The sequence below is a fragment of the Micromonospora sp. NPDC048040 genome (assembly GCF_055587185.1).
Map to the genome: position 1 here is coordinate 48,990 of NZ_JBVJGT010000015.1, position 97,302 is coordinate 146,291.

General features: G+C 73.7%; 89 protein-coding genes, 1 tRNA gene and 2 pseudogenes. 39 read left to right on the top strand and 53 right to left on the bottom strand.

Annotated features, from left to right (window positions below):
* Positions 1–252: 252 nt before the first annotated feature.
* Positions 253–1,011 carry a single-stranded DNA-binding protein gene (locus ACZ6O2_RS17200; protein WP_466023496.1) on the bottom strand — a complete coding sequence of 253 codons (759 nt, stop codon included), beginning with the start codon at positions 1,009–1,011 and terminating at the stop codon, positions 253–255.
* A 344-nt stretch (positions 1,012–1,355) separates the two neighbouring features.
* Between ACZ6O2_RS17200 and ACZ6O2_RS17205 the strand changes: the two genes are divergently transcribed.
* Together ACZ6O2_RS17205 and ACZ6O2_RS17210 are read left to right on the top strand one after the other, a co-directional pair.
* Entirely contained in the window at positions 1,356–1,772 is a 417-nt protein-coding gene (locus tag ACZ6O2_RS17205; protein WP_466023497.1) for an HPF/RaiA family ribosome-associated protein, read from the top strand.
* A gap of 95 nt (positions 1,773–1,867) precedes the next feature.
* The gene (locus ACZ6O2_RS17210; protein WP_357455745.1) at positions 1,868–2,905 is read left to right on the top strand and encodes an alpha/beta hydrolase; all 1,038 of its coding nucleotides are present in this window, start codon (positions 1,868–1,870) and stop codon (positions 2,903–2,905) included.
* A 19-nt stretch (positions 2,906–2,924) separates the two neighbouring features.
* On the opposite strand, the gene ACZ6O2_RS17215 is transcribed toward ACZ6O2_RS17210, so the two are convergent.
* A complete protein-coding gene (locus ACZ6O2_RS17215) occupies positions 2,925–3,623 on the bottom strand; it encodes a hypothetical protein (protein WP_466023498.1) in 699 nt (232 codons plus the stop codon).
* A 166-nt stretch (positions 3,624–3,789) separates the two neighbouring features.
* Between ACZ6O2_RS17215 and ACZ6O2_RS17220 the strand changes: the two genes are divergently transcribed.
* Positions 3,790–3,862: transfer RNA gene (locus ACZ6O2_RS17220), tRNA-Arg, on the top strand.
* Between the two features lie 74 nt (positions 3,863–3,936).
* Here the strand turns inward: ACZ6O2_RS17220 and ACZ6O2_RS17225 are convergent.
* Positions 3,937–4,557 (bottom strand): hypothetical protein, encoded by a 621-nt coding sequence (locus ACZ6O2_RS17225; protein WP_466023499.1) that lies wholly within the window; start codon positions 4,555–4,557, stop codon positions 3,937–3,939.
* Between the two features lie 31 nt (positions 4,558–4,588).
* On the opposite strand from ACZ6O2_RS17225, the gene ACZ6O2_RS17230 reads away from it, so the two are divergent.
* The 4 genes from ACZ6O2_RS17230 (at position 4,589) to ACZ6O2_RS17245 (ending at position 7,226) form a co-directional block, all read left to right on the top strand.
* Positions 4,589–4,762, top strand: a complete 174-nt coding sequence (locus tag ACZ6O2_RS17230) for a hypothetical protein (RefSeq protein WP_466023500.1) — start codon at positions 4,589–4,591, stop codon at positions 4,760–4,762.
* Positions 4,763–4,835: 73 nt separating this feature from the next.
* The gene (locus tag ACZ6O2_RS17235; protein ID WP_466023501.1) at positions 4,836–5,729 is read left to right on the top strand and encodes a septum formation family protein; all 894 of its coding nucleotides are present in this window, start codon (positions 4,836–4,838) and stop codon (positions 5,727–5,729) included.
* 57 nt (positions 5,730–5,786) lie between these two features.
* Complete coding sequence (locus tag ACZ6O2_RS17240; RefSeq protein WP_466023502.1) at positions 5,787–6,611, top strand: class I SAM-dependent methyltransferase; 825 nt, start codon at positions 5,787–5,789, stop codon at positions 6,609–6,611.
* An 87-nt stretch (positions 6,612–6,698) separates the two neighbouring features.
* Complete coding sequence (locus ACZ6O2_RS17245; protein ID WP_466023503.1) at positions 6,699–7,226, top strand: hypothetical protein; 528 nt, start codon at positions 6,699–6,701, stop codon at positions 7,224–7,226.
* Here ACZ6O2_RS17245 and ACZ6O2_RS17250 read toward each other — a convergent pair.
* The 10 genes from ACZ6O2_RS17250 to ACZ6O2_RS17295 form a co-directional block, all read right to left on the bottom strand.
* Positions 7,108–8,088, bottom strand: coding sequence for a GlxA family transcriptional regulator (locus tag ACZ6O2_RS17250; protein ID WP_350708574.1), 981 nt, complete (start codon positions 8,086–8,088; stop codon positions 7,108–7,110). The genes ACZ6O2_RS17245 and ACZ6O2_RS17250 overlap by 119 nt on opposite strands.
* 4 nt (positions 8,089–8,092) lie before the next feature.
* Entirely contained in the window at positions 8,093–8,701 is a 609-nt protein-coding gene (locus ACZ6O2_RS17255) for an isochorismatase family protein (RefSeq protein WP_466023504.1), read from the bottom strand.
* Between the two features lie 94 nt (positions 8,702–8,795).
* Complete coding sequence (locus ACZ6O2_RS17260; RefSeq protein WP_466023505.1) at positions 8,796–9,545, bottom strand: lysophospholipid acyltransferase family protein; 750 nt, start codon at positions 9,543–9,545, stop codon at positions 8,796–8,798.
* 154 nt (positions 9,546–9,699) lie between these two features.
* Positions 9,700–11,760: an amylo-alpha-1,6-glucosidase gene (locus ACZ6O2_RS17265; protein ID WP_466023506.1), complete on the bottom strand. Its 2,061-nt coding sequence runs from the start codon at positions 11,758–11,760 to the stop codon at positions 9,700–9,702.
* Positions 11,760–12,137 (bottom strand): SCP2 sterol-binding domain-containing protein, encoded by a 378-nt coding sequence (locus tag ACZ6O2_RS17270; RefSeq protein WP_350708581.1) that lies wholly within the window; start codon positions 12,135–12,137, stop codon positions 11,760–11,762. The genes ACZ6O2_RS17265 and ACZ6O2_RS17270 overlap by 1 nt, the downstream gene beginning before the upstream one ends.
* Positions 12,138–12,407: 270 nt before the next feature.
* Positions 12,408–12,824, bottom strand: a complete 417-nt coding sequence (locus tag ACZ6O2_RS17275; protein WP_357699865.1) for a CBS domain-containing protein — start codon at positions 12,822–12,824, stop codon at positions 12,408–12,410.
* 153 nt (positions 12,825–12,977) lie between these two features.
* Positions 12,978–13,418, bottom strand: coding sequence for a PPOX class F420-dependent oxidoreductase (locus ACZ6O2_RS17280; RefSeq protein WP_393303442.1), 441 nt, complete (start codon positions 13,416–13,418; stop codon positions 12,978–12,980).
* Between the two features lie 113 nt (positions 13,419–13,531).
* Positions 13,532–14,557 carry an aspartate-semialdehyde dehydrogenase gene (locus ACZ6O2_RS17285; RefSeq protein ID WP_466023507.1) on the bottom strand — a complete coding sequence of 342 codons (1,026 nt, stop codon included), beginning with the start codon at positions 14,555–14,557 and terminating at the stop codon, positions 13,532–13,534.
* A gap of 276 nt (positions 14,558–14,833) precedes the next feature.
* A complete protein-coding gene (locus ACZ6O2_RS17290) occupies positions 14,834–16,180 on the bottom strand; it encodes a M16 family metallopeptidase (protein WP_466023508.1) in 1,347 nt (448 codons plus the stop codon).
* The gene (locus ACZ6O2_RS17295; RefSeq protein ID WP_466023509.1) at positions 16,180–17,472 is read right to left on the bottom strand and encodes a M16 family metallopeptidase; all 1,293 of its coding nucleotides are present in this window, start codon (positions 17,470–17,472) and stop codon (positions 16,180–16,182) included. Before ACZ6O2_RS17295 ends, ACZ6O2_RS17290 begins: the two co-directional genes overlap by 1 nt.
* Before the next feature lie 89 nt (positions 17,473–17,561).
* On the opposite strand from ACZ6O2_RS17295, the gene ACZ6O2_RS17300 reads away from it, so the two are divergent.
* On the top strand, positions 17,562–18,302 hold the full coding sequence (locus tag ACZ6O2_RS17300) for a phosphodiesterase (RefSeq protein ID WP_466023510.1): 741 nt from the start codon (positions 17,562–17,564) through the stop codon (positions 18,300–18,302).
* On the opposite strand, the gene ACZ6O2_RS17305 is transcribed toward ACZ6O2_RS17300, so the two are convergent.
* Entirely contained in the window at positions 18,269–18,484 is a 216-nt protein-coding gene (locus ACZ6O2_RS17305) for a hypothetical protein (protein ID WP_350708595.1), read from the bottom strand. The two genes, ACZ6O2_RS17300 and ACZ6O2_RS17305, sit on opposite strands and share 34 nt — an antisense overlap.
* Before the next feature lie 422 nt (positions 18,485–18,906).
* On the opposite strand from ACZ6O2_RS17305, the gene ACZ6O2_RS17310 reads away from it, so the two are divergent.
* The 3 genes from ACZ6O2_RS17310 to ACZ6O2_RS17320 all read left to right on the top strand — a co-directional run bounded on the left by ACZ6O2_RS17310 (position 18,907) and on the right by ACZ6O2_RS17320 (position 20,999).
* Positions 18,907–20,004, top strand: coding sequence for a 3-deoxy-7-phosphoheptulonate synthase (locus ACZ6O2_RS17310; RefSeq protein WP_350708597.1), 1,098 nt, complete (start codon positions 18,907–18,909; stop codon positions 20,002–20,004).
* Positions 20,005–20,446: 442 nt separating this feature from the next.
* Positions 20,447–20,695 carry a hypothetical protein gene (locus tag ACZ6O2_RS17315; RefSeq protein ID WP_357456040.1) on the top strand — a complete coding sequence of 83 codons (249 nt, stop codon included), beginning with the start codon at positions 20,447–20,449 and terminating at the stop codon, positions 20,693–20,695.
* 94 nt (positions 20,696–20,789) lie between these two features.
* Positions 20,790–20,999: a hypothetical protein gene (locus ACZ6O2_RS17320; protein WP_350708601.1), complete on the top strand. Its 210-nt coding sequence runs from the start codon at positions 20,790–20,792 to the stop codon at positions 20,997–20,999.
* Between the two features lie 97 nt (positions 21,000–21,096).
* Here the strand turns inward: ACZ6O2_RS17320 and ACZ6O2_RS17325 are convergent, their stop codons facing one another.
* Genes ACZ6O2_RS17325 through ACZ6O2_RS17335 form a run of 3 tightly spaced genes read right to left on the bottom strand, consistent with a single transcriptional unit; the run spans position 21,097 to position 22,315 of the window.
* A complete protein-coding gene (locus tag ACZ6O2_RS17325; protein ID WP_466023511.1) occupies positions 21,097–21,633 on the bottom strand; it encodes a DUF1360 domain-containing protein in 537 nt (178 codons plus the stop codon).
* Positions 21,634–21,671: 38 nt separating this feature from the next.
* Positions 21,672–21,992, bottom strand: a complete 321-nt coding sequence (locus tag ACZ6O2_RS17330) for a hypothetical protein (RefSeq protein ID WP_350708605.1) — start codon at positions 21,990–21,992, stop codon at positions 21,672–21,674.
* Positions 21,992–22,315: a DUF6158 family protein gene (locus tag ACZ6O2_RS17335; RefSeq protein ID WP_350708607.1), complete on the bottom strand. Its 324-nt coding sequence runs from the start codon at positions 22,313–22,315 to the stop codon at positions 21,992–21,994. Before ACZ6O2_RS17335 ends, ACZ6O2_RS17330 begins: the two co-directional genes overlap by 1 nt.
* 121 nt (positions 22,316–22,436) lie before the next feature.
* On the opposite strand from ACZ6O2_RS17335, the gene ACZ6O2_RS17340 reads away from it, so the two are divergent.
* On the top strand, positions 22,437–22,853 hold the full coding sequence (locus ACZ6O2_RS17340) for a hypothetical protein (protein WP_466023512.1): 417 nt from the start codon (positions 22,437–22,439) through the stop codon (positions 22,851–22,853).
* Positions 22,854–22,879: 26 nt separating this feature from the next.
* Positions 22,880–23,209 (top strand): DUF3817 domain-containing protein, encoded by a 330-nt coding sequence (locus tag ACZ6O2_RS17345; protein WP_393110412.1) that lies wholly within the window; start codon positions 22,880–22,882, stop codon positions 23,207–23,209.
* A gap of 6 nt (positions 23,210–23,215) precedes the next feature.
* Here ACZ6O2_RS17345 and ACZ6O2_RS17350 read toward each other — a convergent pair whose 3' ends face one another.
* Positions 23,216–23,650 (bottom strand): DUF6232 family protein, encoded by a 435-nt coding sequence (locus tag ACZ6O2_RS17350; protein ID WP_357456061.1) that lies wholly within the window; start codon positions 23,648–23,650, stop codon positions 23,216–23,218.
* Positions 23,651–24,244: 594 nt separating this feature from the next.
* Between ACZ6O2_RS17350 and ACZ6O2_RS17355 the strand changes: the two genes are divergently transcribed.
* The gene (locus tag ACZ6O2_RS17355; protein WP_466023513.1) at positions 24,245–25,219 is read left to right on the top strand and encodes a C40 family peptidase; all 975 of its coding nucleotides are present in this window, start codon (positions 24,245–24,247) and stop codon (positions 25,217–25,219) included.
* A 72-nt stretch (positions 25,220–25,291) separates the two neighbouring features.
* On the opposite strand, the gene ACZ6O2_RS17360 is transcribed toward ACZ6O2_RS17355, so the two are convergent.
* The 3 genes from ACZ6O2_RS17360 to ACZ6O2_RS17370 all read right to left on the bottom strand — a co-directional run bounded on the left by ACZ6O2_RS17360 (position 25,292) and on the right by ACZ6O2_RS17370 (position 28,748).
* Positions 25,292–26,281, bottom strand: coding sequence for a sigma-70 family RNA polymerase sigma factor (locus ACZ6O2_RS17360; protein WP_466023514.1), 990 nt, complete (start codon positions 26,279–26,281; stop codon positions 25,292–25,294).
* 599 nt (positions 26,282–26,880) lie between these two features.
* Positions 26,881–27,837: an N-acetylmuramic acid 6-phosphate etherase gene (murQ, locus tag ACZ6O2_RS17365; RefSeq protein WP_350708617.1), complete on the bottom strand. Its 957-nt coding sequence runs from the start codon at positions 27,835–27,837 to the stop codon at positions 26,881–26,883.
* Positions 27,834–28,748 (bottom strand): MurR/RpiR family transcriptional regulator, encoded by a 915-nt coding sequence (locus ACZ6O2_RS17370; RefSeq protein WP_350708619.1) that lies wholly within the window; start codon positions 28,746–28,748, stop codon positions 27,834–27,836. The genes murQ and ACZ6O2_RS17370 overlap by 4 nt, the downstream gene beginning before the upstream one ends.
* A 316-nt stretch (positions 28,749–29,064) precedes the next feature.
* On the opposite strand from ACZ6O2_RS17370, the gene ACZ6O2_RS17375 reads away from it, so the two are divergent.
* Positions 29,065–29,757 (top strand): SDR family NAD(P)-dependent oxidoreductase, encoded by a 693-nt coding sequence (locus ACZ6O2_RS17375; RefSeq protein WP_350708621.1) that lies wholly within the window; start codon positions 29,065–29,067, stop codon positions 29,755–29,757.
* 41 nt (positions 29,758–29,798) lie between these two features.
* On the opposite strand, the gene ACZ6O2_RS17380 is transcribed toward ACZ6O2_RS17375, so the two are convergent.
* Positions 29,799–30,527, bottom strand: coding sequence for a dTMP kinase (locus ACZ6O2_RS17380; RefSeq protein WP_466023515.1), 729 nt, complete (start codon positions 30,525–30,527; stop codon positions 29,799–29,801).
* 101 nt (positions 30,528–30,628) lie between these two features.
* Here ACZ6O2_RS17380 and ACZ6O2_RS17385 point away from each other — a divergent pair, with 101 nt between their 5' ends.
* From ACZ6O2_RS17385 to ACZ6O2_RS17400, 4 genes are read left to right on the top strand one after another with little or no spacing between them, the layout of a single operon-like run.
* Positions 30,629–31,270, top strand: a complete 642-nt coding sequence (locus ACZ6O2_RS17385) for a nucleotidyltransferase (protein ID WP_350708625.1) — start codon at positions 30,629–30,631, stop codon at positions 31,268–31,270.
* The gene (locus ACZ6O2_RS17390; protein WP_350708627.1) at positions 31,267–31,542 is read left to right on the top strand and encodes a hypothetical protein; all 276 of its coding nucleotides are present in this window, start codon (positions 31,267–31,269) and stop codon (positions 31,540–31,542) included. The genes ACZ6O2_RS17385 and ACZ6O2_RS17390 overlap by 4 nt, the downstream gene beginning before the upstream one ends.
* Positions 31,543–31,551: 9 nt before the next feature.
* On the top strand, positions 31,552–32,328 hold the full coding sequence (locus ACZ6O2_RS17395; RefSeq protein WP_466023516.1) for a metallophosphoesterase family protein: 777 nt from the start codon (positions 31,552–31,554) through the stop codon (positions 32,326–32,328).
* Positions 32,319–32,462: a GPGG-motif small membrane protein gene (locus ACZ6O2_RS17400; protein ID WP_018786997.1), complete on the top strand. Its 144-nt coding sequence runs from the start codon at positions 32,319–32,321 to the stop codon at positions 32,460–32,462. The genes ACZ6O2_RS17395 and ACZ6O2_RS17400 overlap by 10 nt, the downstream gene beginning before the upstream one ends.
* 175 nt (positions 32,463–32,637) lie before the next feature.
* Here ACZ6O2_RS17400 and ACZ6O2_RS17405 read toward each other — a convergent pair whose 3' ends face one another.
* Positions 32,638–33,411 carry a peptidoglycan DD-metalloendopeptidase family protein gene (locus ACZ6O2_RS17405; protein WP_350708631.1) on the bottom strand — a complete coding sequence of 258 codons (774 nt, stop codon included), beginning with the start codon at positions 33,409–33,411 and terminating at the stop codon, positions 32,638–32,640.
* Positions 33,412–33,659: 248 nt separating this feature from the next.
* Between ACZ6O2_RS17405 and ACZ6O2_RS17410 the strand changes: the two genes are divergently transcribed.
* The 5 genes from ACZ6O2_RS17410 to ACZ6O2_RS17430 all read left to right on the top strand — a co-directional run bounded on the left by ACZ6O2_RS17410 (position 33,660) and on the right by ACZ6O2_RS17430 (position 39,974).
* A complete protein-coding gene (locus tag ACZ6O2_RS17410) occupies positions 33,660–35,000 on the top strand; it encodes an ABC transporter substrate-binding protein (protein ID WP_466023517.1) in 1,341 nt (446 codons plus the stop codon).
* Between the two features lie 73 nt (positions 35,001–35,073).
* Positions 35,074–36,123, top strand: coding sequence for a carbohydrate ABC transporter permease (locus ACZ6O2_RS17415; protein WP_466023518.1), 1,050 nt, complete (start codon positions 35,074–35,076; stop codon positions 36,121–36,123).
* A gap of 1 nt (position 36,124) precedes the next feature.
* Positions 36,125–37,093: a carbohydrate ABC transporter permease gene (locus tag ACZ6O2_RS17420; protein WP_350708637.1), complete on the top strand. Its 969-nt coding sequence runs from the start codon at positions 36,125–36,127 to the stop codon at positions 37,091–37,093.
* 60 nt (positions 37,094–37,153) lie between these two features.
* Positions 37,154–38,233, top strand: coding sequence for a LacI family DNA-binding transcriptional regulator (locus ACZ6O2_RS17425; RefSeq protein WP_466023519.1), 1,080 nt, complete (start codon positions 37,154–37,156; stop codon positions 38,231–38,233).
* A gap of 64 nt (positions 38,234–38,297) precedes the next feature.
* On the top strand, positions 38,298–39,974 hold the full coding sequence (locus tag ACZ6O2_RS17430) for a glycoside hydrolase family 13 protein (RefSeq protein WP_350708738.1): 1,677 nt from the start codon (positions 38,298–38,300) through the stop codon (positions 39,972–39,974).
* Between the two features lie 34 nt (positions 39,975–40,008).
* Here ACZ6O2_RS17430 and ACZ6O2_RS17435 read toward each other — a convergent pair whose 3' ends face one another.
* The 4 genes from ACZ6O2_RS17435 to xylA all read right to left on the bottom strand — a co-directional run bounded on the left by ACZ6O2_RS17435 (position 40,009) and on the right by xylA (position 45,324).
* Positions 40,009–41,433: an MFS transporter gene (locus ACZ6O2_RS17435; RefSeq protein ID WP_350708641.1), complete on the bottom strand. Its 1,425-nt coding sequence runs from the start codon at positions 41,431–41,433 to the stop codon at positions 40,009–40,011.
* A 71-nt stretch (positions 41,434–41,504) separates the two neighbouring features.
* Positions 41,505–42,617, bottom strand: coding sequence for a DUF5925 domain-containing protein (locus ACZ6O2_RS17440; protein WP_466023520.1), 1,113 nt, complete (start codon positions 42,615–42,617; stop codon positions 41,505–41,507).
* Positions 42,618–42,657: 40 nt separating this feature from the next.
* Positions 42,658–44,124 (bottom strand): xylulokinase, encoded by a 1,467-nt coding sequence (gene xylB / locus ACZ6O2_RS17445; protein WP_466023521.1) that lies wholly within the window; start codon positions 44,122–44,124, stop codon positions 42,658–42,660.
* Positions 44,125–44,136: 12 nt separating this feature from the next.
* The gene (xylA, locus tag ACZ6O2_RS17450) at positions 44,137–45,324 is read right to left on the bottom strand and encodes a xylose isomerase (protein ID WP_350708646.1); all 1,188 of its coding nucleotides are present in this window, start codon (positions 45,322–45,324) and stop codon (positions 44,137–44,139) included.
* Between the two features lie 49 nt (positions 45,325–45,373).
* Between xylA and ACZ6O2_RS17455 the strand changes: the two genes are divergently transcribed.
* Positions 45,374–46,639: an ROK family protein gene (locus ACZ6O2_RS17455; RefSeq protein ID WP_466023550.1), complete on the top strand. Its 1,266-nt coding sequence runs from the start codon at positions 45,374–45,376 to the stop codon at positions 46,637–46,639.
* 124 nt (positions 46,640–46,763) lie between these two features.
* On the opposite strand, the gene ACZ6O2_RS17460 is transcribed toward ACZ6O2_RS17455, so the two are convergent.
* Positions 46,764–47,303: a MarR family winged helix-turn-helix transcriptional regulator gene (locus ACZ6O2_RS17460; protein WP_466023522.1), complete on the bottom strand. Its 540-nt coding sequence runs from the start codon at positions 47,301–47,303 to the stop codon at positions 46,764–46,766.
* 97 nt (positions 47,304–47,400) lie between these two features.
* Between ACZ6O2_RS17460 and ACZ6O2_RS17465 the strand changes: the two genes are divergently transcribed.
* Positions 47,401–48,531 carry a PP2C family protein-serine/threonine phosphatase gene (locus ACZ6O2_RS17465; RefSeq protein WP_466023523.1) on the top strand — a complete coding sequence of 377 codons (1,131 nt, stop codon included), beginning with the start codon at positions 47,401–47,403 and terminating at the stop codon, positions 48,529–48,531.
* A gap of 15 nt (positions 48,532–48,546) precedes the next feature.
* Here ACZ6O2_RS17465 and ACZ6O2_RS17470 read toward each other — a convergent pair whose 3' ends face one another.
* The 9 genes from ACZ6O2_RS17470 to ACZ6O2_RS17510 form a co-directional block, all read right to left on the bottom strand.
* Positions 48,547–50,028, bottom strand: coding sequence for a sugar transferase (locus ACZ6O2_RS17470; RefSeq protein WP_466023524.1), 1,482 nt, complete (start codon positions 50,026–50,028; stop codon positions 48,547–48,549).
* 215 nt (positions 50,029–50,243) lie between these two features.
* Positions 50,244–52,004, bottom strand: coding sequence for a VWA domain-containing protein (locus ACZ6O2_RS17475; RefSeq protein ID WP_466023525.1), 1,761 nt, complete (start codon positions 52,002–52,004; stop codon positions 50,244–50,246).
* Positions 52,005–52,136: 132 nt separating this feature from the next.
* Positions 52,137–53,174 (bottom strand): lactonase family protein, encoded by a 1,038-nt coding sequence (locus ACZ6O2_RS17480; RefSeq protein ID WP_466023526.1) that lies wholly within the window; start codon positions 53,172–53,174, stop codon positions 52,137–52,139.
* A 123-nt stretch (positions 53,175–53,297) separates the two neighbouring features.
* Complete coding sequence (locus ACZ6O2_RS17485) at positions 53,298–53,900, bottom strand: GTP-binding protein (protein ID WP_466023527.1); 603 nt, start codon at positions 53,898–53,900, stop codon at positions 53,298–53,300.
* Positions 53,881–54,270: a DUF742 domain-containing protein gene (locus tag ACZ6O2_RS17490; protein ID WP_350708660.1), complete on the bottom strand. Its 390-nt coding sequence runs from the start codon at positions 54,268–54,270 to the stop codon at positions 53,881–53,883. The genes ACZ6O2_RS17485 and ACZ6O2_RS17490 overlap by 20 nt, the downstream gene beginning before the upstream one ends.
* A complete protein-coding gene (locus ACZ6O2_RS17495; RefSeq protein ID WP_393260927.1) occupies positions 54,260–54,682 on the bottom strand; it encodes a roadblock/LC7 domain-containing protein in 423 nt (140 codons plus the stop codon). The genes ACZ6O2_RS17490 and ACZ6O2_RS17495 overlap by 11 nt, the downstream gene beginning before the upstream one ends.
* A complete protein-coding gene (locus ACZ6O2_RS17500; RefSeq protein WP_466023528.1) occupies positions 54,682–57,330 on the bottom strand; it encodes a sensor histidine kinase in 2,649 nt (882 codons plus the stop codon). The genes ACZ6O2_RS17495 and ACZ6O2_RS17500 overlap by 1 nt, the downstream gene beginning before the upstream one ends.
* A gap of 230 nt (positions 57,331–57,560) precedes the next feature.
* Complete coding sequence (locus ACZ6O2_RS17505; protein WP_466023529.1) at positions 57,561–59,051, bottom strand: catalase; 1,491 nt, start codon at positions 59,049–59,051, stop codon at positions 57,561–57,563.
* A gap of 32 nt (positions 59,052–59,083) precedes the next feature.
* Positions 59,084–59,506, bottom strand: a complete 423-nt coding sequence (locus ACZ6O2_RS17510; protein WP_466023530.1) for a Fur family transcriptional regulator — start codon at positions 59,504–59,506, stop codon at positions 59,084–59,086.
* 175 nt (positions 59,507–59,681) lie between these two features.
* On the opposite strand from ACZ6O2_RS17510, the gene ACZ6O2_RS17515 reads away from it, so the two are divergent.
* From ACZ6O2_RS17515 to ACZ6O2_RS17525, 3 genes are all read left to right on the top strand, one after another.
* Positions 59,682–60,275 carry a hypothetical protein gene (locus ACZ6O2_RS17515; RefSeq protein ID WP_350708667.1) on the top strand — a complete coding sequence of 198 codons (594 nt, stop codon included), beginning with the start codon at positions 59,682–59,684 and terminating at the stop codon, positions 60,273–60,275.
* A gap of 10 nt (positions 60,276–60,285) precedes the next feature.
* Positions 60,286–61,305, top strand: a complete 1,020-nt coding sequence (locus ACZ6O2_RS17520; protein WP_466023531.1) for a hypothetical protein — start codon at positions 60,286–60,288, stop codon at positions 61,303–61,305.
* A 273-nt stretch (positions 61,306–61,578) separates the two neighbouring features.
* Positions 61,579–61,962 (top strand): hypothetical protein, encoded by a 384-nt coding sequence (locus ACZ6O2_RS17525; RefSeq protein WP_466023532.1) that lies wholly within the window; start codon positions 61,579–61,581, stop codon positions 61,960–61,962.
* A 98-nt stretch (positions 61,963–62,060) separates the two neighbouring features.
* On the opposite strand, the pseudogene ACZ6O2_RS17530 reads toward ACZ6O2_RS17525, so the two are convergent.
* A pseudogene (locus ACZ6O2_RS17530) lies at positions 62,061–62,824 on the bottom strand (glycoside hydrolase family 6 protein); the annotation flags it as partial.
* Between the two features lie 220 nt (positions 62,825–63,044).
* Between ACZ6O2_RS17530 and ACZ6O2_RS17535 the strand changes: the two are divergent.
* Positions 63,045–64,139 carry a hypothetical protein gene (locus ACZ6O2_RS17535; protein ID WP_466023533.1) on the top strand — a complete coding sequence of 365 codons (1,095 nt, stop codon included), beginning with the start codon at positions 63,045–63,047 and terminating at the stop codon, positions 64,137–64,139.
* Position 64,140: 1 nt separating this feature from the next.
* A complete protein-coding gene (locus ACZ6O2_RS17540; RefSeq protein ID WP_350708673.1) occupies positions 64,141–64,833 on the top strand; it encodes a class F sortase in 693 nt (230 codons plus the stop codon).
* 70 nt (positions 64,834–64,903) lie between these two features.
* On the opposite strand, the gene ACZ6O2_RS17545 is transcribed toward ACZ6O2_RS17540, so the two are convergent.
* On the bottom strand, positions 64,904–69,955 hold the full coding sequence (locus ACZ6O2_RS17545; RefSeq protein ID WP_350708675.1) for an NAD-glutamate dehydrogenase: 5,052 nt from the start codon (positions 69,953–69,955) through the stop codon (positions 64,904–64,906).
* A 286-nt stretch (positions 69,956–70,241) separates the two neighbouring features.
* Here ACZ6O2_RS17545 and ACZ6O2_RS17550 point away from each other — a divergent pair, with 286 nt between their 5' ends.
* Complete coding sequence (locus ACZ6O2_RS17550; RefSeq protein ID WP_466023534.1) at positions 70,242–72,206, top strand: penicillin-binding transpeptidase domain-containing protein; 1,965 nt, start codon at positions 70,242–70,244, stop codon at positions 72,204–72,206.
* Positions 72,207–73,076: 870 nt separating this feature from the next.
* Here ACZ6O2_RS17550 and ACZ6O2_RS17555 read toward each other — a convergent pair.
* The 6 genes and pseudogenes from ACZ6O2_RS17555 to ACZ6O2_RS17580 all read right to left on the bottom strand — a co-directional run.
* A pseudogene (locus ACZ6O2_RS17555) lies at positions 73,077–74,012 on the bottom strand (arginase family protein); the annotation flags it as partial.
* A gap of 66 nt (positions 74,013–74,078) precedes the next feature.
* A complete protein-coding gene (locus tag ACZ6O2_RS17560; RefSeq protein WP_357456167.1) occupies positions 74,079–74,996 on the bottom strand; it encodes a tetratricopeptide repeat protein in 918 nt (305 codons plus the stop codon).
* 161 nt (positions 74,997–75,157) lie between these two features.
* Positions 75,158–76,846 carry an acyl-CoA mutase large subunit family protein gene (locus ACZ6O2_RS17565; protein WP_350708683.1) on the bottom strand — a complete coding sequence of 563 codons (1,689 nt, stop codon included), beginning with the start codon at positions 76,844–76,846 and terminating at the stop codon, positions 75,158–75,160.
* Positions 76,847–76,955: 109 nt separating this feature from the next.
* Positions 76,956–77,369, bottom strand: a complete 414-nt coding sequence (locus ACZ6O2_RS17570; protein ID WP_350708685.1) for an Asp23/Gls24 family envelope stress response protein — start codon at positions 77,367–77,369, stop codon at positions 76,956–76,958.
* An 84-nt stretch (positions 77,370–77,453) separates the two neighbouring features.
* Entirely contained in the window at positions 77,454–78,389 is a 936-nt protein-coding gene (gene meaB / locus ACZ6O2_RS17575) for a methylmalonyl Co-A mutase-associated GTPase MeaB (RefSeq protein ID WP_466023551.1), read from the bottom strand.
* 180 nt (positions 78,390–78,569) lie between these two features.
* Entirely contained in the window at positions 78,570–79,769 is a 1,200-nt protein-coding gene (locus tag ACZ6O2_RS17580; protein WP_350708689.1) for an acetyl-CoA C-acetyltransferase, read from the bottom strand.
* A 62-nt stretch (positions 79,770–79,831) separates the two neighbouring features.
* On the opposite strand from ACZ6O2_RS17580, the gene mce reads away from it, so the two are divergent.
* The 5 genes from mce to ACZ6O2_RS17605 all read left to right on the top strand — a co-directional run bounded on the left by mce (position 79,832) and on the right by ACZ6O2_RS17605 (position 87,346).
* Complete coding sequence (mce, locus tag ACZ6O2_RS17585) at positions 79,832–80,302, top strand: methylmalonyl-CoA epimerase (protein WP_466023535.1); 471 nt, start codon at positions 79,832–79,834, stop codon at positions 80,300–80,302.
* 281 nt (positions 80,303–80,583) lie between these two features.
* Entirely contained in the window at positions 80,584–81,939 is a 1,356-nt protein-coding gene (gene ccrA, locus ACZ6O2_RS17590; RefSeq protein WP_466023552.1) for a crotonyl-CoA carboxylase/reductase, read from the top strand.
* Between the two features lie 277 nt (positions 81,940–82,216).
* On the top strand, positions 82,217–83,479 hold the full coding sequence (locus ACZ6O2_RS17595) for a coiled-coil domain-containing protein (RefSeq protein WP_350708693.1): 1,263 nt from the start codon (positions 82,217–82,219) through the stop codon (positions 83,477–83,479).
* Between the two features lie 175 nt (positions 83,480–83,654).
* Positions 83,655–85,895 carry a coiled-coil domain-containing protein gene (locus ACZ6O2_RS17600; RefSeq protein WP_466023536.1) on the top strand — a complete coding sequence of 747 codons (2,241 nt, stop codon included), beginning with the start codon at positions 83,655–83,657 and terminating at the stop codon, positions 85,893–85,895.
* A gap of 164 nt (positions 85,896–86,059) precedes the next feature.
* Positions 86,060–87,346 carry an AI-2E family transporter gene (locus ACZ6O2_RS17605; RefSeq protein ID WP_466023537.1) on the top strand — a complete coding sequence of 429 codons (1,287 nt, stop codon included), beginning with the start codon at positions 86,060–86,062 and terminating at the stop codon, positions 87,344–87,346.
* A 70-nt stretch (positions 87,347–87,416) separates the two neighbouring features.
* Here the strand turns inward: ACZ6O2_RS17605 and ACZ6O2_RS17610 are convergent, their stop codons facing one another.
* The 7 genes from ACZ6O2_RS17610 to ACZ6O2_RS17640 form a co-directional block, all read right to left on the bottom strand.
* Positions 87,417–88,226 (bottom strand): alpha/beta hydrolase, encoded by an 810-nt coding sequence (locus ACZ6O2_RS17610; RefSeq protein ID WP_350708697.1) that lies wholly within the window; start codon positions 88,224–88,226, stop codon positions 87,417–87,419.
* A gap of 66 nt (positions 88,227–88,292) precedes the next feature.
* Positions 88,293–88,619 (bottom strand): hypothetical protein, encoded by a 327-nt coding sequence (locus ACZ6O2_RS17615; RefSeq protein WP_176737387.1) that lies wholly within the window; start codon positions 88,617–88,619, stop codon positions 88,293–88,295.
* 55 nt (positions 88,620–88,674) lie between these two features.
* Entirely contained in the window at positions 88,675–89,718 is a 1,044-nt protein-coding gene (locus tag ACZ6O2_RS17620; RefSeq protein WP_466023538.1) for a hypothetical protein, read from the bottom strand.
* Positions 89,715–90,209: a SigE family RNA polymerase sigma factor gene (locus ACZ6O2_RS17625; RefSeq protein ID WP_466023539.1), complete on the bottom strand. Its 495-nt coding sequence runs from the start codon at positions 90,207–90,209 to the stop codon at positions 89,715–89,717. The genes ACZ6O2_RS17620 and ACZ6O2_RS17625 overlap by 4 nt, the downstream gene beginning before the upstream one ends.
* Positions 90,210–90,249: 40 nt before the next feature.
* The gene (locus ACZ6O2_RS17630) at positions 90,250–92,040 is read right to left on the bottom strand and encodes a 3-hydroxyacyl-CoA dehydrogenase family protein (RefSeq protein ID WP_466023540.1); all 1,791 of its coding nucleotides are present in this window, start codon (positions 92,038–92,040) and stop codon (positions 90,250–90,252) included.
* 137 nt (positions 92,041–92,177) lie between these two features.
* Positions 92,178–93,245: an alpha/beta hydrolase gene (locus tag ACZ6O2_RS17635; protein ID WP_466023541.1), complete on the bottom strand. Its 1,068-nt coding sequence runs from the start codon at positions 93,243–93,245 to the stop codon at positions 92,178–92,180.
* A 74-nt stretch (positions 93,246–93,319) separates the two neighbouring features.
* Positions 93,320–93,865 carry an FHA domain-containing protein gene (locus ACZ6O2_RS17640; RefSeq protein WP_466023542.1) on the bottom strand — a complete coding sequence of 182 codons (546 nt, stop codon included), beginning with the start codon at positions 93,863–93,865 and terminating at the stop codon, positions 93,320–93,322.
* Positions 93,866–94,188: 323 nt separating this feature from the next.
* On the opposite strand from ACZ6O2_RS17640, the gene ACZ6O2_RS17645 reads away from it, so the two are divergent.
* A complete protein-coding gene (locus tag ACZ6O2_RS17645) occupies positions 94,189–95,685 on the top strand; it encodes an aldehyde dehydrogenase family protein (RefSeq protein ID WP_466023543.1) in 1,497 nt (498 codons plus the stop codon).
* Between the two features lie 18 nt (positions 95,686–95,703).
* Here the strand turns inward: ACZ6O2_RS17645 and nucS are convergent, their stop codons facing one another.
* Complete coding sequence (nucS, locus tag ACZ6O2_RS17650) at positions 95,704–96,363, bottom strand: endonuclease NucS (RefSeq protein ID WP_076472317.1); 660 nt, start codon at positions 96,361–96,363, stop codon at positions 95,704–95,706.
* A 71-nt stretch (positions 96,364–96,434) separates the two neighbouring features.
* Here nucS and ACZ6O2_RS17655 point away from each other — a divergent pair, with 71 nt between their 5' ends.
* Positions 96,435–97,052: a DUF4126 domain-containing protein gene (locus tag ACZ6O2_RS17655; RefSeq protein ID WP_466023544.1), complete on the top strand. Its 618-nt coding sequence runs from the start codon at positions 96,435–96,437 to the stop codon at positions 97,050–97,052.
* Positions 97,053–97,302 lie beyond the last annotated feature (250 nt).

Below are 97,302 nucleotides of genomic sequence, written 5' to 3' on the forward strand. Positions count from 1 at the left end.
CGCGCCCGCCCGCTGCCGGGAGACGCGCCCGCCACGAGCCGCGCCCGCCCGCTGCCGGGAGACGCGCCCGCCACGAGCCGCGCCCGCCCGCTGCCGGGAGACGCGCCCGCCACGAGCCGCGCCCGCCCGCTGCCGGGGGACGCGCCCGCCGACACCAGCCGGGAGCGCCGGGCGGAGGCGCGGGAGACACGCGGGGTGACGACGGCGTGGCCGGCGTCACCCCGCCCCCGTCGTGTCGCCCGGGCCCGCCCGTCACGCCGGCTGCGGCACCCGCCCCCGACCCCGTCGGCCGCGCCCGTTCGGGGTGAGGCCCGCGTCGGTTTCCCCGGGGCGCGAGCCCGCTGGCGCGTCGGACTCCTCGGGCACCGACGTCGGGTCGCCGGCCTCCGGCGCGGGGCCGTCGGGGTCCTCGTCGCGGCTGCCGTCCGCCGGGTCGTCGAAGGGGTCGAGCGAGCCGTCGAAGCCGGCGTCGGCCGGCAGGCCGGGGCCGGCCCCGGACGGGCCGAAGTCGGGCAGCTCGAACCCGTCGTCGAGCAGCCGGCCGTCGGGCAGGGCGGGGGCGTCCTCGTCCGGCACCGGCTCGGTCGCCTCGCCGTGCACCCGGTGCTCGGCCTCCGCGTCCTCGACGGTGCTGGTGGTCATGCTCGGCCGGTTGCGCATGAACCGGCCCCTGCCCCGGGACAGGTCGTGACCGACGGCGACCGCTTCCAACTCGTAGAGGGTGCGGTGGTTGCCGGCGTCGTCGGTCCAGTCGCGGGTGTAGAGCCGCCCGCAGACCACCACCGGGTCGCCGACCATCACCGAGGCGGCCACGCCCTCGGCGAGCTTGCGCCAGCAGTTGACGCGGACGCGCAGGCTGTTGCCGTCGACCCAGCGACCGCTGTCGCGGTCGAGCCGGCGCGCGGTGGAGGCGACCTTGAAGTTGGCCACCAGGGTGTTGCTCTGGGTGGTGCGGCGCCACTCCGGGGCCGTCAACACGTTGCCCACGACCGTGACGTAGGTGTCGAACATCGTCCCTCCAGGGGGAGATCGGGCTTGCCATCGCGAGTCGACTCGGTGTCGAGCCTGGGCCGTCGGGCACGACCGGCGCCACCGTCGCCCGCCGGCCTGTGGACAGCCGGACCGCCTGTGGACAAAGACCTGATCAAGGTCCCGGTGTGCTAGGGCCGAGCGGCCCTGGGGGCACCCACGGCGTCCGGCAGATGATCGGGACACCGGAGAGGTCACGTTCCGGACGGAAGGCGGCGGGGTATGGATTCGATCAACCGCACCGCCGACAGCACGACGAACGAGAGGTCAGCGATCATGATGATGACCAGCACCGCAACCGCCTTCGTCTCCGGCCAGGTGCGGCGATGAGCGCCGTCGCCAACCCGGCCACCGTCGCCGAGTGCCTGCGGGTCGGCGCCGGGTTCTCCCAGGGCGACCGGAACTGGATCGCGGAGCAGTTCGCCACGCTGGACGCCCGGCTGGCCGGGTTCCACGCCGACGCCACCGAGCTGGAACTGTCGGTGAAGGACCGGGAGGCCAAGGGACAGAAGGTCACCCTGGAGTGTTGGATCGCCGGCCGGCAGAAGATCGTCACCACGTCCGCCGAGGAGGACCTGCACGCCGCGCTCAACGACGTCCGGGACGACCTGCGGCGGCGGCTCAACGACGCGAAGACCAAGCAGGAGCCACGGCACAACAAGCACCTGCGGGACGTCGGCCAGCCGGCCGCCGAGACCGGGACCGGGAGCGACCCGGCCCGCGCCGAGGTGGAGACGGTCTGAGGCGTACGCCCGAGGCCCCGTCCGCGGTGCGGGCGGACGGGGCCGGGGCACGGCGGGGCTACCGCCCGGTAGCTCGCCGGCGTACCGTCGCGTTCGTGGAACCGGACGTGCTGGGCCCGCCGTACGAGCGGCAGACGATCGACCTGGGCACCGACGACGAGGGGCCGGTGGTGGCCACCCTGGTCCGTCGCCGCGCCGACCGCCCGACCAGGCGGGCCGTGCTCTACACGCACGGCTTCACCGACTACTTCTTCCAGGCCCACCTCGGCCACTTCTTCGCCGAGCGGGGGTGGGACTTCTACGCCGTCGACCTGCGCAAGCACGGCCGCAGCCTGCTGCCCCACCAGACCCCGAACTTCTGCCGCGACGTCAGCGACTACTTCCCGGAGCTGGACGCCGCCGCGACGATCATCCGCGAGGACGACGGGCACGACACCCTGCTCGCGATGGGCCACTCCACCGGCGGCCTGATCATGCCGCTCTGGGCGCACGCCCGCCGCGACGCCGGGATCATCGACGGGCTCTTCCTGAACAGCCCCTTCTTCGACATCAACGCCCCCTGGGCGGTACGCCGGCCGCTCGCCGCCGCCGTCGCCCCGCTGGGCCGCCGCGCGCCGCGCCGCGTCCTGCCCTTCGGGCTGGGCACCGTCTACAGCCAGACCATCCACGCCGACCACCACGGCGAGTGGAACTACGACCTGGCGTGGAAGCCGCTCGCCGGGTTCCCCGTCCGGGCCGGTTGGCTGAACGCCATCCGCACCGCCCAGCGGCAGCTCCGCGCCGGGCTGGACATCCGGGTGCCGGTGCTGCTCGCCTGCTCGACGCGCTCGTTCAAGGGGACGAAGTGGCACGAGTCGGCCGCGCTCGCCGACGCCGTCCTCGACGTCGAGCACATGGTCCGCTGGGCGCCCCGCCTCGGCCGGCACGTCACCGTGGCACGCTTCGACGGCGGCATGCACGACCTCACGCTCTCCGGCCCCGCCGTACGCGAGAAGGTCTTCGCGGAGGTCGGGCGCTGGGCCGACGCGTTCTTCGACGCCGGGCCGACGGTCCGCGACGGGGAGCGGCCACCGGCGAGCCGCCGGCCCGCAGACGGGGCCGACCAGGCGGGCGTGCCCGCGCAGGGCGGCTGAGCCGGCGGCCGACGCACCCTCACACGGCGGCGACGGCCTCGCGGATGCGGTCGAAGGTGGCCAGCGGGTGACCGCCGTCGCGGGCCGGCAGGACGAGTCCGAGGCACCGCAGGCCCACCTCACCGTCGCCGGCCTGGACCCCGAACACCGGCGCGCCGACGTAGCCGAGCGGCAGTTCCGCGGTGATCCGGACGGCGTCGCCCACGCGCGCCACCCGCTCGATCGCCACCTCCAGCGGCCGGGCGCCGTCCGCGCCGGCCCCGTGGGCGAGCACGATGGCCGAGCCCGGCTCCGCGCCGATCCGGGCGACCGCGTCCCGGTCGGCCGCGATCCCGTCCGGCACCTGCTGGGTACGCCACCGCCAGCCCTCGCCGTCGGCGTGCTCGTGCAGGCCGCCGGTGGGCATGACGGCCACGCCGAGGTCCCCGCGATGGTGCCACCGCGCGGCGTAGTCCGGCAGGGCCACGGCGTCCGCCGACACCCCGGCCGGCTCGGTCACGCTCGCGCGCAGCCCGATCTCCCCGGCCGGGGCGTGGGTGAGGGCGTCGGCGGTCAGCAGGTACTCCCGCCCCTGCCCGGCGAAGAAGAACGCCGTGCCCTCGTCCCGGCCGCCGTCCGCCGGCCCGGCGTCAGTGCGGCGGATGGGCAGGATCGCGCGGCCGAGAAGCTGGCACAGCTCGTAGGCGACGTCGTTCTCGGTGTCCGGGTCAAGCAGCACCAGCCGAGGGTACGACCCGTCGACCGCCGGGCCGCGCCGACGGCGGAACCCGGGTGACCTCCGCCGGGGGTGCGTGCGACCCTGATCGACGACGTGGGACGCGACCACCCGTTCCACCGGCCACCCCGTGGTCGGCGGTACCCTTCACGCGCGACACGTACGCCGCGCGCCCGTAGCTCAGCGGATAGAGCAGGGGACTTCTAATCCCAAGGCCGCAGGTTCGAATCCTGCCGGGCGCACTCACGTCAAGCCACGTCCTCGGAGCCCCTGAGGACAGGCGACGGCTACGACACGTGGCCGCAGCGTCGGGCGGTCACCTGAGCCGGACGTCGAGGGTGGGGAAGTCGTACCAGCTCAGCTCGAAGGACGACGCGGCCTCCGGGACCACCGGGTAGACGGCCCAGCTGTTGATCTGCTCGCCCGGCCCGATGCTGAAGGACTGAACGGCCCGCGTCGTGGCGCACCACGTCCTCTCGGGACGCACGGTCCGCCCGTCCGACAGGGTGAGGTGTGAGGAGACCAGGTCGACGTCGACGGCCGGGCAGCTCACCGGCCACGCGAGCCGCGAGTCGTTGCGGTACCTGAGGTTCAGCCGCAGCTTTCCGCCGCTGGTCTCGGCGCTGACCAGCGTGACGCTCAGCGACGCCTGTTCGTAGATCGGCCGGTCGAGCCGGTACGTCCGGGGCCCGGGCTGCGCCTGGCTGGGCGACGCGGACGGGCCCGGCGACGCCGACCGGCCCGGCGACGCCGAGTGGCCGGGGTCGGCGTTCCCGGATCCGGTCGACGGGCGGCCGGTGCTGCCGGTGACCGCGGCGGTGGGATCCTGCTGCCGGGTCGCGGTGCGGTCGGCCAGGTATGCGCCGCCGAGGGTGCCGATGACGGCTAGGCCCGCCGTCGCCACGATGACGCCGAACAGGCCCATGTACCTCTTCACGGTCGGCTCCTGGCTGTGAGACGGCGATGGCGTGAACGTAGCACCGGCGTCGAAATGGCACGGTGCGACGACTGCGCCCGCCGGCCGGCCTGTGCCGTACGCGAACTGGGCGCTGGCGGCGCTCGTGCTGCACGTCAACCGGGAGGTCGTCCCCCACCCCGCCCAGGTCGCGCTGCTGCGCGACCTGGGCCTGCGGCTGGGCTGAATCCGGCGGCACGCGCTCCCGCCGGCCGGTGCCATATGCTGCGCCGGTTGTCACGGGGCACGGGGAGGGCGACATGCGACGCTGGCTGGGCGTCACGTTTTCGGCCGCGCTGGTCGCGGGGGTGCTGAGCGGGTGCGGCACCCCGCCGGGCACCGACGGCGACCTGACCGACGACTGGCGGCCGGTCGCCGAGGCCCGCCAGTTCGTACCGCAGGCAGGTGAGTGCCACGCGGTCGCCGACCCGACCGCGTACCTCACGAGCCACCAGCCGGTCGACTGCGCGAAGTCGCACCTGGTCGAGACGTTCCACATCGGCACGTTCACGGGTGAGCTCGCCGCGCGCCCGATCCCGCCCCGCGTCGAGTCGATGGCGATGCGCACCGCGTTCGCCGAGTGCGACGCCGAGGCGAAGGTGTTCGTCGGTGGCGAGTGGCGCGGCGCGCGGCTGTCGGTGCAGGTGGCGCCCACCTCGCCGCCCGGCTGGGCTGGTGGCAGCCGGTGGTACCGCTGCGACCTGCTCGAGCTCGCCGCGGGCGGCACCGGCGGCGACGTGGTCGACCCGGTCGTGCCCCGCACCGGCACCCTGCGGGGCGTCCTCAAGGCTCCCTCCTCGCTGACGTTCACCTGCGCCGAGGAGAACCGCTGGGGCAACCTGGAGCCGGTGGCCTGCGGCAAGCCGCACCGGTTCGAGTACGCGGGCATCTGGACCGCCCCGGACGGCCGGTACGACGACGCGACGAAGGACGAGGACGCGATCCACGCGAAGTGCCGGACGGTCATCGCCCGCTACGCGAGGGTGCCGGTCGACGGCATGCTCCGCTACCGCACCGGCACCACCTACCGGTTCCCGTCCGAGGAGGCGTGGGCACGCGGTGACCGGGGGGTGCGCTGCTGGTTCTGGTCGGGTGGACGGAAGCTGACCCGGTCGATCGCCGGCGGCGGCCCCAGGGTCCTGCCGGTCAACTGAGCGCCCGGCCGACAAATTGACGTGACAGCACTGCCGGCTCGTGGCCAGCATCGACGGATGGCGGGGTCCCGACCGGCGGAGCCGGACATCGTGCGCTACTACACCGACGTCTTCGTGGAGGCGGACCGGCTGGAGCGGACCCCGCTGGGGCGGCTGGAGGGGCTGCGCACCCGCCAGGTCCTGACCCGGCTGCTGCCGCCGGCACCGGCGACGGTGCTGGACGTCGGCGGCGGCCCCGGCGCGTACGCGGGGTGGCTGGCGGCCGCCGGCCATCGGGTGCACCTGGTCGACCTGGTCCCCGCGCACGCGGCGGCGGCCCGGCGCGCGCATCCGGGGGTGAGCGCCACGATCGGCGACGCACGGCGTCTGCCGCTCGCCGACGGCTGCGCCGACGTGACCCTGCTGCTCGGGCCGCTCTACCATCTGACCGGTCGCGCGGACCGGGTCGCCGCACTGCGCGAGGCGGCCCGCCTGACCCGGCCCGGCGGCCTGGTGGTCACGGCGACGATCAGCCGGCAGGCGCCGCTGATGGATCTCACTTGGCAGGGGCGGGTGGACGACCACACCCGTCCCGCCCTGCTGCGCACCTACGCGACCGGCGTCAACGACGCGGACAGCGGCTTCACCACCGCCTACTTCCACCGGCCGGACGAGGTGGTCGACGAGTTCGGGACGGCCGGGCTTCCCCGGCCAGACCTGTACGGCGTCGAGGGTCCGCTGTGGCCGCTGTTGGCCGTGGCGGGCGGGCCGGAGGCCGACGGGTCGTTGTTCGCGGAGGTGTTGCGCTGCGCGACGCTCTTCGAGCGCGATCCGGAGGTGATCGGCGCCAGCGGGCACCTGCTGGCGGCGGCGCGACGCGGAGCCGACCGAGCCGGCGGCTGAGGGGCGGCGGCGAGCACGGCCCGGAGCCGACCGGCCCGGCGGCTGAGGGGCGGCGGCGAGCACGGCCCGGAGCCGACCGGCCCGGCGGTGACGCAGGTGGCGGCCGACCGGCGGATCGCGTACGTCGGGGACGGGCCGCGGCTCGGCCTGGCCGACGGGGCGCGCGACGGCGCCCGGCACCGCCGGGTCGTCCGGCTGCCGGGCCTGGTCAGCGGCCAGATCCGCTGGCAGTGGCCGTCCCGGCTGGAGCTGCTGCCGCCCGGGCCGGACGAGCAGGCCCGGCTGCTGGTGGTCTGCGACGCGCTGCGCACCATCCAGCAGCCGGCCCTCGGCCTCGCCGGCCCCGCCGAGGAGGTCGCCGGGCTGGCCCGCCGGGTGCGCCGGGCGGTGGCCGCGTTCCGGCTGGCCCACCCCGAGCTGGTGGATCTCTCGCCGCCGGAGCGGGACGTGCTGGTGGTGCGGGCCGGGGCGGGGTTGTCCGCCGGCGTCGCCCGGATCACCCTGCCGGGGTCGCTGCCGGTGGAGTTCCGTTCCCGGGACGACTACTACCAGCGGGGACGCTCCGACCGTGGGTGGCACGGGCCCGCAGCCGGCGCAGCATCCGGGCATCGGTGAAGCCGACCGTGCGGGCGGCCGCCTCCACGGTGGCGCCGTGCCCGATGAGGTGCTCGGCGCGCTCCACCCGCAGGGTCTGCTGGTAGCCGAGCGGGGTCAGCCCGGTGGCCTGCCGGAAGAGCCGGGTCAGCGTCCGCTCGGCCACCCCGCCCGCGGCGGCCAGGTCGGCCAGCGGCAGCGGCTCGGCGAAGTGGCGGTCGATCAGGTCCTGCACCCGGTGCACCGCGTCGGACAGGTGCGACCGGTGCCGCATCATGGCGCTGGCCTGCTGCTCGTGGCCGTTGCGCCGGGAGTGGACGACGAGCGTGCGGGCGATCCGGGCCGCCGCCGCCGGGCCGTGCCGGGTGGCCACCAGGTGCAGCGCCACGTCGATGCCGCTGGCGATGCCGGCCGAGGTGACCACGCGGTCGTCGACCACGTAGAGCACGTCGCGCACCACCCGCGCCGCCGGGAACCGCCGGGCCAGCTCGTCCTGCACCTCGTGGTGGGTGGTGCAGCGGCGGCCGTCGAGCAGGCCGGCCCGGCCGAGGGCGTACGCCCCGGCGCAGACGCTGGCGACGGTGCCGCCCGCGGCGTGGTGGTCGGCCAGCCGCCGCAGGTCGTCCGGCCCGACCGGCCCCTGCGGCCCGTGCGCGCGGGGCCGCCACCCGGGCACGACCACCAGGTCGTCGCGGGTCAGCTCGGGCCATTCCAGCCCGGCCACCAGCGGTACGCCCTGCACGGTCGGCACGACCTCCCGGTCGGCGACGTAGTGCAGGCGGTAGTCGTGTCCGAGGTCGGCGGCGGTGGAGAAGACCTGGGCCGGCCCGGCGAGGTCCAGCAGGTGCACCTGCGGGACGAGCAGGAAGACGACCCGGGCCATCGGCTCAGCCCCGTACGCCGGCCGGGACCGCGCCGGTCACCTCGGCGACGGTGCGGACGGTGGCGAAGCGGCCCGCGAGGGCGTACTCGGTGCGGGCGATCATGTCCTCGTTCGACAGGGTGCGCGGGTCGGCGAGGACCTCCTCCAGCGTGGCGGTGGCCGGCAGGTCCCGGTGCGGGGTCGGGAAGGTGGCCGTCGCGTCCGTCACGAAGGTCACCTCGTAGCCGAGGTCGCAGCCGACCCGGGCGGTGGTCTCGACGCACTGCTCCGTGCGGATCCCGCAGACGGTGATCTCGCGGACGCCCGCCATCGTCAGGGTCTGCTGGAGGTTGGTGGTGGTGAACGCGTTGTGCGACGTCTTCACCAGCGTCGGCTCCCCCGGGGCCGCCGACAGGCCCTCGATCAGCCGCACGTGCCCGCCGGCCGGGTCGAAGACGCCGCCGCTGCCCGGCTCGGCGTGCAGGACCCAGACGACCAGGTCACCGCGCTCGCGGGCCGTGTCGACCAGCCGGCCGACCTGGGCGACGATGTCGGGGTTCGAGGCGTACGCCCAGATCGGGCGCTGCCGGAAGGACTCCTGGACGTCGATGACGACGAGTGCTGCTCTGCTCATACGGTGAATCCTGACCGGGCGGACGCCGTCACGGCAGACACCATCCCGCCCCGCCCCGGACCGATCCGGCCACCCGCCCGGCCTTCGCGGTGGGTCAGGGGGTGGCGGGGCGGCGGGCGGGGGCGTCCAGGGCGGCGGCCTCCTCCGGGGTGGGGGCGGTGCCGCCCAGGTGCGCCGGGAGCCACCAGGTGTCGTCGGGGCCGGCGGGCTGGTCCGGGTACTCCCGCTGGGCCCGGTCGACCAGCGCGCTCAGCCGCGTCTTCAGGTCGACGGTCATCGCGTTGGCGTCCGGGTAGGCGGCCGGGTCCATCGGCTCGCCCACCAGGATGGTGATCGGGGTGTGCCGGCGGGTCAGGGTGCGCGGCCGGCCCTTGGTCCAGAGCCGCTGGGTGCCCCAGAGCGCCACCGGCAGCACCGGCACGCCGGCCTCGGCCGCCATCCGGGTGGTCCCGCTCTTGAGTGCCTTGACCGTGAACGAGCGGCTGATCGTCGCCTCGGGGAAGACGCCGACCACCTCGCCGCGCCTGAGCGCGCTGACCGCCGTCGCGTACGAGCCGGCGCCCGCCCGCCGGTCCACCGGGATGTGCCGCATGCCGCGCATCAGCGGGCCGGACACCTTGTGCGTGAACACCGACTTCTTGGCCATGAACCGCACCAGCCGCCTCGACGGGTGCGCGCCCAGCCCGCAGAAGATGAAGTCCAGGTAGCTGACGTGGTTGCTGGCCATGACCGCCCCGCCGGTACGCGGGACGTGGTGGTCGCCCTCGATAGTGATCTTCAGGTCCAGGACCCGGAACATCGTCTTGGCGGCGGCGATCACGGGCGGGTACACGAGTTCCGGCATGGCGCGAACTTACCCTGCCGACCTGAGCCGCACGCCAGCCCGCCGACCGGTGGCGCGTGGCCCATCGAGCCGCGTCGCCGGCCGGCCGCGGTGCGGTCGGCCGGCGGGCTTGGTGGGACGGGCCGGGTCGTCGCCCCCCGGCGGGGACCGGTCGTCACTCGGTGAGCCGGTGCATGTCGAGGCGGCCCCGGGCGAACGCGTCCACCCGGCCCCACCGGCCCGGGATGTCCAGCACCTCGATGCGGCCCATCCCGATCGGCAGCCGGGGGTCCACCGCGAGGTGCCCCTCGTGCGGCTCCAGGCCGAGCATCGTCCGCAGCAGCAGCAGCGGCGTGCCGGTCGACCAGGCCTGCGGGCTGCACGCCGTCGGATACTCGACCGGGAACTTGGTCAGCTCCCGGGGATAGCCGCCGAACGCCTCCGGCAACCGGCCCTGGAAGTAGGTACTCGCGTCGAGGATGCCGCTGGCGATGACCGCCGCCTCCTCGGCGAAGCCGTACCGGCGCAGGCCCCAGGCGATGAACGAGTTGTCGAACGGCCAGATCGTGCCGTTGTGGTAGCCGACCGGGTTGTAGCGCACCTCCCCCTCGGCGAGCGTCCGCACCCCCCAGCCGGTGAAGAGCCGGGGCCCGACCAGATGGTGGGCGATCTTCTCGGCCCGCTCGTGGTCGACGATCCCGCTCCACAGCAGGTGGCCGATGTTGGAACTCAGCACGTCGCACTGGCGGCCGTCCGGGTCGAGCGCCAGCGCGTAGTACTCGCCGTCCTCCACCCACCAGTCCCGGTTGAACCGTTCCTTCAGCGCCGCCGCCTCCCGCTCCAGCCGGTCGGCGAACTCCGGGTCGTCCCAGAACTCCCGGGCCAGCCGGGCCGCCCGCAGCTTTCCGTCGTACGCGTACCCCTGCACCTCGCAGGTGGCCCGGGGGAACGGCGGCAGCGTGCCGTCCCGGTAGGAGATGGAGTCCCAGGAGTCCTTCCAGCACTGGTTCTCCAGGCCGGTGTCGGTGTTGCGCCGTTCGTACCAGATGTAGCCGGTGCCGACCAGGTCGGCGTAGTCGTCGATCCACTTCAGCGCGGCGCGGCACTCCCGCTCCAGCTCCCTGACCAGTTCGACGTCGCCGGTCCACTTCTCGTACTCGTCGAGCAGCACCAGGAACAGCGGGGTGGCGTCCACCGACCCGTAGTACGGCGAGTGCGGCTGTTCCTCGAAGGCGGCGGTCTCGCCGTACCGCATCTCGTGCAGGATCCGGCCCGGGTCCTCGTCCCGGAAGTCGTCGAACCGGGTGCCCTGGAGGGAGGCCAGGATCCGCAGCGTGGTCTTCGACAGGTCCGGCGTGAACGGCAGCGTCTGCAGGCAGGTCAGGATGCTGTCCCGGCCGAACATGGTCATGAACCAGGGCAGGCCGGCGGCCGGCAGTGACGCCCCGCCGAGCGACAGCGGCGAGAAGCGCAGCGCGGCCAGGTCGATCAGGCTGCGCCGGTAGGTCGCGGCGACCCGCTCGTGCTGGCTGTTCACCTTGGGCGCCCTGGCGATCCACTCCTCCAGGTCGTGCTGGAGGGCGAGCCGCTCGTCGCCGTGCGCCCCCAGCCCCATCCGCAGGTCCCGGCCGCCCTGAGCGCCGGCGAAGGTGCCGACCTCGATCTGGGCTTCCCAACTCTGGTTGGGTTCGAGGTGGATCGTGTAGGCGAAGCCGTTGCGGTCGTACCGGGCCGGCGGGGACGCGGAGATGGTCGTCTCCCGCCTGAAGTTGCCCCGCCGGTAGCCCAGGCGCAGCCGGTCGGTCTCGACCTCCGTGAAGATCTCGCCCTTCTTGTTCAGGATCTCGTCCTTGACCTGGAACAGGTCGGCGAAGTCGGACGCCGCGTCCATCCTGATCTCCAGGTCGACCGGCTTCTCGTCGTGGTTGAGGATGGTGAGCTGCTCCCGGAAGCTGCCCCCCACCGTCCGCTCCCGGATGATCGACAGCTTGGCGTCGATGTAGTGCGTCGCCATCCCCGGCACCAGGAAGAACCGCGCCTCGTAGTACTGGAGGTCGTCGTACGACAGCGGCGTGAGCCGCTCCCCGTTCACCGTCAGCACCCACGTGGACAGGAACCGGGTGTCCAGGGAGAAGAATCCGGTCGGCTCGGTCGGCGTGGCCTCGATGTCCCCGGTGTCCTCCGACACGACGAAGGTGCTGCCGTCCAGGATCCGGATCGTGTTGTTCTGCGCCATCACCGCACCTCCCGCTGGCCCTGGAAACGCCGGCGGGGGCCGCGGGCGTCCGGGTGGCCGGGGAAGAGCCGTTCCAACTGCACCAGCAGCCGGAGTTGCCCCGACACCGTCAGGTCCCCCCGCAGCAGCGCCGCGATCCCGTCCTCCCGCCCGGTGGCGAGGTCCTCGAAGAGCGCCGGGGTGGTCCCGACCACCGTGTCGGCGTCCTGGTCCTCCTGGCTCACCCGGACCCGGCCCCGGTCTATCCGCACCAGCCAGTGCGTCGTCTGCGCCCCCTCGTGCAGGTCCAGGCGCAGGGTCCCGGAGGACTTGTCCAGCAGGGGCTCGTACTCCCGCCGGTCGAGGTCCTCGAAGAACCTCGTCGTCGCGTCCACCATCGGGTCCTCTCCTCCCCGTCGGTCATGTCCCGAACGGGGTCCCCGTCCCGTGCCGGGTCAACCTCGCCCGGATCGGGTGAGCCGGGGCCCGCCGGCGACGGCGGCGGCGAGGTCGTCCCCGCGCAGCAGCGTGCGCGCAGGGCGAGTCGGTTGCGGAGGTCGGCATGGGCGGGTCCACCGGCGGACGGCGCGCGGTGCGGGTGCGCCCGCCTTCCGCGCACACCGCGACGCCGGCCCCCGGGACGGGAGCCGGCGCGCCGCGGCGGACAGTCAGTTGTTCGGTTCGTCGGCGCTGATGTCGGCGAGCACCGACTGCGGTTCCCGCTCCACGGCGAGGTCACCCATCGAGACCAGGCCGACCAGCCGCCCGTCGTCGATGACCGGCAACCGGCGCACGGCGTAGGTCCGCATCAGGTCGGCGGCGGCCACCGCGTCGTCGTACTGGCTCACCGTGATCACGTCCTTGGAGGTGATCCGGTTGAGCGGGGTCGTGTTCGGGTCCATGTTCTCCGCCACGCCCCGGACCGTGATGTCCCGGTCCGTCACGATACCGATGACATCGTCGCCGTCGGTCACCACCACGTCGCCGATGGCGCTGTCGCGCATCTCCTGCGCCGCGGCGGTCAGCGTGTCGTTGCCGTCCATCGTCACCAACCGGGTCGTCATGAACTCTCCGACCGTTGTCATGGTGCTCCCCTCTCGGTGTCGGCACGGGTCGTCTACCCGCCGGCCGAGCGGGGTAACGCGAACACGATCCGAGGGGCACGCGGTGCCCCGGCCCGCCCGCAGCGCGGACGACCGACGACGAACGGGAGGTCCGCGACGTCGTCCCGGGCGGGCTCAGCCGTGCGGCGGGGCGCCGTAGAGGCGTTCGACGTGCAGCCGGAGCACGAGACGGCGCTCGGCGACCATCGCCCGCCGGTAGTCGGCCCAGTCCGGGTGCTCGCCCTGCACCGTCCGGTAGAGGTCGACCAGCTCCGCCACGGTCGCGTCGTCCGGGTCGGCGGCCACCGGCGTCAGCTCGGCGCGCGCCTCCGCCACCGCGTACGCCCAGCCGTCGTCGCTACTGACGTGGAAGCTGGCCCGGGAATCCCGGCGCAGGTTGGCCGTCTTCGCCCGGCCGTCGGTCACCGAGACCCGGATGACCGCCGACGCGGGGTCGAAGGCGTAGATGACCGTGGACAGTTGCGGCCGGCCGTCCCGCTTGAGAGTGGCCAGCACCCCGAGCCGGTGACCGGCGATCAGGTCCGTCAACGCCCGCCGGGTCTCGTCGTCCGCCACGGCATCCTCCCGCTCGACCGGTCCCGATGTCCCTATCGAACCACGGCGTACGCCCCAGGGGCGCCCACACGACGGGCCCGCCGAGGTCGGCGGGCCCGTCGCACGCGCGTCGGTCAGCGGCGCTCGGCGGCGACCAGCTCGGCGATCTGCACCGCGTTGAGCGCGGCGCCCTTGCGCAGGTTGTCGTTGGAACAGAACAGGGCGAGCCCGTGCTCGACGGTCTCGTCGGCGCGGATCCGGCCGACGTAGGTCGGGTCCTGACCGGCGGCCTGCAGCGGCGTCGGCACGTCGCTCAGCGCCACGCCGGGGGCGCCGTCGAGCAGCTCGCGGGCCCGCTGCGGGGTGACCGGGCGGGCGAACCGGGCGTTGATCTGGAGCGAGTGGCCGGTGAAGACGGGCACCCGGACGCAGGTGCCGGAGACCTTCAGCCCGGGGATCTCCAGGATCTTGCGGCTCTCGTTGCGCAGCTTCTGCTCCTCGTCGGTCTCGAAGGAGCCGTCGTCGACGATCGAGCCGGCGAGCGGGAGCACGTTGAACGCGATCGGCCGCGCGAACGAGCGGGGGGCGGGGAACTCCACCGCCGCGCCGTCGAAGGCGAGCCCGGTGGCGTGCTCGGCGACCTTGCGGACCTGCTCGTCCAGCTCGGCCACGCCGGCCAGGCCGGCGCCGGAGACCGCCTGGTAGGTCGAGACGACCAGGCCGACCAGCTCCGCCTCGGCGTGCAGCGGGCGCAGCACCGGCATCGCCGCCATCGTGGTGCAGTTGGGGTTGGCGATGATCCCCTTGGGGCGTACGGCGGCGGCGTGCGGGTTGACCTCGGCGACGACCAGCGGCACCTCCGGGTCCGTCCGGAACGCCGAGGAGTTGTCGATGACGACGGCACCGGCCGCGGCGACCCGGGGCGCCAACTCCCTGGCGGTGCCCTTGCCGGCCGAGAAGAGCACGATGTCGAGCCCGGAGTAGTCGGCGGTGGCCGCGTCCTCCACCGTCACCTCGCCGCCCCGGAAGGGCAGGGTGCGCCCGGCCGACCGCGCCGAGGCGAACAACCGCACCTGCTCCGCCGGGAACTCCCGATCCGCCAGCACCTGCCGCATCACGCCACCGACCTGGCCGGTGGCCCCCACAATGCCGATCCTCATGCCCGCGAGGCTACCCAGCCCGGGCCCGCGGCCGGGAACGCTTTCCCACCGCGCGGACGGACGTCACGCCTGGCCGGGCGACAGCCGAGGCGTGCCCGGGGCGGCCCCCGCCCGGAACGTCACCGCCCGATCGCACCCGCGGCGAGAAGATCCGGGGCCCCGACCGCGCCCCGCCGGAGCATTGCCGCCGGCCGGCCGGCCCGTGCCGCAGCACCCGCCCCGCCCCGACCGCGACCGACATCACATCGCGGGCCGCCCCCGGGCCGGGGGCAACGGTCAGGGGGCGGCGTCGACGACCTCGCCCAGACCGGTGGCGACCAGCTCGTCGCGGATCACGGCGGCGTCGCCCTCCACCACCAGGGTGAGCGCCTCCGGGCGCAGGTGGGTGGCGGCCGCCGCGGAGACCTGCGTCACGTCGGCGGCGAGCAGCGACTCCCGCAGCCGGGCGTGGTAGTCGTCCGGCAGGTCGTGCACGACCAGGGTGGTCAGCGCGGAGGCGATCGCCCGGGGGCTCTGCAGCTCGACCGAGAGCTGCCCGGCCCGCCAGAAGCGCGCCACCGCCAGCTCCTCCTCGGTCACCCCGGTCTCCTGCGTACGGGTGATCTCGCCGACCGCCTCGACCAGCGCCGGCGCGGTGACGGCCGTCTGCACGCCCGAGCTGACCGCGAACCGGCCGAACCGCCGGGACGAGGCGAAGTCGCCCCGGATGCCGTACGTGTAGCCGTGCACCTCGCGGATCAGGTGGTTGAGCCGGGAGGTGAACGCCCCGCCGAGCACCGTGCCGGCGAGGGCCATCGGCACGTGGTCGGGGTGGGCGCGGTGCGGCGACGGGTGGCCCAGCCGCAGCGTGGACTGCACCGAGCCGGGGCGGTCCACCAGGATGATCCGGCGGCCGGGGCGGGTCGGCACCTCGATCGGGCCGCCCCGGTCGACCGGACCGCCGCCGGTGCCGGCGAACGCCGTCGCGCCCAGCGCGTCCAGGTCGAGCCGGTCCAGGTCGCCGGCGACGACCAGGGTGCCGGGGCGGATGAACCACTCGGAGTGGAAGACGGTGACGTCCTCGACGTCCAGGCCGGCGACCGAGTCCGGGTCGCCGTACATGGGGCGGCCCCAGCGGTTCTCGGCGCCGAACATGTCCGCGCGCAGCGCCGCGTCGGCGCGGGGGCCGGGGTTGGCCCAGTCCATCCGCAGCGCGGTCGCCTCGTCGTCGCGGACGCGCCGGACGTCCTCCGGGTCCAGCTTCGGGGTGCGGACCGCCTCGGCGAGCAGCTCCACGGCGGCACTCAGCCGCTCCACCGGCACCTGCACGCTGACCTGGAAGGAGTCCCAGTCCAGCCCGGTCACCAGCTCGGTGCCGAGCGCCTCGATCGCCAGGGCGTACGCGGTCGCGTCGCGCTGCGCGGTCCCCTCCTCCAGGGCCTTGGCGAGCACCCCGCCGAGCCCTTCCTTGCCGGTCGGCTCGCGCCCGGCGCCCGCGTCGAGCAGCAGCAGCGCCACGGCCAGGTTCTGCCCGGGCAGGTGCGCGGCGACGACCTGGCCGCCGGCCACCGTGCGGCGGACCACCTGCGGGAACCGGTAGGGGCGGGCGACGCCCGGCCCGGGTCGGTCGGTGATCAGCGTCATCAGGGCTTCTCCTCGGGCAGGTAGGTCAGGGTCACCCGGTCGGCGGCGGCGAGCACCTCGGCGGCGGCCTCGGCGATCTGCTCGGCGGTCACCGCGAGCCAGGCCGGCAGCCGCTCCGCGGCCTTCGCCGGGTCGCCGAACTGGGTGGTGTAGCGCCCGAGCGTGTCCGCCCGGCCCTCCACCGTGGACATCTGCCGCCACCACATGGTGCTGAGCAGGGACTTGGCCCGGTCCAGCTCGGCGGCGGTGACGGGCACGGTGGCCAACTCGTCGACCACCTCGGCCAGCCCGGCGGCCAGCCGCTCGCCGCTCACGCCCGGGCGGGCCGTGGCGGTGGCGATCATCGGCGCGGGGCCGTGCGCCAGGTCCACCCCGTACGCCCCGACGAGGTCCGGCTGGGCGATCCGCTCCCCGTCGGCGAGGCGCTGGTAGAGCCGGCTGCCGCGACCGCTGCCCAACACCGTGGCGAGCACGGTCACCACGTCGTAGCCGGGGCTGCCGAAGGGGTGGGTGCGGTGCGCGACGTAGACGCGGGGCGCCGGGACGTCGCCGGTGACCGTCTCCACGGCGGGCCGCCCGGTGGCCGGGACCGTCCGGCCGTCGGGCGCGGACGGGATGTCCTCGCGGGGCGGGATCGCGCCGAAGTACTTGTCCGCCAGCGCGAAGACCTCGGCGGCCGGGGCGTCGCCCGCCACGGTCAGCACGGCGTTGTTGGGCGCGTAGTACGTCTGGTGGAACGCCTGGAAGGTGGCCAGGTCGGCGGCGTTCAGGTCGGCCATCGACCCGATCGTGGCGTGGTGGTACGGGTGCCCGGGCGGGTAGAGCAACGGCAGCAGCCGCAGCCACGCGTCGCCGTACGGGACGTTCTCGTAGCGCTGGCGCCGCTCGTTCTTCACCACGTCACGCTGGTTGTCCAGCGTCTCCTGGGTCAGCGCCGGGACCAGGCCGCCCATCCGGTCCGCCTCCAGCCAGAGCGCCAGTTCGAGGTGCTCGGCCGGGACGGTCTCGAAGTAGTTGGTGCGGTCCGGGTTGGTGGTGGCGTTGAGGGAGCCGCCCGAGCCCTGCACCAGCTTCATGTGCTCGGTCTTCGCCACGTTGACCGAGCCCTCGAACATCAGGTGCTCGAAGAGGTGGGCGAAGCCCGTCTGCCCCGTGGGCTCGTGGCGGGAGCCGACGTCGTACCAGAGGTTCACGGCGACCGCGGGGGCGGTGCGGTCCTCGCTCACCACCACGCGCAGGCCGTTGTCCAGTCGGGTCGTCTCGATGGGCCAGGGGTAACCGCTGTCGGGCATGGCACGACGCTATCCGATCGGGCGGGCCGGAAGGGGACACGCCGCTCGGGGCGAGGCATCGACCGTCGGCGGCCGGGTACCGGGGGAGGATGCCGCCTGCCGCCACCGTGACCGACCGCGCCGCTGTCGCGGTCAACCGCGCGACCGCCGCCCTGACCCGGCTCCGCCGGGGCCGCCTGCTGCACCCGGCGGGCCGGTCCTTCGCGGGCGAGGTGACCGTCTGGGGTACGCCGGGACCGCCGACCGGGGTACCGCTGCTGGACGACCCGGGTCGCTTCCGGGCGACCGTCCGCCTCTCCAAGGGGGTGCCCACGCCGGGCAGGTGGCCGGACGTGCTGGGGCTGGCCGTGCGGCTGCACCGGGACGCCGGGCAGCCGTTCGACCTGCTGGTCAGTTCCAGCGGGGCCGCACCGGTGCTGCGGCACCTGCCGCTACCGCGGCGGCGCTTCGCCGGGACGTACAGCACGATCATGTCGTTCCGGGCGGGCCGGCGCCGGCTCCTCCTGGCCGCGCTGGCCGACCCGGAGTCGCCCGATCTGGGCCGCAGCCTGGCCGAGGTGGCCGCCGCGGCCCGGACGGAAGCGCCGCGCCTGGTGCTGGCGGTCGCGTCCGCGGTCGGGCCGTGGCGGCCGTTCGGGCAGGTCACCCTCGGCGGGCAGCTCGGCGCCGGGGAGGACGCCGCGCTGGCCTTCGACCCGGTCGGCAACCTGCCGCCGGGGCTGCGGGCGGCAGGCCCCGTCGCCTGGCTGCGGGAGCACACCTACCCGGCCTCCCAGCGGGCGCGCGGCGCCGTGCCTCAGTCGGGGGGCTCGACGGGGGTCACCGTCTGATCGGAGGTACGCCGCTCCAGCACGGTGTCCGGCGCGGCGTTGCGGTCCTCCTCCCGGATGTCCGACTCCTCGAGGATGACCTCGGCCTGTGCCTGCGGGTCCTCGCTGCCGACGGCCGCCTCCTCGGGCAGCAGGTGCGCGCGGGACTCGACCCGTTCCTGGTCGTTCTGCTCCTCACTCATGCCCGCCCACATACCCCGCCGGGTGGACAGGCACGCCCACATGATCGCGACCATCCGCGGTGACCTCCCCCCGTCGCGGGGTCAACGCCGGCCGGGCGCGACCGTGGCGCGGCGGGGGGTGGGCCGCGCTCAAAGCGGAAGGGGCAGGAATCGAAGTTACCGCCAGAGGCATCGATGGGGATGAACGTTAGGCGAGTGTTTCCCGACGACCGGGTGGACCTTCCCGGGCCGTCGGGTACGCTGGACGGCGTGACGCGTTCGTATCGATGGTTTAGGCAGCCGGCTCGCACGCCGGTGACTTCACCATGATCTGACGTCACCGCCATCGAGCCGGCCGGGCAGGAGCTTTCGTTCCTGCCCTTTTGCGTACGAGCAGCCGGCTCGTACCCGGGCACCGGCCCCGGGGCACGGTCGGCGGAAGGATGCCCACCGTGACGACCCCGGAGACCGATCGGGTCAGCGATCAGCGGATCGACCGTGTCGTGCCGCTGACCACCCCGGCCCTGCTGCACCACGAGCTGCCCCTGGACGACACGCTCGCCTCGGCCGTGCTGGCCGGTCGGCGCGCCGTCGGCCGGGTGCTGGACCGCGCCGACGACCGCCTGCTGGTGGTGGTCGGCCCGTGCTCGGTGCACGACCCGGCCGCCGCGCTCGACTACGCCCACCGGCTGCGCGTCGCCGCCGAAAGGGTCTCCGACGACCTGCTGGTGGTGATGCGGGTCTACTTCGAGAAGCCGCGCTCGACGGTCGGCTGGAAGGGCCTGATCAACGACCCGGGGCTGGACGGCTCCGGTGACGTCAACACCGGCCTGCGTACGGCCCGGGCGCTCCTGCTCGACGTGCTGCGCCTCGGCCTGCCGGTGGGCTGCGAGTTCCTCGACCCGATCACCCCGCAGTACATCGCGGACACGGTGGCGTGGGGCGCGATCGGCGCGCGGACGGTGGAGAGCCAGGTGCACCGGCAGCTCGCCTCCGGCCTGTCTATGCCGATCGGCATGAAGAACCGCCCCGACGGCAGCATCGGCACGGCCGTGGACGCGATCCGCGCCGCCGGCGTGCCGCACGTCTTCCCCGGCATCGACGTCTCCGGCACCCCGGCGATCCTGCACACCCGGGGCAACGCCGACGGACACCTCGTGCTGCGCGGCGGGGGCGGCCGGCCCAACTACGACGCCGAGTCGGTCGCCGGCGCGCTGGAGCTGCTGCGGGCGGCCGGGCTGCCCGAGCGCCTGGTCGTCGACGCGAGCCACGCCAACAGCGGCAAGGACCACCGCAACCAGCCCAGGGTGGCGGCCGACGTGGCCGCTCAGCTCGCCGCCGGGCAGCGCGGCATCGTCGGGATCATGCTGGAGAGCTTCCTGCTTCCCGGCCGCCAGGACCTCGACCCGACCCGCGAGCTGACCTACGGCCAGTCGGTCACCGACGCGTGCATCGGCTGGGAGACCACGGAGGAGGTCCTGACCCACCTGGCCGCCGCCGTCCGCACCCGCCGCCGCACCCCCGCCCCCACGCCCGCCTGACCCACCCACCCGACGTCGATCATGGGGTCGGCGGCGGTCGAGGAGGTCCACCTCGCCGCCGAGCCCGTGGTCGACGCCGGGGGACGGAAAGGACAGCGCCGCCCCCGGGCCTTGTGGGCTCGGGGGCGGCGCTGGCGTCGGTGTGCAGGTCGCCTCTCGGCGAGTGGCGCGACGCGGCTCCAGCCGGACGGAACTCCGCGAGGGCAATATGGGTGAGGCCCGGGGACACTGGACACACCGACACCTCACTCAACCGGCCCCCCGCCGCCGGTGTTCCGGCCCCGACCATGACCGCCGTCACACCCTCCACGTCCCGCCGGGGACTCGTCCGGGACCGAGGCGGCCACCGGTCGCCCGACGGGCCTGCTCGGCGGGTCCGCCGCGCGGGGGCCAGCCGGCGTGGTGACGTTTGACCGATTCGGTCGCGGGTAGCTGAGCCGACGTGACCGACGACGCACCCGTGACCGAAGCGCCCGTGACCGAGGCGGCAGAGGAGCCGGACATCCGGCGCCTCGACGACCTGCTCGAGGACCTCTACCGCGGCCAGGAACGGATCAGCCAGGCGGACATCTACCGCCGCGCCGTCTCCGCGGAGCTTCCCGCGCAGCTCCTCACCCGGATCGCCGCGCTGCCCGAGGGCGAGTACGCGGTCGACGAGGCGGCCGACCTGCTCGGCGGATCGGTCACCTGACGACCCCCGGCAGCCCGTACGGCCGGCTCGTGGCGTCACCGGCGGGCCGGCAGCCTCCCGGCACGGGCGGCCGACGAGGAGTGAGGAGAGCGAGATGTCCCACCACGAGGAGCAGCACAAGAAGCTGCCGGCGCTCGGCCAGCCCCCCGAGGGCACGGACACCCTGCCGGAACCCGACTTCGCCAGCGAGCACGACAGGACCGCCGTGGACCGGGAGGTCATCACCGGCGCGGACGAGGACGAGCGGGAGCCGGAGGCGTCCCGGGGCTGGGCCGGCGAGGACCACGGCACGACCCCGACGTGACCGGGGCACCATCAGACCCGACCGCTGGGGCGGGACGTCGCGAAGGGGGCCGGCACACCGCCGGCCCCCTTCGGGACGTCTCCGCCTCCTCGCGTGCTCAGTCGTCGTCGGCCCCGGGGCCCTCGGCGGCCCGCTGCGCCATCGCGTACGCCATCTGGAGGAAGTCCGAGGCGGCCACGGCGGTCAGCGCGGTCGCGACCAGCCGGGTCAGCCGGGGCGAGAGCACGAGCCCGCCGGTGAGCCCGGTGGCGACCCAGACGGCGAGACAGAACGGGCAGCTCAGCAGCTCCCCTATCGCGTGACGGGTGCCGCTGCCCTGGTCTCGGACCTGCTCCATCACCTCGCCGCTGCCGATCGGCCGGTCGTAGCGGGTGAACGGCGCCCGCAGGGGGCTGGTGACCGCGTCCTTGGCCAGCAGCCGGCTGAGCTTGTGCGTCGCGATGCCGAGCAGCACCACGTCGGCCGTGGCGGGACGGTCGGGCACGTGCTGGCCGGTCGCCCTGACCAGCCCCGCGAGCGCCCCGGTCACCGCGGCGTAGGCACCCATCGACACCAGATAGCCGCCGAGCGGCCGGTGCTCGTGCGGCGCGTACGCCCGGCGTAACCGCGCCACCTTCTCCTTCACGTCGGTCACCCCGGTCTCCCTCGGTTCCTCACGCCGGCCGGCCCGGCTCAGCCGGCCTGGAGGTTGTCGGCCACCTCGCGGGCGAGACTGTCCAACGCCTCCTCGGCCATCCGGTCGGCGTCCGGCCCGCCGGTCAGGTCGAGCCGCGTCCGGGCGCCGCCCGCCAGGGCCGGGTCCACCCGGATCTCGGCGCGCCAGTCCCCGGCGGCGCTCCACCGGGCCCGCAGTTCCTCCACGCTGACCTCCTCCGCCGGGCTGCCGTCGCCACGCAGCGGGTCGGGCAGCCAGGCCGACGCCCGGTCGGGGTCGGTAGCGGTGTTGAACACCACCTCCGGGGGCGCGGACATCCCGCGCTCGGCGTGCGCCATCACGCTTCCCGCAGGCGGCTGGGGTCCACTTCCCGCCCGGGGTGCCGGGCGAGGTACTCGGTCTCGAGTTCGGCCGTGCGCCGCAGGTGGTTGGCGAGCGCGGAGTCGGCCGCGTGCCGCAAGGTGTCCAGCCGGGTGCGGTGCAGGCTGTGCATCTCGCGCATCAGGTCCTCGTCTCCCAGTTCGGCCGGGTCGACGCCGAGCAGCTCGCCGTCGACGTCCGCCTCGCCGGAGGCCGTGTCGTGGACGTGGTCGCCGTCCCACGCGGGCATCCGCTGCTCCGGGCTCCCGAACTCGTCCTGCCGTATCGATCCGGTCATCATCGCCCCCCTGGTCGTTTTGGGCTGGCGTCTAAACGGATGCCCACACCGGGTGGCACCAAACCATTCCCCGCACTACGACACCGCGTCGGAGACCGCGGGCCGCCCCGGTACTCTCGATGCCATGAAGCGGCTCTGGACCCCGGCGTGGATCGCACGCCACGTGGCCATGGTCGTGCTGGTCGTCGGGTTCCTGGGGCTGGGCTGGTGGCAGGTCAGCCGGGCCGCCGCCGGCAACGCGATCAGCTGGGGCTATGCGGTCGAGTGGCCGATCTTCGCCGGCTTCGTGGCGTTCCTGTGGTGGCGTGAGGTCCGGCACACGCTGCGCGGCCCGCAGGCCCCGGCCGACGAGCCGTCGGCCGCTGCCGGGTCGCGGCCGGCCGACGCCCCGGCGCGTCCGGTCGTACGCCGCCCCGTGCGGGTCGCCCGCGTGCCCGCGGCGGCCGTCGACGGCGAGGACGCGGACCTCACCGCCTACAACCGATACCTGAAATGGTTGACCGACAACCCGGGCGCCAAGCCCGGTGACTACCCCGGCTGAGGCCGGGCGCGGAAGGACGGACGAAGGTGGGCGCAGCCCTGACCCGGTACCGCGTGATCGCCTGGATCGTCGGCGTGGCGCTGATCCTGCTGGTCGTCATCGGCATGCCGATGAAGTACGGCTTCGACAACCCGATCCTGGTGGAGACCGTGGGTCAGGCGCACGGCTTCCTCTACATGCTCTACCTGGTGGCCGCCTTCGACCTCTCCCGCCGGGCCGGCTGGCCGCTGAAGCGGATGGTCCTGGTCATGCTGGCCGGCACGGTGCCGTTCGTGTCGTTCTACGCCGAGCGCCGGGTCAGCAACTGGGTGACCGCCGGCCGGGCCGAGCGCACTCCGGAGCCGGTGGCCGGCTGAGCCGAGCTACCGGCGGGGCCGCCACGGGTCCACGGAGGCGATCGGATCCTCCCAGCCGCCGTACCGGTTCATCTCCCGGGCCCGGCGCAGGGCCCGGGTGACCTGGCCGAACTGCCGCTCGTTGTCGCTGCTGAACAGCAGCACGTGCTCGCCGCGCCGCCGACCCCACAGCTCGTACGCCGGCGGTCGCCACCGGTCCCCCACCACGGCGACCAGCACCGGCAGCAGGAAGACGGCACCCAGGATGAGGTACGCCCCGGCGGTGAGCCGTTGCAGCCCGCCGGTGAAGCCGAGCAGGAGCCCGACGCCGCCGAGCATCGCGCCCGTGACCACCACGGCCCGGACGGCGACGCGGTCGTGCGGCCCGCGGCTGGTCTCCAGGTGGGTCAGTTCCGTCACCCGCCAACTGTTGCGTCCGACGGTGAACCGGTCGACCGTCACGATGATCCCGGGTCGGGCGTAGAGCAACGTGTTGCGGCCGCCGGTCGCCCCCGGTGACCGCGTCTGTCGTGTCGTGGCGCCTTGAGGATTCACTGCGCTACCTCCCGCGGCTGCGTGCCGGGGTCGGCTCCCGCCGACGGATCGCATCAATGCCGGTCGACGGGATTCCCGGCTCTGCGGTTCATTGTGTGGCGCACGTGCCAGCCGATACGGCGCTTTTCACCCCACCGCGACGGGCGGCCGGCGGCGGGGCCGCCGGGTAGCGGCCTCCATGTCCGTCTTGTCGGTCATAGCGCCCCAGGCCGCGCCGGCATAAGCCCAGAACGACGAAAGCCTCGTACCACCCGATCGACAACAATCAGCGCCATCGTCCGGCGACAGTGCACGATCGCCGGCACGTACGCCCACCGGCGCGACCGACACAACCCGCCACTTTGCCAACATTCGCCCCGGCTTCAACTGCGGGCGACTCCTGCCCCGGGTTACGTTGTCCGGGCCGGCCGGTCGACCGCCGTCCACCAGGACTGCACCGCCCGGTGTCGCCGGGGGCCTCAGCAGCCCGCGGCGGCGTGCTGGGAGAGGAGCCTTCCGCTCTTGTCGTCCCTCAGGAACACGCTGCGCGCCCTGGTGGTCGCCGCGGTGGCGGCCACGCTGGTCGCGCCCGCGGTGCCGGCCCGGGCCGAACCCTCCCCCGCCGAGCTGACCCGGCGGATCGAGAAGGCCTCCACCGAGCTGGAGCACGTCGTCGAGGCGTACAACAAGCTCCGCGAGGAGATGAAGGCGAACCAGGCCGCCGTGACCCGGGTGCAGGGCCGGATCGGGCCGCTGGAGCAGCAGGCCGAGCGGAGCCGGGCGGACGTCGGCGAGCTGGCGGTGACCGCGTACAAGACCGGCAGCCACCTGTCCACCACCGAGGCGCTGCTGCGTCCCGGGGGCTCCGACACCCTGCTGGACCGGCTGCACATGATCGACCGGCTCACCCGGCAGCGGCAGGAGACCATCGCCACCTTCGCCGACGACCAGCGCCGCCTGCTCGCCGAGAAGACCCGGCTGGACGTCACGCTCGGTCGGCAGGCCGCCCAGGCCCGCGAGCTGACCGCCGCGAAGAAGCGGATCGAGCGCGACCTGGCCGAGCTCTACGAGCTGCGCCGCCAGGCGTACGGCCGGGCCACCGAGAAGCCGGCCGCCCGGCCCGACAGCGCGAACGACGCTCCCGCGGTCTCCGGCCGGGCCGGCGTCGCCGTCCGGTACGCCTACGGCGCGCTCGGCAAGCCGTACGTCTGGGGCGCCGACGGACCGAACGGCTACGACTGCTCGGGCCTGACCTCGGCGGCCTGGCGGGCGGCCGGGAAGTCGCTGCCGCACAACGCCCGCATGCAGTGGGGCGCGGTCGCCCACATCAGCAAGGGCGAGCTGCGCCCCGGTGACCTGGTCTTCTACCGAGGGCTCGGGCACGTCGCGCTCTACGTGGGCGGCGGCCAGGTGATCGACGCGCCGAGCGCGGGGCGCAACGTGCTCAAGCGGGGCATGAACCTGATGCCCATCCAGGGCTACGGCCGGGTGCGCTGACCGCACCCGCAGACGGCGAACGGCCGGCGTCCCCCTATCGGACGCCGGCCGTTCGCCGTCATTCCTACCAGCTCAGGCTGCCTGCAGCCCCTCCGCGCGGGCCAGCTCGCGGAGCCGGCCGAGCGCCTGGATCTCCAGCTGCCGGATCCGCTCCCGGGAGAGCGAGAACCGCGAGGCCACCTCGGTGAGGGAGTGCTCACGGCCGTCCTCCAGCCCGTAGCGGGCCCGCATGATGCCGGCCGACCGGTCGTCGAGGTGGTTGAGCAGGCCCTCGATCCGCTGCCGCTCCAGGCCGGTGAGGACGATCTCCTCCGGCGACGGGGCGTCGCTGTCGGCCACCAGGTCGCCGAGGTTGGTGTCGCCGTCGTCGCCGACCGGGGTGTCCAGCGACACCGTGTCCTGCGACCAGCGGACCAGCTCGTTGACCCGCTCGACGGTGACCCCGAGGGCCGCCGCGATCTGCTCCGGCTCCGGGTCGCTGCCCAGCTCGCGGGTGAGCTGCCGGGCCACGTTGCGCATCCGGTTGACGTCCTCGACCAGGTGCACCGGCAGGCGCACCGTGCGCTCCTGCTGGGCGATCGCCCGGCTGATGGCCTGACGGATCCACCAGGTCGCGTAGGTGGAGAACTTGTAGCCGCGCTCGTAGTCGAACTTCTCGACCGCCCGCACCAGGCCGGTGTTGCCCTCCTGGATCAGGTCCAGCATGGGCATGCCCGAGCGGACGTAGCGGCGGGCGATCGACACGACCAGCCGCAGGTTGGCCCGGATGAACAGGTCCTTGGCCCGCTCACCCTCGGCGACCAGCCGCTCCAGGTCTTCCCGGTCGACATCGGCGGGGACGCGGTCCTCGCCGAGCAGGTGCTCGGCGTAGAGGCCGGCCTCGATGGCCTTGGAGAGGTCGACCTCCTTGGCGGCGTCCAGCAGTGGCGTCCGGGAGATCTCGTGAAGGTAGACGCCGACCAGGTCGCGCTCCTCGGCAACCTCGTCGGTTCGCATGCCGATGTTCTTGTCCACGTTGCCCACGGTCCCCTCGCTCGCGCCGGTTGCCCGGTTCCTTGCCATCCCCACGTCCATCAGCCCTCCCCCGTAACTTCCGCTGTGCCCACCGGTGCTGACACCTACACAACAGATGAGACGCGTCGGGGATTCCATGTCGTGAGTCGAAAGTGTCACGAATGCCTGATAATCCGCTGAGAGCACGATCCACGTTTGCTGTCAGCACCCCGTGTGGCGGCGCTCCGATGGGCACCACGCAGGGTCGGCGGGTCGACGCGTCGCCGTTTCCCCGATACATGGCAACATCGCCCACCCCGGTGGCACAGCGACCCGGCTCACCGCAGCGCTGCGATCCTGGTCACTGCCAGATACGCGCTCGTGGACCGATCGGTTCATCCACGCCCGTGGTAATACCCCACCCCCCGATGAACAATCCGCGCCCCGGATCTATGCCCGGCACGTGACGCAGCTCGCAGGGAGGGGCGAACGGGAAGCGGTGCGGCGGCTGCCGCGGGGTGGGCCCGACGGCGAAAAGGCGCTGTGACGTGGGGGCGGGCGAGGTGCGGGGTGACTCGGGCAACGGGGCTTGATACGGGCGGTCGGGTGAGGTCAGGGGTGACGTGGGGACGGGATGGAGGCGTGGGTGGGCCGAAGGGTGACGGCAGTCAGGAGGCCAGCAGGGCCAGGGCGCCGCGGACCTGGTCGGCGGAGCGGGCGAGGGCGGCCCGCGCGGCCGACACCTCGACCCCGGAGACGAGCGAGACCAGCGCGGTCTTCATGTCGCCGTCGGCCTCGCCGAGGGCCCGCCGGCAGATCTCCTCGGAGCAGCCGGTCGCCTCCATCAGGATCGAGATCATCCGGCCGCGGAGCTTGGCGTTGGTGGCCACCATGTCGATCATCAGGTTCGAGTAGACCCGACCGAGCCGCACCATGACCGCCGTGGAGAAGGTGTTGAGCACCAGCTTCTGCGCGGTGCCCGCCTTCATCCGGGTCGACCCGGTGACGACCTCGGGTCCGGTGTCCACGCCGATGAAGACGTCCACCGACCGGGCGGCCTCCGCCTCCGGGTTGGCACAGAGCAGCACGGTCGAGGCGCCCTTGGCCCGGGACGCGGCGAGCGCCCCCAGGACGTACGGCGTGCGCCCGCTCGCGGCGAGTCCGACCACGAGGTCACCGGCGCGTACGCAGTCGGCGGCCTCGGCCGCCCCGCCCCGGTCGTCGTCCTCGGCGTCCTCGACCGCCCGCCACATGGCCTCCGGCCCGCCCGCGATGTGCGCGCAGAACCAGTGCCGGGGCGAGTTGAAGGTGGGGGCGAGCTCGGCGGCGTCGATCACGCCGAGCCGGCCGGAGGTGCCGGCGCCGAAGTAGTGCACCCGGTGCCCGCCGCGCAGCGCGGCCACCGCCAGGTCCACCGTCGCGGCGATCTCGTCCAGGACGTCCGCGACCGCGCCGGGCACCCGCCGGTCCGCCTCGTTGATCACCGAGAGCACGTCCCGCGTCGACATCAGGTCGAGGTCGACGCTGTGCGGATTGCGCCGCTCCGTCGGCGCGCCGACCCGGATCACCGGCCGGGCCGCCATCGGGGTGGTCACGTCCTGCGGTTCCACCGCGCCGGCCGTCATGCCCGCCTCCGTCCCGAGCCGACCCGGTGCGACTGGACCGCCTCGGCGGTCGCCTCGAGGGCCTTGCGGGCCCGCGACCGGTTGCGCGCCGCCACCCCGACGAAGAGGCAGTCGACGACGGTGAGCTGGGCGAGCCGGCTCGCCATCGCGCCGGAGCGGTAGGTGGTCTCGCGGGCCGCCGTGGTGAGCACGAAGTCGGCGACCTCGGTGATCGGCGAGCGGGGGAAGTTGGTCAGCGCCACCGTGGCGGCGCCCCGGGCCCGGGCCTGCTCCAGCACCTCGACCACGTCGGAGGTGGTGCCGGTGTGCGAGATGCCGACCGCGACGTCGCCCCGGCCGAGCAGCGCGGCCGACGTCAGCGCGGTGTGCACGTCCGGGAAGTAGAAGGCGGTGCGGCCGATCCGGTGCAGCTTCTGCTGGAAGTCCGAGGCGACGAAGCCGCTGGCGCCGGCGCCGTAGACGTCGATCCGGCCCGCGCCCGCGATGGCCTCGACGACCTGCTCGCAGATCGCCGGGTCGAGCTGCTCGGCCGTCTCCTCGACGGCGCGCGCGTCGTTGAACGCGATGGTGGCGATGATCTGGGCGAGGTCGGCGCCGGGCGGGATGTCACCGCCGACGACCCGGGCGTCCGGCGGCTCGACCCGGCGGGCGGCCTCGGCGGCGAGCCGGATCCGCAGCTGCGGGTAGCCGTCCATGCCGACCGACCGGCAGAACCGGATGACGGTCGCCTCGGATGTCTCGGCGGCGGTGGCGAGGTCGGTGATGGTCCGACGCGCGGCGTCGGCCGGGTCGGCGACGACCAGCCGGGCGACCCGCTGCTCGGCCGGCGACAACGACGGGAGCAGGCCGCTGATGTGGACGATCAGTCCACCCGGCTCGTGACTCGCAGAAATCTTCGGACTCTTCGCCACGGATGAAACTTACTTTCATGAGGCGTGAGCGTCAACCATGACTCCACGTGTTGGGGGAAACACCGCCCGCCGGGACCGCCGGATCTGCTCAGGGTGCCACTCCCCCGACGCCGCCGCCTCCCCCGGGAGGGCGGCCCGGCCCCTGCCGGTCGGCCGCCGTCGGCCACCGTCCTCGGAAAGACCATGCCACCTTTCCGCCTTCCACGACGTCCCGCCACCCCGGCGACGCCCCGGGCCCGGGCCGCCCCACGCCTCTCCTCCCGAACGACGTCCCGGCGGGCGACGCCGGGGCCGGGCCGGCACTAGCGTGTGGCGCATGGCGGATCGCAGTGTGCTGGTCACCGGGGGAACGGGCGGACTGGGCGGGGCGGTCACGGCCGCCTTCCTCGACGCGGGGTGGCGGGTGGTCGTACCCGGGCGGGAGCGGCCGGCGGCGACGGAGCCGGCGGCGGGCGGACCGGTCCGACTGGTCGCGGACCTCACCGACCCGGCCGGCGCGGAGCGGGCGGTCGCGGCGGCCGCCGACGATCCCGCGGCGCCGCTGCGGGCGGTGGTCAACCTCGTCGGCGGTTACGCCGGCGGCGGGCTGGTGCACGAGACCCCGGTCGACGAGTTCGACCGGATGCTGACGGTGAACCTGCGACCGACCTGGCTGGTGACCCGGGCGGCGCTGCCTCGCCTGGTCGCGGCCGGCGGTGGCGCGGTGGTCTGCGTGTCCTCCCGTGCGGCCGTCGCCCCCTTCCCCGGCGCCGCCGGCTACGTGACCGCCAAGGCGGCCGTGCTCGCCTTCGCGAACGCGGTGGCCGTGGAGTACCGGGCGGCCGGGGTGCGCTGCAACACGGTGCTGCCGAGCGTCATCGACACCCCGGCGAACCGCGCGGCCCAGCCCACCGCCGACCATTCGCGCTGGGTCACGCCGGCCGAGATCGCGCCGGTGGTCCGCTTCCTCGCCTCCGACGAGTCGGCGCCGACCAGCGGTGCGAGCATCCCGGTCTACGGCCGCGCCTGACCGGCCCGGTCGCCCGCGGCCAGCCGGCCGCCCCCGGGCGGTCAGGCGGTCAGGCGGCCCGCCGCGACCGGCTCGACGGCCGGCGCGGCCACGACGGCGGGGGCGGCCACCACACGGGGCGGGCCATCCCCGTGGGCGGCGTCGAGCCAGCCGGCGAGGTGGCCTCTGATCTGCCGGGACACCTCCTCCGGCGGGCGCCCGGCGTCGACCACCACGAAGGTCGGGTGCTCCGGCAGCGCCCGGTACGCGGCGTCCGCGGCGGTCAGGTACCGCATGCTCTCGTGGTCGGTGCCGCGCTGCTCGATCCGCCGGTACGCCTCGGCCGGATCGACGGTCAGCAGAAAGGTCACCTGCGGCCGCGGGAAGACCCGGTAGCCCACCCGGGCGAGGCGCTCCCAGCGCTGGCCCCCGTGGGCGCGGATGCTCGCGTACTGGCAGGCGGAGTAGCGGTCCATGACCGCGATCCGGCCCGTGGCCAGGCAGCCGAGCAGGGCGGCGGCGATGGCGAGCCAGCGCAGCACGGACTCCACGGCGAGCATGCCGTTGCGCCCGACGAGACGCTGGGCGTCCGGCCGGCCGAGGCGGTGCGCGACGCGGCCGAGCCAGCGGCGCCCGCCCGCGTTGCGGTGGTAGGTGGCGGGGTGCCCCGCCGCGGTGAGCGCGTCGGCGAGCCGGTGCGCCTGGGTGGTCTTGCCCGAGCCGTCGATGCCGATCAGGGCGACGGCGCGCAATCGGGCCCTGCCGCGCCGTGCCTCCGATGATCTGGACACCCTGCACAGGCTATCCGACTCGCGCTCGCGTTGCCGGAGATTTGTACCGTCTGCTCCCGGTTGACCCCACCCGCGCCTCCTGCCAGGTGTGGCCCCCCGGGATGCCGGGTACCGGAGTTGGATCAGCCGCCTACCACCATCGACGGGAGACGCCAATGGCCGAGCGCGGGGACGAGAGCCTGGTGCACACGCTGAAGAAGGTCGCCGCCGTGCTCAAGCAGGAAGACATTCCCTTCGCGCTCGGCGGCAGCTTCGCCGTGTACGCCCACGGCGGCCACTCCAGCGAGCACGACGTCGACTTCCTCATCCGGGAGGTCGACGTGGAACGCGCCCTGGAGGCCCTGGTCGCGGCGGGTTTCACGGCCGAGCGCCCGCCCGAGGACTGGCTGGTCAAGGTCTTCGACGACGGGCGGATGGTCGACCTCATCCACCGGCCCATCGAGACGCCGGTGACCGAGGAGACGTTCGCCGACACGATGGTCCGGCCGGTCGACGCGATCCACATGCCGGTGCTCTCGGCCACCCAGTTGATGGTGCACAAGCTGCTCAGCTTCTCGCAGCACTACTGCGACTTCGCCCGGGGCCTGCCACTCGCCCGTTCGTTGCGGGAGCAGATCGACTGGGAACGGGTACGCAAGGAGACGCAGCACTCGCCGTACGCGGAGGCGTTCCTGGTGCTGCTGGACCGGCTGGACGTGGTGCCGTACTCCGGCACCCCGCAGCGAGAGGGGACACCACCGTGACCGAGCACCGCGACGTCGCCACCGGCCCGCCCGACGAGTACGTCGAGGCGGAGGTGCACCGACTGCTCACCGAGGACCCGGACGTGGCCGAGCAGGGGATCACCGTGGTCCGCCGGGAACGCGGCCTCGTGCTGTACGGCGAGGTGGAGAGCCCGCACCGGCGGGAGGAGATCCTGCGCCGGGTGGCCGAGCGCTTCCCGGACGTGCCGATCACCAGCGACATCGGGGTGATCCGCACGCAGGCGCCCACGGAGATCGAGCAACTGCCCTGAGGAGGTGCCATGGTGATCCGGATCGCCGCCGTGGGCGACGTGCATCTGGACGAGGACGTGGTCGGCCGGTTCCGGCCGGCGCTGGAGGAGCTGCCCGAGCACGCCGACGTACTGCTGCTCGCCGGTGACCTGACCCGGCACGGGACGGAGTCGGAGGCCCGGTGCGTGGCCACCGAGTTCGGCGGGCTGGGCGTGCCGGTGGTGACCGTCCTCGGCAACCACGACCACCAGTGCGACCAGGTGCCGCAGGTGGTCAAGGTGCTGGAGAGCGCCGGGATCAGGGTCCTGGAGGGCGACGGCATCGTGCTGGAGTGCGCCGGCGGCCGGCTGGGCGTCGCCGGGGTGAAGGGATTCGGCGGCGGGTTCGCCGGGCGCTGCGCCAGCGACTTCGGCGAGCCGGAGATGAAGGCGTTCGTCCGGACCACCACCGACAGCGCGGACGCGCTGGCCGCGGCACTGCGGGGGCTGGACTGCGACGTGCTGGTGGCGCTCACCCACTACTCGCCGGTGCCGGACACGCTCGCCGGCGAGCCGCTGGAGATCTACCCGTTCCTGGGGTCGTACCAGCTCGGTCAGGCGATCGACTCGGCGCCGACCGCGCTGGCGTTGCACGGGCACGCGCACGCCGGGAGCGAGCGGGGCACCACGCCCGGCGGGGTACGCGTCCGCAACGTCGCCCACCCCGTGATCAAGCAGGCCTACAGCGTCTTCCACCTGGGCGACCACCTCGATCAACCGCAGGTTTCCCGCGTCGGCGGCTCGGGTACCCAGCAACCATGGAGCTGATTCTCTGGATTCTCGCAGTCGTACTCGTGGTCGCCGGCATCCTCGCGCTGTTCCGCCGGCAGATCCTGTGGGGCATCGTCCTCATCGTGGTGGGCCTGCTGGTCGGGCCGGGTGGTGTGAGCATCTTCAGTTGACGTGGCGGCCGTCCGCCGCCGACCGGGACCCGCCGGGGTCGTCGTGACCGGAACTCCGTCCTCCCGACAGGAGCGTCCGGACCCGACGACCCCGGCGCCGTGCTGTCCGCGGGTGGCCGCCCCGGCGCGTGCCGGGTGACGGGGCCCCGGGCGGTCCCGGGACCCCGTCCCGCGCTCAGCAGCGGGGCACGTTGGGGATGTAGCCGTCGTGGCCGGTGTAGACGTACGCGTCGGCGATGTAGCGTCCGCTACCGATCCGGTCCCAGATCGAACTGGTGCCGTAGGTGCCGGTGACGGTGGTGCCGCTGGTCTGGCAGTAGATGGTCACCCGGGTGCCGTCGGCGACGGTGCCCACCGCCTCGTAGCCGGTGCCGGGGCCGGAGCGGACGGTCAGCGGGGTCCCGCTGGTGTTGACCGTGCCGGAGCCGGTGGTGCTGCCGCAGCCGTTGTCGCTGGTGTAGGTCTTCGTCCCCCAGTAGAGGGCGAGCGCGCCGTTGAAGCGGACCTGGATGTCGTTGCCGTCGAGCCGCTGCTCGTAGTGCAGGTGCGGGCCGGTGGAGCCGCCGGTGCTGCCGACCCAGCCGATCACCTTCCCGTAGCCGACGGTCTGTCCGACGGAGACGTTGAAGCCGTTGAGGTGGGCGTAGTAGGTGGTGTAGCCGCTGCCGTGGTTGATCCGGACGTACTTGCCGTAGCTGGTCCCGCCGAGGTCGGTGACCCGGTCGACGGTGCCCGGCGCGCTGGCCACCACCGGGTCGCCGAGGTCGTCGGTGCGGTTGAAGTCGATCGCGTACGCCGGGCTGTGTCCGGTCCGCGTCTGGCCGGACCAGGACTGCCCGCAGGGGAACGGCACCTTGAACGTCGGCGCGGCCATCGCCGGGGCCGCCGGGAGCAGCGCGCCCACGGCCAGCAGGCCGGTCGCGAGCAGGCTGAGCCATCGCTTACGCATCCAGAACCTCCAATGTTGAAATTCTTCTATACCTACCTCCAGCCTGACAGAAATCGCCACTCCTGAAAAGATGCGGGCGCGTGTCGTGGGAGCGTGCCCACACGGCAACGACAGGGTTTCCGGATTGTTACTCGGTCGTGTCCGGTCTGGGGTGGACCGGGTCGGATGCAAGCGCTTACATGTGTTGATGCCCAATCGGACCGGCGCGCGTTCGATTCCCCCACGCGCCGGCAAGGAAGGAGAACGGCATGGCGTTTGCCAGATCACGCCCGGCTCTCGCGATCGCCGGCGTACTGGGGCTGGCGCTGAGCGTCACCGCCTGCGGCACCGGCAGCGACAAGAAGAGTGACGCCGCGGGTTCCGCGGAGTGCGCCGCATACGAGAAGTACGGCGACAACAAGGGCAAGAAGGTCACGATCTACTCGTCGATCCGGGACATCGAGGCCGACCGCCTGGCGGAGTCCTGGAAGCAGTTCGAGGACTGCACCGGCATCGAGATCGACCACGAGGGCAGCGCCGAGTTCGAGGCGCAGCTCGGCGTCCGGGTCGACGGCGGCAACGCGCCCGACCTCGCGTTCATCCCGCAGCCGGGTCTGCTCAAGCGCTTCGTCGACTCCGGCAAGCTCAAGCCGGTCGGCGCCGACACCAAGAAGATGGCGGAGGAGAACTACCCGGCCGACTGGCTGAAGTACAGCACCGTCAACGGCCAGTTCTACGGCGCCCCGCTCGGCTCGAACGTGAAGTCGTTCGTGTGGTACTCGCCGAAGACCTTCAAGGAGAAGGGCTGGACCGTCCCGAGCACCTGGGACGAGCTGATCGCCCTGAGCGACAAGATCGCGGCGAGCGGCACCAAGCCGTGGTGCGCCGGCATCGAGTCCGGTGACGCCACCGGCTGGCCGGCCACGGACTGGATCGAGGACGTGATGCTGCGGACGCAGACCCCCGAGGTCTACGACCAGTGGACCACCCACGGCATCCCGTTCAACGACCCGAAGGTCGCCGAGGCCGTCGACAAGGCCGGCACCATCCTCAAGAACGAGAAGTACATGAACGGCGGGTACGGCGGCGTGAAGAGCATCGCCACCACCGCCTTCGGCGAGGCCGGCCTCCCGATCACCACCGGCAAGTGCGCGCTGCACCGGCAGGCGTCCTTCTACGCGAACCAGTGGCCGAAGGGCACCAAGGTGGCCGAGGACGGCGACGTCTTCGCCTTCTACTTCCCGGCGATCGACCCCGCCAAGGGCAAGCCGGTGCTGGGCGGCGGCGAGTTCGTCTCGGCCTTCACCGACCGCCCCGAGGTCCAGGCGGTGCAGACCTACCTCGCCTCCGGCGAGTACGCCAACAGCCGCGCCAAGATCGGTGACTGGGTGTCGGCGAACAACAAGCTCGACCTGGCCAACGTCGCCAACCCGATCGACAAGCTCTCCGTCCAGATCCTCCAGGACAAGAGCTCGGTCTTCCGCTTCGACGGCTCCGACCTGATGCCGGCCACGGTCGGCGCGGGGACGTTCTGGAAGGGCATGGTCGACTGGATCAACGGCAAGGACACCGCGACGGTGCTGAACGGCATCGAGAGCAGCTGGAAGTGATCTGAACGGTGGGCCGGTCCGCAGGCGCGGACCGGCCCACCGCTCCGTGACCGAACCCTTATAAGGAGGGTCGATGGAGTTCGACTTCATCGAGGAGAAGGACAAGTTCATCATGCTGGGGTGGGGGCTGTTCGCCTTCGTCCTGGTGGTGGGTGGCCTGCTCCTGCTCCTCGACGTGGTGCCGTCCTGGTTCGCCCGCCGCCGGGAGGCGCAGCTCGTCGCCGTCTCCGCGAGCGGCGCCCCGCTCCCCCGCCGCCGCAAGCCGCGGGAGGGCGTGTTCGCGCTCTTCTTCCTGCTGCCGACGCTGCTGCTGCTGACCGTCGGGCTGGTGGTCCCGGCCATCCGCACCACGATGCTCTCCTTCATGGACGCGGGCAGCAACGACTGGGTGGGGCTGCGCAACTACGGCTGGATGTTCTCGGAGGACTCGATCGTCCGGGTGCTGCTGAACACCTTGATCTGGGTGCTCCTGGTCCCGCTGGTCGCCACCGCGTTCGGCCTGATCTACGCGGTCATGGTGGACAAGGCCCGGTTCGAGGCGGTCGCCAAGTCACTGATCTTCCTGCCGATGGCGATCTCCTTCGTCGGCGCCAGCATCATCTGGAAGTTCGTGTACGCCTACCGCGGCGACGGGCAGGAGCAGATCGGTCTGCTCAACCAGATCGTGGTGAGCCTCGGCGGCGAACCGAAGCAGTGGCTGCTGGAGTCGCCGCTGAACACGCTGCTGCTGATCGTGATCATGGTGTGGATCCAGGCCGGGTTCGCCATGGTGGTGCTCTCCGCCGCCATCAAGGCCATCCCCGCCGACATCGTGGAGGCGGCCCGCCTCGACGGGGTCACCCCGTGGCAGATGTTCTGGCAGATCACCATGCCGAGCATCCGGCCGGCGCTGATCGTGGTCGTGGTGACACTGTCGATCGCCACCCTCAAGGTCTTCGACATCGTCCGGACGGCCACCAACGGCAACTACGACACCAGCGTCATCGCCAACGAGATGTACAACCAGGCGTTCCGGTACGGCCAGAACGGGCAGGGCTCGGCGCTGGCGGTCTTCCTGTTCGTCCTGGTGGTGCCGATCGTGATCTACCAGATCCGCAACCTCCGACAGCAGCGGAAGGGCTGAGATGACCACCGCAACGCCCACCGTCGCCGCCGGCACCCAGAAGACCGACGGCCGCACGTCCACCGCCGCCGCGCGGGTGCGCAAGCGGCTGAACAGCCGCACCGCCACCCTCGTGTCGATCGTCATCGCGGTGCTCTGGACCATCCCGACCTTCGGCCTGTTCATCTCGTCGTTCCGGCCGGAGGACCAGATCAAGACCAGCGGGTGGTGGACCTTCTTCACCGACCCGCAGTTCACCTTCGAGAACTACCAGGAGGTGCTGTTCGGGCGCTCCTCGTCGTCCGGGCAGCTCGCCAGCTACTTCATCAACTCGCTGGCGATCACCATCCCGTCGGTGCTCTTCCCGCTCGCCTTCGCGGCCCTGGCCGCGTACGCGCTGGCCTGGATCAACTTCCGGGGGCGGGACTGGGTGTACATCGCGATCTTCGCGCTGCAGATCGTGCCGTTGCAGATGGCGCTGGTGCCGCTGCTGAAGTTCTTCTCCACCGGGGTCACCGTCGCCGGGGTCACCGTGCTGCCCGCCTGGGACCTGGTCGACGAACAGAAGTTCGCTCAGGTGTGGTTCGCGCACACCTGCTTCGCGCTGCCGTTCGCGGTCTTCCTGCTGCACAACTTCATCTCGCAGCTCCCGGGAGACCTGATGGAGGCCGCCCGGGTTGACGGGGCCACCCACCCGAAGATCTTCCGCACCATCGTCCTGCCGCTGATCACCCCGGCGCTGGCCGCGTTCGGCATCTTCCAGTTCCTCTGGGTCTGGAACGACCTGCTGGTGGCGCTGATCTTCGCCGGTGGCGGCGACGAGACCGCTCCGCTCACCGTCCGGCTGGCCGAGATGGCCGGCACCCGGGGCAACGAGTGGCAGCGGCTCACCGCCGGCGCGTTCGTCTCGATCGTCGTACCGCTGATCGTCTTCCTGTCTCTTCAGCGCTACTTCGTGCGGGGCCTGCTCGCCGGCAGCGTCAAGGGCTGACGCCTCTCCGCCGCCGCCGGGACACCGGCGGCGGCGGAGCCGGCGCGAAGCGGGGGTACCGTGACGAAGATCGATGATGTCGCACGTCTGGCCGGGGTCTCCACGGCCACCGTCTCCAGGGCGCTGCGCGGGCTCCCGGCGGTCTCGGCCGCGACCCGGCGGCGCGTGCTCGCGGCGGCCGAGCAGCTGGAGTACGCCGTCTCGCCGAGCGCCTCGCGGCTGGCCGGCGGGCGCACCGGCACGATCGCGGTCGTGGTCCCGCGGATCACCCGGTGGTTCTTCGCCACCGTCGTGGAGGCCGTCGAGGAGTTCCTCCACCAGTCGGGCTACGACCTGCTGCTGCACAACCTCGGCGGGCGGGAGCAGACCCGACAGCGGGTGCTGAGCGCCGCCAACCTGCACAAGCGGGTGGACGCGATCATGCTGGTCGCCACGCCGCTGCGACCCGCCGACCTGACCGCCCTGACGAAGCTGGCGCTGCCCGGGGTGACCGTCAGCTCCGGCTCGGTCGTGCCGGGCTGGCCCTGCGTACGCATCGACGACGTGGACGCCGCCCGGACCGCCACCCGGTACCTGCTCGACCTGGGCCACCGCCGGATCGCGCACATCTCCGGCGACCCGAAGGACGAGCTGGCCTTCACCACCCACCTCGACCGGCGGCGGGGCTACCGGGAGGCGCTGCGCGACGCCGGCCTCGCCCCGGACCCGGGCCTGGACGTGGAGTCGCAGTTCACCATCGACGGCGGCACGCGCGCCACCGAGGAGCTGCTCCGCCGCGGCGACCCGCCGACGGCGATCTTCGCGGCCTGCGACGAGATGGCGATGGGGGCGATGACGGCGCTGCGGGACGCCGGCCTGCGGGTGCCGCAGGACGTCAGCGTCATCGGCGTCGACGACCACGACCTGGCCCGCGTCGTCGGGCTGAGCACGATCGCCCAGCCCGCGACGGAGCAGGGCCGGCTGGCCGCCCGGATGTTGCTCGACCCGCTCGTCGGCCGGCGGCGGGAGCCGGCCGGCCCCGACGCGGGCGCGGACCTCGCCCCGGGCCGCCGGGCAGCCGGCGACCCGCCGGAGCGGCCCGTGATCCTGCCCACTCGACTGATCGTGCGGGAATCGACCGCGCCGCCCCGGGCACACTGACGGGGACCGCCGATCCCCCGGCACCACGCACCCGACCGTACGGCTCGACACACGGGAGAAGGCCCTGAACAGCAACCCGACACACCAGGACACGCCTGCCGGCGCCGCCACCGGTTGGTGGACGCGGGCCGTCATCTACCAGGTCTACCCGCGCTCCTTCGCCGACTCCGACGGCGACGGGATCGGTGACCTGCCCGGCATCACCGCCCGCCTCGACCACCTCGTCGAGCTGGGCGTCGACGCGGTCTGGCTGTCGCCGTTCTATCCGTCGCCGCAGGCCGACGCCGGCTACGACGTGGCCGACTACCGCGACGTCGACCCGCTCTTCGGCGGCCTCGCCGACGCGGACCGGCTGATCGCCGAGGCGCACTCGCGCGGGCTGCGGGTGATCGTCGACCTGGTGCCCAACCACACGTCATCGGCGCACCGCTGGTTCACCGCGGCGCTCGCCGCCGCCCCGGGCAGCCCCGAGCGCGACCGCTACGTGTTCCGGGACGGCCTGGGACCGGACGGCGACCGGCCGCCGAACGACTGGCAGAGCGTCTTCGGCGGGCCGGCCTGGACCCGGGTCACCGACCCCGACGGCCGACCCGGCCAGTGGTACCTGCACCTGTTCGACACCGGGCAGCCCGACCTCAACTGGGACAACCCCGAGGTGCGGGCGGAGTTCCTGGACGTGCTGCGGTTCTGGCTGGACCGGGGCGTGGACGGCTTCCGGGTCGACGTGGCGCACGGCCTGATCAAGCAGGCCGACCTGGCCGACTGGCAGGAGCCGCAGGAGATCCTCTCCGGGCGGGAGGTCGACAAGCCGCGCCCGCCGATGTGGGACCAGGACGGCGTGCACGACATCTACCGGGAGTGGCGCCGGCTGCTGGACGGCTACCCGGGCGAGCGGATCCTGGTCGCCGAGGCGTGGGTCGAGCCGGCCGAACGGCTGGCCCGGTACGTGCGCCCCGACGAGATGCACCAGGCGTTCAACTTCGAGTACCTGCTCGCCTCGTGGACCGCACCCGCCCAGTACGCGGTGATCACCCGTTCGCTGGAGGCCACCGACGCGGTCGGCGCCCCGACCACCTGGGTGCTGTCCAACCACGACGTGGTCCGGCACGCCTCCCGGCTCGGGTTGCCCGTCGGCGGCAAGCGGCCCAACGGCATCGGCATCGGCGACCCGCAGCCGGACGCCGCGCTCGGCCTGCGCCGGGCCCGGGCGGCCACCCTGCTGATGCTCGCCCTGCCCGGCTCGGCCTACCTCTACCAGGGCGAGGAGCTGGGCCTGCCGGAGCACACCACGATGCCCGACGAGGCGCGGCAGGACCCGACCTGGGTACGCAGCGCGTACACCGAGCGGGGCCGGGACGGCTGCCGGGTGCCGATCCCGTGGGAGGCCGACGCCCCGTCGTACGGCTTCGGCCCGACCGACGCGAGCTGGCTGCCGCAGCCGCCGGTCTGGGCGGAGCACTCGCTGGACCGGCAGCGGGGCGTGCCCGGCTCGACGTACGAGCTGTACCGGACGGCGCTGCGGCTGCGCCGCGAGCACGACCTCGGCGCAGGCCCGCTGGAGTGGCTCGCCAGCGGCGACGAGGTGCTCTCCTTCCGCAACGGCGGGCTGACCGTGCTGACCAACTTCGGCGACGCCGCCGTGCCGCTGCCGGCCGGCACCGAACTGGTGCACGCCAGCGCCCCGCTCGACACCGACGGTGCCGTGCCCACCGACGTGACGGTCTGGGTCCGGCCGGCCTGACGGGTGAGGAAGGGCCCCTGCCAGGGGCCCTTCCTCACAGCCGCTCGGCGCGGGTGTGCAGGAGGTCGTGGACGTCGGCGATGTCCGCCGGCGAGGTCCGCGACGCCAGCCAGTACATGATCCCGGTCGGGATGAAGAAGAGCTGGAAGGCGGCCAGCCCGACGGCGTAGTTCAGCGGCGGCGGGAAGGCCGCCCGCAGCCCGTGGAAGGCGACCCCGACCAGCCCGTTGCCGGCCGCCCGACCGACGCCGTTCACCAGGTTGCCGAGGCTGTAGACGGTGCCCCGGTGCTCGGGCGGGTTGACGTCGGCGATCAAGGCGAACCAGTTCGGCGAGTTCGCGGAGGTCAGCGCCAACGCCACCACGGCCGTGAGCAGGCTCAACCCGACCGTCGGCTCGGTGACCACGCTGGCCAGCACCGCCCGGACCACCGTCCCCGCACCGGCGCCGTCGGGCACGTCGATGCGGATCGGCACGAAGAAGAGCACCAGGTAGAACGGCAGCGCCGCGAGGATGCCGACCGCCGCGACCAGCGCCCGCCCCCTCGGCGTACGACGTTGCAGGGCGTCGCCGACCAGCCCGCCGACGATGGAGAACACCCCGCCGAGCTGGAACAGGGTGGCGAAGACGCTACCCACCACCACGGCGGTGGCGGCGGAGTAGCCCTGGTCCTCGGCCCGCTCGGCGAAGAGCACGGGCAGCCAGACCAGCGAGCCGAAGGCCGCCTGCGCGGTGAGACCCTGCAGGATCAGCCACCGGTTCGTCCGCCTGCCGAGGATCCTCGGCAGGTCCGCCCGGCTGATCCGGTAGTCGTACTCGGCACCGGTGGCGAGCGCGTCGGCCAGCTCCGGTTCGCTCTGGCCGCGGCGGATGTCGTAGGTGAACAGGTAGGCGGCGGTCGCCAGCAGGCCGACCACGGTCAACGCCAGGAACGGCCGCCGCCAGTCGGCCGCCCCGAGCAGCCCGCCGACCAGCGTGCCGGCCAGCGTGCCGACCCCCTGGGACAGCCCCCAGAAGCTCATCACCAGCCCCCGCCGGCGGGGTGAGATCAGGTCGGTGACGACCGAGAACCCGACCGACCCGACGGCGCCCAGCCCGATCGCCGCCAGCAGTTGCGCGGCCAGGAACGCGGGGTAGTTCGCCGCGACCGCGCTGCCGCCGGTGCCCAGCGCCCAGATCAGGGTGCCGACCATCAGCAGCGGCTTGCGGTTCGCGCGGTCGCCGACGTACGCCCAGCCCACCGCCGCCACCGCGCTGGCCAGGAAGCTCACGGCAGTGACCAGGCCGAGCAGCCGCCGCGGCACGTCGAAGGCGTCGGCGATCGGCCCGTACAGCGGGGGCACCAGGCCGATCGCCACGTTGTCCAGCGAGGCGAGCAGCACGAAGACCACGACGCTGTAGAACCGGTGCGCGGCCGAGCCGCCCCAGACCCGCGCCGCCCCGCCCCTCATCAAGGTCATGAGCGGCAGCCAACCAGGGTCAGGTCACGACCGGGTGACGGCGCGCGGGCGGGTCGGGCGGGTCGGGCGGCTCAGAGGTAGCCGCCGATCGCGGGCGGGGCCGCGGGCGGGGCCGGCGTGCCCGCACGCAGCGCGTACAGCTCGGCGAGGTTGGCCCCCTGGGGCGGCACCCCCGCCGACGTGCCCAGCCAACCCGTCGCCTCCTCGTACGACAGCGGGCCCACCTCGATCCGGGCCAGGCAGCGCCCCGGCCGGACCACGGCCGGGTGCAGCCGGGACAGGTCCTCGTTCGTGGTGATGGCGACGAGCACGTCGCGCCCCTGCCCGAGCAGCCCGTCGGTCAGGTTGAGCAGCCGGGACAGCGCCTGGCCGGCGGCCTGCTTCGCCTCGCCCCGGATCAGCTCGTCGCAGTCCTCCAGGATGAGCAGCCGCCACCGGCGACCCGTGCCCGGCTCGCCGTCCTCGTCCCCGACCGCCACCTCCGACAGGTACGCCGGGTCCGCGAAGAGCACGTCCGGGTCCAGCACGGCGTCGACCTGGCACCACTCGCGCCACGCCCTGGCGAGGGCGCGCAGCGCGGTGGTCTTCCCCGTCCCGGGCGCTCCGTGCAGGAGCACCAGCCGGCCGGCGAGTTGCTCCGGGGTGGTCGCCATCAGCGCGTCGAGCGCGGTGCGCGCCCCGGCGGCGTAGTTCGGCCGGATCTGCGACCACTCCGGCGCGGCGATCGACCGCACGTCCCGCTGGCTGCCGCGGCGGGGGTTCTGGTGCCAGAAGCCGATCCGGCCGGCACCCGGGTCCTCCGGTTCGGCGGCGCCGTCGACGATCCGGTCGAGGGCCGCCCGGCCGACCTCCTCGGTCACCGCCGTGACGGTCACCTCGGCGCCCCGCCCCTTCCAGGTGACCACCCGGGCCGTCCAGCCGTCGCCGGCCAGCAGGCGGGACCGCTGCCGGTTCTCCACCGCCGTACGCAGCAGCCGCCCGTCGGGGGCGGTCAGGGGCGCGTCGGGGCGCACCCGGGAGAGCCGGACCGTGTGCGACCACGGGTGCCGGCCGGTGACGAAGTCCGCCAGGACCAGCGCGTCGATGACGTCGCAGGGGGTGTCCGCGTCGTCGTACTGGAGCATCGAGGGGATGCCGGTCCCGACGGTCACCGGCGCCTCGTCCGCTTGGGGGGTGGTTCGCATCCGTCGATGATCGCGAGCCGGGGCGCGCCCGTACAGCCGTTTACCCCTCGCCGGCCGGGTCGCGGTCGAGCCGGTCGAGGAAGCGGTCGCGGGCGGCGGCGTACCGCTCGCGGACGGCGGGGACGGGCGCGGCGGCGTACTCCTCGGTGTCCCGGACCGACCAGGTGGGGGGCGCCGCGCCACCCAGGGCGACCCAGGCGGCCTGGCGGGCGGCGCCGTCGGCGACGTACTCCCCCGGCGGCGGGACGACCACCGGCACCCCGAGGACCTCGGGCGCGATCCGGCGCACCGCCACCGAGCGGGCTCCCCCACCGACGAGGATCACCCGGCGCACCGTGGCGCCCTGGGCGGTGAGCGCGTCGAGGCCCTCGGCGAGGGCACAGAGCAGGCCCTCGACGGCGGCCCGGGCCAGGTGGGCCGGGGTCGAGGTGCGCAGGGTCAGTCCGTGCACCGCGCCGGTGGCCAGCGGCCGGTCCGGGGTCCGCTCGCCCTCGAGGTAGGGCACCACGACCAGGCCGTCCGCGCCGGCGGGGGCGGCGAGCGCCAGCGTGGCCAGCTCGTCCAGGTCGACCCGGAGCAGGGCCGCGGCGGCGTCGAGCACGCGGGCGGCGTTGAGCGTGCAGACCAGCGGCAGGAAGCGGCCGGTGGCGTCGGCGAAACCGGCGACCGCGCCGGTCGGGTCGGCGGCGGGGGTGTCGGCGACGCTGCACACGGTGCCGGAGGTGCCGATGGAGAGCACCACGTCGCCCGGCCCCGCGCCGACCCCGAGCGCGGCGGCGGCGTTGTCTCCGGTGCCGGGTCCGAGCACGGCCCCGACGGGCGCGGATCCGCCGGCGGGGAGGGCGTCGGGGCGCAGCGCGCCGGCCGGTTCCGCCGGGCCGAGCACGGCCGGCACGTGCGGGCGCCGGCCGAAGGCGCGCTCCAGCAGGTCGAGCCGGTAGTCGCCGGTGGCCGGGGACCAGTAGCCGGTGCCGCTGGCGTCGCCCCGGTCGGTGCGCAGCGCCGCCAGGCCGGGCGCGCCGGCCAGCCGCCAGGTCAGCCAGTCGTGCGGCAGGCAGACGGCCGCCACCCGGGCCGCGTGCTCCGGCTCGTGCCGGGCCAGCCACCGCAGCTTGGTGGCGGTGAAGCTGGCCACCGGCACGCTGCCGACCGCGTCCGCCCAGAACCGGCGGCCGGCCGCCCCGCCGCCGGCCTCCTCGACCAGCTCGGCGGCGGCCCCGGCGGAGCGGGTGTCGTTCCACAGCAGCGCGGGCCGGACGACGGCGCCCGCCTCGTCGAGGCAGACCATGCCGTGCTGCTGGCCGGCGACGGAGACCGCCGCGACGTCGGCCAGCCCGCCGGCGGCGTCGACCGCCGCGGCCAGCGCGGACCACCACGCCGACGGGTCGACCTCGGTGCCGTCCGGGTGCGGTGCCCGGCCCTGCCGGAGCAGGGCGCCGGTCTCCGCGTCCCGGACGACGACCTTGCAGGACTGGGTCGAGGAGTCGACCCCGGCGACGAGCGGCATCTCCGGCGGCCCTCAGCGCGCGCCGAGCAGGTGCTCGACGGCGAGCTGGTTGAGCCGGACGAAGCCGAATCCCCGCGCGGCGGCCCCGTCGACGTCGAACTCCTCGAACGCGGACCGGTCGGCGAGCAGCTCGGCGTGGCCCTCTCCCGGCGCCAGCGTCGGCGTGCCGAGGTCGGCGACCCGGCTGGCCGCCAGCGCCTCGGCCACCTCCGGATCCGCTCGGAAGGCCGCCGCCCGCTCCTTGAGCAGGAGGTACGTCCGCATGTTCGCCTCCGCCGACGCCCAGACGCCGGTCGTGTCCTCGGTGCGCGAAGGCTTGTAGTCGAAGTGCCGGGGGCCGTCGTAGGCGGGCGCGCCGCCGGGGCCGCCGTGCTCCAGCAGGTCGACCAGGGCGAACGCGTTGAGCAGGTCGCCGTGGCCGAAGACCAGGTCCTGGTCGTACTTGACGCCGCGCTGGCCGTTGAGGTCGATGTGGAACAGCTTGCCCTGCCAGAGCGCCTGGGCGATGCCGTGGGCGAAGTTCAGGCCGGCCATCTGCTCGTGCCCGACCTCGGGGTTGAGCCCGACCAGCTCGGGGTGGGCCAGGGTGGAGATGAAGGCGAGGGCGTGCCCGACGGTGGGCAGGAGGATGTCGCCGCGCGGCTCGTTCGGCTTGGGCTCCAGGGCGAAGCGCAGGTCGTAGCCGCGGTCGACGACGTACTGGCAGAGCAGGTCGACGGCCTCCCGGTAGCGGTCCAGGGCGGCCCGGACGTCCTTGGCGAGGTCGTACTCGGCGCCCTCCCGGCCGCCCCACATCACGAAGGTGCGGGCGCCGAGGTCGGCGGCGAGGTCGACGTTGCGCAGCACCTTGCGCAGCGCGTAGCGCCGGACGTCGCGGTCGTTGCTGGTGAACCCGCCGTCCTTGAACACCGGGTGGGTGAACAGGTTGGTGGTCACCATGGGCACCACCAGGCCGGTCTCGTCGAGCGCCTTGCGGAACCGGGCGACGTGCCGGTCGCGGGTGGCGGCGTCCGCGCCGAAGGGCACCAGGTCGTCGTCGTGGAAGGTGATCCCGTACGCCCCGAGCCCGGCGAGCCGGTGCACCGCCTCGACCGGGTCCAGCTCACCGCGGGTGGCGTCGCCGAACGGGTCGCGGGCCTGCCAGCCCACCGTCCAGAGGCCGAAGGAGAACTTGTCGGCGGGGGTGGGACGGGGTGCCATGGCAGACCTCCGGGGGTGTCGTCCGCTATTTGTTCAGTGGTTGAATTATTTGATCGGCCTGTGGCAGTGTCAAGGAGTGACCCGTTCCGATGCCCCGCCCGGGCCGGTCCGGCAGGGCAGCCTGCGCGAGTGGAACCTCGCCGTGGTGCTCGGCCGGATCGCCGCCGCCGACCGCCCGCCGTCGCGGGCCGAGCTGGCCGCCCGGACCGGCCTGACCCGGGCCACCGTCTCGGCCGTGGTGGAGGACCTGCTCGCCGGCCGGCTCGTGCGCGAGGCGGAGCCGACGCCGCGGACCGGCGCGGGGCGGCCGTCCCGGGGCCTGGTGCTCGCCGCCGACGGCCCGGCCGGGCTCGGCCTGGAGGTCAACGTCGACTACCTGGCCGCCTGCGTGGTCGACCTCGCCGGCCGGGTCCGCCACCACTCGGTGCTCCGCGCCGACCTCCGGCCGGTCTCCCCCGCCGAGGCCGTCGCCCGGCTGGCCGACCTGGCCGCCCACGCCCGCGCCGAGGCGGCCCGCGAGGGGCTCACCCTGGCCGGCGCGGCCCTCGCGGTGCCCGGCCTGGTCGACGACGCCGGGCTGGTCCGCCTCGCGCCGAACCTGGGCTGGCGCGACGTGCCCGTTCCCGCCCTCCTCGCCGGGCATCCGCCGCTGACCGCGCACGTGGACGGCGTGCCACCGCTGGTGGTCGACAACGAGGCCAACCTCGCCGCGCTGGGTGAGCTGCACGCCGGACCGGCCGTCCCGGCCAGCTTCCTGCACGTCTCCGGCGAGGTCGGCATCGGCGCCGGGATCGTCCTGGACGGCTCCCTGTTCCGGGGCGCCCGCGGCTGGAGCGGCGAGATCGGCCACGTACCGGTCCGCCCCGACGGTCGGCCGTGCCGGTGCGGGGCTCGGGGCTGCCTGGAGACGTACGCCGGTCAGGAGGCCATCCTCGCGGCGGCCGGCCTGGCCGGCGCGGACCTCCCGGCGGACACCGCGACGACCCGGCTCGCGGAGCTGGCCGGGGCGGGCGACCCGGCGGCGCTGCACGCCCTGTCCGACGCCGGAACGGCGCTCGGGGTCGCCGTGGCCGGGGTGGTCAACCTGCTGGACCTGGACACCGTGGTGCTCGGCGGCGGATACGCCCCGCTGGCGCCCTGGCTCCGCCCGCCGGTGCTCGCCGAGGTCTCCCGCCGGGTGCTCACCGCGGCCTGGTCGCCGGTCACCGTCCGTCCCGCGGCGCTCGGCGGCGCGGCGGCGGCCGTCGGCGGGGCCGGTTCGGTGGTCCGCCGGATCCTCGCCCGACCCGCCGGCTGGCTGACCCGGCAGCCCTGAGCGCGGCCTCCTCCGATGGGCGGACGACATCGCGATGCTCGCGGTGGCCGCGGCGCCCGACGCGTGACAAGCCGCCCCCGCCGGGCACGCGGGTGCGGACCGGTCCGGGCGTGCCGCCCGCGGGTCAGGCCGTCCTGGCCACCCTCGGCTCGTCGCCGGGCCACTCCTGCTTCGGTAGGCCGGCCGGAGGCTCCGCCCGGCCGCCCGCGTCGGACCAGGGGCCGGCCGGCTCGACGGACTGGACGGACGCGTGGCGGCGACGCGCCGCCTCGTCGAACTCCCGCATGCCCCCCAGCAGGGCCTGCCGCCCCTCGGGGGTCATGTCGCCGAGGATCGCCGCGAGCTGCTGGCGCCGGTCGTCGCGCAGCTCGGCGAGGAGCCGGTGGGCCTCCGGGGTGAGGTGCAGCGAGATCTCCCGCCGGTCGAGGCGGCCGGGCTCGCGTTCCAGCATGCCGGCGGCGACCAGCCGGTCACAGAGCCGGCTGGCGGAGGAGAGCAGCATGTCGAGCCCGGTGGCCAGGCGGCGGAGGTTGATCCCGTCGTGCTGCTCGACCAGCATGATCGCGCGCAGCTGGGCGCCGGAGACACGGCTGGTCGTGCGCTCCCGCGCGGCCTCCCAGACCGTCAGCAGGGCGTCGGCCACCGCGTCGAGCTCGGCAGCCATACTCGTCTGGGGCCCCTGGGGACCGTGCACTTCCGCCATGGTGCGCCCGAGACTACTCCGAAACCGCTGGTGCGGGCTCGCGACCAAGGAGCGATGGATGAGCGAACCGGTCAACCGGGTACGGCGCGCCCTCAACGAGGCGCCCGCCGATCTCCTGCTGGACCGGGTCGCCGACACCCTGGCCGGGGCCTACGGGATCACCCGGGTGCAGCTCCTCCAGGTCGACTACCGGCTGTCGGCGCTGCTGCCGCTCGGTGACGGGGAGACGGTCACCAGCCCGGGGCACCCCGCCTGGCGCTGCTTCGACCACCAGACCCCGATCGTCGCCGACGACACCGCGTACCTGCCGGTGTCGATGCGCGGGGAACGCCGGGGGGTGCTGCGGGTGGCACCGGCCCCCGGCGACCCGGGGACGCTCCACGAGCTGGCGGAGACCGCCACCGCGCTGGCCCACGAGATCGCCGCGGTCAGCGCCGGCACGGACGTCTACCGGGCCGCGCGGCGCAGCAGGAGGCTCACCCTCGCCGCCGAGATGCAGTGGGAGATGCTGCCCGGCCGCAGCCGGATCCGGCCCTCGTTCAGCCTCGCCGGGCAGCTCGAACCGGCGTACGCGGTGCGCGGCGACAGCTTCGACTGGTCCGACGACGGGGAGCGCGTCTGGCTGTCCACCATCAACGGCACGGGCGAGGGGGTGGCCGCCGCGATGCTCACCTCGCTCGCCACGTACGCGCTGCGTAACGCCCGCCGGGCCGGGCTCGGCCTCGCCGACCAGGCGGCCCTCGCCGACCAGGCCATCTACGACCTGCACCGCGGCGACCAGCACCTCGCGGCGCTGCTGATGGCCCTCGACCTGCGCTCGGGCGTGCTGACCGTGGTCGACGCCGGGTCGCCCCGCCTCGTGCTGCTGCGCGACGGGGAGGTCCACCAGCTGCCGCTGGAGGCGCAGTTCCCGCTCGGCATGTTCGAGGCCACCGACTACCACGAGCAGCGGTTCGAGCTGTGCCGGGGCGACCGGCTCTTCGTGGTCAGCGACGGCGTCGTCGACGCCACCGGGCAGGACGTCCGGTACGGCGAGACCGCGCTGGACCGGTTCCTGCGCCGGACCGGGCCGATGGAGCCGCTGGACGCGGTGCGCTCGCTGATCGGCGACCTGCGCGCGTTCGTCGCCGGTGACCTGGTCGACGACGCGGTCGTGGTGTGCCTGGACTGGACCGGCCCGCAGGATTGACCCCACCGGGGCGGGTCAGTACGCCCCGCGACTGTTGATCACGGCACCGAAGGTCTTCCAGAGGATCGTCAGGTCGGCCGCGAGCGACCAGTTCTCCACGTAGTAGAGGTCGAGCCGGATGCCGTCCTCCCAGCTGAGGTCGGACCGGCCGCTGACCTGCCAGAGCCCCGTCATGCCGGGCTTGACCAGCAGCCGGCGGGCCACGTCCCCGTCGTAGCGGGCCACCTCGGAGGGCAGCGGCGGGCGGGGGCCGACCAGGCTCATCTGCCCGAACAGGACGTTGACCAGTTGTGGCAGCTCGTCCAGCGACCACTTGCGCAGCAGCCGGCCGATCCGGGTCACCCGCGGGTCGTCGCGCATCTTGAACATCAGGCCGTCGGTCTCGTTGCGAGAGGCCAGCTCCGCCAGCAGGGCGTCGGCGTTCACCACCATGGTGCGGAACTTGTAGACGCCGAACTCCCGGCCGCCCTGCCCGACGCGGGTCTGGCGGAACAGCACCGGCCCCCGGCTGTCGAGCTTGATCGCCAGCGCGATGACGGCCAGCAGCGGCAGCAGCAGCGTCAGGGCCAGCGAGGAGGCCGCCCGGTCGACGAAGCCCTTGACCAGCTTGCGGGCGCCGCGGAACTCGGGCGCCTCGACGTGGATCAGCGGCAGGCCGGCGACCGGCCGGGTGTGGATGCGCGGGCCGGCGACGTCGGTCAGCGCGGGCGCCACCACCAGGTCGACGCCGGTGCCCTCCAGTTGCCAGCCCAGCCGCCGCAGCCGGGTGGCGGTCAGCTCGCCGGAGGCGGTCACCGCGACCGTGTCCGCGCCGATGGCGGTGGCGGCCTCGGGGATGCCCCGGAACGAGCCGACCACCGGCACGTCGCCCAGCCGCTGGGCGACCGGGGCGAGCAGCGCGTCGGGGATGCACGCGCCGACCACCTGGTAGCCCGCGTACGGCTCGCGGCGCAGGGTGTGCACCAGCTCCAGCACGTGCGCGGTGTCGCCGACCACCAGCACCTTGCGCGACCAGCCCGCGCCCCGGGACCGCGCCCGGTGCAGCCGCTTGCGCGCGGCGAACCGGGCCACCTCCAGACCGACGGCGCCGACCGCGAACGAGATGCCCAGGAAGCCCCGGGAGACGCCGACGTCGGCGATGTAGCCGACGATCGCGATGCCACCGGCGAGGCGCAGGCTGGCGGCGCTGACCCGCCGGTACTCGTCCGCGCCGTACCCGAGGACCCGGTCGTCGTAGCAGCGCAGCACCCGGAGCGAGATCAGCCAGGCGACGACGAGCCCCGGAGCCACCACGACGTACGGGACCTTCGAACCGCCCGGGGTGTCACCGCCGAAGCGGGCCACGTACCCGATGAGCACGGCGATGGTCAGGATCGTGGTGTCCAGCACCACCAGGGAGCGGACGTAGGCGCGCTCGTCGGTGCGGGCCGTCTGCCCGGACCACGGCTGGTCCGGCGACGCCGCTCGGGCGGGGGTCAACAGCGTCGCCGAGGTCACCGGCCCTCCCCACTTCGCATGCCGACGGCCCCGGTCGCCGACCGACCCCGTCGCGGGCCGGCCGCGGAGCACTACGAAATCCTGCCCCGACAACCACGGTGGACGATCGCTTCCGACGTATTGCCGTCACTTTTCCCGAAGGGGCCGGTGGCCGAAAAGGGCCCGCGGTACCGGATCCGGCGGTACGACGGGCCCTGCACGCCCTGTTCCGTCGGTCAGGCCGGGGCCTTGCGCAGCGCGACCGCCCGGAGGAAGATATCGCCGATCTTGGTCGGGTCCTCGGTGACGAAGGCGCCGCCGCCGGTCACGTCGGTGATCGACTTCAGCTCGGCCTTGCTGACGTCGCCGCCGATACCGATGATCACGACCTGCACCGGCCGCTCCGGATCCTTGATCTTGTTGAGTTCGGCCAGCAGCTGCTGCTGGGTGATGCCGTCGGAGTCCTCGTTCTTGCCGTCGGTGAACAGCACGATCGAGTTGACCCGGCCCGGCTCCCAGTTGTCCTGCACCTTCTGGTACGCCGCCAGCATGGTGTCGTAGAGGCCGGTGCTGCCGCTGGAGGACCGGATCGAGCCGAGCGCCTGCTCCAGCTTGCCGCGCTGCCGCGACAGCGGCCCGATGGCGACCAACTCCTGGTGGTCGCGGGAGCCGACCAGCTCGGTGGAGAACGTCCAGAGGCCGATGGACCAGGAGTCGTCGAAGAGGTTCAGCCCGCGCCGGGCCGCCTCCACGGTGACCTGCTGCCGGGTCGCGTTGCCGGCGTTGGCCACCTTCTCCTTCATGGAGCCGGAGACGTCGATGACGGCGAGCATCCGGCCGGACTGGGTGGCGATCGACCAGCTGGAGAGCGCGCGGTCCATGTTCTGCGGGTCGGGCCCGCCGGTCGCTGCGGTGCCGCCGGTCGCCGGCGGGGCCGACGCGCCGCCAGCCGGGCTGGGTGCGCCCTGCGGGGCGTCGAAGCCCGCGCCCCAGTTGCCGTCCGGCGCCCGCAGCGCCTGGGCCGCCAGCCTGTCGCGGAAGTCGGCGGTGGTGAGCACCTCGTAGAGCACCCGCGCCGCCGACGCCTTGGCCGGCTCGATGCCGGGCAGCACCGCGTACGGGTAGTCCAGCGGCGCGGGCGCCGGCTCCAGGTAGAGCGCGGCCAGCGGCACCGGCGGCTTCTTGCTGTTGTACTGGATCACGTCCTCTTCGGACAGCGCCGCCGCGCCGAGGCTGCTGGCGATCGTCGTCGCGTCCGACGCGGTGGGGAACCGGGCGAGCAGGTCCGGCCGCAGCGCCGAGCGGTCGGTGGCCAGCGCCCGCAGCGCGGCGACCTTGTCCTTCTCGGCGTCCGGGCCGCCGGTGGCGCTGGCGGCGGTGGTCAGCGAGAGCAGGCCGGACAGGCCCGCCGCGTCGCGGGTCGGCTCGACGATGCCGGTACGCAGCGGCTTGTCGCTCTGGACCTGCTGGAGGAGCTGGGTCCAGCTGAACTTCTTCTGCGGCCAGCCCAGCCGCGAGGCGATCGGCACCGGCATCGCCACGACCACCGGGCTGCGGGCGATGGACGTGCCGTTGCCGGGGTCGAAGGCGGTGGCGCCGCCGGTCTTGAGCCGCAGCAGCCAGGTGGAGGAGTCGGGCACCCAGACGTCCGGGCTGACCGCCGTGCCACTGGCCTGCCCGACGCCGGCCAGCGTGACACCGTGCTTGGCGGCGACCGTCGCGGCCACGTCGACCGGGTCGGAGGCCGAGACCTTCACCGCGATGCAGGTCCCGCCGACCGCGGCCCCGTCCTTGACCCACTGCGCGGCCGCCGCGTCGACGGCGGGGGCGAGTTCGTCGGCGACGGCGACGGAGAGCTCGATCCTGCCGGAGCAGTCCGGTTGCGCCAGCTGCTGGTAGCCGAACCAGCCGCCGGCCGTCACGGCGAGCACGCCGACGGCAGCGGCGGCGGTAGCTGCGTGAACGTTGGTACGCATGCGATGGCGGCCTGCTGACACGCTGACCATACTGCGTACCCGCCCTGGTAGCTGCCACAACCGTTCGGACGAAAGTTACGCAGGAGATACAGTTGACCACCAAATTGTCGACGATGAGTAACCGCCCCGCCTCGGCGCGTTGATCTGGCCTGGTCAGGGCAGGACGCAGGTGGGGCTGGGTACCGGCACCGGCTCCCCGACCGGGGCCGGGACACCGGTGGCCGCGTCCACCCGGAAGACCCGGACCATGTCGGCCCGCTCGTCGGCCACGTAGAGGTACTCCCCCGCCCGGGCGAAGTGCCGCGGCCACTCCCCACCCGTGTCCACCTCGGCGACCATCTCCGGCAGCTCGCCGGCGAGGGCGAAGACCGCGACCGTGCCCACCCCGCGGTTGGCCACGTAGAGGAAGCGGCCGTCCGGGCCGACCGCGATCTCCGACGGCTGGACGTGCCCGGGCCGGTCGCTGGCGTCGACCCGGCCCCGCTGGTGCAGGGCACCCTCGGCGGTCAGCTCGTACGCGGTCACCGAGGCGTCCAGCTCCCCCGCCACCCAGCACCGCCGGCCGTCCGGGTGCCGGGCCAGGTGCCGGGGGCCGGAGCCGGCGGCCGCCCGCACCCGGGGCGCCCGGGGCACCAGCCGACCGGAGGCGGCGTCCAGGTCGTAGCGGTAGATCGAGTCGGTGCCGAGGTCGACCGCGAGCAGCGGGCCCCGGCCCGGGTCGGGGTTGACCATGTGGGCGTGGGCGCCGGCCTGACGCTCCGGGTCCGGCCCTTGCCCCTCGTGCCGCACCAGGTCACTGCGCTCGCCGGGCACCCCGTCGGGGCCGAGCGGGAACACCGCCACGCTGCCGCCGCCATAGTTGGCCACGACGAGGTGGCCGCCGTCCGGGACGACCGCCAGGTGGCAGGGCTCCGCGCCCCCGGTGGACCGGGTGCCGAGCGGGGTGAGGTCGCCGTCGGCGGCCACCCGGAAGGCGCTGACCTCGCCGTCGGGCAGTTCGTTGACCGCGTACAGCACCGGCAGCCGCGGGTGCCGGGCGAGGAAGGAGGGCGCCGGGGTGACCGCGACGGTGCCGAGCGGGGACAGCTCGCCGGAGCCCGGGTCCCGCCGCGCCGCGACGATGCCGGTGGCCCGGCCCCCGCCGTGTGCCGTGTAGCCGCCGATGTGGACGACCGCGCCCTGCTCCGCCACCGGTTCCGCCCTCCGCCGATTCCTCCGTCGATCCAACCAGAGGCTTCCCCCTGCGCCGGCTCCTTGGCCCGAAAGCCGCGCCGAATCGCGGCCGGTCGACGTGACCGGCCGCGCCGGCGGGGCTCAGGCCGCCGGCACCGGCTCGCCGCGCTGCCGGGCCACGTGCTCGACGAGGGCGATCAGCACCTCCTTGCCGGACTGCCGGTCCCGCGCGTCGCAGAGCACCAGCGGCACGTCGGGGTCGAGGTCCAGCGCCTGGCGTACGGTCTCCAGGCTGAACCGCCGGGCGCCGTCGAAACAGTTCACCCCCACCACGAACGGGATGCCCCGCTGCTCGAAGTAGTCGATCGACGGGAAGCAGTCCGCCAGGCGACGGGTGTCGGCGAGCACCACCGCGCCGAGCGCCCCGAAGGCCAACTCGTCCCAGAGGAACCAGAAGCGGTCCTGGCCCGGGGTGCCGAACAGGTAGACCTGGAGGTCGTCGTTGATCGTGATCCGGCCGAAGTCCATCGCCACCGTCGTGGTCGACTTCGCCTCGACGCCGGACAGGTCGTCGGTGTCGGCCCCGGCCCCGGTCAGGATCTCCTCGGTCTGCAACGGCCGGACCTCGCTGAGCGCGCTCACCAGCGTCGTCTTGCCGGCGCCGAAGCCCCCGGCGATGAGGATCTTCAGCGCGAGCGGGATCCGGGGAGCGGAACCGGCCTCGTCACAGCGCACGGAGTCCACTGACCACCGCCTTGAGGATGTCGTCGTCGGGCAGGTAGGCGGCGGCCGTCGGCTGGTGCACCGCGACCAGTCCCCGGGCCAGCAGGTCGCCGAGCAGGACGCGGACCACGCCCAGCGCGAGGTCCAGCTCGGCCGCCAACTCGGCGACGGGCACCGGCCGGGCGGCCAGCGACACCAGGCGCCGGTGCTCGGGGTGCAGCTCCGGGTGGGCGGCCGGGTCGGCGGCCGGGTCGGCCAGCACGTACGCGACCAGGTCGAAGCCGTCCGCGGACGACCGGACCCGCCCGCCGGTGAGGGTGTAGGGCCGCACGACGGGACCGGCGTCGTCGTCGAGCCACTCGTGCTGCGGCCCGGGGGACTCAGCCCGCATCGGCAGCCCCCGCCGCCGACCGGGCCGGGGCGCTCAGGTACTCCCCCACCCGGGTGACCAGCATCGCCATCTCGTACGCCACCAGGCCGATGTCCGCGTCCGCGTCGCTGACCACCGCGAGGCAGGCCCCCTGCCCGGCGGCGGTGACGAAGAGGTACGCCGACTCCATCTCCACCACGGTCTGCCGGACCGCCCCGCCGGCCACCTGCCGGCTCGCGCCCCGGGCCAGGCTCGAGAAGCCGGACGCCAGCGCGCACAGGTGCTCGGCGTCGGCGCGGTCCAGGTTGGTGGAGGAGCCGAGCAGCAGCCCGTCGGCCGACAGCGCCACCGCCTGGCGGGCGGGCGGCACCCGTTCCACCAGGTCGTCGAGCAACCAGTCGAGATCGGCGCTCTGCCTCGTCGGATGCAGCATCAGGCGTCCCTCTCAGTCGCGGTCACGGGGTCCGGTTCCGCCGGCGGCTCGGCCGGCGTCGGGGTCGGGGTCGGGGTCGGGGTCGGGGTCTGGGTCGGGGTCGGCTCGGCGGCCTGCTCCGGTGCGTCGCCGCCGGCCGCCGGGGCGCTGGCGGCCAGGGCCCCGTCAGCCGTCGCGCCGCCGGCCGCGGCGCGGCCACGGGCGGTGCCCGCCTGTAGGGCGGACATGGCGCGCCGCGCCTCCTCCGGAGTGCGCGGGGTCGGGCTCTCGATCACCGGTGGCCGCGGCGCCGGGCCGTCGACGACCGGGTGCCGGGCCGCCGCGGGGTGCCCGACCGCCGGACCGCCCCCGGGGGCGTCCGGCGTCGACCGCCGTCGGACGGCCGGCCCGTGGCGCCGCACCCGACGCGGCAGCCCGTCGATCTCCCCGGCGCTCTCGGCGGGGCCGGGACCTCCGGGCACCCGGCCGGCGAGGGCTGGGTCTCGGGACGCGGAGGCGGCCCGGTCCGGGCCGGCGGAGGCCGGGCCCCCGACGCCGGACGCGGCCGGGGCCGGGGCGGCGGCGCGACCGGGCTGGTCCGGCGCGGCGGAGGCGGGGGCTGCGGAGGGCGGGGCTGCGGAGGGCGGCGTCGCGCCGGGTTCGGCGGCTCGGGCGGAACGGGGCCGGGACAGCGTGCTCAGCCGGCTCGCCCGGGCCATCCGCCGTTCCTCCGGCGTCGCCCCGGACTGGTGCTCCGGCGGGGCGACACCCTCGGGCAGCAGGGACGGCTCGTCGGTGACCAGGTCGGCGGGGATGAGCACGACGGCGGTCAACCCGCCTCCGTCGGACGGGCGCAGCCGAACCCGGACCCCGTGCCGGGCGGCGAGCCGGGCCACCACGAAGTGGCCGAGGCGGGCCGTCTCGGCGGGCTCGAAGTCGGGGGACCGGGCAAGCCGCCGGTTCGCGTCCTCCAGCGCGGCGGCGGTCATGCCCAGGCCGCGGTCGGTGACCTCGACGGCGTAGCCGTTGGCCACGTGCTGTCCGGAGACCTCCACCCGGCTGTGCGGCGGGGAGAACGCCGTGGCGTTCTCGATCAGCTCGGCGAGCAGGTGGATCACGTCGCCGACGGCCCGCCCCAGCGCGCCGCCGGGCTGCACGGCGGCGATGTCGACGCGGTCGTACGACTCCACCTCGGAGATGGCACCCCGGATCAGGTCGACCATCGCGACCGGGTTGCGCCAGCCCCGCCCGGGGGCGGCGCCGGCCAGGATGACCAGGTCCTCCGCGTGCCGCCGCAGCCGGGTGGCGAGGTGGTCGACGCGGAACAGCTCGGCCAGCTCGTCCGGGTCCTCGGTGTGCCGCTCCATCCGGTCGAGCAGGGCGAGCTGCCGGTGCACCAGCCCCTGGCTGCGACGGGCGATGTTGAGGAAGACCTCGTTGAGCCCCCGGCGCAGGGTGACCTCGTCGACGGCCGAGCGGACCGCCGTCCGCTGCACCTCGGTGAAGGCCCGCGCCACCTGGCCGATCTCGTCGCCGCCGTACTCCAGCGCGGGCGCCTCCCGGGCGACGTCGACCTGCTCGCCCCGGCGCAGGCGGGCCACCACGTCGGGCAGCCGGCGTTCGGCCATGTCCAGCGCGGCCGTGCGTACGCCGGTGAGCCGCTGCGCGAGGGAACGACCGACCCGCAGCGCCACCAGGACCGAGACCACGACGGCGGCCAGGCCGAGCACGCCGGCGGCGGCGAGCCGGACGAGGATGCCGACGGCCGTCGGCACCGACCGGTCGGCGAGCCCGTCGGCCTGGGCCAGCTCGAACTCCCGCAGCGCCTGCTGCACGGCCTCGTAGCTGGCCTGCCACTGCGCCGGGTCCACCGCCGGCCGGGTCGACGACCGGGCGCCGACCAGGGCGTCCTGCATCGTCCGCAGCCGGCCGAAGACCTCCCCCTCGGTCAGCCGCTGGAACGCGGCGCGCTCCGCATCGGGCAGGTCCGCGACCGCCGCCTCGGCGAGGAACCGCTGGTTGGCGATGGTCTGCACGACCTGGGTGTGCTCGCCCTCGGCGAACCGGCCGGCGGTGAACGCCCCGGCCAGCAGGGCGTCGGTCTGGCCGAGCAGTTCCCGGCTACGGCCGAGCGCGGTGACGGCGAGCGCCTGACGGTTCAGGTCCCGGTCGGGCAGGTTCGCCATGGCCGAGAACGCCTGGAAGGCCGAGGAGATCATCCCGCTGTAGAGCCCGACCGCGCCGGCCCGGTCGACCTCGCGCCGGTCGATGAACCCCCGCCCGGCGGGCAGCGCGTCCAGCGCGGTGACGAGGTGGTCGACCCGGGTGTCGAGGTGGTCGCCGGCGGCGTCGCGCAGTTCCTCCCCGCCGACCCGGCGGCGCAGCTCGGCGACCGCGCGGTCGGTCCGCTGGCGCTGCTCGGCGAGCCCGGGCGCGACGTCCCCGCCGGCCAGGTGCACCACCGAGAGCCGGCGCTCCCGTTGCAGCTCGGCCACCACCGCCTCGCCGGGGTGGCCGAGGTCGTAGAGGAGGGTCCGGGCGGCGAGCAGGTCGAGGGCCGGCCCGAAGGTCAGCGTCGTGGCGAAGATCCAGAGCGCCAGCAGCGCGGTCACCGGGACGACGACCAGCGCGGTCAGCTTGGAGCGGATCGGCCAGTCGCGGGATTTCAATCAGACCTCGCCCGGAAGGTGTGGCTGCGGGGGCTCCGGCGCCGGCCGGGCAGCGTCCGGGTCGGACGGTCACGGCCCACGGTGCCGGCCCGTCCGGCGGACGCCTTGGGCAGGATACGTAAATCCCGCCCGATGCACTACCGTCCGTCGCGTCGGGCCTACCGGACGGACGTCCACAGCGGACGAACGCCCCGCCGGGGGCCGGCGGGGCGTTCGGTGGGTGGTGCGGATCAGGCGCTGACGGAGATGCCGAGACCCTCGGCGACCCGGCGGCCGTACTCCTCGTCGCACTGGCTGAAGTGCCAGACCATCTTCTCCTGGATGTGCTTGTCGCACTGCGCCAGCAGGGTGGTCAGGTTGAGGATCAGGTCGTCGCGCTCCCAGTCGGCCATCTCGCGGTAGCGGCGGCCTGCCTGGGAGTAGTTGTTCTGCCGCTCGATCGGGGCCTTCATGACCTGACCGGAGACGAACGGGCGGTACTCCCGGTAGGACTCGTCGGCCTCCCGGAGCCCGGCGACCGAGGACGGCTCGAAGTTGATGTGCGGGTTGCCGCCCCGGTTGTCCACCCCGTACGACATCTGGCCGCCGCCCTGGTTGGTGCTGACGACCACGTCCTCGCGCGGCCGGTTGACCGGCAGCTGGAGGTAGTTCGGGCCGACCCGGTACCGCTGGGTGTCCGAGTAGGAGAACGTGCGGCCGACCAGCATCTTGTCGTCGGAGAAGTCGATCCCGTCGACCAGCACGCCGGTGCCGAAGGCGATCTGCTCGTTCTCGTTGTGGTGGTCGGTGATGTTGCGGTTGAGCGTCATCATGCCGACCGGCAGGTAGGGGAAGTCCTCCTCCGGCCAGATCTTGGTGTCGTCGAGCGGGTCGAAGTCCAGCTCCGGGTGCTCGTCGTCGCTCATGACCTGGACGTTGAGTTCCCACTTCGGGTACTCGCCGCGCTCGATCGCCTCGTAGAGGTCCTTGGACGCGTGACCCAGGTCGGTGGCCTGGATGGCGTCCGCCTCGGCCTGGGTGAGGTTGTGCTCGCCCTGCTGCGACAGCCAGTGGAACTTGACCAGCACGCCCGCGCCCGCGGCGTTGACCAGCCGGTAGGTGTTCACCCCGGACCCGCGCATGGTCCGGTAGTTCTTCGGGATGCCGTACGGGGAGAAGAGCCAGGTCAGCATGTGCATCGACTCGGGCGTGTTCGACATGAAGTCGAAGATCCGGTTGGGCTCCTGGCGGAAGGTCACCGGGTCCGGCTTCAGCGAGTGGATCACGTCGGGGAACTTGATCGCGTCGCGGATGAAGAAGACCTGGAGGTTGTTGCCCACCAGGTCCCAGTTGCCGTCGTCGGTGCGGAACTTCACGGCGAAGCCGCGCGGGTCGCGGGCCGCCTCGGAGGAGTCCCGGCCGCCGATGACGGTGGAGAAGCGGATGGTGACCGGGGTCTTCTTGCCCTTGGTCTGGAACAGCTTGGCCCGGGTGTACGTCGACGCCGGCTGGTCGCCGATCGTCCCGTACGCCTCGAACTCGCCGTGCGCGACGAAGCCGCGCGCGTGCACCACCCGCTCCGGGATGCGCTCCCGGTCGAAGTGGCTGATCTTCTCGAGGAAGTGGTAGTTCTCCAGCGTCGCCGGGCCACGCGAACCGACCGTCCGCTGCTGCTGGTTGTTGTGCACGGGGTGACCCTGACGGGTGGTGAGGATCGGCTTGCTGGCCTGCGGGTCGCTCATGGCGCTCCTCCTGGTCGGTGTGACGGCTGACGTCACCGGTGGTGCTGCTGCTGGCACGTGGGGCACCGGCCCCAGTAGGTGACCTCGGTGGACTTCACGGCGAAGGTGGCGCCCCCGGGGTCGAGGCAGGGCCCGGGGGCCCGGTTGCGGCGGGTGTCGACGATCGCCCCGCACTCCCGGCAGACCAGGTGGTCGTGGTCGTCCCCGGCCAGCTCGTAGCGGGCCGGCCCGCCGGCCGGGGCGAACCGGCGCAGCAGTCCCGCCGCGGTGAGCGCGTGCAGGACGTCGTAGACGGCCTGGACCGAGATCCGCCCGAGGCGGACCCGGGCGAGCCGGGTGATCGTGTCGGCATCCAGGTGCGGCCGGTCGCGTACCGCCGCGAGCACCGCGAGCCGGGGCTGCGTGACCCGCAACCCGGCGGCCCGGAGGCGTTCGACGTCGGTCTCGACCGGCATCACCCCACCCAAGCGCCTTTTCTGGAATGAGTCAAGTTTTCGCGCCGCGATCACTCTGTGCGACTCGTCATGTCGGTACGGGGAATGCCGCCAGGTCGGGTTCGTCAGGAAAGTGCCGAGGAACGGGATTGGCGATCACGGAGCGGAGGGAATACCACTGGCCGAAGGAGGAGCCATGTCGCCCACGCAGGTAATCGTCATAGTTCTCGTCGTGCTGGTGATCGCGGCGCTGGCCGTGGCCGCCCGGTCGTACGCCCGCCGTCGGGCGTTGCGGTCGCGGTTCGGTCCCGAGTACGACCGCGCCGTCGCCGAACGGGACAGCCGAACCGCCGCCGAGCGGGAGCTGCGCGAGCGGGAGCGCCGCCACGCCGAACTCACGCTCACCCCCCTCGCCCCCGAGTCCCGCGCCCGGTACGCCGCCGCCTGGGAGGAGATCCAGGTCCGCTTCGTGGACTCCCCCGCCGAGACCGTGGGCGACGCGGACGAACTGGTCACCCGGCTCATCGCCGAACGGGGCTACCCGACCGGCGACTTCTCCGACCAGATCGCCCACCTCTCGGTGGAACACGCCCGCACGCTGGGCCACTACCGCGACGCCCACGAGATCCACCTGCGCAACTCGCGCGGCGAGGCCAGCACCGAGGAGCTCCGCCAGGCCGTGGTCCACTACCGGGCCCTCTTCGCCGACCTGCTCGGCGAGGAGCCGGTCGGGCACCGGCCGCCCGAGCAGCGCAGTCCGGACAGCCAGCACGACGTCACGAGCCGCTGAGGAGACCGCGATGCGACAGGAAGAGCAGCGGGTGGGCAACGAGCACCCCGAGGCCGTCCGCTCCACGCCGGTTCCGGTGCCGCCACGAGGCGACCAGGCCGGCCGCGCCGAGGTGCCCGAGGACGCCCTCGACGACCGGGGCACGTTCGACGACCCGGCGGTCGCCGGCGAGCGCGCCCCACGCCGCGGGACTGCCGACGACGAGCGGTCCGGCGATCGGGACGCCGACGCGGCACGGTCCCGCGACCGGAACGCCGACGGCGGGCGGCCGGAGTTCCACGAGCCGGGTCCGCTGCCGACGGCCTTCGGCGCCACCACCGTCGGCGACGCGGTGGCCGCGTCCGCCCTGGCCAGCCCCCGCCCGGAGGACGAGGTCGACCCGCGTACGGAGTCGACCGCGCGTCCGGGCGACGGGGCCGTGGACGGCGCGCGGGAGGGGCGCCGGGCCGACCCGACCGCCGAGTTCCGCGGTGCCGGTGAGCGTGGCGAGGGCCGACCCGACGAACGCGGCGGGTCACGGGGCGGCACGAGCGTGCTGCCGCCGGACGCCACCGACGGTGGCCCCGAGCGCCGGACCGACCTGACCGGCTGGACGGGCGACCCGGAGACCGCCGCGGCCGGCGGGCCCGGGTACGGCAGCGCCACCCCCGCCATGGTCGACCCCGACGCCGAGCACGCGTCGGCCGGGCGCACGGATGCCGCCGCCGGCTCGCTGGAATCGGCGGGGACGTCCCGGCCGGCGGGGTCGACCGTCGCCGCCGAGCCGGCCACGCTCTTCGACCCCGCGGCGGCGCAGGGTTTCCGGGACCGCTGGCGGGACGTCCAGCTGCGGTTCGTGGACGACCCCCGCGCGGCGGCCGGGGAGGCGCAGTCGCTGGTCGACGAGGCCATCCAGGCGCTCGCCTCGGCGCTGTCCGCACAGAAGAACAAGCTGGGCGGCTGGCAGGACGCCGGCTCGGCCGACACCGAGCAGTTGCGGATGGCGGTCCGCCACTACCGCGACTTCCTCGACCGCGTGCTCGGACGCTGACCGCTCCCACGGGCGCCCCCGGTCGGACCCGGCCCGGGGGCGCACGGCGGCGCGGGCCCGCGACGGCGGCGTACCCGGCGCGACGGCCGGGCCCGGCCGTTCGACCTCCGGCGGGTGGCCGGTGGCCCGTTCACGCCGTAAGGGGACGATCGTCACCCTCGTCGGCGTCTCCGACGGCGCCGCCGCCATCGAGCCCGCATCCGGGCATGGCCGCCGCCACGCGGGGTACGCCAGGAGGATCAGGAAACCACCTGGCGGCAGGAGGGCAGCGACATGACGGATCGTGACCGTGACCGACCGCTGGAGGAGAGCCCCGAGGTGGCCGCGGCGGTCGAGGACGACACCGGCATCCCCCAGCTGATGACCGGCGGCGGCGCCGACCGGGACACTCCGTCGTTCACGGAGCCCGGTGACCAGCCGCGGAGCGGCGCGCCGACCGACCAGCTGATCGGTGACCCGTACGCCGCCGGCACCGGGGCCACCGGCACCGGCACGGGGGCGGCGCCGGACAACATCCGCACCGGCGCGGAGCAGCCCTGGGAGCCGGAGGACCTGGTGGCGGCCCGGGGCCAGGACCTGACGCCGGAGAACATCGAGCGGGCCCGCCGGGACCTGGCCGAGCTGGGCCGGGCGGCGATCGAGAAAACGGTCCCCTGACCGCCGTACGTGACAGGCCCCGGCCCCGCCGTCGAGCGGTCGGGCCGGGGCCCGGAGGAACCCGCCGCCGGAGCGCCCCACCTACTGCCAGCGGCGGGTGGACGTCCGTGTCGGGCCCCGCTGGGGTTGTCGCCGTTGCGGGCCTTGCCGGGGTCGCACATCCGGTCGAGGCCCTTGCCCTCGTTGTCCGGGATCTCCGCGCTGGAGCCGTCCGACTCGCCCGGGCCCTCACCCGGGCGTACGCGTCGATGCCCGGCTCCGGCTCGACCTTCGGGCGCTCGCCCAGGCCGGCCCCGGACTGGTGGCACCAGTTGCCGTCGTGGATCCGCCGGTCCATCCGGCCGCCGTTGACGTAGGTGTCCACACTGGTCGTCGTGCCCGGGCCGATGGGCCGGGCGGAGCCGACCCAGCCGCTTGCGGGAGGCGCCGCCCAGCCGTTGCGGGAGGCGCCCAGCAGTTGGCCGCGTTGACGACGAAGCCGTGCACGTTGTCCACGGTGCTGCCACAGGCGACCGCGGCGCTCTTCAGCATGTCGTCGGTCTGGCCGAAGTTGCCGTCCCAGCCGATCCACCCGTGGTGGGCGGCGTCGATGTGGTTGTAGACGTCGCTCCGGGTCGCCCCTGGATCGCGGCGTTCGCGCTGCCGTCCGGGGTCCCGATGATGGCGGCGATCCGGTCGAGCCACCCGGCGGTCGGGTTGTTCGGCACCCGGTTGCCGCCCGGCACCGACTCCGCCTTGGCCTTCCGCTCCGGGTTTCACGTACCCCTGGGCGTTCAGGTGGGTTGTCCACCCGCTGCCCGGGCGGGGCGGGGTGGCCGGCCGGGGACGTCGTAGACGGCGGGATCGTCGGAACAGGACGACACCCACCGAGGGCCCCGACCGGCGCGAGTCCGCCGTGGCAGTGCCAACGGGGCAGGAAAGCCGTATAGCGCCCAAAACTGGGCATACCACGCCTGTCGCCCGGATGCCCGACATAGGTCAAAACACGAATCTTTCCCTGCATAGCTCATGAAACGGTCTAACGTCGTTCGTAGCTCGGTTGCCACCGAGCCCAGGACAACAGGGATGGAGTGACGCAGGTCATGGCAAACAAGATGCTCGGGAAGGTCGTTGCGGGCGCTGCCCTCGGTGGTGCCTCCCTGCTCGTGTTCACGCCGGGTATCGCGTTCGCGGACGGCCACCACGACGAGGGCAAGGTCTACGCCAAGCCCCACGTCGTCAAGGCGGGCGAAACGGTCAAGCTGCTCGAGGTCTGCTCGGAGCGCCAGGAGCACGCCTACGTGTGGTCCAAGGTCACGGGCAAGGTCAACCTCAAGTCGGCCGAGGACCGCGACGACTGGCGCGGGGAGCGGGGCTCCGGCGACCACGACAAGGGCAAGGAGCACGACAAGGGCAAGGAGCACGACAAGGACAAGGACCACGAAGGCAAGGAGCACGACAAGGGCAAGGAGCACGACAAGGACAAGGGCAAGGAGCACGACAAGGACAAGGGCAAGGAGCACGACAAGGACAAGGGCAAGGACCACGAAGGCAAGGACGAGACCGCCAAGCCGCAGCCGACGACCACCTACGGCCAGGGCGGCGGCGCCGCCGACGAGGGCGACTGGAAGGGCTATGAGCACGGCCAGGACGCCGAGGGTGGCCGCGAGGGCGAGGACCGCAAGGGCGAGGACCGTAAGGACGAGGACAAGTACGGCTCGGACGAGCGGGGCGACAGCGGCCGCGAGGACCGCAAGGACCACGACAAGTACGGCTCGGACAGCTGGGGCTCGGACCGTGGCGACAGCGGCCGCGAGGAGGACCGCAAGGACCACGAGGGGTACGGCTCGGACGAGGGCGACCGGAAGAAGGACCACGAGAAGAAGGACTGGTCCGACGAGGAGTCCTGGAAGGACGACAAGGACAAGGGCCGCTGGGAGCACAAGCGTGACTACGTCTACTACGGCGAGGCCGAGGTCTCCGAGGACGCCAAGCCGGGCCGCTACGAGCTCAAGGGCTCGTGCGGCGAGGGTGAGCTCGTCGTCCTGCCGCGCGGCGGGGTCGACGGCGGCGACGGCGGTGCCGGCGCCGGGACCGACCGGGGCCTGGCCGCCGGTGGGGCCAGCCTGCTCGGCGCGGCCGCCCTGGGCGGCCTGGTGCTGATGCGTCGGCGTCAGACCGATGAGTCGCTGGTCTGACATGACGGCGAGATGGGCCGGCGGCCGTCACGGGAAACCGTGGCGCGCCGCCGGCGCGGCCACCGTCGTCCTGCTCGCCGTGGTGGGCGCCGGCATGATCGGCGCGTCGGTCATGACCGCCCCCGCCCTCCGCCCGCCGCAGCCCCTGGCGCAGGCCGGACCGGACACCTCCGGGGCGGCGGTGTCGGGGCTCGACGGCGCGGACCCGGACGTCGCCGGCGGGGCCGCCACGGGGCTGGCCCGTTCCACCCCCACCACGATCAGCATCCCCCGGATCGGGGTCGACGCCTCGATCATGTCGCTCGGCACCAACCCGGACGGCACCGTCCAGGTGCCCCCGCTGGAGCAGGCGCAGCGCGCCGGCTGGTACGAGCCAGGGCCCAGCCCGGGGGAGGTCGGCAACGCGGTCATCGTCGGGCACGTCGACTCGGCGGCGATCGGGCCGGCGGTCTTCTTCTCCCTCGGCGCCCTGCAACCCGGTGACAAGATCACCGTCACCCGCGAGGACGGGCAGCGGGTCACGTTCACGGTCGAGTCGGTGAAGGCGTACCCGAAGACCGAGTTCCCGACGGAGCAGGTCTACGGCCCCAGCGACCGGCCCGGCCTGCGGGTGGTCACCTGCGGCGGCATCTTCGACGAGGCGGCCGGCAGCTACCCGGACAACGTGGTCGTCTTCGCCTCCATGACCGCCTGATCCGGGAAGACGACGACGCGGTCCGGCCGGTCGGGGAACCGACCGGCCGGACCGCGCGGCGTGTCCGGCGTCAGGCGGCGGCGGAGGTCCGCACCAGGGTGCGGATCTGGCGCAGCAGCACCGACAGGGCGGCGAGGTCCGCCCGGGACTCGTCGAACTCCCCCATCGCCCGCTCGGCCCGGTGGATCGACGTGGCGTTCGACTGCTCCCACTCCTGCACCCGCTCCTGCGGCGGCAGGGTGCCGGAGGTGGAGTCGAGCACCTCGGCGGTCAGCGCGGCCAGCGCGGCGTACAGGTCGTAGCGCAGCGCCATCCGGGCCAGCGTCTGCCAGCGGTCCTCCCGCGGCAGCAGGGAGATCTTCGACAGCAGCGAGTCGACCCGGAAGCGGTCGGAGAGCACGAAGTAGACCGGGGCCACCTCGCCGACGTCGCGCCCGCTGCTCGCCGCCGTCTCCACCACGTCGAGCAGGCCGAAGCTGTACATCAGCCGGGTCGTCTGCTCGGCCAGGTCGCGCGGCAGCCCTCGCTCGGTCAGCGAGTCGATGTGGGCCGCCAGCGACTCCCGCTCGCTGCCGTAGAAGCGCTCCTCCAGGTCGGGCAGGAGCCGGGCCACGCCGTCGCGCAACCGGGCGATCTCCGCCGGCACGTCGATCGGCGAGCGGCGGTTGGTGACCAGCCACCGCACCGCCCGGTCCAGCAGCCGCCGGCTGTCCAGGTAGACGCTCGTCTGCAGCTCCGGGTCGACCTTGTTGTCCAGGGCCTCCACGGCGTCCCACAGCTCGCGCAGCCCGAAGACCTCGCGGACCACCACGTACGCGCGGATCACGTCCGCCGCCGAGGCGGCCGTCTCCTCGACCACCCGGAAGACGAACGTGATGCCGCCCCGGTTGATCGCCTCGTTGACCAGGACGGTGGTCACGATGTCCCGGCGCAGCCGGTGCTGGCCCATCCGGTCGGCGAACCGCTCGCGCATCGGCGTCGGGAAGTAGTTGACCAGGACGTCGGTCGTCCACTCCTCGTCCGCGAGCCCCTCGGCAAGGATCTCCGTCTCCAGGACGATCTTGACGTACGCCAGCAGCACCGCGAACTCCGGCGCGGTCAGCCCGGACTCGGTCCGCACCGCCAGCTCGTCGTCCGGCGGCAGCGCCTCCAGGGCCCGGTCCAGCGCCCCGGAACGCTCCAGCTCGGTGATCATCCGCCGGTGCACCGGCAGCAGCGAGGCGGCCTGCGCCTGCGCGTTGTTGATCGCCCGGGCCTGGTCGTAGTTGTCCCGCAGCACCAGCTCGGCGACCTCGTCGGTCATGTCGGCGAGCAGCTCGTCCCGCTCGGGGAGGGTCAGCGCGCCGTCGGCGACCGCCGTGTTCAGCAGGATCTTGATGTTCACCTCGTGGTCGGAGCAGTCCACCCCGGCCGCGTTGTCGATGAAGTCCGTGTAGATCCGACCGCCGGTCTGGGCGTACTCGATCCGGCCGAGCTGGGTCCAGCCCAGGTTGCCGCCCTCGCCGGCCACCCGGCAGCGCAGGTTCTTGCCGTCCACCCGGATCGCGTCGTTGGACTTGTCGCCCACCTCCGCGTTGGTCTGGCTGGAGGCCTTCACGTACGTGCCGATGCCGCCGTTCCAGAACAGGTCGACCGGCGCGGTCAGGATCGCCTTCATCAGCTCCTGCGGCGAGAGCTGCTCCACGTCGGCGTCCAGGCCGAGCCGCTCGCGGACCTGCGGCGAGATCGGCACCGACTTGGCGGTACGCGGGTACACGCCGCCGCCGGCCGAGATCAACTCCCGGTTGTAGTCCTCCCACGACGAGCGGGGCAGCTCGAACAACCGCCTCCGCTCCGTGTACGAGGTGGCGGCGTCCGGGTCCGGGTCGAGGAAGATGTGTCTGTGGTCGAACGCGGCCACCAGCCGGATGTGCTCCGACAACAGCATCCCGTTGCCGAACACGTCGCCGGACATGTCGCCCACGCCCACGACGGTGAAGTCCTGGGTCTGGGTGTCGTGGCCCATCTCGCGGAAGTGCCGCTTCACCGACTCCCAGGCGCCCCGGGCGGTGATGCCCATCTTCTTGTGGTCGTACCCGGCGGAACCACCGGAGGCGAACGCGTCGCCGAGCCAGAAGTTGTGCGCCGTGGAGATCTCGTTGGCGATGTCCGAGAACGTCGCCGTGCCCTTGTCCGCCGCGACCACCATGTACGGGTCGTCGCCGTCGTGCCGGACCACGTCCTCCGGCGGCACGATCTCGCCGCTGACGATGTTGTCCGCGACGTCCAGCAGCGCCGAGATGAACTCCTTGTAGCAGACGACCGCCTCGTCGCGGTCCCCCGGCTTCTGCTTGAGCACGAAGCCGCCCTTCGCGCCGACCGGCACGATCACGGCGTTCTTCACCATCTGCGCCTTGACCAGGCCGAGCACCTCGGTGCGGAAGTCCTCCCGGCGGTCGGACCAGCGCAGCCCGCCCCGGGCCACCGGCCCGAACCGCAGGTGCACGCCCTCGAAGCGCGGCGAGTACACGAAGACCTCGAACTTCGGCCGGGGCGCCGGCAGGTCGGGGATCGCCTGCGGGTCCAGCTTGAACGCCACGTACGACTTCGGCCGCCCGTCCTCGCGCTTCTGGTAGAAGCTGGTGCGCAGGGTGGCCTGGATCAGCGTCAGGTAGGCGCGCAGGATCCGGTCCTGGTCGAGGCTGACGACGTCGTCCAGCGCGCCCCGGATCTCCGCGACCAGCTTCTCGCTGCGCCGCTCCCGCTCCTCGTGACCCATCGCGCCCGGCGCGAACCGGACCTCGAAGAGCTCCACCAGCAGCGTGACGATCCTCGGGTACGCGATGAAGGTCGACTCCATGTACTCCTGCGAGAAGACCGCGCCGGTCTGGCGCAGGTACTTCGCGTACGCCCGCAGCACCACCACCTGCCGCCAGGTGAGGCCGCTACGCAGCACCAGCTCGTTGAAGCCGTCGACCTCGGCCTCGCCCCGCCACGCCGCCGCGAAGGCGTTCTCCACGTGCGGGCGCACCTCGGCCAGCTCCTGGTGCCCCTCCGGCAGCCGCAGCCCGAAGTCGTAGAGGTAGACGCGGCCGTCGATCCGGTCCACCTCGTACGGGTGCTCGTCGACCACCCGGACGCCGAGGGAGTGCAGCACCGGCAGCACGGCGGAGAGCATCATCGGCTCGCCGTACCGGTAGACCTTGAAGCGGACGTCCATCGCCTCGTCGACGTCCGGGCCCCGCCCGCCGGCCCGCGGCGCGGCCTGCTTGCGGAACAGGTGCATCTCCAGCTGGCCGGGCTCCTCCAGCAGCTCCAGCTTGGCCAGGTCCTTCATCGCCTCGTACGGCGTGTGGCCGTCCTTGTAGCCCTCCGGGAAGGCGTCGGCGTACCGGCTGAACAGGTGCTTGGCCTGCTCGTCGCCGAGCTTGCGCTCCAACACCAGCCGGTAGTCGTCGTCCCACAGCCGGGTGGCGTCGGCCAACTCCTCGGCGAGCAGGTCGGCGTCGATGTCGCTCGGGGGCTTGGTCGGGTCGGTCCGGACGGTGAAGTGCACCCGGGCGAGCATCGACTCGGTGACCCGGGTCGTGTAGTCGACCCCGACGCCGTGCAGCTCGCGGAGCAGGATGTCCTGCATGCGCAGCCGGTTCTGCGTGGTGAACCGGTCCCGGGGCAGGTAGATCAGGCAGGAGATGAACCGCCCGTACGCGTCCCGGCGCAGGAACACCCGCAGCTGCCGGCGACCGGCCATCCGCAGCACGCCGATCACCGCATGGTAGAGGTCGTCGGTCTTGATCTGGAACAGCTCGTCGCGCGGGTAGGTCTCCAGGATCTGCAGCAGGTCCTTGCCGGAGTGGCTGCGCTGGCTCAGGCCGGAGCGGTCCAGCACCTCGGCCACCTTGCGGCGGACCACCGGCAGCTCGCGCACGCTGGTGCGGTACGCGGCGGTGGAGAACAGGCCCAGGAAGCGCCGCTCGCCGACCACCTCGCCGGCCTCGTTGAAGATCTTGAAGCCGATGTAGTCGAGGTAGGCGGAGCGGTGCACGGTCGCCCGCGAGTTCGCCTTGGTGATGATCAGCAGGCGCTTCTCGGTGACCTTGTCGTGCGCCTCCGGCGTCATCGACGACAGCGGCCGGGCCTCCGGGGAGTCCTGGCGCAGGATGCCCAGCCCGGTGCCGAGCACGGCCTCCAACGCCTGTCCCCCGTCACCGGTGTCGGCCAGGCGGTACTCCCGGTAGCCGAGGAACGTGAAGTGGTCGTGGGCGAGCCAGCGGAGCAACTCCACCGAGTCGGTGATGTCCTTCTCCGGCACCGGCGGCCGGTTGTCCGACGTCCGCGCGGCGGCCAGCTCGTCGGCGAGGGCGAGGGCCCGCTGGCGCATCTTCGGCCAGTCCTCGACCGCCTCCCGCACGTCGGTCAGCACGCGCTGGAGCTCGCGGCGCAGCTTCTCCCGTTCGGCGGCGTCCCGGACCGGGTCGATCTCGATGTGCATCCAGCTCTCGACCAGGTCGCCGGCGAGCGCGTCGTCGGGCTCGACGTCGGCGGAGACCTCGACCAGCCGGCCCAGCGGCTCGCGCCGCACCACCACCAGCGGGTGCACCAGCAGGTGCACGTCCAGGTGACGCGCGTTGAGCAGGGCCGTCACCGAGTCGACCAGGAAGGGCATGTCGTCGGTCACGATCTCGATGACCGTGTGGTGCTGGTCGGCGTCGGGCTCGTGGATGCGGAGCTTCAACTCGCCCGGCACCCGCTGCTCGGCGAGGTCCCGGTGCGCGCGCGCCGCTTCGAGCATCTCCTCGGCGGTGAAGCCGATCAGCTCTTCGTCCGGCGCGAACCGCCAGAAGCGGCTGACCAGGGTCGCCACGTCGTGGTCGTCGCCGGCGAGCGCCACGGCCTGGGCCACCAGGCGCTCCGCGTTGGGTACCGGCTCGTCGAGCTCGTTGTCCTCCACGTCGTCGGCCAGCGCGTCAGCGGGTAGGCCCAGGTCGTAGATCGTGTCGATACTCGTACCGGTCATCCCGGTCACCCCTGTGTCGGGCCGGCCGAAGCCGTCCCCGTCGGTTGCCGAATCGAAGCTGTCGTCCCGGCTGGTGTCAGCCTGCCGGAGGTCGGGTCCCGGTTTGATCGCCGGACGCCGGTCCATCGGTGCCACTCCCCTCGACCCACCGCGTTGTGGGTCACTCTGCCGCCCAGCCTAGGCCTGCCGTTCCGCGCCTTCGTCGGCGGACCACGGTGCGGACGTCCGGTTCCGGACTTTGTCCTTTCACCCGTTGCGGATACGAGGTTGGCCGGTCGGGGGTTACCCCGCCACCGGTTGTTCATCACCCCGTCGCAGGCCCGTCTTTGCGCACGTCGCAGCCGCCTCGGGACGATACGGACGGCGCGGCCGTACTAGCGTGACGGCAGTTCCGAGATCGGAGGACTGCTCCATGCACCCCTCGTACCCCAGCCGTCACCTTCGCAACCGGCTCCGCCCGTCGCTCGCGCTGCTCGCCGTGACCGCGCTCGCGGCCGGCGCGCTCACCGCCTGCTCGGACAACGACGGGCCGGAGCACAGCGTCGACGCGTTCCTGGCCGGCTGGCGGTCCGGGGACCTCCAGGCCGTCGGGTTCGTGGACCCGACGGGCGCGAAGGTGCCGGCCGCCGACGTGTCCCGCGAGATCAAGGAGCTCTCCGGCGAGCTGGCGGCCACGCCGCCGGCGCTGAGCCGCCAGGGCGACGCGAAGATCACCGCGGACGTCGCGACGGCGGTGGTCACGGTCGAGTGGAGCCTCCCGGGTCAGACCCGCTGGGCGTACGACCGGCAGGTGCGGCTCAGCCGCGGCGGCGACGACGAGTGGCGGGTGATCTGGGAGCCGCAGTTGGTGCAGGAGCAGCTCAGCCGGGGCGACCGGCTCGGGCTGCGCCGGGACCCCGGCCCCCGGGCCGCGGTGCTCGACGCCGCCGGCCAGCCGATCGTGGCGCCCCGGCCCGTGGTGCGGGTGGGGCTGCAACCGAGCGAGGTCACCGACGTGGCGGGCCTGACCCGGAAGCTGGACGCGGCCTTCCGGGCGATCCGGCCGGCGATCACCCCGCCGGTGGACCTCTCCGGCCTGCCCAAGCGGCTCGCCGACGCCGACCCGGGCGCGTTCGTCGAGGTGGTCACCCTGCGCGAGGAGGCGTACCGGCAGATCAAGACCCGCATCTACGACCTGCCGGGCACCAAGTTCCGCAGCGACAAGCTCGACCTCGCGCCCACCCGCGAGTTCGCCCGGGCGGTGCTCGGCTCGGTCGACCCTGCCCAGGCCGACGACCTGGCGAAGCACCCCGACCGGTACGCGGCCGGCGACCTGGTCGGCCACGGCGGCCTCCAGGGCCGCTACGACGAACGACTGCGCGGCGCGCCCGGGCTGACCGTGATCACCGAGCGGCCCGGCCCGGACGGCACGCTGGTCCCCACCGGCACCGAGGTGTTCCGCCGCGAGCCGCAGCCGGGGCAGCCGCTGAAGACCACGCTCGACGTGGCCACCCAGAACGCGGCCGACGCCGCCCTGCGCGCCGAGAAGCGCCGGGCGGCGCTGGTGGCGGTGCGGATCAGCGACGGTGCCGTGCTCGCCGCCGCCAACGGTCCCGGCGCGGCCGGGGAGAACCTGGCCTTCACCGCCCAGGTCCCGCCGGGCTCCACGTTCAAGATGGTCAGCGCGCTCGGCCTGCTCGACCTCGGCGCGGTGACGCCGGACGCGACGGTGGCCTGCCCGAAGACGTTCACGGTGGACGGCCGGCCGTTCAAGAACTCCGACAACTTCGAGCTGGGGGCAGTGCCGTTCCGCACCGACTTCGCCAAGTCCTGCAACACGGCGTTCACCGCGCTGGCGCCGAAGCTCGGCCCCGACGGGCTGGCCGTCGCCGGCCGGTCGCTCGGGCTTGAGGGGCAGTGGGACGTGGGCCTCGACGCCTTCACGGGCAAGGTCTCCGCGAACGGCGGCGCGACCGAGCAGGCCGCCGCCGCGATCGGACAGGGCACCACGGTCGTCAGCCCGCTGGCCATGGCGTCCGCCACCGCGGCGGTCGCCCGGGGGCGCTTCGAACAGCCGAAACTGGTGCTCGACCCGGCCCCGGCGCAGCCCGCCGCCCCCGGCCCGCAGCTCAAGCCGGAGTCGGTCGAGGCGGTCAAGGCGATGATGCGCGAGGTGGTGACGGCAGGCTCCGGCACCGCGCTGAAGGACGTGCCGGGTGCGCCGGTGCACGGCAAGACCGGCACCGCCGAGTACGACAACAACCCGGCGCACACGCACGCATGGTTCGTCGGCTGGCAAGGCGACGTCGCGTTCGCGGTCTTCGTCGAGCAGGGCGGCGCCAGCACCGCCACCGCCGTCCCCGCCGCCGAGCGTTTCCTGCGCGCCCTGGCCCGCTGACGCACCCCACGCCCCCGCCCTACCACGGGTCGCACCCGACCGGACCGGGTGACGCGGACACACCGCAGGACCGACACCCACCAGCTCCGGCAGGCGCCACGGGTGGAACCTCATGGACGTCAAACGTCGACGGTGACAGCCATGGGGTTCCACCGGCACTCCCGAGCCAGCCCGCGCCGGACGAGACCGGGCTCGCAGACGGGGCAGCTCAGCGCCCGGCACCGCGCAGCGGCTGGGCAAGGCCGCCAGGGGCCGGGGGCGGGAGCCGACGCCGGGGGCGGGGCCGGGGGCCGACGCCGGGGGCGGGGCCGACAGTAGTCGCGGAGAGAACCACAGGGGCCCGAGTCGGACGAACCGATGGACCGGCTCCGCTGGAGACCCCGACAGCCGTCAGGCGATGCCGGCGGTGGACGGCGAGGTGCCGTCGTCGGTCGCTGACGGCGAATCCTCCGGGCCCAGGCCCGCGAGCGGCACCCGGCGCAAGAGGCCAGGCCCGGCGGAGGCAGGCGGACCGACCGGTTCCGGCGCGGCCAGGCCGGGACCGGTGCCGTCGGCCACCGGGGCGACCACCCCGACCGCATCAACCGGGCCGACCGGGCCGAGAAGAGCCGGCGGAACGTCCTCGGCGCGCGCCTCGACGCCGCCGCCCGGGCGACGGTCGTCATCGTCGCCCTCGGGGGCGGGGACGGCGGCAGAAGCGGGAACGGGCGAGGGCATGATCGGGGGCTCCGGACGGCCGTTGCCCCGCCGGGCCGAGGGTACCGACAGGGCGCGGACCGAGGAGTTGCCGGCCGACGAGGCGCGGACCGAGGAGTTGCCGGCCGACGAGGCGCGGACCGTGGGGGCGGTAGCCGCCGACGAGTCCGGCAGCAGCCGGGGCGGCAACGCGCCCGGGGCGGAGACGGGGCGCAGCCCGGCCACGACGGTGTTGACGATCTCGGCCGCGTACGCGCCGTCCGGGTCGTAGTCGGGGTCGAAGACGGTCAGCTCGACGCCGAGGCAGTGCGGGGTGTCGACCAGCCCGGCGAGCAGGATCTCCAGCTCGGCGAAGGCGATGCCGCCCGGGTCGGGGGCGTCCACGGCCGGCATCACAGCCGGGTCCAGCACGTCCACGTCGATGTGCACCCAGTAGCCGGCGCAGTCGGCGAGTTGCTCGTGCGCCCACTGGGCGGTACGCGCCGCGCCCTCGGCGCGCAGCGCCGGCACCGGACGGGTGGTAATCCCGGCGGCCTGGAGGTCGAGGCGGTACTCGTCCTGCGCGCGGATGCCGAGCACCACCACGTCGATGTCCCGGAAGTACGGCCGGCGCCCCTCGATGGCGGCCAGGTCGGCCTGCCCTCGCCCGGTGACGAGGGCGAGGTCCTCCCCCGCCGCCGCGCCCACGTAGGAGGCGTTGCCGGGGTGCCGGAAGTCCGAGTGGCCGTCGACGAAGACCAGCCCGATGCGGCCGCCGACCGCCTCGCCGAGCCGGTGCATGGCCAGCGCCGAGCCGAGCAGGATCGAGCAGTCGCCCCCGAGGACCAGCGGGAACTCCCCGCGGTCGATGATGGCGCCGATCCGCTCGGCGAGCGCCGCCGAGTAGTCGGCGATCTCCCGGGCGTGGCAGACCCCGTCGCCGGGTCGCCAGTCGCCGGGGTCGTAGCGGGGCGGGGTGAGGCAGCCGGCGTCGCGGGCCCGCAGCCGGGCGAGCAGCCCCTGGTCGCGCAGCGCGCCGGGGGCCTTGGCGCAGCCCGGCACCGAGGTGGGCGTGGGTGGGCGCAGGCCGAGGTTGCTGGGCGCGTCGAGGACGGCGATCCGGCGCATCATGGGCTCCCGTCCTCAGGTGTCGGGCGGGCCGGCCGGAACGCCGGCCCGCGCTGGCGTGCTACGTGCTCAGAACAGGGCGCTGGCCAACGCCCGGCGGGCCGAGGCGACCGCCGGGTCCTCCGGCCCGGCGACCGCGAAGAGGCCGACCAGGTGCTGGCGTACCTTCTCGCGGTCGTCGCCGGCGGTGCGACGGACCAGGCCCACCAGGCGGGCGTACGCCGCCTCGGCCTGACCGCTGAGCACCTCGATGTCGGCGGCCAGGAGCTGGGCCTCGACGTCGTCGGGGTTGGCCTGGGCGGCGGCGATCGCCGCGCCCGGGTCGGCCCCCGCCACCCGGCGGGCCAGCCCGACCTGGGCGAGGCCCGCCTCCGCCGCGGCGTCCGCCGGGGACTCGGCCAGGATCTTCTTGTACGCGCGCTCGGCCGCGTCCAGGTCGCCGCTCATCAGGGCGTCGTCGGCCTCGTCGAGGCGCGGGTCCTCCGGCTCGGCGACGGTCACGCCACCGGCCTTGAGCACCGCCTGGATCCACTGCCGCAGCTGTGCCTCGGGCACCACGCCCGAGAAGGCGTCGATCGGCTGGCCGCCGACCACCGCGTAGACCATCGGGATGCCCTGCACCCGGAACATCTGGGCGATCCGCGGGTTGGCGTCCACGTCGATCTTGGCGAGCACCCAGGCGCCGCCGCCCTCCGCGGCCAACCGCTCCAGCACCGGCGAGAGCTGCTTGCACGGCTCGCACCACTCGGCCCAGAAGTCCACGATCACCGGTGTGGTGAGCGAGCGTTCGAGAACCTCGGACTGGAATGTCGCCTCGCTGACGTCGATGACGCTGACGCCGCCGCCGGCGGTGCCGGGCAGGCCTCCCGAGGGGCCGGGCTGGGCGGGGGCGGTGGGGCGGGCGGGGGCCGGTGCGGGGGTGCGCAGCGCGCTGAGGTCGACCGCGCCGCGGGTGAAGATCGACGAGGTGATCCGTGGGTCGCTCATGGTTACCTAGTCTCGCACGCGACCCGCCGAACTCAGATCAACCGCGACGGCGACAGTTGCAACTGTCACGACCGGTCGTCGCAGGTGTGGGGCTTCTGCCGGAAAGCCGACGGCGCCGGGGAGTTCCCCGGCGCCGTCGGGCGGATCAGAAGCGGGCGGGATCAGAAGCGGGCGGGTTCGCGGTAGACGCCCCACTCGGCGCGCAGGGCGTCGCAGATTTCGCCGAGGGTGGCCTCGGCGCGTACGGCGTCCAGCATGGCCGGGATCATGTTCCCGTCGGTCCGGCCGACCGCGACCATCCGCTCGATCGCCGCCTTGACGGCGGAGTCGTCCCGGCCGGCCTTGCGCTCGGCCAGCACCCGGCGCTGCTCCAGTTCCACCTCGTGCGAGATGCGCAGGATCTCCAGGTCCTTGGCGACCGTGCCGGTGTGGCAGTTGACGCCGACGATCTTCTTGTCGCCCTTCTCCAGCGCCTGCTGGTAGACGAAGGCAGACTCGGCGATGTGGCCGGTGAACCAGCCGTCCTCGATGCCGCGCAGGATGCCGGAGGTCATCGGGCCGATCTGGTGCGGGCCCTCCCCGCCGAGCTGCCGGATCCGGGCGAAGATCGCCTCCGCCTCGGCCTCGATCTTGTCGGTGAGCGCCTCCACGTACCACGAACCGCCGAGCGGGTCGGCCACGTTGGTCACCCCGGTCTCCTCCATCAGCACCTGCTGCGTACGCAGGGCGATCTCGGCGGACTCGTCGGTGGGCAGCGCGAGGGTCTCGTCCAGCGCGTTGGTGTGCAGGGAGTTGGTCCCGCCGAGCACCGCGGCGAGCGCCTCGACGGCCGTCCGCACGACGTTGTTGACCGGCTGCTGGGCGGTCAGCGACACCCCGGCGGTCTGGGTGTGGAACCGTAGCCAGAGCGCCTTCTCGCTGGTCGCGCCGTAGACGTCGCGCAGCCAGCGGGCCCAGATCCGGCGGGCGGCCCGGAACTTGGCGATCTCCTCGAAGAAGTCGACGTGCGAGTCGAAGAAGAAGCTCAGGCCCGGGGCGAAGACGTTGACGTCCAGCCCGCGCGAGAGCCCCAGCTCGACGTAGCCGAACCCGTCGGCGAGCGTGTACGCCAACTCCTGCGCGGCCGTCGCGCCGGCCTCCCGGATGTGGTAGCCGGAGACCGAGAGCGGCTTGTAGCGCGGGATCTCCCGGGCGCAGTACTCCATCAGGTCGCCGATCAGGCGCAGGTGCGGCTCCGGGTCGAAGAGCCACTCCTTCTGCGCGATGTACTCCTTGAAGATGTCGGTCTGCAGCGTGCCGTCCAGCCGGGACAGGTCGGCGCCCTGCCGCTCGGCGGCCACCAGGTACATGCAGAACACGGGCACGGCCGGCCCGGAGATGGTCATCGAGGTGGTCACGCCGGCCAGGTCGATGCCGTCGAAGAGCGTCTCCATGTCGGCGGCGCTGTCCACCGCGACGCCGCAGTGGCCCACCTCGCCGAGCGACTGCGGGTCGTCCGAGTCCCGGCCCATGAGGGTGGGCATGTCGAAGGCGACCGAGAGGCCGCCGCCGCCCGCGCCGAGGATCATCTTGTAGCGCTCGTTGGTCTGCCGGGCGTTGCCGAAGCCGGCGAACTGCCGGATGGTCCAGGTCCGCCCGCGGTAGCCGGTCGGGTACAGACCCCGGGTGTACGGGTACTCGCCCGGCCAGCCGATCCGCTCGAAGCCCGGGTAGGCGACGCCCTCCGGCGGCCCGTAGACCGGGTCGACGGGCATCCCGGAGAGCGTGGTGAAGTCGGCGTCCCGCTTGCGCGCGGCGTCGTAGCGGGCCTGCCAGCGTGCCCGTCCGGCTGCGATCTCGTCGGCGTTCATCCGCGGGGCTCCTCCTCGAGTCCTCGACCTGCACGTCGAGTGTAGAGCCCAGCCTGAACGATCGCTAAGGCAACTCGTACCGGCCGGTAACCTGAGCTGCCCGTGCCGGTCAGGCGGTCGGCGCGGCGGGCTCCCCCAGCGTCACGTCGTCGACCCGGATGTTGATCTCGTCGACCCGCAGCCCGTACGCCTCGACCGCCTCCGTCACCTTCACCCGGACGGCGTCGGTCACCTGCGGCACCGGCCGGCCCGCCTCGATCACGATGACCAGGTTGACCACGGCCGCGCCGTTCGTGACGTGGGCCGAGCAGCCCCGCCGGGCGTCGCCGACCTGGTCCAGCCCGACCTTGTCGAGCACCGCGTTGAAGAACCGGGCCACGTCGCCGCCCAGCTCGGCCACCCCGGGCACCGACCGGGTGGCGGCCACCGCGATCTTCTCCACCACCTCGTCGGACACGTGCGTGCTCCCGCCCGCCACCGCGTCCGGCGTCACCGACAGCTCCTGGGTCGCCTCGTCGCCCATCGTCCCCCCACTCGCCGCGCACCGCCCCACGGGTCCGTGGAGCGGTGCGAGCGTACTAGGTCGGCGGGTCCGGGAGGGGACGCCTCAGGAGCCGAGTTGAGCGAGCAGCTCGTCGGCCGCCGCGTACGGGTCGAGGACGCCCTCGGCCACCTTCGCGGCGAGCGCCGGCAGCTCCGTACCGTCGCGCAGGGAGCCGATCCGGGCGCGGAGCACGCCCAGCGCGATCGCCTCGATCTCGGCGGCGGCCCGCACCTCCTGGCGGCGGCGCAGCTCGCCGTGCTCGACCAGCCAGCCCCGGTGCTTGTCGATGGCGGCGGCGATGTCGTCGATCCCCTCGCCCCGCGCGGCGATCGCACGCACCACCTGCGGCCGCCACTGGCCCGGCCCGCGCTCGCCCAGGGCGATCATCCCCTGGATGTCGCGCACCGTCGCGTCGGCACCGTCCCGGTCCGCCTTGTTGACCACGAAGACGTCGGCGATCTCCAGGATGCCGGCCTTGACCGCCTGGATCGCGTCGCCCATGCCCGGGGCGAGCAGCACCAGCGTGGTGTCGGCCAGCGAGGCGACCTCCACCTCGGCCTGCCCGACGCCGACGGTCTCCACCAGCACCACGTCGCAGCCGGCGCCCTCCAACACGCGGACCGCCTGCGGCGTGGCCGCCGACAGCCCGCCGAGGTGCCCCCGGCTGGACATCGAGCGGATGTAGACGCCCGGGTCGGTCGCGTGGTCCTGCATCCGGACCCGGTCGCCGAGGATCGCCCCGCCCGTGAACGGGCTGGACGGGTCGATCGCCAGCACGCCGACCCGGTGCCCCCGGGCGCGCAGCGCCCGGACCAGCTCGTTGGTGGTGGTGGACTTGCCCACCCCGGGCGAGCCGGTCAGGCCGACCACCTGGGCCTGCCCGGCGTACGGCGCGAGCGCCGCCGCGATCCGCGGCAGCGTCTCGTCGCCCGACTCGACCAGGGTGATCAGCCGGGCCACCGCGCGGGGATCCCCCGCGCGGGCCCGCTCGACCAGCATCGGCACGTCCCGGCTGCGGCGCACCGGGGGTGCGCCCGCCGCCGGGACGTCGTCGACGATCTCGCTCACTGCACTGCCTCTGTTCGCGACTGCGGGGCTCGCAAGACCGGCTCACTCCTCCCGCTCACTGCACTGCCTTCGTTTTTTCGCCGGCTCTACCCGATCAGCGGCGCGCCGCGCTCACTGACCGCTCTCGCCGGGGGCGGGGACGTGGATGACCAGTGCGTCGCCCTGGCCGCCGCCACCGCAGAGCGCGGCCGCGCCGGTGCCGCCGCCCCGGCGCTTGAGCTCCAGGGCCAGGGTGAGCACCAGCCGGGCGCCGGACATGCCGATCGGGTGGCCCAGCGCGATCGCGCCGCCGTTGACGTTGACCTTGTCCGGGCTGATGCCGAGGTCACGGGTGGACTGGATGCCGACCTGGGCGAACGCCTCGTTGATCTCGATGAGGTCGAGGTCCTCGACGCTCAGCCCGCCCTTCTTCAGGGCGTGCTGGATGGCGTTGGACGGCTGCGAGTGCAGGGAGTTGTCCGGCCCCGCCACGTTGCCGTGCGCGCCGATCTCGGCCAGCCAGGTCAGGCCCAGCTCCTTGGCCTTGGCCTTGCTCATCACGACCACGGCGGCGGCGCCGTCGGAGATCGGCGAGGAGCTGCCGGCGGTGATGGTGCCGTCCTTGGTGAACGAGGGCCGCAGCTTGGCCAGCACCTCGACGGTGGTGTCCGGGCGGATGCCCTCGTCCTCGCTGATCACCAGCGGGTCACCCTTGCGCTGCGGGATGACCACCGGGGTGATCTCGTCGGCGAAGTGGCCGTTCTTCTGCGCGGCGGCGGCCCGCTGGTGGCTGGCCGCGGCGAACGCGTCCTGCTCCTCGCGGCTGATGCCGTGCTTCGCGCCGAGCCGCTCGGTCGACTCGCCCATCGAGCAGCAGTCCCAGGCGTCGGTGAGCCCGTCCAGCGCCATGTGGTCCTTGACCACGACGTCGCCGTACTTGTAGCCGCCGCGCTGACCGAGCAGCAGATGCGGGGCGTTGGTCATCGACTCCATGCCGCCGGCCACCACGATGTCGAACTCGCCGGCCCGGATGAGCTGGTCGGCCAGGGCGATCGCGTCCAGGCCGGAGAGGCAGACCTTGTTGATGGTCAGGGCCGGCACGGACATCGGGATGCCCGCCTCGACCGCCGCCTGGCGGGCCGGGATCTGCCCGGCACCGGCCTGGAGCACCTGACCCATGATCACGTACTGGACCTGCTCGGGGGCGACGCCGGCGCGCTCCAGCGCCGCCTTGATCGCCACGCCGCCGAGCCTGGTCGCGGAGAGGTCCTTGAGGTTGCCCAGCAGGCGCCCCATGGGGGTCCGCGCGCCGCTGACGATCACCGAAGCCATTGCCTGCCTCCGAGGGGGTGCCGACCTGTACGCCTTAACGATTGTTCGGTCAGACTAGCGCCATGGCTGAGAACTCCCCCGTCGAGACCGCTGCCGACTATGTCACAGACATCGGCCTGCTCCGCATCGACCACGTCGGGGTCGCCGTGGCCGACCTGGACGCCGCGATCGACTTCTACCAGCGCACCTTCGGGATGCGCTGCGTGCACACCGAGACCAACGCCGAGCAGGGCGTCCGTGAGGCGATGCTGGCCGTCGGCCCGACCACCGAGGGCGGCTGCCTGCAACTGCTGGCCCCGTTGACGCCGGAGTCGACCATCGCGAGGTTCCTGGACCGCAAGGGGCCGGGCGTGCAGCAGGTGGCGTACACGGTCGCCGACATCGACGCCGCCTGTGCGGCGCTGCGCGAGCGGGGCGTGAAGCTGCTCTACGACACCCCGAAGCGCGGCACGTCGAACTCCCGGGTCAACTTCGTCCACCCGAAGGACGCCGGCGGCGTGCTCGTCGAGCTGGTCGAGCCCGCCGCGCACTGACGCCCACGACCGGCCCCCACCACCGACCGGGGGCCGGTGACCACCGGCGTCGAGCGCGGCGCTGCGCGGTACGACCGCCGCCCGGACACCTCCACGCATCGGCCGATGCAGTTTTTCACAGAGGACTTCCAGCCCTAGCTACCGTTCAGTAACGTCCCGCCCCAACAGGAGCTCGGCCGTGCCGGATGTGTCGGATGCCGACATGGCGGCCGGCCGCACTCACGCCGACGATGGCAGCACCCAGGCCCGCGTGCGCGGGTGCGGACGAACGGGAGGTCGACGTGCAGGACATCCTCGAAGCGATCATGGCGGCGGAGGGATCCGACCAACCGGAGCGGGAGCTCGGCGGCATCGCCGGCCTGCCGGTCCCGGAGTCGTACCGGGGCGTCGTGGTGCGCGCCGACGAGGCCCGGATGTTCGACGGCCTGGCCACCCGGGACAAGGACCCGCGCAAGGCGCTGCACGTGCAGGAGGTGCCGACGCCGGAACTCGGGCCGGGCGAGGCGCTGGTCGCGGTCATGGCCAGCGCGATCAACTACAACACGGTCTGGACCAGCATCTTCGAGCCGCTGTCGACCTTCAAGTTCCTCCAGCGCTACGGCCGGCACTCCGAGCTGACCAAGCGGCACGACCTGCCGTACCACGTGGTCGGCTCGGACGCCGCCGGCGTGGTGCTGCGCACCGGGCCCGGGGTGACCCGCTGGAAGGCCGGCGACGAGGTGGTCGCGCACTGCCTGTCGGTGGAGTTGGAGGACGCGGCCGGACACGACGACACCATGCTCGACCCGCAGCAGCGGATCTGGGGCTTCGAGACCAACTTCGGCGGCCTCGCCGAGCTGGCCGTGGTCAAGGCCAACCAGCTGATGCCCAAGCCGCGCCACCTGAGCTGGGAGGAGGCGGCCAGCCCCGGCCTGGTCAACTCGACGGCGTACCGGCAGCTCGTGTCGCACCACGGGGCGAACATGAAGCAGGGCGACGTCGTGCTGATCTGGGGCGCCTCCGGCGGCCTCGGCGGGTACGCCACCCAGATGGCGCTCAACGGCGGAGCGATCCCGGTCTGCGTGGTGTCCTCCCCCGACAAGGCGGAGCTGTGCCGCAGGATGGGCGCCGAGCTGGTGATCGACCGGGCCGCCGAGGGCTTCCGCTTCTGGAAGGACGAGGAGACCCAGGATCCTGACGAGTGGCGCCGCTTCGGCGAGCGGATCCGCGAGCTGACCGGCGGCGAGGACCCGGACATCGTCTTCGAGCACCCGGGCCGGGAGACCTTCGGCGCGAGCGTCTACGTGACCAAGCGCGGCGGCACCGTCGTCACCTGCGCCTCCACCAGCGGCTACCAGCACCAGTACGACAACCGCTACCTCTGGATGCACCTGAAGCGGATCGTCGGCAGCCACTTCGCCAACTACCGGGAGGCGTGGGAGGCGAACCGGCTGGTGGCACTGGGCAAGATCCACCCGACCGTGTCCAGGACCTACGGCCTGGAGCAGACCGGCCAGGCCGCGTACGAGGTGCACCGCAACGCGCACCAGGGCAAGGTCGGCGTCCGCTGCCTCGCCCCCTCCGACGGGCTCGGCGTGCGCGACCGCGAGCTGCGCTCCCGGCACGAGGACGCGATCAACCGGTTCCGCGGCCACTGACCACACCGACGAGTCATTGGGGCGAACGACGATCGTTTTCCGCCACCGACGCGAGGCGCTCATTCGAGCGACCCGGCCATGCGCGACAAAGGGCCGCGGCGATCTCCCGCGGCCCTTTTCCGTAGTCACTCTCCGTGCCGTCCGACCCGCCCGGGACCTGCCAAGATCGCCGATCGGTGCCGCCTCCCGGGGCTCCCGCAGTTGACCATGTAAAGAGGACGCGAAAGCTCGGGACCGCTCTTGCGAAGCACCCTGGGGAGTCTGCGAGTATGTCCCAATGCCCCAGCAGTCCTCCCCTCTTGCGTTCTTCGATAACGCGAACTCCCAGCCCGATTTCACCGTCGGCCTACGCGGCTACAACACCCACCAGGTCGATGACTTCATCGGCCGGATGACGGCCGCGCTGACCCAGTCCGAGCAGGCCCGGGCCGAGGCCGAGCAGCGCATGAACGACGCCCAGCGCCGGCTCCGCCAGGCCGAGCAGCGCATGAGCACGCTGGAGCAGAAACTCGCCGACACCAACAAGCAGCTCGAGGAGAACAGCCGGCCCACCCTCTCCGGCCTCGGCACCCGCGTCGAGCAGATCCTCCGGCTGGCCGAGGAGCAGGCCAACGACCACCGCAACGAGGCCAAGCGCGAGTCGGAGGGCATCCTCTCCGCCGCCCGCCTCGAGGCCCGCGAGATCACCGACAAGGCGCGGGCCGAGGCGGCGGCGATGAAGGCCACCGCCGAGCGGGAGGCCGGCAGCGTCCGCACCGCCGCCGAGCGCGAGGCCGCCGAGGTCCGCGTCCAGGCCCGGCGCGAGGCCGACACGCTGCGCGCCGACGCCGACCGCGAGACCAAGCAGCTGCGCACGGTCACCGCGCACGAGGTCGCCGAGCTGAAGTCGACCGTCGAGCGCGAGGTCGCCACCCTCCGGGCGACCGCCGAGCGGGAGATCACCCAGCAGCGGGCGAAGGCCGCCCGGGAGGCCGAGGAAAAGCGCGCCGAGGCGACCAAGCTGCTCACCGACGCGCGGGACAAGCGCGACAAGGACCTCCAGGCCCTGGAGCTCCAGCTCGCCGAGCGCCGGGAGAAGGCCGAGCGCGAGGAGTCGGAGCGGCACGCGGCGCAGGTCGCGCAGACCCAGAAGCTGGTCAGCGAGGCGGAGCAGCGGGCCCACGCGGCGCAGGAGCGGGCCAAGGAGATCGAGCAGCGCGCCGAGGCCCGCCGGGTCGAGTCGGAGCGCACCGCCAACGAGACGGTCGACAAGGCCAAGGCGCTGGCCGAGAAGACGCTCGGCGAGGCGAAGGCCGAGGCGAAGCGGCTGCTCACCGAGGCGCGCACCGAGGCCGAGCTGACCACCCAGGCGGCTCGCCGCGAGGTCGAGGACCTCACCCGGCAGAAGGACGCCGTCACCTCCCAGCTCGGCCAGATGCTCTCCGGCCTCGCCGGCATCGTGCCGGGCGTGCCGGCCACGCAGCCGGCCGCGCCGGCCAAGCCCGAGGCGAAGAAGGCCGACGGCGCGGACGAGCGGGTGGCTGCCGAGACGTCCAACTGACCGACCCGACCGGGGGGCATGACGACGGCGCGGGGTGACACCGGGTGACCGGTGTGCCCCGCGCCGTATGCGTTTTCCCGCCAGGGAATTGCCCGGGCGTGGCCGCAGTGAAGTAGGTCCCATCCGGGGCGTCCGTATCGCCCCAGCAGAGCCGGATGCGTGTGAGGATGGGGGCATGTCGCACGGCGAGGAACTGTTCGCTCTCGGCGGGGACGTGACCACGGAGCCCAGCTTCGAGTCCGCTCTGCGGGGGTACGAGAAACGACAGGTCGACCGGTACGTCGCTCGTGCGGAGCACGAGATCGCGGCCCTCGCGGCCGAGCGGGAACAGGCCTACACACAGATCCACAAGCTCGCCGGCCAGGTGGAGGTGCTCCAGCGGGACCTCGCCCAGGCGCGCAAGTCGTCCGGCGCGCTGGAGAACGTCTCCTTCCGGCACCTCGGCCCGCGGGTGGAACAGATCCTCACCCTCGCCGAGGAGCAGGCCGACGCGGTCCTGGTCGCCGCCAACCAGGAGATCGAGGCGCGCCGGGCCGCCGCCGAGCACATCATCGATGAGGCGCGCGAACAGGCCGCCACCGCGCTCAAGGACTTCGAGATCGCGCTGGCCGCCCGCCGGGCGGAGGAGGAGCGGCACAGCGCGGCCCGCAAGGCCGAGGCGGACGCCGCGGTCCGGACCGCCAAGGAGGAGGCCGCGCGGCTGGGCAAGGCCGCCCAGGAGGCGCTGGCGAAGGCCCAGCAGGAGGCCGCCCAGCTGCGGGACGCGGCCAAGGAGATCCACCACCGGGCCCAGCAGGAGGCGACCAAGCTCCGCGAGGCCGCCAAGGAGGTCCACGCCAGGGCCCAGCAGGAGGCCACCCAGCTCCGCGAGGCCGCCAAGGAGGTCCACGCCAAGGCCCAGCAGGAGGCCAAGCGCCTGGTCGACCAGGCCACCGAGGCGGGCCGGGCCACCCACGCCAAGGCCCAGCGGGACGCCAAGCAGATCATCGACGACGCCGCCCAGGCCGGCCGGGCCACCCGCGACAAGGCCCGGCAGGAGGCGGAGCGGCTCACCACCCAGGCGGCCGAGGCGGCCAAGCGCAGCCGCGCCGAGACCGAGGCGTACGTGCAGCGGATGCGCACGGAGACCGAGGCGTACGTGCAGCAGGCCCGGGCGCAGACGCAGCAGGAGCTGGGCGCCTGGCGGGCCGGGGTGGAGCAGGAGGTCAACAGCCGCCGCGAGGCGGCGGACCGCGAGCTGACCCAGCGCCGGACGACCGCCGAGCAGGAGTTCGCCAAGCGCTGCGACGACCTGGAGAAGCAGTACAAGACCCGCCTCGCCGAACTGGAGCAGCAGCACAAGAGCCGGCACGACGAGCTGGAGACCGGGTTCGAGTCGCGCCGCGCCACGCTGGAGTCGGAGTACACCAGCCGGAAGAACGAGATCGAGCAGGGTGCCGCCGCCGTCCGGCAGGCCGCCGAACGGGACGCGCTGGCGATGCGCCGCCAGGCCGAGGAGGAGGCGGCGACGCTGCTCGGCCGGGCCGAGTCGGAGGCGGCCGAGAAGCGCCGCACGGCCGACGAGCACGTGGCGACCTCGCGCCGCCAGTTCGAGGAGTACGCGGCGACGACGCAGCAGCACCTGGCCACCACCCAGCAGCACCTCGCCGCCACCCAGCAGGAGGCCGCGGCGAGCCGTCAGCAGCTCGCCCAGGTGATGCTGGAGATCGCGCAGGCCCAGCAGCAGCTCGCCGACCTGCGGCAGGAGACGTGGAAGTCGCGGCAGGAGTCCGACGAGTTGCAGCGGCAGGTCGCCGAGCTGCGGTTGGGGCTGGTCGGTGCGGCCGACGGACGGGGCGGGACGGCCACCGCCGCGGCCGGCCCGGTGGCCGACGGCGGGCGAGCCGGGAGCGGCACCGCCACGGCGAACGGCGGGAAGGCGTCGACCGCCGCCGGGGCGGGCGGGGCGTCCGCGTCCCGGAGCGACGGGACGCCGGCGGGGCCGGGCGGGGCCAGTAAGGACACCGCCCCGGCCGCGGCGGGCGAGGCGAAGAAGGAGGCCACGCCGGCCGGAGCGGGAGCGGCTCCGGCGGGTGGGGCCGGGGGCAAGGAGGCCGCCACGGTCGAGGACGGCAGGCCCGGCGCGGGCAAGGTCGAGCCGGCGGAGGCCGGCCAGCCGGCCAAGGGTCGGATCGAGCCGGCGGACGCCGGGCAGCCGGAGAGCGGCAAGGTCGCGTCCGTGACCACCGTCGACGGCGGCACCGCCAGCGCCGGCGTGGAGGGGGAGCCGACCGTGGCGGCGGTGCCGGGTGAGGCCGGCCGGGGCGCCACCCCGACGAAGATCACCAGCACCGGCGAGAACGGCAAGCGGCCGACGAAGCCGACCACCGACGAGCGCAGCGCCAAGCCGAGCAAGGTCGTCGTCGAGAAGGACTGACCACCCACCCGGCCGTTGGCCGGGCCGACGCGACCCGGTGGACGGACGGGGGTCGGTTCGGCGCCCTGACGACCACTACGCTCCTGATCGGAGCCCCCGGACCTGGGCTCCCCGCGCCCGGGGAAGCCGGCGGGCGCCGGCGAGAGTCGATCAGGGAGGTCCGGATGGCACAGGACGGACCTGCGGCGTCGGGCGCCGACCGGGAGCCCGAGGCCACCCCGGACCCAGCCGGGACGGCCGCCGAGCCGGAACGGGCCCCCGACCCGGGACGGAGGCGGGCCGCCTCGCGGGAGCGGACGGCCGAGCCCGGGCGGGAACGGGCCGCCGAGCGGGAGCGGGCCGGTGCGGTGCCCGAGGCCGAGGCGTCGACGCTGGGCGGCGACGAGGTGCCGGCCGTCGGGACGGGGCGGTTCGGCACGCCGGGGCGACCGCTGCGGCGCAGCAGCTTCCTGGTCGGCTTCACGGGGGCGGCCGGTGTGCTGCTCGCGTACGCCCTCTATCTGGGCCTGCGCAACGCGGCCGGAATCCTCGTCATGGTGGTCATCGCGCTCTTCCTCGCCGTGGGCCTGCACCCCGCCGTGGTCCGGCTGCGGTCCTGGGGGCTCCCGCACGGCGCGGCGGTGGCGACGGTCGCACTGACGGTCGTGCTGCTCCTCTGCGGCGGCGTGTTCGCCCTGGTGCCGCCGATCGTCACGCAGACCGGGCAGTTCGTCGACCAGTTGCCGAGCTACCTGGAGGAGTTGCGCCGCAACCGGACGGTCAACGACCTGGTGGAGCGGTACGACCTGATGGAGCGGATACAGAACGCGGCGAACCCGGCCACGATCGGGCGGGCGCTCGGCGGGGTGCTCGGCGGGGCCCAGATGCTCTTCGGCACGGTGCTCCGGGGGCTGACCGTGCTGGTGCTGACGATCTACTTCCTCGCCTACTTCGACCGGCTCCGCGATCTGGGCTACTCGCTGGTGCCCCGGTCCCGCCGGGAGCGGGTGCGGCTGATCGGCGACGAGATCCTCACCAAGGTCGGCGCGTACATGGTGGGTGCGATCAGCATCGCGGTGCTGGCCGGGACGACCACGTTCGTCTTCGCGCTGGTCGTCGGGCTGCCGTACCCGTTCGCGCTGGCCGTGGTGGTCGCGGTGACCGACCTCGTCCCGCAGATCGGCGCCACGCTGGGCGCGGTGATCGTCAGCCTGGTCGGCTTCGCCACCGACCCGCCGGCCGGCATCGCCTGCGTGGTGTTCTTCCTGATCTACCAGCAGGTGGAGAACTACCTGATCTATCCCAAGGTCATGCGCCGGTCGGTGGCGGTCAACGAGGTGGCCGCCCTGGTCGCCGCGCTGCTCGGCGTGTCCCTGCTGGGCGTGGTGGGCGCGCTGATCGCGATCCCGGCGGTGGCCGCGTTCCAGCTCATCCTGCGGGAGGTGATCCTGCCCCGGCAGGAGTCCCGTTGACCCCGGCCGGGACCGCGACGACCGCCCGGCCCGCGGCCGGGCGGGTCAGCCGGCCTGGCCCGCGGGCGGGTCAGCCGGCCTGGCCCGCGGGCGGGCCGGGCACCGGCCGGTCGGCGAAGGAGGCCACCGTGCGGTCGGCGTACGCGCTGACGTCGCCGGTCTCCACCGGGCCGTCCCAGGTGGTCGGCAGCGGCACGGCGGCGGCCGGGTCGACCCGGCGGACCACCTCGTCCAGCACGGTCTCGGCGTCGCCGACCCAGAGGTGCTTCGCGCCGGGCACCCCGACCACCTCGGCCTGCGGCACCGCCGCGAAGCGTTCCCGCGCCTCGTCGGGGCGCAGGTAGTCGTCGAACTCGGGCACCAGGGCGGTCAGCGGCTTGCCGGACGCCGCCCAGTGGTCGAGGTCCGCCGGGGTGGAGTAGCGCAGCGGCGGGGAGAGCAGGATCGCCCCGGTGACCGCCGGGTCGCAGCCGTACTTCAGGGTCAGGTCGGTGCCGAACGACCAGCCGAGCAGCCAGATGTTCGGCAGCTCGGCGAACTCGGCGTACTCGATGGCGGCGGCGACGTCGAAACGCTCGCCGACGGCGTTGTCGAAGGCGCCCTCGCTGGTGCCGCGCAGGCTGCTGGTGCCCCGGGTGTTGAAGCGGAGCACGGCCAGGTCGGCCAGGGCCGGCAGGCGCCACGCCGCCTTGCGGAACACGTGGCTGTCCATCATCCCGCCGTGGGTGGGCAGCGGGTGCAGGCAGACGAGGGTGCCCACCGGCTCCCGGTCCAGCGGTCGGGCCAGCTCGCCGACCAGCCGCAGTCCGTCCGCGGTGTGCAGTTCGATGTCCTCGCGACGCCCGGGCAGGATGGTGGACGCGCGGATCGGTGTGCTCACCCGTCCAGTCTCACCCGTGCGGCCGGGGACCGCCGGGCGGGGCGGAAACAGGGTGATCCAGATCGCTCAGCCGTACCGGGGGGCGCCGCGACCGCGCTGGACGACCGGCCCGCGCCGGTCCCGGGCGCGCCAGCAGCCGCTGTGCCAGTGCCGCCGGTCCGTCAGGTCGCCCCGCCCGTCGGCCGGCCACGCCACCAGGTGCGCCACCCCGGGCCGGATCTCCTGGTCGCAGCCCGGGCAGCGGTACGTCTTGGTGGACGCCCCGCCGCTGATCCCGCGTACCTGCCACTCGCCGTCGCGCCACTGCTGCACCGAGGCGACGCCCTGACGGACCCGGTCGGAGTCGAGGTGGGCGGTGTCATCGCGGCGGGGTCGGTTGCGACGGGGGCTCACGGTCACCAAGCGTACGGGCCGGCCCGTGGGCCGGCCCGTACGGGCGCACGACCGGTCAGTCCCAGGTCTCCGGGCGGATCGGGTCCTCGGCCACCCGCGCCCCACCGAGCACGAGGGCGGCGTCCTGCTCGGTGAAGCCGTCGAAGGGCCAGCCGAAGTCGGCCACCAGGTGGGCCTTCGGGAATCCGAGCAGCTCCAGTTGCTCGCCCTGCGGGTAACGGTAGGCGGGCCGGCCGGCGATCATCCGGTTCCCCTCGGTCCGGCTGCTGGCGATCCTGCTCTCGTACTCGAAGGACACGGTCATCTGCCGCTGCCCGCTCGCGGTCACCCGCAGCGACACCCGCAGCGCGTCGGGGAAGGAGTCCGCGTCGACCCGGCAGCCGGTGAGCCGGGCGCCGGTGGGCAGCGTGGATAGCCGCACCGGGCCGTCGCAGCGGCGCGCGTCGCCCAGCCGGAGGGCGCGGAGCGCCACGTCGATCTCCCGGGCGGTGGCGGCGGTCACGGTGGCCCGGGCGTACAGGCCACGGGCCGGTTGCCAGAGCCGGACCCAGCTGGGCGTATCTCCCCTGCCCCGGTGCCGGCGATCGCTGCCGTCGTAGGCCTCCTCGACCGTCATTCCCGACAGGTCGACCGGCAGTCCGTTGCCGCGCATGAGCGCGGCGGCGGAGGTGGTCAGCTCGACGGTGACCGCCCGGCCCCCGCCGACGTCGGCCCGGACCAGCTCCACCCCCGACCAGACCTCCCAGCGCAGGTAGCGGGCCCGGGCCGGGTCGAACCCGAAGTGCAGCACCTGCGGATCCGTGCCGACCAGGTCAGGCCGGACCGCGGCTCCCGGTACGCCGTCCGCCCGGGGTGGCGTCACCGCGGAGGTTCCCGGCGCGGCGGCGTACGGTGGGCGTACCTCCTCCAGCCAGCCGGCGCTGGTGGCGACGGAGAGCCCGAGCACCGCCACCAGGCCCACGGCGACCGCCGCGCCGGCCCGACGACGACGGCGGGCCTTACCCCCGGCGACCGCACGCGCCGTCAGCCGGTCGGTGTCGACCGTTCCCTCGGCGCGCTCGCGCAGCGCCCGTACGATCCGCTCGTCAAGGTCGGTCACGGCCGGCTCCCGTTCGTCGTCGGGAGGTCGCAGCGCTCCCGGAGGTGGGCGAGCGCCCGCATGGCATGGGTGCGGACGGTGACCGGCGAGCAGTCCAGGATCTGGGCGATGGTCGCGTCGTCGAGGTCCTCGTAGTAGCGCAGCACGAGTACCGCCCGCTGGCGTTCCGGCAGCCCGAGGACGAGCCGCCACATCGCGTCCCGGTCGACGGTCTCCCCGCCGAGGTCGCCGCGCTGCGGCCGCTCGGCGAAGTCGGCCGTCGCCAGTTCCCGGTTCGCGCGCCGGCGCCACCAGGAGTTGTTGGCGTTGACCAGCATCCGGCGCACGTACACGTCGGGCCGGTCCGCCCGGGCGATCCGCCGCCAGTGCACGTACGCGCGGGCGAGGACGTCCTGGGTGAGGTCCTCGGCCCGGTGCTCGTCCCCGGTCAGCAGCCGGGCCAGCCGGATCAGGGCCGGCCCGCGGCTGCTGACGTACTCCTCGAAGGTCACACCATGCAGACGCCGTCATCGGCGCCGGGCGTTGACCCGCTCAGCGACGGGTGTGGTCGCGGAAGCCGCGGCCGCTCTTGCGACCCAGGTAGCCGGCCGTGACCAGGTGCTCCAGCAGCGGGGCGGGCGCGAAGCCCGGCTCGCGCAGCTCCAGGTAGAGCTCCCGCTGGATGGCCAGCGACACGTCCAGGCCGACCACGTCGAGCAGCTCGAACGGGCCCATCGGGTAGCCGCAGCCCAGCTTCATCGCGTAGTCGATGTCGTCGGCGGTGGAGTAACTGGCCTCCAGCATCTTGACCGCGTCGTTGAGGTACGGGAAGAGCAGCGCGTTGACGACGAAGCCGGACCGGTCGCCGCAGACCACGCCCGTCTTGCCCAGCGCGGCGCAGACGGCGCGGGCGGTGGCGGTCGTCTCGGCCGAGGTCCGGATGGTCTGCACGATCTCGACCAGCGGCATGACGGGGGCCGGGTTGAAGAAGTGCAACCCGACCACGTCGGCGGGCCGCTGGGTGGCCATCGCGACGTCGATCACCGGCAGCGACGAGGTGGTGGTGGCGAGCACGACGCCCGGCTTGCAGATCTCGTCGAGGCTGGCGAAGAGGGCCTTCTTGACGCTCAGCTCCTCCACCACGGCCTCGACCACGAGGTCGACGTCCGCGAGGTGCTCCAGGGTGGCCGACCAGTTGATCCGGCCGAGCGCGGCGTCCCGGTCGGTCTCGCTGACCTTGCCGCGCACCACGCCCTTGTTGAGCGAGGTCTTGACCGCTTCGCAGACCTTCGCGGACTTCTCCGCGCCCCGGGTCACCGAGACGACCTCGTAGCCGGCCTTGGCGAAGACCTCGATGATCCCGGTGGCCATCGTCCCGGAGCCCACCACGCCCACCTTCGCGATAGCGCGCGCGCCGTCGGCCAGCGCCGGCTCCGCGGCCACGGGCGTCCGCTCGTCCGGTACGACCTTCGGGGAGCCCGGCCGCTCGTAGGTGTAGAAGCCCCGGCCGGACTTGCGGCCGAGCAGCCCGGCGGTGACCATCTGCTTGATCAGCGGCACCGGGGCGTGCCGGCGGTCCCGGCCGCCGCGCCGGTACATGGTGTCCAGGATCTCGTACGCGGTGTCCAGGCCGATCAGGTCCATCAGCGCCAGCGGGCCCATCGGCAGGCCGCAGCCGAGCTTCATGGCCGCGTCGATGTCCTCGCGGGTGGCGTAGCGCGACTCGAACATGCCGACGGCGTGGTTGAGGTAGCCGAAGAGCAGCGCGTTGGCGATGAATCCGGCGCGGTCGTTGATGGTCACGTCGACCTTGCCGAGCCGCTCGCAGAGCGCCTCCACGTCGGCGACCACGTCGGCGGAGGTGACCACCGTCCGGACCACCTCGACGAGCTTCATGACCGGGGCCGGGTTGAAGAAGTGGATGCCGATCACCTGGTTGGGCCGGCTGGTGGCGACGGAGATCTCGGTGACGCTCAACGACGAGGTGTTGGTGGCGAGGATCGCCTCGGGCTTGCAGACCCGGTCCAGCTCGGCGAAGATCCGCTGCTTGAGGTCCAGGTGCTCGGGCACCGCCTCGATGACGAGGTCCACCGAGTGCAGCGCGTCCAGCCCGACCTGCCAGTGGACCCGGCTCAGCAGCGCGTCCCGGTCCGCCTCGGCGAGCTTGCCCTTGGTCACGGCCCGGTCCGTCGAGCCGGTCAGGGTGGCCCGGCCGCGCTCCAGCGCGCCCTCGGAGATCTCGACCGCGACGACGTCGACGCCGTTGCGCGCGAATACCTCGACGATGCCGGCACCCATGGTGCCCAGACCCACAACGCCCACGCTGGTGAACTCGCGCGCCACGACCGGCCTCCCCAATGCTCCGCACAGCCGCGTGAACGGCCACTAAGGTTATGCGCGCGAGTCTGCCACGTGACGTTCGGTTGTCGAGACGCGGTGGGGTATTTCACGAGCGGCGCGGCCCGTCGGCCCGCCCGTCGTCAGGCCGCCCCGCCGGTCAGCCGGAGCAGTTCGGCGACGAACTCGGCCGGCCGCTCCAGGTGCGGGCTGTGCCCACAGCCGGGCAGCAGCACCTCCCGGTACGCGCCACCGGCCGCCGCGTACCGCTCCAGCACCGCCCGGGTCTGCCCCACCATCGGCTGCGCCGGGCAGGCATCCGCCCCCGGCCAGCCCGGCACCGCGCCGAGCGAGCCCAGGTGGGCCAGGTCGAACAGCGAGGTGTCCGAGACGATCACGTCGGCGTCCCCGTGGATCCAGGTGACCGGCGGCTTGCCGGCGACGGCCACGAGTTCGTCGGCGACCCGGAAGTACGCCGGGGAGAGCGCGTTGAGCACGCCGCGCCGGCCCGGAGCGGTGCCGGGCCAGTTCGTCGAGTCCACCGCCGTGCCCGGGTAGTTGTCGTCGCCCGTCGCGGTGGTGAGGAGGGTGTCCAGCAGCAGTTCCTCGTCGTCGCCGAGCGAGGCCGGGTCCGCCACGTAGGTGGCCCGCAGCACGTTGCGCGGGCTGGCCTGGCTGTCCGCGCCCCGGTCGCCGGCGGCCAGCCGCTTGACGAACTCCTGGTTGGCCGTGCCCGCCCCGGTGCCGGCGAAGCCGGACGTGGTGGGGGTGCCGGCCAGGTCCCGGGTGCCCCCGTAGCCGTACGGCGAGACCGGCGCGGCGAGCAGCAACGCGGCCACCCGGTCGGGGTGGTCGACCAGCAGCCGCATGGCCACTCCCCCGCCCAGCGAGTGCCCGACGACCACCGGCCGGGCGCCGGGCGCGAACAGGGACGGCTCGTCCAGCAGCGCGGCGAGGTCGTCGGAGAAGTCGGTCAGCCCCCGGGTCGCGTCCACCGGGGCGGTGTCGGTGTACCCGTAGCCCCGCAGGTCGGGCGCGACCACCCGGAGGATGTCCGGCAGCCGCCGCACCAGCGGCTCCCAGAACGCCGCGGACGAGCAGTTGCCGTGGATCAGCAGCACGGGCACGCCGTCCGGCGGCCCGGCCACCCGCACCGCCTGGGTGATCCCGTTCGCCGACACCAGCTGCTGTCCGGTCTCCATCCGCGGCATGCTGCCACGACGCCCCGGCCGCGTCCATGGGTCCTCCCGCCATGTTCCCTGGTCGGGAAGTGTGCGGCGACAGGTCAGGACGGGGCGGACCCCAGCGCGCCCACCGGCAGCGGCGGCACCGCGTCGGGACCCTGGAGGGCCGGCATCGCGGCCGACAGCGGCGGCGCCGGCTGGGCAGCCTGAAGGGCGGGGGTCACGAGGGGGTCGGCGCCCGGGAGGGCCGGGGTCGCGATCGGCAGCGGCAGCGTCGGGCGGTGGTCCCGGCGCGGCTGGCCGAAGCTGAGCCCCACCGGATCGGTCCGCGCCACGCCCGGGTCGAAGAGGCGCAGCTCGGTGCGCCCGAGCCGGATCACGTCCCCGTCGGCCAACTGCTCCACGCCGGTGATCCGCCGGTCGTTCAGCCAGGTGCCGTTGGTCGAGCCCAGGTCCGCCAGGCAGGCGCCCTCGTCCGTCAGCCAGACCTCGGCGTGCCGGCGGCTCAGGTGCGCGTCGGGCACGACGATGTCGGCGGTCGGCACCCGACCGATCACCTGCCGCACCGGGCCGACCCGGAAACTCAGCCCCCGCATCGCCCCACCCGCCACCGTCAGCAACGGCATCAGTTCCGGACGCTCCTCCATGGACAGTCAGCCCCCCACACCGCGCGGTCACCCCGCGCGTCAGCCTGCCACCACACGGTAGTCGCCCTCGACCGCCGGGCGGTCACCTCCACGCCCCCGGCCGGACACCTCCCGTTCGCCGGTTCGGCGTCCACCGGCTGACAAAGACCGCGAACAAGTCCCGGCCGGCCGGACACCCGGCCACGTCCACGGAATCGGGCACCACCGCGTTCAACGAGACCGGGCGGCGGGCCATGACCTCTTCCGTACGGGCGGCCCGGCGGACCGGAACCAGCGGGCGCGCCACCCTACCGGCGAGTAATCCTCAGGTCTAGACTTCCGTCATGACGGCTGTGCATGCCCCGGGAACCCCGGTCATCGAGGACGGTCGGCTGGTGTCGACGAGCCCGGCGACCGGCGCGGAGGTCGGTCGCCTGCCGGTGGCGACCGCCGAGGACGTCGCGCGGGCGGTCGACCGCGCCCGGCCGGCCGGCGAGTGGTGGGCCGGGCTCGGCTTCGCCGCGCGCAGGGAGCGGCTGCTGCGGTGGCGGGCCCTGCTCGCCCGGCGGATCGAGGAGCTGGCCGAGCTGGTGCACGCCGAGGGCGGCAAGCCGTTGGCCGACGCCATCGTGGAGATCGTCAGCGCCGTCGAGCACGTCGACTGGGCGGCCCGCAACGCCCGCCGGGTGCTGGGCCCCCGCCGGGTCCGCTCGCGGCTCGTCCTGGCCGAGTTCTCCGCCCACCTCGAATACCAGCCGCACGGCGTGATCGGCGTGATCGGGCCGTGGAACTATCCCGTCTTCACCCCGATCGGCTCCGTCGCGTACGCGCTCGCGGCCGGGAACGCGGTGGTGCTGAAGCCCAGCGAGTACACCCCCGCCGTCGGGCAGTGGCTGGTCGACACGTTCGCCGAGGTGGTGCCGGAGCACCCGGTGTTCACCGCGGTGCACGGGCTCGGCGACGTCGGCGCCGCACTCTGCCGCTCCGGGGTGGGCAAGGTGGCCTTCACCGGCTCGTCCGCCACCGCCAGGAAGGTGATGGCGGCCTGCGCCGAGTCGCTGACGCCCGTGCTGCTGGAGGCGGGCGGCAAGGACGCGATGATCGTCGACGCCGACGCCGACCTGGACGCCGCCGCCGAGGCGTGCGTCTGGGGCGCGCTCACCAACGCCGGCCAGACCTGCATCGGCATCGAGCGGGTCTACGCGGTCGAGCCGGTCTTCGACGCCTTCGTCGGGAAGGTGGTCGAGCGGGCCGGCCGGTTGACCGTCGGCCCCGACGACGCCGACATCGGCCCGATCACCATGCCGAGCCAGCTCGACGTGATCCGCCGGCACATCGACGACGCGCTGGCCCGGGGCGGCCGGGCGGCGCTGGGCGGCGCCGACGCGGTGCAGCCGCCGTACGTGCGCCCGACCGTGCTGGTGGACGTGCCGGAGGACTCACTCGCCGTACGCGAGGAGACCTTCGGCCCGACCCTGACCGTCAACCGGGTCCGCGACGCCGACGAGGCCGTCGCCCGGGCCAACGCCCTGTCGTACGGCCTGGGGGGTTCGGTCTTCGGCCGGCGGCGCGCGGTGGCGATCGCCCGGCGGCTGCGCTCGGGGATGGCGTCGGTCAACTCGACGCTGACCTTCGCCGGGATGTCCACGCTGCCGTTCGGCGGCGTCGGCGACTCCGGCTTCGGCCGCATCCACGGCGAGGACGGGCTGCGCGAGTTCAGCCGCGCCAAGGCGATCACCCGCCGGCGGGCCCGGTCGCTGCTGGCCTCCACGACCTTCGAGCGGACGCCGGCCGACGTCGCCCGGCTCGTCAGGGCCATCAAGACGATGTACGGCCGGTGAGCCACGGGGCGGGGGGCGTCAGAAGAGGGTGAGTTCGTCCCGCTCGATGCCGCGCAGCTTGTCGTAGTCCACGACGACGCAGCGGATGCCCCGGTCCGTGGCGAGCACCCTGGCCTGCGGCTTGATCTCCTGCGCGGCGAACACCCCGGCGACGGGCGCGAGCAGCGGGTCGCGGTTCATCAACTCCAGGTACCGGGTGAGCTGCTCCACGCCGTCGATCTCGCCGCGCCGCTTCACCTCCACCGCCACGGCACCCTGGTTGGCGTCCCGGCAGAGCAGGTCCACCGGGCCGATGGCCGTCATGTACTCCCGGCGGACCAGCGTGAACCCCTCGCCGAGCGTCTCCGGGTTGGCCGCCAGCAACTCCTGGAGGTGCGCCTCCACGCCGTCCTTGCGCAGGCCCGGGTCGACGCCCAGCTCGTACGACGTGTCCTGGAAGATCTCCTCCAGGGTGATCCGCAGCTCCTCGCCGGCCTTGTTGACGACCCGCCAGACACCGGGGGCCTCCTCCAGCCGGCAGGGCGGGCTCATCCAGTTCAGCGGCTTGTACGCCCGGTCGTCGGCGTGGATCGACACCGATCCGTCCGCCTTCACCATCAGCAACCGGGTGGCCGGCGGCAGGTGGGCCGAGAGCCGTCCGACGTAGTCCACCGAGCATTTCGCAATCACCAACCGCACCCGACGAGGGTAGCCGAGGCCCCAGCCCGCGCCACCGAGCGGCACTGGCGTGGCGGTGGGATGCTGAGACGGTGCTCGAAGTTCTCACCGGTACCGGCCTCGCCGCCTCAGCGGGGCTGAACGCCTACATCCCCCTGCTCACCATGGGGTTGCTGGCCCGCTACACCAGCCTGATCGACCTGCCCGCCGGCTGGCATTGGCTCGGCAACGGCTGGGTGCTCGCGATCCTGGCGGTGCTGCTGGTCATCGAGGTCGTGGCCGACAAGGTGCCCGTGGTCGACCACGTCAACGACGTGGTGCAGACCGTGGTCCGGCCCACGGCGGGTGGCCTGGCCTTCGGCGCGGGCTCGTCGTCGGAGACGGTGACGGTGAGCGACCCGGGGAGCTTCTTCTCCTCCCACCAGTGGGTCCCGGTGGTGACCGGGGTGCTGATCGCCCTCGGCGTGCACCTGCTGAAGTCCGCCGCCCGACCGGTCGTCAACGCGACCACGGCCGGCGTCGGCGCCCCGGTGGCCAGCACCGCCGAGGACGCCACCAGCGTGGTCATGTCGGTGGTGGCGATCATCCTGCCGGTGCTGGTACTGGCGTTCCTGCTCGGGCTGGTCCTCTTCGTCGTCTGGTTCGTGCGCCGCCGGTCCGACCGACGCCGCGAACGTCAGGCGGCCCGGGCCGCCGGCTTCCGCGTCTGACCCTCGTACGCACCGACGGCCGGCCACCCCGCGTGGGGTGCCGGCCGTCGTCGGTGGTCGAGATGTGCCGCTGGCCGGCGCCCGTGTCGGGTGCCGGCCAGCGTTCCCCCTTGTGGTGGAAAGTCTGTCTCTGTGTGTCAGTTGTTCCAGTGCTTGGCGACGAGGTCGGCGGCCTGCTGTTCCCACTGGGCGTAGTGGTCGGGGTACGCCGACACCTGCACGGTCTGCGCGGCCTCGGTCAGGGGCATGT

What these genes read in the sequence shown, in the direction of transcription:
- ACZ6O2_RS17495 (WP_393260927.1), bottom strand. Translation starts at nt 54,682, where the DNA reads ATGCTGCATCCGACGAGGCAGAGCGCCGATCTCGACTGGTTGCTCGAC.
- ACZ6O2_RS17360 (WP_466023514.1), bottom strand. Translation starts at nt 26,281, where the DNA reads ATGGCAAGGAACCGGGCAACCGGCGCGAGCGAGGGGACCGTGGGCAAC.
- ACZ6O2_RS17310 (WP_350708597.1), top strand. Translation starts at nt 18,907, where the DNA reads ATGCCCACCGTGACGACCCCGGAGACCGATCGGGTCAGCGATCAGCGG.
- murQ (WP_350708617.1), bottom strand. Translation starts at nt 27,837, where the DNA reads ATGACGGCCGGCGCGGTGGAACCGCAGGACGTGACCACCCCGATGGCG.
- ACZ6O2_RS17635 (WP_466023541.1), bottom strand. Translation starts at nt 93,245, where the DNA reads ATGCCGCGGATGGAGACCGGACAGCAGCTGGTGTCGGCGAACGGGATC.
- ACZ6O2_RS17395 (WP_466023516.1), top strand. Translation starts at nt 31,552, where the DNA reads ATGGTGATCCGGATCGCCGCCGTGGGCGACGTGCATCTGGACGAGGAC.
- ACZ6O2_RS17550 (WP_466023534.1), top strand. Translation starts at nt 70,242, where the DNA reads ATGCACCCCTCGTACCCCAGCCGTCACCTTCGCAACCGGCTCCGCCCG.
- ACZ6O2_RS17330 (WP_350708605.1), bottom strand. Translation starts at nt 21,992, where the DNA reads ATGGCGCACGCCGAGCGCGGGATGTCCGCGCCCCCGGAGGTGGTGTTC.
- ACZ6O2_RS17415 (WP_466023518.1), top strand. Translation starts at nt 35,074, where the DNA reads ATGGAGTTCGACTTCATCGAGGAGAAGGACAAGTTCATCATGCTGGGG.
- ACZ6O2_RS17270 (WP_350708581.1), bottom strand. Translation starts at nt 12,137, where the DNA reads ATGGTGGACGCGACGACGAGGTTCTTCGAGGACCTCGACCGGCGGGAG.
- ACZ6O2_RS17205 (WP_466023497.1), top strand. Translation starts at nt 1,356, where the DNA reads ATGAGCGCCGTCGCCAACCCGGCCACCGTCGCCGAGTGCCTGCGGGTC.
- ACZ6O2_RS17340 (WP_466023512.1), top strand. Translation starts at nt 22,437, where the DNA reads ATGAAGCGGCTCTGGACCCCGGCGTGGATCGCACGCCACGTGGCCATG.
- xylA (WP_350708646.1), bottom strand. Translation starts at nt 45,324, where the DNA reads ATGGCACCCCGTCCCACCCCCGCCGACAAGTTCTCCTTCGGCCTCTGG.
- ACZ6O2_RS17535 (WP_466023533.1), top strand. Translation starts at nt 63,045, where the DNA reads ATGGCAAACAAGATGCTCGGGAAGGTCGTTGCGGGCGCTGCCCTCGGT.
- ACZ6O2_RS17545 (WP_350708675.1), bottom strand. Translation starts at nt 69,955, where the DNA reads ATGGACCGGCGTCCGGCGATCAAACCGGGACCCGACCTCCGGCAGGCT.
- ACZ6O2_RS17465 (WP_466023523.1), top strand. Translation starts at nt 47,401, where the DNA reads ATGAGCGAACCGGTCAACCGGGTACGGCGCGCCCTCAACGAGGCGCCC.
- ACZ6O2_RS17250 (WP_350708574.1), bottom strand. Translation starts at nt 8,088, where the DNA reads ATGGCCCGGGTCGTCTTCCTGCTCGTCCCGCAGGTGCACCTGCTGGAC.
- ACZ6O2_RS17505 (WP_466023529.1), bottom strand. Translation starts at nt 59,051, where the DNA reads ATGAGCGACCCGCAGGCCAGCAAGCCGATCCTCACCACCCGTCAGGGT.
- ACZ6O2_RS17640 (WP_466023542.1), bottom strand. Translation starts at nt 93,865, where the DNA reads ATGGAGGAGCGTCCGGAACTGATGCCGTTGCTGACGGTGGCGGGTGGG.
- ACZ6O2_RS17255 (WP_466023504.1), bottom strand. Translation starts at nt 8,701, where the DNA reads ATGAGCAGAGCAGCACTCGTCGTCATCGACGTCCAGGAGTCCTTCCGG.
- ACZ6O2_RS17520 (WP_466023531.1), top strand. Translation starts at nt 60,286, where the DNA reads ATGCGACAGGAAGAGCAGCGGGTGGGCAACGAGCACCCCGAGGCCGTC.
- ACZ6O2_RS17265 (WP_466023506.1), bottom strand. Translation starts at nt 11,760, where the DNA reads ATGGCGCAGAACAACACGATCCGGATCCTGGACGGCAGCACCTTCGTC.
- ACZ6O2_RS17570 (WP_350708685.1), bottom strand. Translation starts at nt 77,369, where the DNA reads ATGGGCGACGAGGCGACCCAGGAGCTGTCGGTGACGCCGGACGCGGTG.
- ACZ6O2_RS17460 (WP_466023522.1), bottom strand. Translation starts at nt 47,303, where the DNA reads ATGGCTGCCGAGCTCGACGCGGTGGCCGACGCCCTGCTGACGGTCTGG.
- ACZ6O2_RS17510 (WP_466023530.1), bottom strand. Translation starts at nt 59,506, where the DNA reads ATGCCGGTCGAGACCGACGTCGAACGCCTCCGGGCCGCCGGGTTGCGG.
- ACZ6O2_RS17560 (WP_357456167.1), bottom strand. Translation starts at nt 74,996, where the DNA reads ATGAGCGACCCACGGATCACCTCGTCGATCTTCACCCGCGGCGCGGTC.
- ACZ6O2_RS17295 (WP_466023509.1), bottom strand. Translation starts at nt 17,472, where the DNA reads ATGCCCGACAGCGGTTACCCCTGGCCCATCGAGACGACCCGACTGGAC.
- ACZ6O2_RS17400 (WP_018786997.1), top strand. Translation starts at nt 32,319, where the DNA reads ATGGAGCTGATTCTCTGGATTCTCGCAGTCGTACTCGTGGTCGCCGGC.
- ACZ6O2_RS17515 (WP_350708667.1), top strand. Translation starts at nt 59,682, where the DNA reads ATGTCGCCCACGCAGGTAATCGTCATAGTTCTCGTCGTGCTGGTGATC.
- ACZ6O2_RS17285 (WP_466023507.1), bottom strand. Translation starts at nt 14,557, where the DNA reads ATGAGGATCGGCATTGTGGGGGCCACCGGCCAGGTCGGTGGCGTGATG.
- ACZ6O2_RS17490 (WP_350708660.1), bottom strand. Translation starts at nt 54,270, where the DNA reads ATGCGGGCTGAGTCCCCCGGGCCGCAGCACGAGTGGCTCGACGACGAC.
- ACZ6O2_RS17435 (WP_350708641.1), bottom strand. Translation starts at nt 41,433, where the DNA reads ATGACCTTGATGAGGGGCGGGGCGGCGCGGGTCTGGGGCGGCTCGGCC.
- meaB (WP_466023551.1), bottom strand. Translation starts at nt 78,389, where the DNA reads ATGCTGGTCGAGCGGGCCCGCGCGGGGGATCCCCGCGCGGTGGCCCGG.
- xylB (WP_466023521.1), bottom strand. Translation starts at nt 44,124, where the DNA reads ATGCCGCTCGTCGCCGGGGTCGACTCCTCGACCCAGTCCTGCAAGGTC.
- ACZ6O2_RS17200 (WP_466023496.1), bottom strand. Translation starts at nt 1,011, where the DNA reads ATGTTCGACACCTACGTCACGGTCGTGGGCAACGTGTTGACGGCCCCG.
- ACZ6O2_RS17440 (WP_466023520.1), bottom strand. Translation starts at nt 42,617, where the DNA reads ATGCGAACCACCCCCCAAGCGGACGAGGCGCCGGTGACCGTCGGGACC.
- ACZ6O2_RS17525 (WP_466023532.1), top strand. Translation starts at nt 61,579, where the DNA reads ATGACGGATCGTGACCGTGACCGACCGCTGGAGGAGAGCCCCGAGGTG.
- ACZ6O2_RS17645 (WP_466023543.1), top strand. Translation starts at nt 94,189, where the DNA reads ATGACGGCTGTGCATGCCCCGGGAACCCCGGTCATCGAGGACGGTCGG.
- ACZ6O2_RS17240 (WP_466023502.1), top strand. Translation starts at nt 5,787, where the DNA reads ATGGCGGGGTCCCGACCGGCGGAGCCGGACATCGTGCGCTACTACACC.
- ACZ6O2_RS17320 (WP_350708601.1), top strand. Translation starts at nt 20,790, where the DNA reads ATGTCCCACCACGAGGAGCAGCACAAGAAGCTGCCGGCGCTCGGCCAG.
- ACZ6O2_RS17405 (WP_350708631.1), bottom strand. Translation starts at nt 33,411, where the DNA reads ATGCGTAAGCGATGGCTCAGCCTGCTCGCGACCGGCCTGCTGGCCGTG.
- ACZ6O2_RS17375 (WP_350708621.1), top strand. Translation starts at nt 29,065, where the DNA reads ATGGCGGATCGCAGTGTGCTGGTCACCGGGGGAACGGGCGGACTGGGC.
- ACZ6O2_RS17235 (WP_466023501.1), top strand. Translation starts at nt 4,836, where the DNA reads ATGCGACGCTGGCTGGGCGTCACGTTTTCGGCCGCGCTGGTCGCGGGG.
- ACZ6O2_RS17290 (WP_466023508.1), bottom strand. Translation starts at nt 16,180, where the DNA reads ATGACGCTGATCACCGACCGACCCGGGCCGGGCGTCGCCCGCCCCTAC.
- ACZ6O2_RS17305 (WP_350708595.1), bottom strand. Translation starts at nt 18,484, where the DNA reads ATGAGTGAGGAGCAGAACGACCAGGAACGGGTCGAGTCCCGCGCGCAC.
- ACZ6O2_RS17540 (WP_350708673.1), top strand. Translation starts at nt 64,141, where the DNA reads ATGACGGCGAGATGGGCCGGCGGCCGTCACGGGAAACCGTGGCGCGCC.
- mce (WP_466023535.1), top strand. Translation starts at nt 79,832, where the DNA reads ATGGCTGAGAACTCCCCCGTCGAGACCGCTGCCGACTATGTCACAGAC.
- ACZ6O2_RS17565 (WP_350708683.1), bottom strand. Translation starts at nt 76,846, where the DNA reads ATGAACGCCGACGAGATCGCAGCCGGACGGGCACGCTGGCAGGCCCGC.
- ACZ6O2_RS17335 (WP_350708607.1), bottom strand. Translation starts at nt 22,315, where the DNA reads ATGATGACCGGATCGATACGGCAGGACGAGTTCGGGAGCCCGGAGCAG.
- ACZ6O2_RS17385 (WP_350708625.1), top strand. Translation starts at nt 30,629, where the DNA reads ATGCCGGGTACCGGAGTTGGATCAGCCGCCTACCACCATCGACGGGAG.
- ACZ6O2_RS17605 (WP_466023537.1), top strand. Translation starts at nt 86,060, where the DNA reads ATGGCACAGGACGGACCTGCGGCGTCGGGCGCCGACCGGGAGCCCGAG.
- ACZ6O2_RS17275 (WP_357699865.1), bottom strand. Translation starts at nt 12,824, where the DNA reads ATGACAACGGTCGGAGAGTTCATGACGACCCGGTTGGTGACGATGGAC.
- ACZ6O2_RS17410 (WP_466023517.1), top strand. Translation starts at nt 33,660, where the DNA reads ATGGCGTTTGCCAGATCACGCCCGGCTCTCGCGATCGCCGGCGTACTG.
- ACZ6O2_RS17260 (WP_466023505.1), bottom strand. Translation starts at nt 9,545, where the DNA reads ATGCCGGAACTCGTGTACCCGCCCGTGATCGCCGCCGCCAAGACGATG.
- ACZ6O2_RS17580 (WP_350708689.1), bottom strand. Translation starts at nt 79,769, where the DNA reads ATGGCTTCGGTGATCGTCAGCGGCGCGCGGACCCCCATGGGGCGCCTG.
- ACZ6O2_RS17595 (WP_350708693.1), top strand. Translation starts at nt 82,217, where the DNA reads ATGCCCCAGCAGTCCTCCCCTCTTGCGTTCTTCGATAACGCGAACTCC.
- ACZ6O2_RS17600 (WP_466023536.1), top strand. Translation starts at nt 83,655, where the DNA reads ATGTCGCACGGCGAGGAACTGTTCGCTCTCGGCGGGGACGTGACCACG.
- ACZ6O2_RS17300 (WP_466023510.1), top strand. Translation starts at nt 17,562, where the DNA reads ATGCCGCCTGCCGCCACCGTGACCGACCGCGCCGCTGTCGCGGTCAAC.
- ACZ6O2_RS17420 (WP_350708637.1), top strand. Translation starts at nt 36,125, where the DNA reads ATGACCACCGCAACGCCCACCGTCGCCGCCGGCACCCAGAAGACCGAC.